General features: G+C 59.1%; 94 protein-coding genes, 1 tRNA gene and 4 pseudogenes. 53 read left to right on the forward strand and 46 right to left on the reverse strand.

The genetic code is table 11. The features are described from left to right. Positions 1–317: 317 nt before the first annotated feature. Together HZB23_08690 and HZB23_08695 are read right to left on the reverse strand one after the other, a co-directional pair. On the reverse strand, positions 318–1,121 hold the full coding sequence (locus HZB23_08690) for a hypothetical protein (GenBank protein ID MBI5844731.1): 804 nt from the start codon (positions 1,119–1,121) through the stop codon (positions 318–320). A gap of 196 nt (positions 1,122–1,317) precedes the next feature. Then, entirely contained in the window at positions 1,318–1,563 is a 246-nt protein-coding gene (locus HZB23_08695; GenBank protein MBI5844732.1) for a NifU family protein, read from the reverse strand. A 204-nt stretch (positions 1,564–1,767) separates the two neighbouring features. Between HZB23_08695 and HZB23_08700 the strand changes: the two genes are divergently transcribed. From HZB23_08700 to HZB23_08715, 4 genes are read left to right on the forward strand one after another with little or no spacing between them, the layout of a single operon-like run. Next, positions 1,768–2,691, forward strand: a complete 924-nt coding sequence (locus HZB23_08700) for an energy transducer TonB (protein ID MBI5844733.1) — start codon at positions 1,768–1,770, stop codon at positions 2,689–2,691. Continuing rightward, complete coding sequence (locus HZB23_08705; protein ID MBI5844734.1) at positions 2,688–3,926, forward strand: MFS transporter; 1,239 nt, start codon at positions 2,688–2,690, stop codon at positions 3,924–3,926. The genes HZB23_08700 and HZB23_08705 overlap by 4 nt, the downstream gene beginning before the upstream one ends. Before the next feature lie 2 nt (positions 3,927–3,928). Beyond that, complete coding sequence (locus tag HZB23_08710) at positions 3,929–4,102, forward strand: hypothetical protein (GenBank protein ID MBI5844735.1); 174 nt, start codon at positions 3,929–3,931, stop codon at positions 4,100–4,102. A gap of 53 nt (positions 4,103–4,155) precedes the next feature. Beyond that, on the forward strand, positions 4,156–4,851 hold the full coding sequence (locus HZB23_08715) for a response regulator transcription factor (GenBank protein ID MBI5844736.1): 696 nt from the start codon (positions 4,156–4,158) through the stop codon (positions 4,849–4,851). Positions 4,852–5,355: 504 nt separating this feature from the next. On the opposite strand, the gene HZB23_08720 is transcribed toward HZB23_08715, so the two are convergent. The 6 genes and pseudogenes from HZB23_08720 to HZB23_08745 form a co-directional block, all read right to left on the reverse strand. Continuing rightward, positions 5,356–6,255, reverse strand: coding sequence for an adenylate/guanylate cyclase domain-containing protein (locus HZB23_08720; GenBank protein MBI5844737.1), 900 nt, complete (start codon positions 6,253–6,255; stop codon positions 5,356–5,358). Between the two features lie 159 nt (positions 6,256–6,414). Next, the gene (locus tag HZB23_08725) at positions 6,415–6,810 is read right to left on the reverse strand and encodes a YkgJ family cysteine cluster protein (protein ID MBI5844738.1); all 396 of its coding nucleotides are present in this window, start codon (positions 6,808–6,810) and stop codon (positions 6,415–6,417) included. Continuing rightward, positions 6,807–7,415 (reverse strand): annotated as a pseudogene (recR, locus tag HZB23_08730) (recombination protein RecR). Before recR ends, HZB23_08725 begins: the two are co-directional and overlap by 4 nt. A 334-nt stretch (positions 7,416–7,749) precedes the next feature. Then, positions 7,750–8,061 carry a YbaB/EbfC family nucleoid-associated protein gene (locus tag HZB23_08735; protein MBI5844739.1) on the reverse strand — a complete coding sequence of 104 codons (312 nt, stop codon included), beginning with the start codon at positions 8,059–8,061 and terminating at the stop codon, positions 7,750–7,752. 124 nt (positions 8,062–8,185) lie between these two features. Beyond that, positions 8,186–9,784, reverse strand: a complete 1,599-nt coding sequence (gene dnaX / locus HZB23_08740) for a DNA polymerase III subunit gamma/tau (GenBank protein ID MBI5844740.1) — start codon at positions 9,782–9,784, stop codon at positions 8,186–8,188. A 58-nt stretch (positions 9,785–9,842) separates the two neighbouring features. Further along, positions 9,843–9,936 (reverse strand) — tRNA-Ser (locus tag HZB23_08745). A gap of 406 nt (positions 9,937–10,342) precedes the next feature. Between HZB23_08745 and HZB23_08750 the strand changes: the two genes are divergently transcribed. The 6 genes and pseudogenes from HZB23_08750 to HZB23_08775 all read left to right on the forward strand — a co-directional run bounded on the left by HZB23_08750 (position 10,343) and on the right by HZB23_08775 (position 16,697). Further along, the gene (locus HZB23_08750) at positions 10,343–11,215 is read left to right on the forward strand and encodes a UDP-3-O-acyl-N-acetylglucosamine deacetylase (protein ID MBI5844741.1); all 873 of its coding nucleotides are present in this window, start codon (positions 10,343–10,345) and stop codon (positions 11,213–11,215) included. Positions 11,216–11,325: 110 nt separating this feature from the next. Further along, positions 11,326–11,892 carry a DUF4390 domain-containing protein gene (locus HZB23_08755; GenBank protein MBI5844742.1) on the forward strand — a complete coding sequence of 189 codons (567 nt, stop codon included), beginning with the start codon at positions 11,326–11,328 and terminating at the stop codon, positions 11,890–11,892. Between the two features lie 425 nt (positions 11,893–12,317). Next, positions 12,318–13,895: pseudogene (locus HZB23_08760) on the forward strand (transporter substrate-binding domain-containing protein). Between the two features lie 63 nt (positions 13,896–13,958). After that, a pseudogene (locus HZB23_08765) lies at positions 13,959–14,270 on the forward strand (PAS domain S-box protein). A 267-nt stretch (positions 14,271–14,537) separates the two neighbouring features. After that, positions 14,538–14,993: pseudogene (locus HZB23_08770) on the forward strand (PAS domain-containing protein). Between the two features lie 231 nt (positions 14,994–15,224). Beyond that, positions 15,225–16,697, forward strand: coding sequence for a response regulator (locus HZB23_08775; GenBank protein ID MBI5844743.1), 1,473 nt, complete (start codon positions 15,225–15,227; stop codon positions 16,695–16,697). Between the two features lie 175 nt (positions 16,698–16,872). On the opposite strand, the gene HZB23_08780 is transcribed toward HZB23_08775, so the two are convergent. From HZB23_08780 to HZB23_08800, 5 genes are all read right to left on the reverse strand, one after another. Beyond that, positions 16,873–17,787, reverse strand: a complete 915-nt coding sequence (locus HZB23_08780; protein ID MBI5844744.1) for an MBL fold metallo-hydrolase — start codon at positions 17,785–17,787, stop codon at positions 16,873–16,875. A gap of 8 nt (positions 17,788–17,795) precedes the next feature. Further along, positions 17,796–18,299 carry a molybdenum cofactor biosynthesis protein MoaB gene (locus HZB23_08785; protein MBI5844745.1) on the reverse strand — a complete coding sequence of 168 codons (504 nt, stop codon included), beginning with the start codon at positions 18,297–18,299 and terminating at the stop codon, positions 17,796–17,798. A gap of 177 nt (positions 18,300–18,476) precedes the next feature. Then, on the reverse strand, positions 18,477–19,202 hold the full coding sequence (locus tag HZB23_08790) for an FHA domain-containing protein (protein ID MBI5844746.1): 726 nt from the start codon (positions 19,200–19,202) through the stop codon (positions 18,477–18,479). A 142-nt stretch (positions 19,203–19,344) separates the two neighbouring features. Then, positions 19,345–20,166: a serine/threonine-protein phosphatase gene (locus HZB23_08795; GenBank protein ID MBI5844747.1), complete on the reverse strand. Its 822-nt coding sequence runs from the start codon at positions 20,164–20,166 to the stop codon at positions 19,345–19,347. An 87-nt stretch (positions 20,167–20,253) separates the two neighbouring features. Next, positions 20,254–22,794, reverse strand: a complete 2,541-nt coding sequence (locus HZB23_08800; protein MBI5844748.1) for a CHASE2 domain-containing protein — start codon at positions 22,792–22,794, stop codon at positions 20,254–20,256. Positions 22,795–23,679: 885 nt separating this feature from the next. Between HZB23_08800 and HZB23_08805 the strand changes: the two genes are divergently transcribed. From HZB23_08805 to HZB23_08915, 23 genes are all read left to right on the forward strand, one after another. After that, complete coding sequence (locus tag HZB23_08805) at positions 23,680–23,946, forward strand: hypothetical protein (protein ID MBI5844749.1); 267 nt, start codon at positions 23,680–23,682, stop codon at positions 23,944–23,946. Further along, entirely contained in the window at positions 23,921–24,235 is a 315-nt protein-coding gene (locus HZB23_08810) for a hypothetical protein (protein MBI5844750.1), read from the forward strand. The genes HZB23_08805 and HZB23_08810 overlap by 26 nt, the downstream gene beginning before the upstream one ends. Continuing rightward, a complete protein-coding gene (locus HZB23_08815) occupies positions 24,222–25,511 on the forward strand; it encodes a hypothetical protein (GenBank protein MBI5844751.1) in 1,290 nt (429 codons plus the stop codon). The genes HZB23_08810 and HZB23_08815 overlap by 14 nt, the downstream gene beginning before the upstream one ends. After that, positions 25,511–27,424: a hypothetical protein gene (locus tag HZB23_08820; GenBank protein ID MBI5844752.1), complete on the forward strand. Its 1,914-nt coding sequence runs from the start codon at positions 25,511–25,513 to the stop codon at positions 27,422–27,424. The genes HZB23_08815 and HZB23_08820 overlap by 1 nt, the downstream gene beginning before the upstream one ends. Next, positions 27,421–27,804 (forward strand): hypothetical protein, encoded by a 384-nt coding sequence (locus tag HZB23_08825; GenBank protein ID MBI5844753.1) that lies wholly within the window; start codon positions 27,421–27,423, stop codon positions 27,802–27,804. The genes HZB23_08820 and HZB23_08825 overlap by 4 nt, the downstream gene beginning before the upstream one ends. A 46-nt stretch (positions 27,805–27,850) precedes the next feature. Further along, positions 27,851–28,558: a hypothetical protein gene (locus HZB23_08830; GenBank protein ID MBI5844754.1), complete on the forward strand. Its 708-nt coding sequence runs from the start codon at positions 27,851–27,853 to the stop codon at positions 28,556–28,558. A 214-nt stretch (positions 28,559–28,772) separates the two neighbouring features. Then, positions 28,773–29,720, forward strand: a complete 948-nt coding sequence (locus HZB23_08835) for a N4-gp56 family major capsid protein (GenBank protein MBI5844755.1) — start codon at positions 28,773–28,775, stop codon at positions 29,718–29,720. A gap of 219 nt (positions 29,721–29,939) precedes the next feature. Beyond that, positions 29,940–30,209, forward strand: a complete 270-nt coding sequence (locus HZB23_08840; protein ID MBI5844756.1) for a hypothetical protein — start codon at positions 29,940–29,942, stop codon at positions 30,207–30,209. Positions 30,210–30,392: 183 nt separating this feature from the next. After that, complete coding sequence (locus tag HZB23_08845) at positions 30,393–31,034, forward strand: hypothetical protein (GenBank protein ID MBI5844757.1); 642 nt, start codon at positions 30,393–30,395, stop codon at positions 31,032–31,034. A 1-nt stretch (position 31,035) separates the two neighbouring features. Further along, complete coding sequence (locus HZB23_08850) at positions 31,036–32,229, forward strand: hypothetical protein (GenBank protein ID MBI5844758.1); 1,194 nt, start codon at positions 31,036–31,038, stop codon at positions 32,227–32,229. Further along, on the forward strand, positions 32,229–33,770 hold the full coding sequence (locus HZB23_08855) for a hypothetical protein (GenBank protein MBI5844759.1): 1,542 nt from the start codon (positions 32,229–32,231) through the stop codon (positions 33,768–33,770). Before HZB23_08850 ends, HZB23_08855 begins: the two co-directional genes overlap by 1 nt. Before the next feature lie 339 nt (positions 33,771–34,109). Next, positions 34,110–34,292, forward strand: a complete 183-nt coding sequence (locus HZB23_08860) for a hypothetical protein (GenBank protein MBI5844760.1) — start codon at positions 34,110–34,112, stop codon at positions 34,290–34,292. Further along, on the forward strand, positions 34,276–34,731 hold the full coding sequence (locus HZB23_08865; GenBank protein ID MBI5844761.1) for a hypothetical protein: 456 nt from the start codon (positions 34,276–34,278) through the stop codon (positions 34,729–34,731). Before HZB23_08860 ends, HZB23_08865 begins: the two co-directional genes overlap by 17 nt. After that, entirely contained in the window at positions 34,715–35,509 is a 795-nt protein-coding gene (locus tag HZB23_08870; protein ID MBI5844762.1) for a hypothetical protein, read from the forward strand. Before HZB23_08865 ends, HZB23_08870 begins: the two co-directional genes overlap by 17 nt. Before the next feature lie 44 nt (positions 35,510–35,553). Beyond that, positions 35,554–35,985 carry a hypothetical protein gene (locus tag HZB23_08875; GenBank protein ID MBI5844763.1) on the forward strand — a complete coding sequence of 144 codons (432 nt, stop codon included), beginning with the start codon at positions 35,554–35,556 and terminating at the stop codon, positions 35,983–35,985. 10 nt (positions 35,986–35,995) lie between these two features. Further along, the gene (locus HZB23_08880; GenBank protein MBI5844764.1) at positions 35,996–36,472 is read left to right on the forward strand and encodes a hypothetical protein; all 477 of its coding nucleotides are present in this window, start codon (positions 35,996–35,998) and stop codon (positions 36,470–36,472) included. Positions 36,473–36,667: 195 nt separating this feature from the next. Then, entirely contained in the window at positions 36,668–37,177 is a 510-nt protein-coding gene (locus tag HZB23_08885; GenBank protein ID MBI5844765.1) for a hypothetical protein, read from the forward strand. Continuing rightward, positions 37,174–38,187 (forward strand): hypothetical protein, encoded by a 1,014-nt coding sequence (locus HZB23_08890; protein MBI5844766.1) that lies wholly within the window; start codon positions 37,174–37,176, stop codon positions 38,185–38,187. Before HZB23_08885 ends, HZB23_08890 begins: the two co-directional genes overlap by 4 nt. A 28-nt stretch (positions 38,188–38,215) precedes the next feature. Next, positions 38,216–38,479, forward strand: coding sequence for a hypothetical protein (locus HZB23_08895; protein MBI5844767.1), 264 nt, complete (start codon positions 38,216–38,218; stop codon positions 38,477–38,479). A gap of 28 nt (positions 38,480–38,507) precedes the next feature. After that, positions 38,508–38,954, forward strand: coding sequence for a glycoside hydrolase family protein (locus HZB23_08900; protein ID MBI5844768.1), 447 nt, complete (start codon positions 38,508–38,510; stop codon positions 38,952–38,954). Positions 38,955–39,178: 224 nt separating this feature from the next. Next, complete coding sequence (locus HZB23_08905) at positions 39,179–39,370, forward strand: hypothetical protein (protein MBI5844769.1); 192 nt, start codon at positions 39,179–39,181, stop codon at positions 39,368–39,370. 158 nt (positions 39,371–39,528) lie between these two features. Then, positions 39,529–40,428, forward strand: a complete 900-nt coding sequence (locus tag HZB23_08910) for a hypothetical protein (protein ID MBI5844770.1) — start codon at positions 39,529–39,531, stop codon at positions 40,426–40,428. Positions 40,429–42,058: 1,630 nt separating this feature from the next. Next, complete coding sequence (locus HZB23_08915) at positions 42,059–42,451, forward strand: hypothetical protein (GenBank protein MBI5844771.1); 393 nt, start codon at positions 42,059–42,061, stop codon at positions 42,449–42,451. Between the two features lie 76 nt (positions 42,452–42,527). Here HZB23_08915 and HZB23_08920 read toward each other — a convergent pair whose 3' ends face one another. Then, entirely contained in the window at positions 42,528–43,712 is a 1,185-nt protein-coding gene (locus HZB23_08920; GenBank protein ID MBI5844772.1) for a pyridoxal phosphate-dependent aminotransferase, read from the reverse strand. Between the two features lie 421 nt (positions 43,713–44,133). Here HZB23_08920 and HZB23_08925 point away from each other — a divergent pair, with 421 nt between their 5' ends. Next, complete coding sequence (locus HZB23_08925; GenBank protein ID MBI5844773.1) at positions 44,134–46,062, forward strand: Ig-like domain-containing protein; 1,929 nt, start codon at positions 44,134–44,136, stop codon at positions 46,060–46,062. A gap of 371 nt (positions 46,063–46,433) precedes the next feature. On the opposite strand, the gene HZB23_08930 is transcribed toward HZB23_08925, so the two are convergent. After that, positions 46,434–46,916 carry a DUF456 domain-containing protein gene (locus tag HZB23_08930; protein ID MBI5844774.1) on the reverse strand — a complete coding sequence of 161 codons (483 nt, stop codon included), beginning with the start codon at positions 46,914–46,916 and terminating at the stop codon, positions 46,434–46,436. A 146-nt stretch (positions 46,917–47,062) separates the two neighbouring features. Here HZB23_08930 and HZB23_08935 point away from each other — a divergent pair, with 146 nt between their 5' ends. The 6 genes from HZB23_08935 to creD all read left to right on the forward strand — a co-directional run bounded on the left by HZB23_08935 (position 47,063) and on the right by creD (position 57,383). Beyond that, positions 47,063–52,891: a large extracellular alpha-helical protein gene (locus HZB23_08935; GenBank protein MBI5844775.1), complete on the forward strand. Its 5,829-nt coding sequence runs from the start codon at positions 47,063–47,065 to the stop codon at positions 52,889–52,891. Positions 52,892–52,912: 21 nt separating this feature from the next. Then, positions 52,913–53,287, forward strand: coding sequence for an HNH nuclease family protein (locus HZB23_08940; GenBank protein MBI5844776.1), 375 nt, complete (start codon positions 52,913–52,915; stop codon positions 53,285–53,287). Between the two features lie 33 nt (positions 53,288–53,320). Beyond that, positions 53,321–53,542 (forward strand): type II toxin-antitoxin system prevent-host-death family antitoxin, encoded by a 222-nt coding sequence (locus HZB23_08945; GenBank protein MBI5844777.1) that lies wholly within the window; start codon positions 53,321–53,323, stop codon positions 53,540–53,542. A 30-nt stretch (positions 53,543–53,572) separates the two neighbouring features. Continuing rightward, positions 53,573–54,289, forward strand: coding sequence for a two-component system response regulator CreB (gene creB, locus HZB23_08950; protein ID MBI5844778.1), 717 nt, complete (start codon positions 53,573–53,575; stop codon positions 54,287–54,289). 6 nt (positions 54,290–54,295) lie between these two features. Next, complete coding sequence (creC, locus tag HZB23_08955; GenBank protein MBI5844779.1) at positions 54,296–55,729, forward strand: two-component system sensor histidine kinase CreC; 1,434 nt, start codon at positions 54,296–54,298, stop codon at positions 55,727–55,729. 163 nt (positions 55,730–55,892) lie between these two features. After that, complete coding sequence (gene creD, locus HZB23_08960) at positions 55,893–57,383, forward strand: cell envelope integrity protein CreD (protein ID MBI5844780.1); 1,491 nt, start codon at positions 55,893–55,895, stop codon at positions 57,381–57,383. A gap of 95 nt (positions 57,384–57,478) precedes the next feature. Here creD and HZB23_08965 read toward each other — a convergent pair whose 3' ends face one another. The 12 genes from HZB23_08965 to HZB23_09020 all read right to left on the reverse strand — a co-directional run bounded on the left by HZB23_08965 (position 57,479) and on the right by HZB23_09020 (position 70,866). Continuing rightward, positions 57,479–58,672: a (Fe-S)-binding protein gene (locus HZB23_08965; protein ID MBI5844781.1), complete on the reverse strand. Its 1,194-nt coding sequence runs from the start codon at positions 58,670–58,672 to the stop codon at positions 57,479–57,481. A 186-nt stretch (positions 58,673–58,858) separates the two neighbouring features. Then, positions 58,859–59,980 carry a DUF362 domain-containing protein gene (locus tag HZB23_08970; GenBank protein MBI5844782.1) on the reverse strand — a complete coding sequence of 374 codons (1,122 nt, stop codon included), beginning with the start codon at positions 59,978–59,980 and terminating at the stop codon, positions 58,859–58,861. 83 nt (positions 59,981–60,063) lie between these two features. Next, a complete protein-coding gene (locus HZB23_08975) occupies positions 60,064–61,548 on the reverse strand; it encodes a GMC family oxidoreductase (GenBank protein MBI5844783.1) in 1,485 nt (494 codons plus the stop codon). Then, positions 61,545–62,006, reverse strand: a complete 462-nt coding sequence (locus tag HZB23_08980) for a hypothetical protein (GenBank protein ID MBI5844784.1) — start codon at positions 62,004–62,006, stop codon at positions 61,545–61,547. The genes HZB23_08975 and HZB23_08980 overlap by 4 nt, the downstream gene beginning before the upstream one ends. A gap of 96 nt (positions 62,007–62,102) precedes the next feature. Continuing rightward, positions 62,103–62,696 (reverse strand): sulfurtransferase-like selenium metabolism protein YedF, encoded by a 594-nt coding sequence (gene yedF / locus HZB23_08985; GenBank protein ID MBI5844785.1) that lies wholly within the window; start codon positions 62,694–62,696, stop codon positions 62,103–62,105. A 205-nt stretch (positions 62,697–62,901) separates the two neighbouring features. Next, positions 62,902–64,632 (reverse strand): tetratricopeptide repeat protein, encoded by a 1,731-nt coding sequence (locus tag HZB23_08990; protein ID MBI5844786.1) that lies wholly within the window; start codon positions 64,630–64,632, stop codon positions 62,902–62,904. A gap of 28 nt (positions 64,633–64,660) precedes the next feature. Next, positions 64,661–64,984, reverse strand: coding sequence for a hypothetical protein (locus HZB23_08995; GenBank protein MBI5844787.1), 324 nt, complete (start codon positions 64,982–64,984; stop codon positions 64,661–64,663). Between the two features lie 148 nt (positions 64,985–65,132). Further along, the gene (locus tag HZB23_09000; protein MBI5844788.1) at positions 65,133–66,251 is read right to left on the reverse strand and encodes a hypothetical protein; all 1,119 of its coding nucleotides are present in this window, start codon (positions 66,249–66,251) and stop codon (positions 65,133–65,135) included. Between the two features lie 67 nt (positions 66,252–66,318). Beyond that, positions 66,319–66,924 (reverse strand): gliding motility protein, encoded by a 606-nt coding sequence (locus HZB23_09005; protein ID MBI5844789.1) that lies wholly within the window; start codon positions 66,922–66,924, stop codon positions 66,319–66,321. A 116-nt stretch (positions 66,925–67,040) separates the two neighbouring features. Next, the gene (locus HZB23_09010) at positions 67,041–67,481 is read right to left on the reverse strand and encodes a roadblock/LC7 domain-containing protein (protein MBI5844790.1); all 441 of its coding nucleotides are present in this window, start codon (positions 67,479–67,481) and stop codon (positions 67,041–67,043) included. A 557-nt stretch (positions 67,482–68,038) separates the two neighbouring features. Continuing rightward, the gene (locus HZB23_09015) at positions 68,039–70,153 is read right to left on the reverse strand and encodes a hypothetical protein (protein MBI5844791.1); all 2,115 of its coding nucleotides are present in this window, start codon (positions 70,151–70,153) and stop codon (positions 68,039–68,041) included. Further along, positions 70,150–70,866, reverse strand: coding sequence for a hypothetical protein (locus tag HZB23_09020; GenBank protein ID MBI5844792.1), 717 nt, complete (start codon positions 70,864–70,866; stop codon positions 70,150–70,152). Before HZB23_09020 ends, HZB23_09015 begins: the two co-directional genes overlap by 4 nt. A 124-nt stretch (positions 70,867–70,990) precedes the next feature. Between HZB23_09020 and HZB23_09025 the strand changes: the two genes are divergently transcribed. The 3 genes from HZB23_09025 (at position 70,991) to HZB23_09035 (ending at position 75,706) form a co-directional block, all read left to right on the forward strand. Continuing rightward, the gene (locus HZB23_09025) at positions 70,991–71,287 is read left to right on the forward strand and encodes a hypothetical protein (GenBank protein MBI5844793.1); all 297 of its coding nucleotides are present in this window, start codon (positions 70,991–70,993) and stop codon (positions 71,285–71,287) included. Continuing rightward, complete coding sequence (locus HZB23_09030) at positions 71,284–73,572, forward strand: carboxypeptidase regulatory-like domain-containing protein (protein ID MBI5844794.1); 2,289 nt, start codon at positions 71,284–71,286, stop codon at positions 73,570–73,572. Before HZB23_09025 ends, HZB23_09030 begins: the two co-directional genes overlap by 4 nt. 97 nt (positions 73,573–73,669) lie before the next feature. Then, positions 73,670–75,706 carry a tetratricopeptide repeat protein gene (locus tag HZB23_09035; protein ID MBI5844795.1) on the forward strand — a complete coding sequence of 679 codons (2,037 nt, stop codon included), beginning with the start codon at positions 73,670–73,672 and terminating at the stop codon, positions 75,704–75,706. Positions 75,707–75,722: 16 nt separating this feature from the next. On the opposite strand, the gene HZB23_09040 is transcribed toward HZB23_09035, so the two are convergent. After that, a complete protein-coding gene (locus tag HZB23_09040) occupies positions 75,723–75,971 on the reverse strand; it encodes a hypothetical protein (GenBank protein MBI5844796.1) in 249 nt (82 codons plus the stop codon). 232 nt (positions 75,972–76,203) lie between these two features. Here HZB23_09040 and HZB23_09045 point away from each other — a divergent pair, with 232 nt between their 5' ends. Further along, a complete protein-coding gene (locus HZB23_09045) occupies positions 76,204–77,106 on the forward strand; it encodes an ADP-ribosylglycohydrolase family protein (GenBank protein ID MBI5844797.1) in 903 nt (300 codons plus the stop codon). A gap of 431 nt (positions 77,107–77,537) precedes the next feature. Here HZB23_09045 and HZB23_09050 read toward each other — a convergent pair whose 3' ends face one another. From HZB23_09050 to HZB23_09065, 4 genes are all read right to left on the reverse strand, one after another. Next, complete coding sequence (locus HZB23_09050; GenBank protein ID MBI5844798.1) at positions 77,538–78,629, reverse strand: SH3 domain-containing protein; 1,092 nt, start codon at positions 78,627–78,629, stop codon at positions 77,538–77,540. A gap of 151 nt (positions 78,630–78,780) precedes the next feature. Beyond that, the gene (locus tag HZB23_09055) at positions 78,781–79,098 is read right to left on the reverse strand and encodes a DUF167 domain-containing protein (protein ID MBI5844799.1); all 318 of its coding nucleotides are present in this window, start codon (positions 79,096–79,098) and stop codon (positions 78,781–78,783) included. Positions 79,099–79,210: 112 nt separating this feature from the next. Beyond that, positions 79,211–80,176, reverse strand: coding sequence for a D-glycero-beta-D-manno-heptose-7-phosphate kinase (gene rfaE1 / locus HZB23_09060; GenBank protein MBI5844800.1), 966 nt, complete (start codon positions 80,174–80,176; stop codon positions 79,211–79,213). Between the two features lie 15 nt (positions 80,177–80,191). Then, the gene (locus HZB23_09065) at positions 80,192–81,121 is read right to left on the reverse strand and encodes a radical SAM protein (protein MBI5844801.1); all 930 of its coding nucleotides are present in this window, start codon (positions 81,119–81,121) and stop codon (positions 80,192–80,194) included. 187 nt (positions 81,122–81,308) lie between these two features. On the opposite strand from HZB23_09065, the gene HZB23_09070 reads away from it, so the two are divergent. The 3 genes from HZB23_09070 to HZB23_09080 are packed head-to-tail and all read left to right on the forward strand — an operon-like array spanning position 81,309 to position 84,108. Then, positions 81,309–82,172, forward strand: coding sequence for a DNA methylase (locus HZB23_09070; protein ID MBI5844802.1), 864 nt, complete (start codon positions 81,309–81,311; stop codon positions 82,170–82,172). Then, positions 82,169–83,149: an ABC transporter ATP-binding protein gene (locus tag HZB23_09075; GenBank protein MBI5844803.1), complete on the forward strand. Its 981-nt coding sequence runs from the start codon at positions 82,169–82,171 to the stop codon at positions 83,147–83,149. The genes HZB23_09070 and HZB23_09075 overlap by 4 nt, the downstream gene beginning before the upstream one ends. Further along, on the forward strand, positions 83,146–84,108 hold the full coding sequence (locus HZB23_09080) for an ATP-binding cassette domain-containing protein (protein ID MBI5844804.1): 963 nt from the start codon (positions 83,146–83,148) through the stop codon (positions 84,106–84,108). The genes HZB23_09075 and HZB23_09080 overlap by 4 nt, the downstream gene beginning before the upstream one ends. Positions 84,109–84,117: 9 nt before the next feature. On the opposite strand, the gene nth is transcribed toward HZB23_09080, so the two are convergent. The 4 genes from nth to HZB23_09100 all read right to left on the reverse strand — a co-directional run bounded on the left by nth (position 84,118) and on the right by HZB23_09100 (position 89,346). Beyond that, positions 84,118–84,726: an endonuclease III gene (gene nth, locus HZB23_09085; protein ID MBI5844805.1), complete on the reverse strand. Its 609-nt coding sequence runs from the start codon at positions 84,724–84,726 to the stop codon at positions 84,118–84,120. Between the two features lie 76 nt (positions 84,727–84,802). Further along, positions 84,803–85,255: a transposase gene (locus HZB23_09090; GenBank protein MBI5844806.1), complete on the reverse strand. Its 453-nt coding sequence runs from the start codon at positions 85,253–85,255 to the stop codon at positions 84,803–84,805. 282 nt (positions 85,256–85,537) lie between these two features. Then, the gene (locus HZB23_09095) at positions 85,538–86,350 is read right to left on the reverse strand and encodes a phosphoribosylformylglycinamidine synthase subunit PurQ (protein ID MBI5844807.1); all 813 of its coding nucleotides are present in this window, start codon (positions 86,348–86,350) and stop codon (positions 85,538–85,540) included. Beyond that, a complete protein-coding gene (locus HZB23_09100) occupies positions 86,347–89,346 on the reverse strand; it encodes a phosphoribosylformylglycinamidine synthase (protein MBI5844808.1) in 3,000 nt (999 codons plus the stop codon). Before HZB23_09100 ends, HZB23_09095 begins: the two co-directional genes overlap by 4 nt. Positions 89,347–89,561: 215 nt before the next feature. Between HZB23_09100 and HZB23_09105 the strand changes: the two genes are divergently transcribed. The 3 genes from HZB23_09105 (at position 89,562) to HZB23_09115 (ending at position 97,124) form a co-directional block, all read left to right on the forward strand. Beyond that, complete coding sequence (locus HZB23_09105; GenBank protein ID MBI5844809.1) at positions 89,562–91,640, forward strand: BamA/TamA family outer membrane protein; 2,079 nt, start codon at positions 89,562–89,564, stop codon at positions 91,638–91,640. Further along, positions 91,640–96,256 carry a translocation/assembly module TamB gene (locus tag HZB23_09110; GenBank protein ID MBI5844810.1) on the forward strand — a complete coding sequence of 1,539 codons (4,617 nt, stop codon included), beginning with the start codon at positions 91,640–91,642 and terminating at the stop codon, positions 96,254–96,256. Before HZB23_09105 ends, HZB23_09110 begins: the two co-directional genes overlap by 1 nt. A 196-nt stretch (positions 96,257–96,452) precedes the next feature. Beyond that, complete coding sequence (locus tag HZB23_09115) at positions 96,453–97,124, forward strand: hypothetical protein (protein MBI5844811.1); 672 nt, start codon at positions 96,453–96,455, stop codon at positions 97,122–97,124. A gap of 195 nt (positions 97,125–97,319) precedes the next feature. On the opposite strand, the gene HZB23_09120 is transcribed toward HZB23_09115, so the two are convergent. Further along, a complete protein-coding gene (locus HZB23_09120; GenBank protein MBI5844812.1) occupies positions 97,320–98,087 on the reverse strand; it encodes an SDR family oxidoreductase in 768 nt (255 codons plus the stop codon). Positions 98,088–98,389: 302 nt separating this feature from the next. Here HZB23_09120 and HZB23_09125 point away from each other — a divergent pair, with 302 nt between their 5' ends. Next, positions 98,390–99,640: an acetyl-CoA C-acyltransferase gene (locus HZB23_09125; GenBank protein MBI5844813.1), complete on the forward strand. Its 1,251-nt coding sequence runs from the start codon at positions 98,390–98,392 to the stop codon at positions 99,638–99,640. A gap of 260 nt (positions 99,641–99,900) precedes the next feature. Here HZB23_09125 and HZB23_09130 read toward each other — a convergent pair whose 3' ends face one another. The 5 genes from HZB23_09130 to surE all read right to left on the reverse strand — a co-directional run bounded on the left by HZB23_09130 (position 99,901) and on the right by surE (position 106,316). After that, entirely contained in the window at positions 99,901–101,304 is a 1,404-nt protein-coding gene (locus tag HZB23_09130; protein ID MBI5844814.1) for a M48 family metalloprotease, read from the reverse strand. Between the two features lie 59 nt (positions 101,305–101,363). Then, complete coding sequence (locus HZB23_09135; protein MBI5844815.1) at positions 101,364–103,652, reverse strand: cysteine synthase; 2,289 nt, start codon at positions 103,650–103,652, stop codon at positions 101,364–101,366. 142 nt (positions 103,653–103,794) lie between these two features. Continuing rightward, positions 103,795–104,463: a dTMP kinase gene (locus HZB23_09140; protein MBI5844816.1), complete on the reverse strand. Its 669-nt coding sequence runs from the start codon at positions 104,461–104,463 to the stop codon at positions 103,795–103,797. Further along, positions 104,460–105,413 carry an HD domain-containing protein gene (locus tag HZB23_09145; protein ID MBI5844817.1) on the reverse strand — a complete coding sequence of 318 codons (954 nt, stop codon included), beginning with the start codon at positions 105,411–105,413 and terminating at the stop codon, positions 104,460–104,462. Before HZB23_09145 ends, HZB23_09140 begins: the two co-directional genes overlap by 4 nt. A gap of 153 nt (positions 105,414–105,566) precedes the next feature. Then, positions 105,567–106,316, reverse strand: a complete 750-nt coding sequence (gene surE / locus HZB23_09150) for a 5'/3'-nucleotidase SurE (protein MBI5844818.1) — start codon at positions 106,314–106,316, stop codon at positions 105,567–105,569. 140 nt (positions 106,317–106,456) lie between these two features. Here surE and HZB23_09155 point away from each other — a divergent pair, with 140 nt between their 5' ends. Then, positions 106,457–108,661 (forward strand): LPS-assembly protein LptD, encoded by a 2,205-nt coding sequence (locus HZB23_09155; GenBank protein ID MBI5844819.1) that lies wholly within the window; start codon positions 106,457–106,459, stop codon positions 108,659–108,661. A 145-nt stretch (positions 108,662–108,806) separates the two neighbouring features. On the opposite strand, the gene HZB23_09160 is transcribed toward HZB23_09155, so the two are convergent. The 4 genes from HZB23_09160 to HZB23_09175 all read right to left on the reverse strand — a co-directional run bounded on the left by HZB23_09160 (position 108,807) and on the right by HZB23_09175 (position 113,420). Further along, on the reverse strand, positions 108,807–110,075 hold the full coding sequence (locus tag HZB23_09160) for a serpin family protein (GenBank protein MBI5844820.1): 1,269 nt from the start codon (positions 110,073–110,075) through the stop codon (positions 108,807–108,809). 178 nt (positions 110,076–110,253) lie between these two features. Beyond that, entirely contained in the window at positions 110,254–110,715 is a 462-nt protein-coding gene (locus HZB23_09165; protein MBI5844821.1) for a tetratricopeptide repeat protein, read from the reverse strand. A 5-nt stretch (positions 110,716–110,720) separates the two neighbouring features. After that, complete coding sequence (locus HZB23_09170) at positions 110,721–111,806, reverse strand: RDD family protein (GenBank protein ID MBI5844822.1); 1,086 nt, start codon at positions 111,804–111,806, stop codon at positions 110,721–110,723. 408 nt (positions 111,807–112,214) lie between these two features. After that, positions 112,215–113,420: an HRDC domain-containing protein gene (locus HZB23_09175; protein ID MBI5844823.1), complete on the reverse strand. Its 1,206-nt coding sequence runs from the start codon at positions 113,418–113,420 to the stop codon at positions 112,215–112,217. Positions 113,421–113,690: 270 nt separating this feature from the next. Between HZB23_09175 and HZB23_09180 the strand changes: the two genes are divergently transcribed. Next, positions 113,691–114,962, forward strand: coding sequence for an adenylosuccinate synthase (locus tag HZB23_09180; GenBank protein MBI5844824.1), 1,272 nt, complete (start codon positions 113,691–113,693; stop codon positions 114,960–114,962). Positions 114,963–115,248 lie beyond the last annotated feature (286 nt).

A 115,248-nucleotide genomic window follows, 5' to 3' on the forward strand; every position in this document is an offset into this window, starting at 1 on the left:
GACTCGACCACCGCCCAAAAAGAATCGGAAACTTCCCACGACTGGATTTTTGCCATAATGTCTCCATGACTATGATTAACAATGAGACATTATAGCTAAAAATTCTGTCTATGTAAATATTATTTACGAATAAGCTCTTAAAAAAGGGCCGGGAAAAACCCGACTAAAAAAGATGAAATGCCAAGGTTGGCGCGCGGCGCGGGAGCAAGCGTACCCGCCCAAGAAATCGCAGAGTTCTTGGGCTAAATCAGGATGTTCGTACGTGGCGGACCGCGCCGTCCCGCCTGACACAGCAGTTCGCGTTTTTAGACAGGCGGTTACAGGTTGTTATCCGCCAAAAGCGCGGCTCCGAAGGCCGTGACAAAGGCCGGGTCAATGCCGGTTTCGGCTCTCGCCAGGGCTGAAATCCCGGAAACCCGGCTGGTGAAGGCGTCAACCAGCGCCAGCCCGCCCACCAGGGCCAGGGGGCCTCTGGCGTCCGCCTTTTCAAGAAGCGACACGGCCCGCGAGGCTATGGAAAATATCACCCCGGCCAGGATGTCGCCCGCGTCCATGCCCGCGTTCACGGCGTTCACCACCTCGCTTTCGGCGAAGACCGCGCAGGTGGCGTTGATGGCGTAAGGCTCCCTGGATGCCGCAGCACGGGCGGAGACCTCGGACAAATCCACATCAAGGGCTTTCGCGACCATTTCCAGGAACTTGCCGCTTCCGGCGGCGCAGCGCTCGTTGGTGACGCAGTCGGCCCGGCCCGTGCGGGGATTTCGGGAAGTCACCCCAAGGTAGAGCCCGCCCGCGTCCAGCACGCTTTCGACTTCCGGGCACAGGGCGCATGCCCCGGCGTGGGCGGCGCGACCGGCGGGAACCGACTGGCGCCTGCCGGAAAGAAGCCCGGCCCCGGCTCCGGTGGCGATTACCGACGATATCCGGCGTCCGGTGGTTCCGCTGTTAATGGCTGCCTCATCAAGCACCTCCCTTATAACGGCCTCCATGTTCCGGGCCACGGGCAGCACGGCCATCCCGGCTGGCCGCCCGTTTTCGGCGATGCAGGCCTTCACGAAACGCGAGCCCACGTCGAGCCCCGCCACCGGGCCGCCCTTTTTTTTCCGGGAAAAGAAGATCATAAACCGCCGCCTCTTTTCGCCCCTTGTGCCTGTAAACCGGTTTCAGATACTGCCCCAAACCCCCTTCAAAAAGGCTGAATAAAAACGATGAAATGCGAAGGTTGAGTGAAGCGGGCGGGAAGGAATAGTACTTGTCGTACATGACGACCCGCAAAGCTTTCCTCTGACACAGCAGTTCGCGTTTTTAGACAGCCTTCTACTCTACGCCTTCAACGCTCTTCACCCCTGAAACGGTCTTTACCAGAAAGCGCTCCACGCCGTTTTTGAGAGTCATCCGGCTCATGGGGCAACCCTTGCAGGCCCCGGTGAGGCGGACCTTCACCTGGCCTGCCTCGTTCACGTCCACAAGTTCGACATCGCCGCCGTCCGCCTGAAGCGTCGGGCGTATCTGGGCAAGGGCCTTTTCCACGGCCTGCCGGTCGATTTTTTGGGTTTCGCTCATGTCCGGGACTCCTTGCCTTCGAGAGGCTCTTTTCAAGGCCCCTTGCCTTGGGTGGATTATGGGTCATTGCCGGGTGAATGGAGTTGTGTTACATCCTTAGCATGAAGGAGTCCCATCCGCAAGAAGGGACAGGCTCATCCGCCCCGGCGTTCCGGGAAGGGAGCGGCGGGCGGGCTTAAGCGATCTCGAACCGGATGGAAAACCGTGGCTCACGGCGAAAATACCATAAATGGCGATGACTGGCGGAACCGGTCCTGGATAACCATGCTGGCCCTTTCCCTGGCCCTTCACGCGGCGGCGGGCCTTCTGGTGCCCGTCCTGGCCAAAAGGGCCGAACGGAAACCCGCCCCGGAAAGGGTGGTCTTCGTGGACCTGGCGGCAGTGGCCCCGGCCCCCGGCCTGTCGCCCGCAGCCGAACCGGGCTCGGCAAGCCCCGAAACGGAGCCCGAAGTGGTGCCCCTGGACGTGCCCCCGCCCCCTTCGGGCTACATAGCCACCATTCGCATCGCGCCTACTCCACCAGCGGCTCCGCCCCCCGCGCCGGTAAAGCCACAGGCCCCCCCGGCCAGGGTAGAGCCTCCCCCGGCCCCGCCCGCTCCGAAACCGGGATCCGTAACCTTTTCCGAGGGCGCTCCTGGTTTTCCCGTGCGATCCACGGTGTCGGCGAGGGAGCCGTCCGGGCAGGGGCTTGAGACGGGCGGGCCGGATTCCGGCGCGGCGGGCGGCGCCGCCAAAGCCGGGGCTGAGACGGGCCAGGGATCTCCTGCGGGCGACCGGACCGGGACGGATGACGGACTTTCGGGCGCGGCTTCGGGGAGCGGCAACCGGATATTCAAGAAAACAGAGGTTGACGTGATTCCGAAACCCACTTTTCGCCCCGACCCGCCCATCTCCCGCCGGGCCAGACGCCTGGGCATCGAGGAAGGGGAGGCCAAGGCGCTGATAAGGGTCTCCCCGGACGGCAGGGTCACCGACGTGAGCCTGGTTTCGGAAAATCCCGAAGGCATTACGGACGAGGCCTTTTTGGCCACCCTTCGCTCCTGGCTCTTTACACCCGGCATAAAGGCGGGACGCCCCGTGACCGTTGAAATGATCCAGTCGGTGCGCTTCGTGAGGGCCGCACCATGAACCCCCGCCCCGGCTCCCGCTTTTTTTACGGCTGGTACATCGTGGTGGTCGCCTTTTTCTGCAACTTCATGGTGACCGGCACGGGCTTTTACACCTTCAACGCCTTTATGGAGCCCCTTTGCGCCACGCGCGGCTGGACCCGCGAGGGCATCAACCTTGCGCTCTTTTTCGGCGGGCTGGTGAGCCTTCTGGGCCAGTACGTCCACGGCACCGCCATCATGCGCCTGGGCCCCCGCCGCTACATGGTGCTCGGCGCGGCCTTTTCCGGCCTCCTGTTCGCCCTCATGGGAAAAACCCAGTCCTTCGGCCTCTTTCTGGGCGTATTCATTCTTCTCATGGTCACCAACGGCATGTTCGGCGGCATAGTGGCCAACACCGTGGTCAACAACTGGTTTATCCACAAAAGGGGAATGGCCTTAGGGGTTGCCCAGGTGGGCATGTCCCTTTCCGGGGCGGTGCTTCCGGCTTTGGCCTTCAAAATCTATCACGCCTATGATCTTCAGACGGCCTTCCTGGTTCTGGGGATCATGCTTTTCTGCATCTCCCCGCTGTGCCTCCTGGTGATCCGGGACCGGCCCGAACCCTACGGACTTGTGCCTGACGGGAAAAAATTCGAGATTGCCCCCGGATCGGACTCCGCCCTTTCGGAAAAGACCCTCTGGTCGGCCTCAAGCGCCCTTTCCACAAGGGTCTTCTGGAGGGTCAGCATCTCCTACGCCCTTGCCATGACCGGCGTTGTGGGGGTGATGATACAGTTGAAGCCCCGTTTTTCCGATCTGGGCTTCGACGCGGGCACGGCCCTGACGCTCATGAGCGCCACGGCCCTTCTTGGAGCCGTGGGCAAATACTCCTGGGGCATGGTTTGCGACCGGCGGGACCCTCCCAAAATGGCGGCCCTGATGATGCTGTCCTGCGCCCTTGGGCTGGGGTTCGGCCTCTATGCGAAAAACTTCGCCCTGGCTGTCGTGTTCGTGGCCGTTTTCGGGTTTTCCATGGGCGGAATACAGGCCACGCTTCCCATCATGATCGCCCATCTTTTCGGGAGGCTCTCATTCACCTCCATCGCCCGTTTCGTGGCCCTGGTGCTGGCAGTCCAGAACACGGGCTATCTTTTCATGGGCCTGAGTTTCCGGTATACGAAATCCTATGATGCGGCCTACTGGCTGTTCATAGTCTTTTATCTTATAGCTGCCTTCCTGATGTACGGAGTTAAACGGCCCCTGTTTAAGGAGTAGCGATGCATTTTTACTGGAGGATTTTCGAGGAGCTGAAAAGCCTGGGCGAGCACCTGGTTTTCTGCGACCCGTCCCTGAGGCGGAATTTCGAGATTTGGCTTTCACGGCACTCCGAGGCCATAGCCATGCAGCACGACAGGGCAGGGGAGGACGGAAGCGGCCCGACCCTTCAATAAGGGCCGTTCAAGCCGCACTTTGCAGGCCCCCCGCTTTCAGGAAAGAATAGGACATGTCCCGCGAACACATACTTGTGGTGGACGACGAGGAGGACATCCGGCTTCTTCTGCGCTTCAACCTTGAGCGGGAGGGCCATTCAGTGTCTGCTGCGGCAACCGGGGAGGAGGCCTTAAAGCTCGCCCGGCAGAGAGTCCCCGACCTTGTGCTCTTGGACCTGATGCTTCCGGGCATGTCCGGCCTGGACGCGGCCAGGGCCATGAAGAAGGATTCCTCCCTGGAGCGGGTGCCAATAATCATGCTGACCGCCAAGGACGCCGAGGCGGACGTGGTGGCGGGGCTGGAGCTGGGAGCCGACGACTACGTCACCAAGCCCTTTTCCGTAAGGGTCCTGCTGGCCCGCATCAGAGCCGTGCTGCGGCGCGTTTCGTCAGATGAGCCGGAGGACCCGGCAGGCGTGGTGACCAGGGCCGGGATATCGGTGCATCCGGGAAAGCGCGAGGTTACGGTGGACGGCTCGCCGGTTTCCCTCACCTCCACCGAGTTTTTGCTATTGCACCTTCTCATCAGGCGTCCCGGCTGGGTTTTCACCCGCAGCAGGATAGTGGACGAGGTTCGGGGGACCGATTACCCTGTCACCGACAGGAGCGTTGATGTTCAGGTGGCCGGGCTTCGCCGGAAACTGGGCGGCAGGGGGGACGCCATCGAGACGGTGCGGGGCGTGGGATACCGCTTTAGGGAGGAAGCCTGACAGGGGGCTTTCCTGGCCGCCTTGCCTGGGAGCCGGATTGGCAAGAAAGGCTATGCCTAAGGCTATCACCGTGGCCCAAAGCACCACGAAAAAGGAGGGGAGATAAATGGCGTAGCCGGAAGCCGACCTTTGAAGCCTGTCGGCGCTTGGCGAGCGAAGGGCGGTTATGTAGCCGGAAAGAAAGGGGTTGGCGTCTATTATGCGTTCCGCGTCGGCCTTCCAGCGCCTCTCGTAAAACCCGTGCATCCGCATCAGAAAAGTCCACACCACGCACAGAAGCACCCCCACCGAGCCGGCCACCACGCCCGCCACGGCCTTGTGCCCAAGCGGAAGCGAGGTCTTCAGCATGATTGAGAGAAGCACCAGCGCGATTATGACGTGGACCAGGATCATCTGGAAAAAGATGCTCCAGGTGCGTCTGGCCTCCTCCTGGGCCCGGCACAGCAGAAGTTTCAGTATTTCAAATTCCGCCTGGGGATGGGAGGGCGACGTTTGCACAGGGCGTCACGTCTTTATCATGTAGTGGATGGCGTCCGGGGCGTCACGGTCCGGCTCGTGCCCGAGGCTGATGACCCCGTAGCCGGTAAGGGGGTACTCCTCTTTTTTGAGGCGTGAAATCTTGCCCCCCACGGGAAGAACCCAGGTGCCGTTGCTGCTCTGGTCTATGAGGACAAAGCGGCCCCTTCGGTACTCTATCTTGGCGTGGGAGCGGGACACCCGGCTGTCGTCCACCACGAAGTCGTTGTGGCTCTGGCGGCCAAAGGTGATCATGGCGCGGTTCACGTCGAGGTCGAGGGTCTTTTTCCCAAGGCGCAGTTCCAGGCGAAGGCGGAAGCTCTGGGAGTCCATGATGCCGTCCACCATCACGGTCTTGTCCATGCGCTCCCAGATTATCTCGTGGATGCGCACCTCGCCGGTCTTGCCCTTTATGGTGGTGGTGTCGATGTAGGTGGCCCCGGAGCGGCCTTCGGGCGGAAGCGCGGCGACGGTGGAATCGGTGGTGAGTATCTGCCTGGGCTTGGCGAGCTCCACCATTCGGGCGGCCATTATGACCGCGTCGCCGTAGACGTCGCCGGCCTCGGAGATCACCGGACCGTAGGCCAGGCCCACGTAGATGTTGGGGGGCGGGATGTCCGCCAGGCCTTCAAAGCTTATGCGGTCCATGGCCTCCTGCATGGCCTTGGCCGCCTCCACCGCGTCGTGGGCGCGGGGAAAGGTGCACATCACCTCGTCGCCTATGGTCTTCACCACCCGGCCCCTGTACTGGGCCACCACGTCCCCCAGGCGGGCGAGGACCCTTCCGATCACCTGCTGGGCCGTTTCGTCGCCCAGGGTCTCGTAAAGGCGCGTACTCTTTGCGATGTCGGCGAACAGAATGGCCAGAATGTCGGTACGCTTTTCCATGCGGCCCCTGTGGCTTTTAACTTCGCTAAAATCCAAATTTGTGCAAAAATATAGCGGAATTGCCAGGATTGTGTCAAGGGCCTCAAAGCCGATTGGCTCACTTACTTTTCAAATGCTGGCGCAAGGCCGTCCGGCGGGCGCATAAACCCTTGCAGGCGCTCAGCCGTTTTCCAGGTCAAGCTCCCGGGTCACTATTTGCACCACGAGGCTTAGGTCCGCATCCTTTTTCATTCCGGGACAGTTGGCGGCCATGATGGGCCAGTTGGACGGCTCCCGCACAACAGCCGGAATGAAGGGCCAGCGGCGGCACATTCTGGGTTTCACGGGATGAATGGTGCAGACTTTTTCAAAGAAGACGCACCGGTTGTCCTCACCCTGGGCCAGGACCGTACCCAGGCCCGAAGACCTGCAATAACGCTCTTCAAACGTCTTCACGTCAAGCCCCACAAAGACGGCAATGGCCTTTATGTCGAAGGGGGTCACAAGGGTTCCGCCGAAGCCTTCGCAGCACTGGCCGCAAAGGGTGCAGGCGAATATTTCCGAAGTGTCCATCAAGCCTGTTCCATTTTGCACCGCCCGGCCATGGCCCTTTTGAGGGTGAGGGCGTCGGTGTACTTGAGGTCTCCCCCTATGGGCACGCCGCATGCTATGCGGCTTACGGAGACGTTTTTTCCTTCAAGCGCCCCAGCCAGGTAGGAGGCCGTGGCCTCGCCCTCCACGGTGGTGGAAGTGGCGAGCACCACCTCTTTGACGCCGTCTTCGGAGACCCTTTTCAGAAGGTGGGCTATGGTGAGGGCTTCGGGGCCGATTCCGTTCATGGGGGAGAGAACCCCCATGAGGACGTGGTAACGCCCGTTGAAGGCCCCGGCCTTTTCGAGCGCCACGAGATCGGTGGGGTTTTCCACCACGCATACCAGCGAGGGGTCGCGCCTCTCGTCCGCACACACCCGTCACAGGCCGCCGTCAGCGAGGCCGTGGCAGACCTCGCAGAAGCCGCCCGCCTCCCTGGCCGCCAATATGCTTTCCGCAAGCTCGCGGGCGTCTTTGGCCGGGCAGTTCAGAACGTGGAGGGCGAGCCTTTCGGCGGTCTTCTCCCCGATTCCCGGCAGCTTGGCCATCTGCCTTATGAGCCTCGTGAGTGATGCGGGATAGACGCCCATGCCGGGAAATTTTCCTTAACAGCCACTTGATGAAAACCCTAATAAAGCCTGGGCAAAAGTCGGTGTGTTTGCCCCTCTTGTGCTTCGCACCCCGGCAACCAGAAAGCCTGCGCCACCCACACGCGAGCCAATCGGCAAGCGTTTTTACAACCGCCATATGTGATGAAGCCCGGATAATAACCCCGCACCGAGCCCTTCAACCAACCCCGCATTGAGCCTGGATAAAAACGATGAAGCGCAAGGACGGCGAGCGGGCGGCGGCGGAGCGTGCTTTTCGCACGTGAGCACGCCGCCCGCGAAGCCTGACACAGCAGTTCGCGTTTTCAGACGGGCGTTAGAACAACCCCGGGATTTTCATGCCCCCCGTGACCTTGCCCATTTCCTCGGACACCATGAGCTGGCTCTTGTTGATGCCGTCGTTCACCGCCGCGACTATCATGTCCTGGAGCATGTCCACGTCTTCGGGATCGACGACCTCCTTTTCGATGGCGATGGACATGAGCTGCTGCTTGCCGTTGACCACCACCTTGACCATGCCGCCGCCTGCGGAGCCTTCCACGGTCTTGTCGCCAAGCTCGTCCTGAAGCGAGGCCATTTTCTGCTGAAGTTTCTGGGCCTGCTTCATTATGGAGCCCATGTCGCCCATTTTCGGCATTTTTTTATCTCCTTTACTTCATGAAAAAAAGTTTATGGCTTAAGCTCAAGAGCCAATAAAAATCATTTTTGGGACCCGCAAAAAAAGGGGGGGGCGGGCTGTGGGAAAAGGCCCGTCATTTTTTTAAGGGCACTACCTCCGGGCGAACCGAGCCGAAGATGTCGAGAACGTCCTCGATAATGGGATGATTGGCAAGGGCGCGGGCCTCGTCTTCGTCCCTTTCCGGCGGATCGGGCCTTTCTGTGCGGACCGCCCTCCTTACGGATTCGGGGATTTCCCGGAAACCCCGGCCGTCTTCGGCCTCTTCCGGCAGGGCGTCCGCCCGGTCATCCGCCTCTTCCATAACAGCCGGATCACCCTCTGGCAAGGCCGCGCCGGAGGGTGCGGAAAAAACCGAGGGAGGCTCAGCCGTTCTGGGCTTAGCCTGCGACAGCGCAATAGCCGGGTCATGAGGCAAGGTTTCGGCTGATGCTGCGGGGCTGGGCGGACCACCGGCGTATGCTCCTGGGGCGGCAAGGGGAAGCGGGTCGGGTTCAGCCGCGTAAACCGTGGCCGCGCCCGGCTGGGCCTCCCACAGGGATTTCAGCCAGTCGAGCTTTTTTATAACGAGGTCGATTCCGGCTGCCGGGGCCGCCTCGCTAAGCCTTATCAGGGCCGCCTCCAGGGCCGTCTTGGGGGAAAGCGACTGGCGCACCAGGGCCTCTTCGCGGAAAAGGCCGTAAAAGAGCCGGTTCAAAAGGGTCTGGTCCGCCCCCCCGGCCTGTTCCGAAAGCCATTTTATCTCGCTTTCGGGCACGGCCACCAGGGCCGCCGGGTTCTTCGCCGCCTTGACCACCAGAAGGTTGCGGAAGTGCTCCACAAGGTCGCCCGCGAGCTTTTTCATGTCGTGGCCGCGAAGGTGAAGGTCCTCCACCACCGCAAGGCACCGGGGGATATCCTTGGCGATTATGGCGGCGGAAAGCTCGAAGAGGCTCCTTACGTCCACCACCCCAAGGATGTCCAGCACGGACTCCTGGGTGACGCCGCCCTCGGAAAAGGCCATGACCTGATCCAGAAGGCTCAGGGCGTCGCGCATACAGCCGCTGCACTCCCTTGCGATGGTCCACAGGGATTCCTCCGGCATGGAAAATGTTTCCAGACCGCACACGCGGGAAAGATGGGCGACTATCTGGGGAAGGGCTATGCGCCGGAAGTCGTGCCGCTGGCAGCGGGAGAGGATGGTGACGGGAATCTTGTGGACCTCGGTGGTGGCCAGGACGAAGATCACGTGGGGGGGCGGCTCCTCCAGGGTCTTTAATAGGGCGTTGAAGGCCCCGGCGGAGAGCATGTGGACTTCGTCTATGATGTAAATCTTGTAGCGCCCGGCTGCGGGCGAGTATTTCACGTTCTCCCTAAGCTCGCGCACCTGGTCCACGGAGTTGTTGGAAGCGCCGTCTATTTCGAAAACGTCCACGGCGTTTCCGGCTGTTATGGAAACGCAGGAGACGCATTTGTTGCAGGGTGTGGGGGTGGGGCCTGTTTCGCAGTTCATGGCCTTGGCGAAAATGCGGGCCACCGTGGTTTTTCCCGTGCCCCTGGGGCCGGAAAAACACAGCGCGTGGGCCACCCGGCCCTGCAGTATGGAATTTTGGAGGGTGCGGGAAACATGTTCCTGACCCACAAGGTCTTCCAGGGTCTGGGGGCGGTACTTGCGGGCGAGGACTACGTAAGCCATGAGGGCTTCTTGAAATCAAGATGTTGAGGGATCGTCCTTATTGGACGGAGGGTGAAGATGGCGGAGAGAGTGGGATTCGAACCCACGGTACCGTTTTTGACAGTACACACGATTTCCAGTCGTGCACCTTCGGCCAACTCGGTCATCTCTCCGCAAGCGTTGCGTAGCCGAATTTCTTAACCGGCCCTGAAAACTTTGTCAAGCCCGGTGTGACCTCTTTTACAATGCGCCACTGAAAAAATGTCGAACAGGGCCACCGCATTTGGAAAAGAACAAAACGCCGCCGACGGCGGCCCAAGCCATTTTTCCCCGGGAGCGCGGGCGTCCCGCCCGCATAAGGGCTGTAAATGCGGGCGGGACGCCCGCGCTCCCGGTAAAGCCGCCATCCCTGAAATCATGGCGAAATTTTTCATATGCGGTGGCCATTATGCCGGAAGGGCGTTCTTGACCTTGCTGGAATTGAGGGGTATAGCTGAAAGTCTTGGGGAATTTCGCCCCACCGGAAACATCAGATTCCGGGGGCTGCCGCCAGCCGGTATTCTTTTAACGGAAACGCCCATGCAAATCTTTCAGTGCACCGTGGGAAGGCCGGTTTCATGCCAGGGCGTGGGCCTGCATTCGGGAAAGCCCGTGACGCTTACGGTGCATCCCGCCCCGCCCAACCACGGCATCCGCTTTTTGAGGGCCGATCTGCCGAACCGCCCGGTCATCCCGGCCCTTTTCCGCAACGTGGTGGACACGAGCCTGGCCACGGTGATAGGCGTCGACGGGGTGATCGTCTCCACCATCGAACATATCATGGGCAGTTTCGCGGGCCTTGGTGTGGACAACGCCCTGGTGGAGCTTTCGGCCTACGAGGTCCCCATCATGGACGGCTCCGCCGGTTTTTTCACCGGCATGATTGCCGAGGCAGGCATATCGCCCCAGAAAAGCCCAAGGTTTTATTTCATCATTGAAAAACCCATAAGCCACAAGGAGGGGGACCGCTGGGTCACGGTTACGCCAGCCGACTCCTTTTCCATTTCCTGCACCATAGATTTCACCCATCCCCTTCTGGGACGCCAGAACCTGGACCTTCTGGTCACCCCGGAAAATTTCGGGCGGGAGATAAGCCAGGCGCGCACCTTCGGTTTTCTGCAGGAGATAGACTACCTGAAGCTCTTCGGCTTCGCCAAGGGCGGCAGCCTTGAAAACGCCATAGTGTTGGACTGCGACTCGGTGATAAACGCCGAGGGGCTCCGGTTTCCGGACGAATTCGTCCGCCACAAGATTCTTGACTGCCTGGGGGATTTTTCCCTGATAGGAATCCCCATCCTGGGCAGGGTGGAGACCCACAAGTCCGGCCACCAGTTCAACCACGCCTTTCTGGAGGCTTTTTTCGCGGCCAAGGACTCATGGCGAACGTCCGCCCTTGATACCGCAGCAGGCTGACGGGCGGCGGCCAGGGCAATTTGTATTGCAGGGAGCGTGCCTTGGGGTTATCATTATCAAAAAGTCCGCGCCCCTTGCCGGGTCTTCAGAAAAACTCTACCGGACAGTCAATGCAACGCCCTATTCCAGTCAAAGCCCTGGTTTTTTTCCTTGCCTTGTGGGCGTTTGCCGTTCCCGCTTTTGCGGACGAAGCCGGGCTTGCGAACATCGTCATAACCAACGATGAAAAAAACCTCCTGATTTACCTCACCATACAAAACGGCTTTCCGGGCAGGCTGGAGCAGGCCGTGGTGGGCGGAGCTCCGGTCAGTTTCAAGATTTACGTTTCCCTGTACAAGGACCGGGGCCTTTGGCCCGACAGCGAGATCGCCGATATTTCCGCCACCCATACACTAAGATACGACACCAGAAAAAAGCTCTACACCGTGATCCGCTCCGAAGACCCGGCGGCCCCGGTGATAACCCATTCCTTCGAGGAGGCCAAAAGGGCCATGTCCGAGGTTTCCCGGATGAGGGCCTGCCCCCTCTCCAGGCTGGAAAAGGGCCGCCAGTACGAGTTGAAGGCCAAGGCCGTGATGGAGAGGGTGGAGCTTCCCCTTCACCTTCGGTATCTCCTTTATTTCGTTGCTTTCTGGGATTTCGAGACGGACTGGTACACCATAAATTTCAATTATTAGGGAGCCAATTTCAAAACTATTGTCTCGCATCATACCGGCTCTGGACCCCGGCTTCCGCCGGGGTGACGATCTTTGAAACGCTTCGACTTTTCTGTAACTGTACCGCGAATAAGCTGAAAATAATATAGAGGCACTTAAGATTACGATCCGCCCTGCCGACCGTGTCGCGTTCCTGGTCATTATTCTTCCGCGCTGCCGTTGATAACGCTTATTATTTCATGATATAAACATGTACAGGCGGATAAAAGCTCCCGCGCCGTTCAATATCTTTGGACGGTTTCTCACCGTTCACGATGTCCGCCAAAAAACGCTTTCATTCCACACAACACCTGTTTTGGCTGAGCATTCAACGGACGCGAAATCGCCCGGCATGGACAAAAGGCCGAAAAATGAACCTCCCCAATAAATCCCGCATCGCCCGATGCATGGCAATAATGGCCGTCCTGTGGTGCCTGGCCCCGGCAACCGGCCTTGGCCACCATGACATTGCCGCCATAAAGGCCAATAAGCCCCTCGCCCCCGTGACTTCTGCTGCGGAGATCGACTACCCGCCTTTTTCCTTGGTGGATTCAAACGGACGCGCCGACGGCTTTTCCGTTGAACTGATGAAGGCTGCCCTCAAGGCGGTAGGGCGCGATGTCACCTTCCGTACGGGCCCCTGGGACAGGGTGAAGGGCTGGCTGGAAAAGGGCGAGGTGGAGACTCTTCCCCTGGTGGGCCGCACCCCGGAAAGAGAAAAACTTTTCGACTTCACCTTTTCCTACATGTCCCTTTACGGCGCAATCGTGGTGCGCGCCGATACATCCGGCATAGAAGAGATGGGCGACCTTTCCGGGAGGAAGGTCGCGGTGATGAAGGGGGACAACGCAGAGGAATTCCTGCGCCGGAAGGACAGGGGAATACGGGAAATAATTACCACGGCAACCTTCGAGGAGGCATTTCAGAACCTTTCAAAGGGCCTCTGCGACGCCGTGGTGGTTCAGAGGCTTGTGGCCATAAGGCTCTTGCAGCAAAGCGGCTTGGCAAACCTCAAAATCATTTCCAAACCCATTCAGGAATTCCACCAGGATTTCTGCTTCGCCGTGAAAAAGGGGGATTCAAAAACCCTGGCCCTTCTGAACGAGGGGCTTTCCATAGTAACGGCGGACGGAACCTACCGGCATCTGCATTCCAAGTGGTTCGCGGCCCTTGAGCTGCCATCCCGGAGAAAGATCATCGTGGGCGGGGACCACAACTACCCGCCGTTCGAATACCTGGATGAAAACGGGCGGCCCGCCGGATACAACGTGGAACTCACCAGGGCCATTGCCCAGGAGATGGGGCTCGAGATCGAAATTCGCTTAGGGCCCTGGTCGGCGGCAAAAGAAGCCCTGGACAAGGGTGAAATACAGGTGCTTCAGGGTATGTTCTACTCGCCCGAACGGGACCGCATCTTCGATTTCAGCCCGCCCCACACGGTGAACCACAACGTGAGCGTGGTGCGATTGGGCGAAGGAAAGCCTCCCTCCACCCTGGCGGAGCTGGCAGGCAAGAGCATAGCCGTGCAAAAGGGCGACATAATGCATGATTTCGCCCTCTCGAACGGCCTTGGGAAGAACGTGACCGCCTTCTCCACCCAGTTGGAGGCTCTCCGCGAGGTTTCAGGGGGCCGGATCGACTGCGCCCTGGTGGCCCGCGTCACGGCTCTGCACCACATAAAAACGGACGGCCTGAAAAACCTCGATGTGGGAACCGGGCCCCTTCTTTCCCAGGACTACTGCTATGCCGTGAAAAACGGTGAAAAGGCCCTTCTGGCCCAGTTCAGCGAGGGCCTCAAGGTGCTGGAGGAAACCGGGGAGTACCGCCGCATCCACCGGAAATGGATGGGGGTTTACGAGGAGTCCCCGGCAAGGCTCGCCTTTTATCTGAAATGGGCCGCAATCGCGGCGATTCCCCTTGTCCTGATCTTCCTGGCCGGCCTTTTCGGGCTCTGGACGCTTCGGAGGCTGGTGGCGCAAAGAACTGCCGAGTTGGCCATCGCCTTGCGGCGCAACCAGGAAATACTCGCCGCAATTCCAGACATCGTAATGGAAGTGGACAACAACAAGATATATACGTGGGCAAACAGCTCCGGAACGGCCTTCTTCGGGGAAGACGTTATAGGCCATGAAGCCAGTGACTACTTTGTCCGTGAACAGGAAACATACGATAAGGTCAGACCTCTTTTCGAGGGTGACGAAAGCGTGATTTATGTCGAGAGCTGGCAACGAAGAAAGGACGGGCAGGAAAGACTGCTTGCCTGGTGGTGCCGTTCCCTTAAGGACAAATCCGGCAATGTGGCGGGTGCGCTGTCAACCGCCCGCGACATCACAGATATCAAGAAAACCGAACTTGAGCTTCTCAAACTCAAGATGGCCGTGGAGCAGACCATAGACGGCATAGCCGTGACGGACATGAAGGGCTATGTAACCTACGGCAACGAGGCCTGGGCGGCCATGCACGGCATGACCATCGGCGAGATGACGGGCAGGCACGTGTCGCAGTTCCACACCGAAGAGCAGATGAAAAACGAGGTCATCCCCTTCAATATCGATGTGTTGAAGCTGGGCCAGATGAGGCGCGAGATTGGTCACGCCCGGAAGGACGGAACGACATTCCCGGCGTGGATGAGCGTTACCGTGCTGAAGGACGGAAATGGAAATCCCCTGGGCCTGGTGGCGGTGGCCCGCGACATAACCGAGCAGAAAAAGGCCGGGGACGCCCTCAAGGAAAGCGAGGACAAGTTCCGCTCCCTGTTCGAGAACATGGCTGCGGGCTGCTGCATTCACGAGATCATCTACGCGGATGGAAGGGCTGCCGACTACCGGATTCTGGACGTCAACCCCGCCTACGAGCATCTTCTGGGCATCCCCAGGCAAAGGGCCTTGGGCGCACTGGCCTCCGATCTCTACGGCGTGGGCCATGCCCCCTACATGGACATCTACGCCAGGGTGGCCGAGACCGGCGTACCCGTATCGTTCGAGATTTATTTTCCGCCCGTCGGAAAGCATTTCTTGGTAACGGCGTCCTGCCCGGCAAAGGGCAGGTTTTCAACCGTGTTTTCGGATGTCACGGAACGCAAGGCGGCGGAAGAGCGGATAGAGCACCTTAACCGGTTGCTCCGGGCCATCAGGGACATAAACCAGCTCATAGTCAGGGCGCGGGATGCGGACACGCTGATCGCGGAGGGCTGCCGCCTTCTGGTGGACAACCGGGGCTACGCCTCGGCCCTGATAGTTCTCATCGACGACAACCACAAGCCGGTTTCACGGGCCGAGGCGGGACTGGCCGCAGAATGCGCTCCCGCAGGCGACATGCTGGAAGCCGGGGTGCTGCCTCCCTGCTGCGACCGTGCGCGGTTTATGGAAGGCATTTTTATCGTGGAAGACCGCGAAAAGGACTGCCCCGGCTGCCCCGTTGCCCCAAAATGCGTGGAGAACCGGTCCATTTGCGTCAGGCTTTTGCACGAAGGCCATATTTACGGATACCTTGCCGTGGCTCTGCCTTGCGGCATGAACGTGGACGAGGAGGAGCAAGGCCTTTTCACCGAAATGGCGGGCGACATAGCCTATGCCCTTCACGTTCTTCGCCTGGAACGGGAAAGGCTTGTCTCCGTGCAGAAGCAGAAAGTACTGGAGGATCAGCTCATCCAGTCCCAGAAGATGGAGTCCGTGGGCCGCCTGGCCGGGGGCGTGGCCCACGACTTCAACAACCAGTTGAGCGTCATCATCGGCCACACCGAACTGGCCATGAGCCAGGTGGAGCCCTCCCAGCCCCTCTTCGACGATCTGACCGAAATCCGCCAGGCCGCCAGGCGCTCCGCCGATCTCACAAGGCAGCTTCTGGCCTTTGCCCGAAGGCAGACCATAACCCCCAAGGTGCTCGATCTGAACGAAACCGTGGAGGGGATGCTGAAGATGCTCAGAAGGCTTATCGGCGAGGACATAGAGCTTGCCTGGAAACCGGGCGCGGATCTGTGGCCGGTTCTCATGGACCCTGTCCAGTTGGACCAGATACTGGCCAACCTTTGCGTCAACGCCCGCGACGCCATAGCCGGAGTGGGCAAAATCAGCATAGAAACCAAAAAGGCTTCAATCGACGAAGAGTATTGCGCCGAAAACGCGGGGGCTATTCCGGGGGACTTTGCCGTCATCATTGTTGCCGACAAGGGCTGCGGCATGGAAGGGGAAACCCTTGCAAGAATTTTCGAGCCTTTTTTCACCACCAAAAGCCTTGGCAAGGGAACCGGCCTGGGGCTTTCCACGGTTTACGGCATAGTGAGGCAGAACAGAGGCTTCGTGGAAGTGGATAGCGAGCCGGGCAGGGGAAGCGAGTTCAGGATTTTCCTTCCCAGGCGGCAGGAGGCCCCGGTCCGGGCCTCGGAGCCTGCCGAAACTTCGGCGGGCAGGGGCAGGGGGGAAACCCTGCTTCTGGTGGAGGACGAGACCGCGATACTCAACATGGCGAAAAGGATTCTCGCCAGCCAGGGTTACAGCGTCCTTGCGACGGGCTCCCCGGATGAGGCGCTGGAACTGGCCAGGGCGCATTCGGGCGAAATCCGGCTTCTCATCACCGACGTGGTGATGCCTGAGATGAACGGCAAGGACCTGGCTGATGAGGTCAAGACGTATTATCCCGAAATAAAAGTGCTTTTCATGTCAGGCTACACTGCGGACGTAATAGCGGTGAGGGGGGTGCTGGACAACGGGGTCAATTTCATCCAGAAGCCCTTTTCCATGCAAAACCTGCTGCAGAAGGTAAGAGCGGCCCTGGACAAAACCGCTTAGCAGGCTGTCGAAAAACGCGATCCGCTGTGTTGTGCTTCAAAGCCAATTCCGTCACGTACATAAAGTACGCTTGACTCATTGGCTTTTCGCACGCCTTGCGGCTCATCGTTTTTCATCAGCCTGTATAATTTGTGTTTTTCAACAGGCTGGCAGGTTCTGCCGAGTCGGCGAAGGGTCAGGCAAGCCTACGGTAAAGCCCTTCGGAGCAAACCGACATGCCCCTTTCAACCAGCCCTTCAAGGTGTTTCTTCGCCGTGGCCCGCTCGGCCCAGAAGTAGAACTCAAAAGGCTCTCGCGGCTTGCGGTACACCAGCCACTGGCGGGCGATGTCCTCTATGGTGCGGGGTTCTCCCAGCAATTCCAGGATTTTTTCCTCCCTTTTCACCGGAACGTCCAGGTAGGAATCCCACAATTCGGGCGGGGCCTCATGAATAATGCCCCCCTCGTGGGCGGTGATCCAGGCGGAAACAGGGATTTTCTGGAGCCTGCGAACGGATTTCGAGGTTTCCCCGATGCTCCCGCCGGGGTCCGCGTACCAGGGGCCGAAGGGGGTTAAATCGTAATCCGCCAGAAACAGGACTTCTGGCTCCAGAAAATGAAAGGCCATGTGGCCGGGGGTGTGGCCGGGAACGTGAAGCGCCTTCACCGTCAGCCCCGAAAGCCTTATTTCCTCGTCAGGGATGAAAAAATCGAACTCCGTGCGGGGTTTGAAATTGAACTGTGTGAGCATCAGCTCCCGCCACATTTCCCGCACCTTTTGGTTTTCCGGGCCGGTCATGCCGTACCAGTCCATGAAGACATCGAGGTCAGCCAATGGCGGAGCGTCAGCCGGATGGATGCGGATTTTGGCTTCGGGGAAAAGGTCCAGGTGGGCGAAGTGGTCCTCGTGCCAGTGGGAGAGCCAGACCTCGTCCACGCCCTCCTCGGTTTTGAGGCGCATGAGGCGCTCGCGGTCCGAGGCCGGGTCGATGAGGATTTTGGCCCCCTCGATGTAAACCGAGTGGCAGTGGGGGTACTTTCCCCGGTTGGGCCCGGGCAGAAGCCTTATCGGCCCGATGGATGATTCCTGAGGTTGCGGCTTATGGGACATGGCGGGTATCAATGTCCTCGCGCATGGCTTACAAAGTGCGTGATTTCGGGCAGAATGAGCCCCTCCATGGCGAGTTTCACGGCTTTTTTGCTTCCGGGCATGCAAAACACGAGGCTTTTTCCGATAAGGCCGGCGGTGGCCCTTGAAAGCACGGCGGCGGCGTCTATCTGATCGAAAGACAGTTGTGCGAAAAGGGCGGAAAAGGCCGGAAGATGCTTGTCGAAAAGGGGGCTCACGGCCTCGATGGTGACGTCGGTGGGGGTGATTCCCGTGCCGCCGTTCATCAGAACCACGCCGGGATCAAGGGCCAGGGCCTCGGCCAGGACCCGGCTTATGGCAGCCTCGTCGTCGGTCACCACCCTGTGCAGGAGGACCTTGTGGCCTTCCTTTTCCAGGGCCTTGACGATCCAGAGGCCCGATTCGTCGTCGATTATGGTCCGGCTGGTGGACACCGTGATAACCGCCGCCGTCACCCGCTTTGAGGCCGTTTTGCGATGCTCGGTTGTTCCCATTTCAAATTTCGCCCAGTTGAGATGACTCAAAAAGCCTTCCTCCAGCCTGCTTGGATCGACGGCCTGCGCTGCAAAAAAGCAAGGGCTGCGGATATCCGGCCCACCCTTCCGGGCAGGCGCGACACCCGCAGCCCATCTGCGGCCCGATACGTCTTCACGGATAAAAAACTGCGCGGCTTACGACTTCGACAGATTGAACTGGAGCGTTACCGAGCCCACCTCGATCTTGTCGTAGTCCTTGAGCTGAACGGATTCCTTCACCGGCACGCCGTTCACCTTGGGTTTCGACATTCCGCCCACGTAGCTGAGATAATAGCCAGCCGGACGCTTGGCGATGGTGGCGGCGGTCGCGCCAACAAGAAAGCCCTTCACCACGATGTCGTTGTTGTCGGCCTTGCCCACCTTGATGAGCTTGCGGGTGACCGTGACCTCGCCGTCGCCGCCCGAAAGATATGTCAGCACCGCCGCGCCCTCGTCTTCGGCAGGGTGGGAACCGGCGGCCCCCGCGACCTCAGGCTTGGCGCTCTTGGCCAGCATCTCCCGGTGCATGGCGGTATCCATCACCATGGTCTTTTCCATGTCGCCCATGGTGGGCTTGGGAGCCGCAGCCGCGCCCTCGTGCACGAAAACCAGGGTGTGCTTCCCGACCGTGACCACGTCGCCGTTTTTCAGCCAGTGGCTGGCCACCCTCTGCTGGTTGACGAAGGTGCCGTTTTTGCTCTGCAAATCAGTAAGAAGGTAGCCCTCGCCCACCGAGTCGATCTTGCAGTGGTGACCGGAAACAGCCAGATTTTCCACCACGATCTGGTTGTCGTTCAAGCGTCCCACCGAAAGGGTGCCCCCCTTGTTGATGGGAAACTCGGCTATCGTGTTTTCCTTGAATTTCAATGTGATGGTAGGCATGGAAAACCCTTCTCCCGCTTCGTTGTTGTCTTGAAACCGTCCGCTGCAAGACATCTTAGCCGTAAAAGCCCCTTGAAAAAACATCTGCAAAAAAACGGAGCGCGTCCCGCCGGCATTTCATCTGCCCGGCATACGCGATAACTTACCTGAAAAAATCAAGAATCCGCTCGAAGATGCCCGAAAGCCCCGACGACTGGCCGGAGACCTTTTTCACCTTCAATATTATGATGGTGATGTTGTCGTCGCCGCCACGGGCGTTTGCGAGATCAACCAGGGTGCGGCAGGCCGCCTGGGGAGGCTCGGCCAGGAGGACCTTTTTGATCTCGTCGGTATTCACCATGTTGGTGAGCCCGTCCGAGGCTATTATAATGATGTCCCCCGGCCAGGCCTGGAGCTCCAGGACGCTGGGGGCCACGGTGTCCTCCACGCCCATGGCGCGGGTCAGCATGTGAGCGAATTTTTCGCCCAGCCTGCCTGCCGCGTCCGGATCCATGGCCGCCTGCTCGGCGATCACGGTGTGGGGAACGTAAACCGGCTCCAGGGACCCCTGGTGAACCAGGTAGATGGGGCTGTCCCCCACGTTGGCTATCACGAAGCCCGAATCCGTGGTGTAAACCGCGCTGACGGTGGAGCCCATGCCGGTGTAGGCCTTTTTCTGCTCGGCCATGGAATGGACGGCCTGGTTGGCCAGATGGATGGACGACAGAAGCCTGTTGGCCTCCTTGGACACCGAGATGTCGTGGTCCTCCATCTCCTCCGGGTTCTTTTCCCTGCCGAACCGGCTCATGTAGTCCCGGATGGTGTCCACAACGATCTTGCTGGCCACTTCACCGGCCAGATGCCCGCCCATGCCGTCCGCGACCACGTACAGGCCCATGCGGTCGTCCAGAAAAAGGCTGTCCTCGTTGCCCTTGCGTTTCTGGCCCACGTCCGAAAGGCCCGCTGATTCGATGACCAGAGCCATGATTGTCCTTTTAGCAGTTTTTCCCGTTATTTCAAGTGGCCATTGCTCCGGCCAGAAACGCGAATCCGAGTCGTGCGAAAAAACCGGCTATGGCGTCTTCTTCTGGGCTGCGGAAGCCTGGTCAATCTTCTTCCCAAGCTCCCTTAAGTGCGCCGCCATCTGGCCCGCCTTCTGGTAGCGCTCGTCCCTGTTCTTTTCCAGGGCCTTGTCAATTATGCCCACCAGGGGCTTGTAAATCTTGTCGTTATACGTGCGCGGGTCCGGGTGCTTTACGTTCATTATCTGGTGCATCAGGGCCGCCACGCTGTCGCCCCTGAAGGGAAGCTCTCCGGTCAGAAGCTGGTAGAGCATGACGCCCAAGGAAAAGATGTCGCTTCTGCCGTCCACCTTCTCGCCCGCGATCTGCTCCGGGCTCATGTAGAAGGGCGTGCCCTTGATGACTCCGGTGGCCGTCTGTGACGAGGCCGATATGCGGGCTATGCCGAAGTCCGTCACCTTCACCACGCCGCTTTTTAAAAGCATCATGTTGGCGGGTTTCACGTCCCGGTGGACGATTCCCTTCTCGTGGGCGTAGCCAAGGGCGTCGGCCACGTCGGCCACGTACTCGATAACCTTGCGCATGGGCAGGAGGCTGCCGGGCTTGATGTGCTTGTCAAGGTCATCGCCCTCCAAAAATTCCATTGCGATGTAGGCGAGGTCCTGCTCCTCGCCCGCGTCGTAAATGGTGACGATGTTGGGATGGGTGAGGGTTCCCGCGCTTTCGGCCTCCCGGAAGAAGTTCTTCTTCATGCTCTCCGCCTCGTCGGGCGGGAAATCGTCGCTGAAACGCACGGTCTTTATGGCCACGGTGCGGTTGATTCTGGGGTCCTGGCCCAGGTAGACCACGCCCATTGCGCCCTTGCCAAGCATCTTCACCACCTCGTAGCGGCCGAGGGTGGGCTTGGTGTCGCTTCCTCCCGTCAGGATCCCCTGGTCGGACTTGGTTCCGCCCAGCATTCCCTGGCCGAAGATCATGGTTTCCGAGGCCTGCATGAGCTTGGTTTTTCTTATGGCCACGTCCTTGTACTTGGGATCGAACTCCTCGATGTACTCGTAGACCGAGGCGGCCTTGTTGAGCTGGCGCTTGCGCTCGTAGTCCAGGGCGAGGTTGTAGAGGAGCTTTTTCATGCCGTCGTCCATGGGAACCCGCTGGAACTTCTCGAAGGCCATGTCCAGCATTCCCTGGTTCTGGAACGACACCCCCAGCATCCGGTTGACCTCTGCGCTCTCGCCCTCGGCCTTTTCCTTGCCGGTCTGGGTGAGAAGGTACTGGATGGAGGTAAGCCCGATGTAGCCGATCACAAGCTGGACTATGGGGTAGGTTACCCTGACCCACACTCCCTGGGACACGAACATCACCACGGAAAAAATGGCCAGCGCGGCCAGAAGCCCGCCGAATATTCCCGCAGCCGCCCCGGCCTTAACCTTGGGAAACACGAAGATGATGAGCAGGCCGATAATTATGGTGAGCAGGAGCTTGAAGATGCCGGTCCAGCCGGGCTGGGCTATGAATTTGCCGTTTTGCATGGCCCAAAGGGCGTTGGCCATGTACTCGCCGTGGGTGAGCTTTCCGACCGGCGTGGACGGGAAGTCGGCGAGCCCCGGCACCGAAAAGGCTATGATGACGATTTTATCCTTGAAGGTGGAAAGCTGAATCTTGTCGTTGACCACGTCGGAAAAGGGCACGGACTCGAAGGCTTCCGCGCCGCCCTTAAAGCTGAAATAAACCTGGGAATCGGGATCGAGCGGAACGCTGAGGCTCCCCAAGGACAGGCTTTCGCCCTGGTTCACCAGGGCCTTTTCCTTGGAAACGTTAAGCGAAATCTGGGCGAGCTTCACGGCGAAGGAGGGCAGGAGCAGGCCGTCGTACTCGAAAAAGGGCGTTTCGGTGCGGGCCACGCCGTCCGGATCTGGGATGAGGGTGATGTGGCCCATGCCCTTGGAGGCCTGGGCGAAACTGGCCAGGGGAAAGATGACCTTTTCGCTTTTTTCCCAGTTGTCCCCGCCCTCGGCCACGCCTTCTGTGAGGGCCTGATTTACAAGCCAGCCGGGATGGGTTTTGCCCGAAGGCTCCCCGCGCACCTGCATCCGGGTGAAATAAAGGGGCAGGACCACGTTTCCGGCGCTTACCAGGGCCTCGGACAGGAGCTTGTCGTTATCGAGGCGAAGGCGGGCGTCGTTCATGGCCTTCAAAAAGGCCGCGCCGTTGCTTCCGGATGCAAGCCCGGCCTGGGTGAAGGCCTTTTCCAGGACGTTAAGCTCCAAAAGCCCGGCATTCTGCTCCGGTTCGGCCAGAATGGCGGTAAGCCCCACTGCCTTGGGCTCTCCGGCCTTTATCTTGTGGAGCCCCCTTGCGATCACGGAGCGGGGCCAGGGCCAGCGGCCCAGGGAGGTGAGGCTGGTTTCATCTATGTTTACGAGAACTATGTCGCTCGCCGACTTGGAATCGGTGCGCATGTTCATCATGAGATCGTAGACCGAGTAATCCAGGCGGTCCAGGATGCCGATGCGCAAGACTCCCAGTATAAGGAAAAGGACGGTCAGCCCCACACCGAGAAACAGGACCGGATGCTTTTTCAAAAGGCCCATTTTCGCCTTTCCGCAACTGTTATTTTTCAGGTGGAAATTACCGGCTTGGTCTTAAACTACAATTTTTCACGAATAAACTGATATAGCCCGGAAATGGGAGCAAAGTCAACAGGCTGGAAACGGTTTGGAAAAAGGCGGCGATATTATCCGCATCTGCTGTGCAGTATTTCACATGTTCTTCCCACCGTTTTTTTGCTGTTTCATGCCGGGTGTTCACAATTTCTCCCATTTCGCCCCAATTCGTTGCCGCTTTGGCAACTTTTCCCGCAAATCCCCTGGTTTTTGGATAAGGGTCCCAATTCGTCCCAGTTGGCTCCTGCCTGAACCGCCCTTTGCCCCGAATTCATCGTTTTCTGAAAATATCCGGCAAGTTGGCTATTGGCCCCATCCGGCCCCCTGATGCCCCTATTTCGCATTATTTTCCTTGTATTTCAGTCTGTTATGGAAAAGCTGCCCGCTTTTTTGGGGATAGGCCCCTATTCACCCCAATTCGCTGCCGGTTCATCACTTTTCCGGAAAACCCCCCGTTTTTCCGGAGCCTGGTCCCAGTCCGCCCCAATTCGTCCCTGCCTTTCCGCCCCGAAAAAAAATTTTTCCGCCCTTTTTCCAAAGATGTCGCCTCCTGCGGTCAAGGTTGTTGAAGGCGGAAACAGGCGGTACCGCCAATGTCCCCAATCGGAAATCAATACTTCGCTAAATAAACAAAAAGTGGCGAATTCTTCAGAAAATCGGAGATTGTGCGCCTCAAATTCCGGCTAACTCGGAATGGCCGTGGAGGTTTATCCACAATCAGAGTTGAAATTTATAAACAAACTGTGAAATAATATTTCCAGTTCAACACAAAACGAGTTTGGCATCAACAACACCGGCAAGGGGAGGCGAAAAATGGACTGGGAGGAGCTTTACGGCGACTTTTACGGCTACGGAGACGACCCGGACAGCCTGGTGGTGAGGCCAAACTGCGTGGCCCTGGGCTTTTCGGGGGATTACGGGGACGGGGAGGGCGGGGGCTTGCCGGACGACGATTTTCCCGCCCGGGCCGACGAAGGGGAGGGCTGGGACTTCGAGGACTGGGAAGAGGACGAACAAGACCCGGATGAAGACGACGAAGACGGAGAGGACGATTATGCCGCGCCCGAAGAAGATTGCTGAATCAGGCTGCCTCGAAGGCTGGCCAATGCTGGAAATCGCCCGGCCCGGCTCCCTCTCGGAGCCGTTTGGGGAGGATATCCCGGAAATCCGGTTCCAGAACACCACCGACGAGGTCTGCCAGGGCCTTTTCACGGTCTATCGGGCGGCACTGGCCAAAAGCCAGTTCGCCCCGGCCGTGCGGGCGCTGGAACTTCTGGGAAAGGAGCTCGGCATGTTCCGGGAAAAGGGCGGGGCGGAGGAGGAGGACTTCGACATTCTGACGGGAATTTCGCGGCATGAAGACAATTGATCTGGGCTACAGGCCGAGGCCCCACCAGGACGCCCTCCATCTGGGCAAAAAGCGCTTCAGCGTGGCGGTCTGGCACCGTCGGGGCGGAAAAACCGTGATGGCGGTGATGGAGCTGATTCACGCGGCCTTGAACGAGAAAAAGAAACAGGGCCGCTACGCCTACGTGGGGCCGACCCTGAAACAGACCAAGGCCGTGGCCTGGGATTATTTGAAGCTCTACGCGGGCCGGGTTCCGGGAGTGAAATTCAGGGAAACCGAGCTTTCCTGCGAGTTCGGAAACGGCAGCCGCATAAGGCTCTGGGGAGCTGAAAACCCGGACGCTCTCCGGGGCCTCTATCTGGACGGGGTGGTGGTGGATGAAACCGCGCTGATGCCAAAGCGCCTCTACTCGGAAATCCTCCTGCCCGCCCTCACCGACCGGAGGGGCTGGGTCATCTTCATCGGCACCCCCCAGGGCCACAACGTCTTTTACGAGCTTTTTCGCAGGGCTCAAAACGACCCGTCCTGGTTCACCAGCGTCTGCCGGGCCTCGGAAACAGGCGTCATTTCCCCCAAAGACCTTGACGAGGCCCGAAGCCAGATGACCCCGGAGGAGTTCGAGCAGGAGTTCGAATGCAGTTTCGAGGCGGCGGTGCCCGGAGCCTATTTCGCCCGCGAAATGGCCGCCGCCGAGCGGGAGGGCAGGATCACCTCCCTTGGCTGCGAGAACCTGCTTCCGGTTCACACGGCCTGGGACCTTGGGGTGGCCGACTCCACCGCTGTGTGGTTCTTCCAGGTTCCGGGCAGGGGCAGGGTCCATCTGGTGGACTACCTGGAGGCCAGCGGCGAGGGCCTTCCCCACTACGCGGCGGCCCTTCGGCAGAAGGGCTACTCATACGGGGTCCACATAGCCCCCCACGACATAATGGTGCGCGACCTCTCAACCGGCAAGAGCCGCCTGGAAACCGCCCGGAGCCTCGGAATCCCCTTCACCGTGGCCCCAAGGCTCCCCCTGGCCGACGGCATAAACGCGGCCCGGCTCCTACTGCCCAGGGCCTGGTTCGACTCCGAAAAATGCGGCCCCGGAATCGAGGCCTTAAAACTCTTTCGCCAGGTGAAGGACGAGCGCACGGGCCAGTTCACCGGCAGGCCGCTCCATGACTGGACCAGCCACGCGGCGGACGCCTTCCGCTACCTTGCCCTGGGGCTCGATCTCGCGGCCCCCGGCTGCGCCCCCATGACTGCGGCCCAGGCAGCCGCCCTTTATGAACAATTCGCTCCACCGAGGATATTCTGATGAACGAAACGGACGTGAAGAAGGATTTCGAAGCGGCCTACGACGAGGCCGCCGCCCACTGGGACGGCTTTGTGGCCGAATCCAAAAAGGACCTTGCCTCCTTTCTGGGCGACCAGTGGGACCCCGTTGACAAGGCCTACCTGGCCTCCCAGCGCAGGACCGCCCTGGTATTCAACAAGATTCACAGGGTTGTGAAGCTGATCGAAGGCTACCAGAGAAAGAACCGCCTAAGCCTTAGGGTGGAGCCGGTGGAAGGCGCGGACGGGGCCACGGCAAGCCAGCTTTCGGCGGTGCTTTTGTGGCAGCTCTCGTACGGGAACGGCTACAACGTGCTCTCCGACGCCTTCGCCGGGGCGCTCGTGACCGGCATGAACCTGGTGCGGCTATCGCTGGATTACGCCGACGACCCCCTAAACGGCGACATCCGCATAAAGCGCCTGCCCTACAACCGCTTCCTTCTGGACCCCGCCTTCACCGAGCGCGACCTGTCGGACTGCAACCACGTGCTCACCCGCCATTACGCGGATAAATTTGCGCTTTCCGCCATGCTCCCGGCCCATTGCAGGAAGGCCGCCCTGTCCATCCGCCCCAGGGGCGCGGACGGCAAATATCCCCAAGGCCCCCGCCCGCGCGGCATGTCCAGCGAGGGCCTTTTCCGGGTGGACGAATTTTTCCGGCGCACCACAAGCGAGGTCACCGTCCTTCTGGACCCCGCCACCGGCCAGGCCGCGCGCTTTGAGGGTGATGACTCGGAACTGTCGGAAATCCTTCTGCTCATGCCGCATCTTTCGGTCTTTTCCTCCCTGGCCAAGGGGGTTTCCCACAGCATTCTGGTGGAGGGCGAGCTTGTCCATTCCGGGCCCGAACCCACGGGCCTGGGCGATTTCCCCTTCGTTCCGGTCATGTGCTTCTGGAACCCTGAGTCCGAGGACCCCCGCCGCCGCCTCCAGGGCATAGTCCGCAACATGCGCGACCCCCAGGCCGAGATCAACCGCCGCAGGAGCAAGATGCTGGACTACATGGACTCCCAGATCGCCTCCGGCTGGATCGTGAAGGACGGCTCGGTGGTGAACCGGGAGGCCCTGTACGGCACGGGCCAGGGAAAGGTGATCTGGATGAACTCCCAGAGCCAGCCCGGCGACGCCCAGAGGATCGACCCCCCGGAAATCCCCGCCGGGCTCTTTCAGCTCGCGGACATCCTGGACCGCGACATCATGGAAATCCCAGGGGCCAACTCGGAGCTCATGGGAATGCCCGAAGCTGGCGGCCAGCAGGTGGCGGGCATCCTCTCCAAGCTCCGGCAGGCGTCCGGCCTCACCATCCTCCAGGACATCTTCGACAACTACCGGCTGGCCAAGAAGATCACGGGCCAGAAGATGATCCGCATGATCCAGGAAAATTACGGCCCGGAAAAAATCCGCCGCATCATGGGAAGCGAGCCCTCCGCCGAGTTCTACACGAAGGATTTCGGCAAGTACGACGCCCTGCCGGTGGAGGGGGTCCTTTCCGACACCCAGCGCCAGGTGCATTTCGCCCAGCTCGTGGAGATGAAAAAGCTCGGCGCGCCCATTCCCTGGGACGCCCTTATCGAGGCCTCGCCCCTGGAGAACCGGGAGAAGCTCCTTGAATCCATGAGAAACCAGGCCCTGGCCCAGGAGGCGCGGTCCCAGGCCGAAGCCCGCAGTAAAGGGGCCGCAGCCCTGGCCCAGGTCTCGGTGCAGCAGGCCCTCCTGGCCTCCCAGGCCCGTTCCCAGAAAATCCAGGAAACCCTTGCCGCCGGAAGGCTCAGGGCCGACCTGGCCCAGGCGGCGGAGCGCCTTGCCGAAGCCAGGAAAACCGAGGCCGAAACCGCCAGGGCCGCGAGGGAGCTTGTCGGCGCGGGCGAGGCCGCACCACAGGAGGACGCACGATGAAAACGGAAAATGCGACACCCCGCCCTTCTGCGGACAATGTTCTTTTCCTGGGCCAGGCCAGGGACGAGCTGGCCCGCGAGCTGGCGAAAACCTTGACCCGCGTGGTTGAGGCCAACATGGGCCGGGATTCCTACTACATCCTGGTTCACGCCAAAAAGCACCCCTTCATACCCAAGATGCTGCGCACGGTGGTGACCCTGCTTTCAGCCGAGCCGCCCCGGATGCTTAACACCATATGTTTCAGGATCGACAACCGCCAAGGCCGGGCCGAGCGCCTCTGGGTCCTGCCCCCGGACATTCCAAGGCCCATGTCCCTGGTGAGCCGGGATTTTGTCCCAGGCGTGGCAAAGGGGGCAGTGGGGATGCCCGTCATTTATTGATGGAAACCGTGGACATCATCTTAAACCTCAAAAGGAGCGACACTCAATGAGCGAAGACTTTTCAACGGGCGTCAACGATCCGGGTTCCGCCGCCGGGAACCCAACGGAGGCGGCAGCCGAAAGCGCCGCGTCAAACATTCTGGAGGGCTCGCCGGAAGAGGCGGGCGTAGCGCGCGGAAGCGTGCCGGTCAGCGTGGTCCAGGCCCTGCGCCGCGAGATGGGCCGCATTCGGGAGGAGAACCGCCTCTACCAGGCGGCGCTCCTGGCAAGCCACGGAGCCGGAAGACCCGGCTCCGGCAGCCCTTCGGGGGCCTCGCCCTCCAAGGCCGCCCCGGAGGGCCACGATTCCGCGCGTTCCCTTTCCGAGCGCCTGGACAGGGTGAGCCGGGAAATGGCCTTCATGCGCTTTTCAGGCGATCACCCGGACTTCATCGAGGCCATCAACACCCACCTTCCCGCAATGATCCGGGAAAAACCGGGGCTTCTGAAAAGCCTTCTGAAAAGCCCCAACCCCCTTGCCGCAGCCTTCGACATGGTGGCGAAAAGCGAGCCCTACAGGGCCTCAAGGGCCAAGGCGGGCGCGAAAGGCCCGGACGACCTTGCAAGCGCCGTCAGCCGCATTCTGAAAAACGCCGAAAAGGCGGGAGCGGCTGGCACCGGAGGGCGCGCGCCCTTCTCCCCGGCGGACAGAATCCGCAGCATGACCAGCGAGGAGTTCCGGGCGTTTACGGAGCAGGTCAAGGCCCAAGGATAGCAGGCTGTCCAAAAACGCAACGAATCAACCAACGACCTTTGAATCATTACTGCCTGCTTAAAAAGGCAAAACTCAAAGCCTGGATAAAAACGATGAAATGCAAGGAAGAGCGAGGCGGGCGGGGAGGAGTAGTACTTTTCGTACATGACGACCCGCCCGTCTCGGTCTGACGCCGCAGTTCGCGTTTTTAGACAGGCTTACAAGGAGGCTACAAATGAGCGATACTCTCACCACCACCGCCCAGGTCGACCCCGCAGTGGCCCTTTTCTACGACCGCAACCTCATCGAGGCGGCCCGGCCCGAACTGGTTCACGAGGGCTGCGGCCAGTTCCGCCCCATCCCCAAAAAGAGCGGCAACACCATCAAGTTCCGCCGCTACTCCAACCTCTCGGTGGCCGACACTCCGCTCACCGAGGGCGTCACCCCTCCGGGCCAGGCCCTTGCAAAGACCGACATCACCGCCACCATCGCCTGGTACGGCGATTTCGTCCACGTCACCGACGTTGTGGACGCCACCGTGGAAGACCCCGAACTCACCGTGGCATCCCAGAAACTGGGGTTCCAGATGGGCCAGACCCGGGACAGGCTCGTGCGGGACGTGCTTGCAGCCTGCGCCTCAAGCTCCAACGCCCTGGGCGGATCCAACGGCAACACCCCCACCGAGGTCACCCGCGCCGACATCGACCGCGTGGTGAAGACCCTTCTTTCCGCCAACGCCAAGATGACCACCCCGGCCATCCCCGCCGGAAACGGCGTGGGCACCGCCCCCATCCGCAAGGCCTACTGGGGCATCGCCGACACCGACCTCGTGGACGACCTGGAGGCCGTAGCCGGGTTCAAGTCCGTTTCCGAGTACGCCTCCCAGTCCGGAACCGCCGAGGCCGAGTGGGGAGCCACGGGCAACGTGCGCTGGCTCATGACCAGCGAGGGCTACGTGACGAGCGCCACCCCGGCGGTCTACCACCTGCCCATCCTGGGCCGGGACGCCTACGGCGTGACCGATCTGGCAGAGGGAAGCGCCTCCAACATCATCAAGCCCTTCGGCAGCGCGGGCACCGCCGACCCCCTGAACCAGAGGGCCAGCTCCGGCTGGAAGATGGGGTTCGTGGCCAGGATACTCAACGACAACTTCATGCATGTGTTGAAAGTGACCCACTCCTAGCCAGGCCGTCCACAGGCGCGATCCGCTGTGTTGCGCTGCGCCTCGCGGCTCATCGCCTGTGATCGGCCTGGTCCAGCCGGATTTGAGGTTTGAAGGAACACGGCAATGAAAAAGCGTCGGATTTCCAGAAACGGCGGTTTTGACGGTCATGGTTTTCAGAAGGGAGGCCCCCCTCCGGGGGCCTTTCCATCAATACCTTTAAAGGAAGGAGCAAGGGACATGGCGCAGACGGAAAAGGACCTGGGACCTCTGATTATGGTGAAGTTCGTGAACATCGAATCCCCCGGAGTGGACATCCGCTTCAACTACCAGGGCAAAGACTACGGCCCGCTTTCGGACGGCGAGGTCTATGAGCTTCCAAGGGAGGTGGTGAAGCATCTGAACGGCCTTTCCACCCCCAGGCTGGAGTACCGCATCGACCCGGCCACCGGCCAGGCCCGCTCCGCCATGACCGGGCGGCTCAACAGGTTCGCCCTCCAGGAGGCCTGAAAACGCGATCTCAAGTGTCAGGCTTCACGGCGCGGGTCGTCATGTACGGCAAGTACTATTCCTTCCCGCGCCGCTCGCCTTCCTTGCAGCTCATCGTTTTCAGTCCTCCTGGCCGAGCCTTTCGGCGAGCAGGTCAAGTCTCTGAAAAATTTCACATTTTGTAGGGCGTAATGGAGGCGACCAATGGACTGGACCCTTTCCGATATCAAAAACAAGATCAGGCGGCTGACGGGCAGGCCCGACACAGGTGAACTCATTGATGCCGACCTCAAAAACGCCGTCAACCAGTACTACAGGAACGTGCTTCCCCTGGAGATTCCGGCGGACGCCCTCCGGGGTTTCGCCTCCCAGGCGGTGGAAGTGGGCGACGGCGGCTCCTGGGTGCTTTCGCCCGACGTGATCTCCGTGGACCATCCCGTTTATCTGGTGGGGGCCGACGGGCTGGTGACCCCGGTGAACCTTTTCACCGCGCCGGTCACCTTTTTCCGGCTTCATCCCGAAGACGACACCATCCCAGGAACCCCCGAAGACCTCCTCATCTACGGGCGCACCCTCTTTCTGCGGCCCCTTGCCGACGCGGCCTTCACCCTGAAATACGCCGTTTACAGGCGTCCGGCGGCGCTGGCACTGGACACGGACAAGCCCCTCGATCCCGCCTGGGGGCCTTTGATCGCCTTCGGGGCTTCAATAGAGCTTTTGAAGGAATCGGGCGAGAGCGAGGAGGCCGCAAGCCTCACGGACCTCTACCGCTACCACCGCGACCTTTGCGGGCGCGGCAAAACCCTTTCCACGCCCGAATCGGTCCGGGCGATTCCGAGGTTCTGACATGGCCAACACAAGAGTCTGGAACGCGGCTTACGAATCCTCCCCGGCTGACGGCGACAACGTGAGCGAGGGGGCCGAGCGCATCAGAAACCTTAAAACAGACATCCGGGAGCGCCTTTCCAAAGACCACTTCATGGACCCTCTGGGAGCCGACGCCGACCATGGCGAACACGCCAGGGTCACCTTCAACGCCCCCCTTGAGGCGGACCCGGCCACGGTTGCGGAAAAGGGCTTCCTCTACACAAAGGACGTGTTGAACGCCGAAGAGGAGCTTAAAGCCGAGCTTTTCTGGAAGGACGAGGACGGCCACGCGCTCCAGGTGACCAGCGGCGGCGAGTTCGACGGCGACAGAATGGACATCGACTACGAGCCCGCAAACTACGTGCCGGACGATTCCCCGGAGGAGGCCCTTGACGCGGATGACCTGGCCGCTCACTTGAAGGGCATAGACACGGCCCTTGCGGTGGCGGTCCTGGAGCACGGGTGCAGGCTTTCGGTGAACGCGGGAGACACCGAGCACGACGTGGACATTTCGGCGGGGCTCCGGGTGGACGGCGGCCACGACACCATCATGCGCCTGGCCTCGCCGGTCACCAAGCGCATAGACGCGCCCTGGGCGGCGGGGACCAATGCCGGGGGCCTGGACGCGGGCAGCGTGGACGTCAACCTGTGGTACCACCTCTACGTCATCAAGAACCCGGAAACCGGGGCCGTTGACGCGCTTTTTTCCACCTCCGCCTCGTCCCCCGCCATGCCCGAAGGCTTCACAAAAAAGTGCCGGGTGGGGGCGGTGATGACCAACTCCTCCGCCAACCTGCGGGGCTTTGCCCAGGTGGGCGACCGCTTTTTATGGAAAGACCCGGTGCTGGATTTCGACGCGGCCTTCGGCGACACCAACGCCCACCTCATCACCGTGGCCTCCCCCACGGGTCTTAACTGCGAGGTGAAAATAAGGGCCTCGCACTCGGTTTCAACCACCCTCGTCTACATTTCAAGCCCCCTGGTGGACGACGAGGCCCCGGATTACACCGCAGCCCCCCTTGCCAACCTCCACGCGGGCGGCAGCGGCATGTACGAGGAGCTGGACGTCATAACCGACGAGGGCGCACGGGTCAGGGCAAGGGCCAACTCCACCACCACCCAGCTTAGGCTTCTCACCGTTGGCTGGCGCGATCCGGGCGGGAGGATGAACTGATGGCCTCATATAAGCCTCACCTAATAAGCGATTTTCGCGCGGGATTAAGGACGGACCTCGACCCCTGGCTCACCCCGGCGGACGCCTTTCCGGTCCTCACCGACGCCATCCTGGAAAACGGCGTGGTGCGCCAGAGAAAGGGATTCACCGCCTTTGCCGACACCGGGGCGGGCAGGCCCATAACAGCGGTTCTGCACCATGTGAAGGACGACGGCTCGCGCCAGATGCTTGTGGCGGATACCACCAGGCTCTTCCGCTATTCCCCGGCAGGCGGCGAGCTGACGGCGGTGGACGCCGCCGACGCCTGGACCGGCGGTGGCCGCAACCTCATCTCCTGGGTCAACTGGAAGGGCCGGGTCTTCATGGCCAACGGCAAGGACCCCTTGCGGTCCTACAACGGGGCCTTGGCCGACTGGGTGACCGTGGACCTTACGGGCGCGGGCTTAAACGAGCTTTCTTCCTGCGCCTTCGTGGAGGTCAACAAGGAGAGGCTCATCCTCTTCCGCACAACGGAAAACGGCGTGCGCCATCCCGCAAGGGCCAGGTGGTGCGCCGTGGGGAACCCGGATGACTTTTCCGGCGACGAATACGTGGACGCCCCCACCGCCGAGTGGATACGCGGGGTCATGCGCCTTGGGGACGACATACTGGTCTTTTTCGACGAGTCGGTCTGGTGGCTCAAATACACCGGGGACCCGGCCCTTCCCTTTCGCTGGGAGCTGATGGATTCCGGTGCGGGCTCCGCCGCCCCCTTTTCCCTCATGAACCTCGGCAACAGTGTGATGGCCCTTTCCCGCGCGGGCCTCGTCATCACCGACGGAAGCTCCGTCAGCCGGATGGACCGGAAAATCCCCCACGCCGTGCTTTCGGTTTCCAGAAACTACACCGAAAAGGCCTTCGGGGCCCTTATTCCCGAAAGCCGCCAGGCCTGGCTCCTCTTTCCGGAAGGGGAGGCCGAAAGCCCCGACCGCGCCCTTGTTTACTCGCAGGACGACGCGGCCTTCGCCATGTTCCGGATTTCCGCCTCCTGCCTCGGGATGCGCTACGCGGGCGACGCGGCAATGGCCTGGAGCGCGGCCACCGGCGCGTGGGACTCCTGGATGGGCTCTTGGGTGGACTCCCTTGGCAGGGTGGGCTTTCCCGTCGCACTGGCGGGCCGGGAGGACGGAACCGTGATGAGGCTGGTTTCGGGAAACGACGACCTGGGCGAACCGGTCAGGATGGAGGTCTCCTCCGGCCAGTGGAACCCCTACAAGGGCCAGGGCGCTTCCACCCGCATGGGGCGGCTGGACCTACTGCTCGAAACCGACGGCGAAACCGCCCTTTTCGTGGATTTTTACATGGGCGGCTCCGAAACCCCCTACCTTGCCCGCACGGTCACGGTGAACACCAACGGGGCCAAGAAGTGGGTGAGGCTCTTTTCGGGAGCAGTTGCGGACTTCCACCGGGTGCGCATCCGCCATGAAACCCCCGGACGCGCCATAGGCATACATGCCGTCATGCCGTGGTTCGCCCCTGCGGGCAGAATGGCGGCGAACTGACGGACGGGCTGAGGGCTTTCCGTAGGTTGGGTGGTTCCGGCCCGAAGGGCCGGGTTCACCCAACAATAGCGTCTTTTTAATGCAGGCAAAACAAAACAAGTAAAGCCCCGCGCTCCGTCATTCCGGCGTAGGCCGGAATCCAGTTCTTTGCTTTAAGCGCGGCATTCTGGACCCCGGCTTTCGCCGGGGTGACGACTCGCGGCAGGATGCCCGAATCACCTCATGCTAAAAATGGTTCATAGCCACCGATAGAGAATGTTGGGTGAACCTGCACTTCGTGCAGAACCACCCAAACTACCAAGGCGCTCCGTTTTTTAGACGGGCGAATAAGGAGGCAACATGGCGAATCATCTCCCCCCCACGGTCCGTCTGGTCATGGACCTGGAAGGCGCGGCAAGCGGCGACCCGGCGCGGGTGAAGGCGAGCCTTTCCAGGCTCCTTCAGAGGCTCACCGGCGTTTACGAGGAAATCGCCCAGGTGGTGAACGAAAACTGGGAGAAGCGCAATGAGCCGTCCCCGTAAAAAAAGGCCCGGCGGCACCGGGCTCAAGTTCACCCGTGTCAGGGACTTCGGCCTTATCCCAAAACGTCTGATCGAAGAGGTGAAGCCCAGGGAATGCGACCCGGAAGCCATTTACGCCTGGGGGCCCTCCATCTGCGCCGACCCGCGCACCATCCTGGGGGTTTTCGCGGACCGCGAGGCCCTGGTCCGGGGCTTTTTGTGGGCCACCTTAAACCCCCTGGACCGCCGCATCCACGTTCAGATGCTTTCGGTGGACGAGGAATTCCGGGGCCGGGGCATCGTTCGTGAGGCCAAGGGGATCCTCGACCGGGTGAAGCGGGAAACCGGGGCCGTGGGCCTGGTTTTCCGAACAATAAGGCCGGAGTTGTTCACGGGGCTGGGATTCATCCGAAGCGAAACTCTCATCATGGAGGAAAAACAAGATGGGCGGAGTAAGTGATTTCCTTTTCGGTTCGAGCGGTTCCCCGCGCCAGACCGGCACGGCGGACCTTCTTACCGGCTCCCAGAAGGACCTTTTCGAAAAACTTCTGGCCTTTGCCGGAAACAGCGTCGGAACCGGGCTTTCACCCTACGGCGGAGAGCTTTCAGCCGGGGCCTCCCCCCTCGAGAGCCAGAGTTTCGACGCTATAGACACCATGCTTTCGGGCGGCGGAATCCTGGGCCAGGGCCGGGACGCCCTTTCCGGGCTTTTATCGGACTTCGACCCTACGGAAGCCTCGTCAACCTGGCGGGCAACCGTGGGAGACCCCATGATGGACGCCTGGCAGGACGAGATTCTGCCCAAAATCAAAGAGGAGTTCATAGCCCTGGGCGCGGGCTCCTCCGGGGCCGCCAACAGGGCCATAGCCGGTTCCGGGGAGGACCTTGCCGAAAGCATGGGATCGAATCTCGCCCGGTTCCTCTTCGACGCGGGCGAGGCCCACAAAAACCGCCAGGCCACGGCGGCGGACGAGGCCCTTTCCTACGCGGCGACTCCGGTGCAGCTTGGCCTTTCCGCCGGGGCCGCACAGCGCGGCATCGGCCAGGACGCCCTTTCCGCCGACTACCAGGAGTGGCTGCGCACCCGCGCCGAAAACAACCCGGCCCTGGCTCTGGCCATGAACCTTCTGGGGGTGAGGTCCTTCCAGCCTATCATCGATGAAGGAAAGGAAACCGAAAGCGCCTCGGCCCTTAAGGAGTTGGCGAGTATTTTCAACGTGTTCAAGCTGGCCAAGTAAGGGTGCTGTCAGAACTTCAACCAACAGACAGGCAGGAGGAGTCCATGAAACGCCTTTTCACCATTTTTTCCGCCCTTTTCGTTCTCGCTCTTTTCACGGCCTTGCCCGCCCTTGCCGGGGACACGAACGCCGTCACCATCGCCGACGGCGAAACGGCGGTGGCCGCAGGCCATTCCTATTCCCCGGTCACCATCAACACCGAGGGTCTCGAAGGCTTCTTCGCCCTTCAAGGCCAAATCGAGGGCGGCGGCGCGGCCAGGATCGAGTACCAAACCAGCGCCGACGGCGCAGCCTTCACCGAGCCCCAGGGAGCGCGGGACATAATCGAGGGCTTCACCGCCACGAGCGGCCCGGCCTCGGACGGAAGGTTCTACGTGCAGTTTACGCCGGATTTCTGCCGCTATCTCAAAATCGTCATAACCGAGACCGGCGGAGTCAGCTCCATCACCCCATCCGTCACCCTTTTGAAAAGGTAGGGAGGCTTTCATGAAAACACTCTACGCAATCATGGCTGCGGCCCTGGCCTGCCTTCTTCTTCTGGCCTTCGCCGGAAACGCCCCTGCGGGCTGGAACGGAAACGGCGGGTGGAAGGGGCCGGAGCGCTCAAAAAGCGTGGCTTTCCAGATCGACCCCGCCTCCACCGCCTCCACCCTTGGATCGGGCAAGGCCGCCTTCACGGTGCCGGACTGGATGGGCGGCTGGACCCTGGCTTCGGCCGACTGCCGGGTCTACACGCCGGGATCGGGAACCGGGAGCCTGGACGTAAGCGTTTCGCGCCGCACTTCCTCCTCCGAGGCCCTCATGTACAGCGCCACCGTGGCCACGGGCTACACCGGCTGGCACGAGACGGCCACGCCCGCCAACTGCGCGGTTCTGCCGGGCGACCTTGTCACCGTGGGGGTCACCCGGATTCACTCCACGCCCTCGAAGGGGCTGTGGGTCACCCTCACTTTCGTTCCTTAACAGGCGGCCTGGAAGCGCGATCTGCTGTGTCAGACTTCGCAGGGCGGTCCGCCACGTACGAAAAGTACGCTTGCTCCCGCCCTGCTCGTCTTCCTTGCATCTCATCGCTTTCAGACCGCCTTTCCGCGTAGCCGGAAAAGAAAAAGGCAAGGCCGCCTTGCCGAATGCAAAACCTTTTTCATCAGGAGGATCATCATGAAAATGAATTTCATCCGATCCGTTCTTGTCGGCCTTTTCATGGGAGCTGCGGCGTTCTTCGCCATTGTTCCCGGCGGATACTGCACAGAGCCCTGCTTCGACTGCCTTATAAGGGCCACGGACGAGGCGGAGGGCGTGAATCCGTCCGCCCGGTCCCTGGCCGGGGACATCATAGCCTGCCGCCCGGAAGGCTGGGCCTGGGGAAGAAAGGAAACAGGCCCGGATTACAGAATTGTCCGAATATGCGGTCTTGATTCACAGGGGGCGGAACTTCTCTGCGTTCCGCTCACCGGCCCGGACGGGCTGATAGCCGCGCCCCGCCGCTTTTCGGTGGATTTCACCGACCCGCTGATAAGCGGCGGCGGCGAAATCGACGCCTCAACCCACGCCGTCATCATCGACAGGTCACGCGCCTTGCGCGTCACGGCCACAGGCGCGAAGGACGCGGCGCTTATAAGCATGGCCGAAGATGCGGCGGATTTCGATCTTACGGGAGGAGGACAATGAAACGCTCACTTTGCATCTTTCTGGCGGCCCTTTTCCTTGCGTGGACCGCAGAGCCCCTCTGTGCCGATTCCTCCCGCAGGCTGCCCGCGATCTACAGCGTGTCCACCTTCGGCGGATCCACGCGGGACTACACCACCCTCGCGGCCTGGGAATCGGACACCGACAACAACCTCACCGAGGGCGGAATCGGCGCGCAGACCTGCGGACAGGTGCTCGACTGCTACCCGGATTCAGCCAGCTACGACCAGCGCGTGACCCTCATGGGAGCCACCGCCAACGCGGGCTATTTCCGGGTGATCCGGGCGGCTCCGGGCCATGAAAGGCAGGTGGTCTTCGATTACACGGGGGCCCTGGGCACCTACGAGGGCGTGATCTGCGTGAACGGCGAAAGCTACGCGGGCATTTACGACCTCGTGATAAGGCACCACGTAAACCAGGACAACATCACCAAGGACCTGTTTTTCCAGTCGAATCCATACGCCTGCCGGGTGGTGGGCTGCGTTGCGGGACCCTCGGAAAACGCCAACCCGACAGGGGTGGGCGGGGCCCAGACCTACAACGGCAGGGCCGTTTTCATCAACACAACCTTTCTGGGCAACAACACCGGCGTGGAATACGGGATCATCGCCGGAACCGCCGACACAGCCGCCTACAACTGCGTTTTCTACGGCTGGAGCACCGGCTGGTACGGGGCCGCAGCAGGCTCTTTCGCCAAGAATTCGATTTTCCAGACGAACGGCGCTGATTTTTATTCCAACACCCCGGCCCTCACCACCTGCATCTACAGCGGCCACGGGACAGCCAGTTTCGTTGACCCGGCCAGCGGGAATTTCCGCCTTGCCGACAGCGACACAAACGCAAGGGACCAGGGGACGAACCTGTCGGCTGACACGGTGTTCGCATTCACGGACGATTTCGACGGCGACGCCCGGCCTTACGGCTCCGCCTGGGACATAGGGGTCGACGAGTGGACAGCCCCCACGGCCCTGGTGAGCATCCCGGTTTTTTGACGATTTCAACCAAAAGGAGATCGAACACATGGAAGATCAGGTTGCGGGAATAGCCGCAGGCGCTCTTGCCTTCGCATCCGCCGTGGGCCTTGCCCTGGTGAAGCTGGGGGTCCTGCCCCTTTCCGCTCCCAGGGGCGGGGCCTCCTGCCCGGACGAGGACTGCAAAAAGGAGATGGTCCGAAGCATGGAAAAGCTGGACGCCCTGGAAAACCAGGTGTTCGGGGTCATCGCCCCCAAGCTCGACCGCATCGCCGAAGACGTGGCCTTCATGCGGGGCCGCCTGGAAAACTGATCGTAACCCACGGAAAAGGAGGTGAAAAATGGATCACGGAGAGGCTTTGATCAAGCGGCACGAGGGCTTCAGCGAGCGGGTCTATATCGACACGGTGGGCGTCCCCACCGTGGGCTGGGGCCACGCCCTCCACGAGGGCTCGCCCTTTCCCGAATCCGCGTCGCGCATTCTCTTCGACCAGGATTACCACAGGGCCAAAATGGCGGTGGCCGGGCTCGCGGCGGACGGCCTCATACCTTCCGACCTGGACGAGGTCAGAAGGGCGGTCCTGGTGAACATGGCCTTCAACCTTGGGGCGGCGGGCCTGCGAAAATTCAAGGGAACCCTTGGGGCCGTGAAGCGCCGGGATTTCAAGGCTGCGGCGGGCGGCATGAGGGCGAGCCTCTGGGCCCGGCAGGTGGGCAAAAGGGCCGGAGAGCTGTGCGCCATGATGGAGTCGGGCGCATGGCCCGCGTATCTGAATCAGCCTGTCTAAAACGCGAATCGCTGTGTCAGGCTTCACAGCGCGGTCCGCCACGTACGAAAAGTACGCTTGCTCCCGCGCCGTTCGCCTTCCTTGCGCTTCATCGTTTTATCCAGGCTTCATATCCAGCCTTTTTCAACAGGCTGATACGGCTTTCCGGGCTTCCAGGCGGGCGCTTCCGCCTGGAAGCCCGCAACCGGGCCGGTTTCGGCCCAAACCACCCAAAGGAGGACAACATGGATCAGAAAACAACGGCAAATGCGGTAAAGGCGCTTTTGAAGACCAAGACCTTCTGGACCGGCGTGGCCGGGCTGGCCACCGCCACCGGCGCGGCCGCCGCGGGCGAGATGTCGATAGCCCAGGCCGTCCAGACGGCCATCACCTGCCTCATCGGCATCTTCCTCAGGAGCGGCATGATCAAAGCATAGCGGCATGAACCGCAGCCGGGCCGATCCTTCGCTATCAAGGGTCGGCCCGGCAACCGGGGCATCGTAATCGGACGGGAACAAGGTTGACAACATGGTGTTTATCGTAGTTTAATAAGTCAACTGATGCATGGGCTCACCATGCTGAAAGGGAGCTTGTCATGCTGAATAATTCAGGGGCGTTAAACAACGTAATGGGGCTTTCCGGCGATCTGTTGCGTGATGAAATCGAAAAAATCATGGAACGCGCGGCCATTGCCAACAAACTGGGCAATCTCGACAGTTCCAAATTTGCCGATTACTCCTCGAAGGTCGTCAGGGGCGAGGATGAACCCCCTTCAGTTCCCGAACCGGGCGGCGAAACGCGAAAAAACGTTCTCACGGCCTATCTCGATGACAATTCCGGCTCCCCTGCCGATTCAGGCCTCCTGCGGAAGCTGGAGGATGAAAGAGTTTATCCCGGGCTTGTCCGGGCGGTTGCGAATCATCCCGAACCGGACTACGTTGCGCAAAAAATCAACCGGCTCGCACAAAATTATAAAGGGGTAAATGAGGAAGAAAGTGATCGCCAACTGCTTGCCGGAATGGAAAGCGACATGGGCGGCTTTCTGACGGCCCCGTCCGAGCCGAAAGGATATGCGGATTATTTGCCCCAAAATAAGAGAGCGGATGAATTACTTGATGCAGCGCGCAAGGCGACAGACAGTTTGGCACGACAGGGCAAAATTTCATCAAACAGATTCATTAATCAGTATTCTAAAGATGTTTATTTGTTTGATGAATGGGAGTGGCCGCATAAACATCTTGGCATTCCCAAAACTGGTCTTGGGAAACCTTATTACAGTTGTGTTGAACAGACTGAGCATGTAATAGGTGAATTGCAACCCAAATTTCCTGAATATGAATTCAAAATTATCTCAAGGCCATTTCATACTTTTGGCATCGGAGTACCCAAAAACAAAGGATACCCTCATGTTATTATAGATCCATTAAAAGATTTATATGAACCATTCAATCCACCCTATTTGCCATATACAAATCTTCTTATCCCGCAATCCTAAAAATCGATGTTCAGCCAAATATTAATTAAGTCAATATTTGGCTGAACATACTCTATGAAAGCGTGTATTATGAATTTACATATTTCGAAAAAATGCCTTATAGGATGGCTAATTATATTTGAAGGCTGTTTCTTTTTTATAAGATATTTAGCTGTTTCAATAATTATATATAGGTATGATAAAATACTTAATAGTAAAATATTATTAACTTCATTTAATGATTACATAATACTTTCTCCAATTTTTATATTTCAATTTTTTATTTTACTTTATTTAGGTTTGAAACTAATTAGAAATAATATTTTGACAAGAAGGTTTTATGATTCGTGTTTATTTACATTATCAATTTTATCAATATCATATTTCATATTATTGTTTAGTTATAATGAAGAATCAAATAATATCATTGAATACAGCTTACCATTATTTTTAATTACATTTATAATATTAAATATTGTAATTTCATTTATTTTATTTGATATGAATGATTATTCTTACAATAATAAAATTTCTACTATTAAAAAACCATTTGACGAAAAATTAGGCTTTTTTTTTACTGTTAACCATATATTGGCTTTATACTCGGTTTTTAATTATATAAATGGATACGGTTATTTTTCACTATATATAGGTTCTTTTTTATGTATAATAATGACAATAATTTACTTTATCGGAAAATTGACTTTCCTTAATGGCTATGATGAGTTGCATCTTTGGATAACTTTTAGGCCTGTTATTTATTATACAATAGCATCGACAGTTCTGGTTTGCCTTTATTTTATGTTATGAACCCGTTTTTATAATAAGGTGAACGTTTAAAACAAACATAAGTTGTGATCAAATCGGAGTGGGCTATGGATATAAAAAGGCATGGTATTAGCTTTGTCGGCATAGTCCTGCTGTTTCAAGGGGCTTTTGTTGCGTTCATATATACTGCGTCACGAATATTGAATTTTGAAAAATGGTTCTACAATAATGGGATATTGATTCCAGGCGCACTTTTGGAACTATATTTTACTATCTTAATAATATCAATTATATGTTATCTTGGAGTGGCACTCTTAAAAAACAAAACCAACAATATTAAAACTTATGGCAGTATTCAGTTTTTTTTATCTGTTTTGGACATAATTTATATAATAATTATATTTTCAAATATATCGTTATCGGTGAAAATATTGTTAGGTTTATTGTTTTTTATTAATATTATATCAATAATGATTATATCAAAATACAATGTTCTGATTAATAATTCTGAAAATGGCTTAGTAGATGGACATATAGGTTATAAACTTATTTCATTATTTATAATTAACCATATTATTTCAATATCATGTATCTATAATTTTTTTAAATTTTCGAGCTATCTGACAGGGAATATAATTGCTTGTATCATTTTATCAATAATATACCTTATTTTAAGAGGAACCGTTTTCAAAAACTATGACTCATATAATTTATGGATATCATTCAGGCCTTCGATATGCGTTTCAATTATTGCAATGTCTTTATATGCAATTTATGGGATCATATCATTGATAATTTAAGCATAAATATTGTAATAACTTCTTGTAGCATAACCGAACATCTTGAAAACTGGAGATTTCCAGCTTAAAGCGAAGGATAACTCATGAAAAATTTTGTTCTTATCGCATTTGCTTTCATGTTTGCCTTTGCCATTTTTCCCGATGTCGGCAAATGCGGGCCTGAAAAGCATCATGTCGTCAAAATGACGGTAAATATTGAAAACGAAAGGCAGTTGCAGAAAGCGGTTAACGATGGCCATCAGCCCTGGCGGCTTGCCCCCGCTGATGTGGCTCACGCTGCGGTTCTATCAGTCAATGACAAGGCAAGTTACGACAACTGCCATTTAATCCGGCAAACAGACAAAGAGGCCTGGGTAAAATGCACAAGCCAAAAGGAAGATTATCTCGTGTATCTCAAAAGGCTTGTGGAACCGAAGGGAATATGGACGGCGGTATCGATGGAAATTTCTCCTGCGGCAAAGCCTGAACCGCAATGATCTCCCAATCCGGCGGCGCGAGGGTGATGCCCCGCGCCGCCTGCGTGATTGCTCCGCCTGGGCCGTCAAAAAAACCTCATCCCACCGATTTCAGAACCCTTGCAAAGCCGGGAATCGCCTTTTTGATGGTTTCGTCGTCCACGCAAAAGGCTATGCGGATGTGGCCGGGGCCGCCGAAGCCCCTGCCCGGAACCGTTAAGATTCGCTCCTTCGACTGGAGCTCCCGCACAAAGGCCACGTCGTCCTCTATGGGCGATTTCATGAAAAGGTAAAAGGCCCCCCTTGGCTTTTCAAAGACGTAGCCCGCCTCCTTAAGGCCCTCGGTCAGAAGCTCCCGCTTTCTTGCGTAATGGGAAACGTCCACGCCCGCGCCAAGGATTTTGGCTATCACCCTTTGCATCAGAGCGGGCGCGTTCACGAAGCCCAGGATGCGGTTGGCAAGGGTCATGGCGGCGATGAGCTTGTCCTTGTCGGCGGCCTTGGGATGCACCGCAAGCCAGCCGATGCGCTCGCCGGGTATGGAAAGCTCCTTGGAGTAGCTGGTTGCCACCATGCTGTCGGGGTAGGATTCAAAGACCGGCGGAACCTCGGCCCCGTCGTACACTATGCGGCGGTAGGGCTCGTCGGAGATCAGATAGATGGTGCGCCCGTGCTTTTTGCCGCCCTCGGTGAGGGCTTGGGCCAGGGCGTCCAGGCTTTCCCTTGAATAGACCTGGCCCGTGGGGTTGTTGGGCGAGTTGATGATGACCGCCGCCGTTTTTTCGGAGATGGCGGCCCGGAAGGCATCGATATTTAGGGAAAAATCCGGGTTGGTGGGCACGGTTTTGAGCACCGCTCCGTGATTTTGCACATAGAAGGTGTACTCGGCGAAAAAGGGCGCGGGAGTCAGAACCTCGTCGCCCGGATTCACGATGGCTTTGAGGGCCACATTGAGCGCCCCGGCTGCGCCGCATGTCATGATGATTTCATTGGCGGTGAGAGGCGCGCCCAGTTCCTTTGACGCGAACTCCGCAACCGCCGCCCGCACGTCCGGGTACCCGCCGTTGGGCATGTAGCCGTGCACCGGGCGTCCCGCCGTGTCGGCGCATTCGGAAAGGGCCTTGTAAAAGGCTTCCGGCGGCTCCACGTTGGGGTTTCCCAGGGTGAAGTCGTACACGTTTTCCCTTCCGTGAATGGCGGCCAGCTTCGCGCCCTCCTCGAACATCTTCCGTATCCACGAGCTTTTTTCGATGCTCTCTTCCATTGCCCTTGAGATGCTCATTGCACTGATTCCTTTTCGATTGCGGTTTCCTTAGGGTTTCAAGACTGTAAGGTTTCTTGAACAGCAGACCGCGCCAAAGTCAAGGGGAAAGATTTCTGCAGGGTAAGGTATTTCACACACAACAATGATAAGTGTCAGACAAAATATCTTGACAAAACCGGGCCAGGGTTCGTAAATTTTAGCATTCGTTCAAATTGTTGAGGGTAAAGGCGCAAACGCATATTTTTCCATCCGTCCCCTGGGCGCTTTTGTGCGCCAGTGCCGACAATTTTACCGGGGGCGCAAATTATCTCCATTTTTCGTTTCCCGAAAATGGCAGTGGGGAGGAAGACCGGGGCATTTCTTCCCCTTGCCGGATTTTTCAAAAACTGGAAAAGAACCATGCTCCGCTTAATAACACCAACAGTTTATGGAGGCTCTCATGCAGCGCGGATTTTCCGGCAAATTTCGGCTTCTCGCAGTTCTCCTCCTCTGTCTCCTTGCCGCATCATGTTCCAGCTCCTCAAGCACCGGGGCCGCAAATGATGACGGGGACACCACGGGCATCACGGGCAACGCGGTAAAAGGGCCGATTTCCGGCGCGCTCGTCCAGGCCTTTTACTTCAACGATCTTGGGCAGTTGGTGGAACTCGTGGCCGAAAACGCGCCCGTGACAACCGGCGCAAACGGCGGGTTCACCTTTCTGGCCAACGCGGCCCAGCTTGCGGCCATCAACGGCCCGGTGATCCTCCAGACCTTCGGCGGAACCATGTACGGAGCCGCAGCGCCGATTCTGGCGGCCATAATAGAAGACCCGTCCTCCCTTAACGGCGGAAACCTCGCATCCTACCTTTCAACGGCAAGCACCGTCGCCGCCGAACTTCTGAAGCAGCTTGCCGAAAGCGGCGCAGCGCCCACCAGGGAGCAGGCTGCGGCCATCATCGCCCAGGTGGAGCAGGAACTTGGAGTTGATCTTTCGGAAAACCCCCTAACCCCCGGAACCGGCGTGGCCTATATCAACGAGATGCTGGACCAGAACCTTGATCTCATCCAGCAGGCCCTTGCCAACAACGACTCGGTGAACGACTACATCGACTACCTTGTGGCCAACCTGTCCTCCGCCAGCGGCAAGCTGGACGACATGATGGACGACCCGGCCCATCCCGGCCAGGACATCGCGGCGGCCTTCGCGGGCTATTACACCGAGCTTGCCAAGATTCTGGCCAACCCGGACGCCTTCCGCAAGCTGAAAGCCTATCCGTCCTCGCCCTTTGTTTCCGATAACGGCGTAACGCCCACAAACATCAACGCCCTTCTTGTCACCGGCAGGGCCGTGCCGGTTGTGGGAGGCACCATCAATTTTCTGGCCATCGGGGCAGGCGGCGCAATAACCGCCACCGCCGTCACCAATGAAAACGGCATTGCAAGCTTCGGCCTGACCGCCGACACCCAGGGGCTCATAACCATTGAGGCGTCCTATGCCCTGGCCAACGGCAACACCATAACCTCCACCACCCAGGTGATGGTGGTCGCGGACGCCGCCTTAAATGCCCAGACCTACGAGGACGTGCTGAATCTTCTCATGATGAGTCTTGCCAACTGCGACGGCAACATGGACGCGGCGGCGGTCATGACCGACGTGTGCGAGGCCATGGGCATAACCGAGGTGAACGGGGCCAACGCGGCCGTAATTGCGGCGAACCTCTGGGCAAAGTTCATCGCGGGCTTCCCCTGCGGAACCATTCAGAGGACCGGCAACACCATAACCTTCACCTTCAACGGGTCCCAGACCTGCGGCGGCATCACCGGGACCGTGAAGGTGACGCCCTCGGTGGGGCCGGGCGGGGTGGAGTGGACCATAGTCTATCAGAATCTCCAGAAGGGCGAGATGGTGATAAACGGCACCGCCGCCACCAGCTTCGCCAAAAACGGCAACCTTCTCACCGTGACCCACGTTTCGGAGAACCTTTCCGCCAACGGCTACCAGCTTGACGGAACATCAACCGTCGTGATCGATCTGACCACCGGCCTGCCCAAAACCGGCACGCTGGACACCATGCTCTCCTTCACCTATCAGAACGCCCCCGCCACCGCCGACGTGGACGTTTTGTGGGACGCCAACCTGGGCTTCACCGGGACCATCGTCGTAACCATGAACAACGTCCAGTACAACTGCCAGGTTACGAACGTGAAGATCGATCCCAACTGCGGGATTCCCACTTCCGGCACCATGACCATTAACGGGTTCGCCCTCGATTTCTCCCAGACCACCTGCGAGAATCAGACTGTCCTTATCCAGCTCCCGGTTGTGGGCTGGGTGCCCATCGACATGGAAACCGCGGTTGACTACTTCACCGACATGGAGAATTAGGGGCCGACCGGCCGCAAATTGAAGTCTGAACGATGCTGAAAGAGTCCGGGGGAAATTAACCACCCCCGGACTCTTTGTTTTTAAACCCTATAAGCCACCTGGATGCGAAGCCTGGATACCAGTTTGGATTATGGCGATGAAGTGCAAGGAAGAGTGAAGCGGGCGGGGAGGAATAGTACTTTTCATATATGACTACCCGCGATTGCTCCGCGTGACACAGCGAGTCGCTTTTCAACCAACCCCGCACCAAGCCTGGATAAAAACGATGAAGAGCAAGGAAGGCTGGCTTGGCCGGGGAGGCCGTGTACTAAATGTACATAACGAGCCGGCCAAGCCAGCCTGACACAGCTATTCGCGTTTTTAGACAGGCGCTAAAACAGCACGGCTTTGATGAAGTATACCAGCGCCACACAGACATAGGCCAGTTTCAGCGCCATGGAGGCCACTGTCCCCATGAACACGCCCCAGCCCGCCTTGACCGCCTGGTTCATGTCGCCCTTGTCGATCCACTCGCCCATCACGGCCCCGGCAAAAGCTCCCATGAATATGGTCCAGGGCGGAAAAATGAAGATTCCCGCCACCATGCCCACCACGCTCCAGAGAACGCTCATGCGGCTTGCGCCGTAGCGCCTCGCGCCCACAAGGGGCAGGATGTTGTCCGAAACCGAGACAAGGACTGCGAAAACCCCCATCAGCACCAGAAAGAGCCCGGAAAAGGGCTCCCAGGATTTCGCCATGGCCGCGAAAAGAAGGGCCGCGTAGGCCAGGAATGGCCCCGGAAGCACCGGCACCACGCAGCCCGCCAGGGCCAGGATGAGGGCGAAGATTCCGAGAATTATCAGTACTGCTGTCATGGAAGTTCCTTTACATGGCGGCGTTAAAAATCTTGCACGGCCCGTGTTTGTTGAAGTATATGAAAATGGTGGAATAATACTGTCTTCAGCACGTTTTCTACCTCACCCGCTCCCTTTTTACAAGCCCGTCAAAACCAGGAGGCCCCATGAGTCTGCGCCTGAAAAAAACCCTCGGCTGGTTGGTTTTCGCGGTCCTGGCCATAGTGGCCGGGCTCTTTCTGGGCACTGCGGGTGCGGGAAAAACCGGGGCGCTCGAAATCGTGCTGGTGACTCCTTCGGATGACGCCGTTGAGGAATCCCGCCAGATCGTCTTCCATTTCAACAGGCCAGTGGTGCCCTTAGGGCGCATGGAGCGCACGGCGGACGAAATTCCGGCCACCATCGAACCCGCCCTGAACTGCACTTGGCGCTGGCTGGACACCGCAACCCTTGCCTGCGACCTTTCCGAGGGCCGGGCCTTCACCCCGGCCACGCGGTTTAAGGTCACCATGAAGCCCGGCATAAGTGACGAAAGCGGCGAGACCCTGGCCGCGCCTTTCACCCACATCTTTTCCACCCCCGGCCCGGAAACGGAGGAAGTGCGCCACTACACCTATGCCGCGCCCCAGAAGCCGGTGCTTTTGGTGAAGTTCACCTTAAAGGTCTCAAGGGAGTCGGTGGAAAGGGCCTTGTCCTTCGTGCCCCAAACGAAACTGGACGGGCTGGTTCCGGTAAGGGCCGAGGCCGCGCCGGAAACCCTTGCCGAGCAATACGGACTGGATAACGGCGGTGGGCCGGGGACTGCTGAAGGCGGCGAGTTTTCCGGCGTCTGGATCATAAGCCCTGCGCGCGACCTTGCCCCCGACACTGCTTACGACATCGTGGAGCAGCCGGGGCTGGTTTCGATTTCGGGGCCGGTCAGGGGCAGGGGAAAGGGAAAGGTCGCGGAAACCCGCACCTACGGCGACTTTTCGTTTCTGGGAATAGACGGGGAGGACATCCACGGCGATCCCCTTGAAGCAAAACCCGGAAAAAGGGAAAAAAATCCCCGCAGGTTCGATATTGAAAGAAGCCTGCAACTGACCTTCAGTTCGCCCGTGGCCTACTCGGAAATCGCCTCGAATGTAAAAATTTCACCGGGTGGCGCGGACTCCGAAGAAGATAAGGGCGAAGAAGATTACGAGGACGAGGACGACACCATAGACCAAAACGACGGCGATTTCACCTGTGATCTTCCCGTAACCCCCCGCCCTTACACCACATACCGCGTCACCGCCCCGGCAGGAACCATAAAGGACAGGTTCGGAAGGGTGCTCAAAAAGGCCATCGACATCACCTTTTCCACCGACCATCTTAAACCCTACGCCGGATTTGAGTACAACACTGCGGTTCTGGAATCCGAGGTGGAGACGGATTTCCCCATTGTCATGACCAACATGAAATCCGCCTCAATACGCTACGACGCCCTGACCCCCAGGGGCCTCGTGCGGGGCCGCATAAGGGCGGTTCCCGGAAACACCGTCCCGGATGAAAGAAGGTTCATGCCCACGGGGCTTAAATCAATGCTTTCGGGCCAGACCGGGCTTGTGGTGGGAAGGATCGTTTCATGGAATCCCAAACACGCAATTTCAAAAGATGAAGAGTATGGATTGAACTTTTTCGCCCAGCGAACGCCCTTTCAGGTGAACGTGAAAATCGGCCACCAGAGCTCCCTGGTGTGGGTCACGGACCTTGAGACAGCGGCCCCGGTGGCCGGGGCAAGGGTTCGTATTTACAGGGGAAAGGTGCTTTCCGATCCCAAGAAATCAAAAATCCTCGGCGAAGGCGTGACGGACGCCGAAGGCTTTCTGATGCTTCCGGGGCGTGTGGCTCTTGGGATTTCCAATCAATGGGGCCACGAGGAAATGATGTCGGACTATTCCGACACTGTAACCCTGGTGCGCGTGGACAAGGCCCAAAAAATGGCCCTGCTGCCCCTTACCGGCGAATTTTACACCTACAGCAGGGGAGTATGGTCGGCGGACGCTCCCCGCTACGGCCACGTTAAGGCCTGGGGCCTCACGGCCCAGGGCATCTACCGGGCTGGCGACACCATAGATTACAAGATTTTCGTGCGGGACCAGGACAACTTAAGCTTAACCTCCGCCCCAAAAAAGGGCTACAAGCTCATTGTGGAAGACCCCACGGGCAAGAACATACTGGAATTGAAGGATATAAGCCTTAACGAATTCGGGGCCTTCGACGGGAAGCTGCCCATACCCAAGTCTGCCGCCGTGGGCCATTACCAATTCTACCTCTCCTCAAATCTGGTGAAGTTGCAATGGTCTCCAATAACGGTTCTGGTCACCGATTTCACCCCCTCGCCCTTTCGGGTTACGGCACAGCTCTCAGGCGTTATTTTTTCACCCGGCGACAGGGCCGAACTTTCGGTGAACGCGCGCCTTCACGGCGGCGGCCCCTATAGCGGGGCGGAAGTGAAAACCTACGGCCAGATAACCGAGCAGATGTTTTCATCCGACCACGTGGAAGCCCGCGATTTCTCCTTCGCTCCGCCCCCCACGGAACCCTTCTCCGACACCGGCGGAGATTATTATCCCGAAACCCGCACCGCCGACTTCATCAGCGAGGAAAAGACCCTCGACCAGAAGGGGGACCTTGTTTCCGTAAACGCGGTGCCTGAAACGGAATTCGCCTGCGGCTCCATAGCCGTTGAAGCCTCTGTTTCAGACGACCGTGGCCGCAGCGTTGCGGCCCTGGCAACGGCCAAATACGTGGGAGCCTTCCGGTTCGTGGGCTTAAAGGCCCGAAGCTGGGTGTTCGGGAAGGGAAAGCCCGCCCTTGTGGGGATGATAGTGACCGACCAGACGGGCGCACCGGCGGAAGGGTCAGAGGTCTCCGTCACCGTCAAGCGCCGGATAATAAAGGACGCGCGGGTGATGGGCCCCGGAAACGCCTATATGCACGAGTATTCCTACGAGTGGGCAGACACGGCCAGCGGAAAAATTGTTTCCGGCAAAACCGCGAAGGACTTTTCCTTTGTTCCGCCCGAACCGGGGGAGTACCGGCTCGTGGCCGCCGTCACCGATGAAAAGGGCCGCTCCCAGAAAAGCTGGCTCGATCTCTGGGTCACGGGCGAAGGCTATTTGCAGTGGGATTACCAGGACAGCTCGGAAATTTCGGTGATCGCCGAAAAAGAATCCCTAAAGGTGGGAGACGTTGCGCGGTTCCGGGTTAAAAACCCCTTTGCAAAAGCCACGGCCCTTGTGACGGTGGAGCGCATCGGCGTCATCTCAAAGCGCCTTATGACTTTTGATACGCCCATGCCCATAATCGAAATCCCCGTGACAAAAGAGATGATGCCGGGCTTCTACCTTTCGGTGGTTGTCCAGTCGGGCAGGGTTTCCACGCCCCAGAAACCGGGCGAGGCCGACCTTGGCAAGCCGGCGTCCCGCATGGGCTACGCACGGGTGGAGGTGACGGACCCGGTGAAGGAAATTAAGGTTACGGCGGTCACCGGCAAACCATCCTACAGGCCCGGCGAGACGGTGAACGTTGAGCTTTCCTCGATCCTTCCTGACCCTTCCCGCAAGGAGCCGGTGGAATTTTCCGTTGCAGTGGTGGACGAGGCGGTTTTCGACCTCATAGAAGGCGGCCGCGACCGCTTCGACCCCTACAAGGGCTTGTACGGCCTTGGCGGGCTTGACATGAACAACTACAGCCTCGCTTCCATGCTGATAGGCATTCAGCGCATGGAGAAAAAGGGCGTGGCGTTCGCAGCGGCAGGCGAGGACGACAAACGGCAGGCGGTTCGCAACCGGTTCAAGTTCCTGGCCTTCTGGAACCCGTCAATCAAGGCCGATGAAAACGGGAAGGCGAAATTTTCCTTCACCGCCCCGGACAACCTGACCGGCTGGCGCATACTGGCCATTGCCGCAACCCCCACCGACCGCATGGGCCTGGGCGAGGGGACCTTCACCGTAACCCGGCCCGTCGAAATACGGCCCGCGCTTCCCAACCAGCTTACCGTCGGCGACACTTTTTCCGCCGGTTTTTCCATCCTTAACCGCACCGATTCCCTAAGGGCCATAACGGTTGAGGCCAAGGTGACGGGTGCGGGAAGCGGCGGGTCTGTGAGGCAGACCGTGAACGTGGAGCCTTTTCAGAGGGTTACGGTGTCTTTCCCGGTAAAGGCCGCCTCACCCGGAGAGATGGCCTTCACCGCAAGGGCTGCGGCTGGCGAGGACAGCGACGGGCTTGCCGTGTCAATCCAGGTCCTTGCCATACGGAGCCTTGACCACGCGGCCCAATACGGCAGCCTCACAGAAGGCGAGGCAAGGGTCTCGGTGAAGATTCCCGAAGACGCCCACCCGGACGCAGGGAGCCTCTCCGTCACCCTCTCGCCCACCATAATATCGAACCTGAAAAACGCCTTCGATTTCATGCGCCGCTACCCCTACGAGTGCTGGGAACAGAAGCTTTCCCGTGCCGTGGCGGCTTCCGGGTATCTCGCGCTTTCCGGCCATTTCCCAAAGGACGCGGGCGCGGAAAGGGACGCAAAGGCCCTTATTGGGTCAGTTTTGTCCCAGGCTGCGGACTTTCAGGCCCAAAACGGGGGGATGTGCTACTATACGCCCAAAAACGAGTACGTCTGCCCCTATCTTTCGGCCTACACGGCCCTGGCCTTTTCCTGGCTGACCCAAAACGGGCGCAGGGTTCCCGACGACGTGGACAAAAGGCTTTCCGCCTACCTGGAAAACCTCCTGCGCAAAGACATGTCGCCAGCCCACTACACCCCGGACATGACGGCGGACGTAAGGGCCACGGCTCTTTACGCCCTTTCCAGGCGTGGAAGGATAAAGCCCGCCGACATCGCGCGATTCGCCCGGTCCGTCCCCAAAATGTCCCTTTTCGGCAAGGCCCAGTTCCTGTCTGCGGCCCTTGCGGCAAAGGCCCCGCAGAAGACCGTGTCGGATATCGCTCTTTCCATCCTTGGCAGGGCCAGCCAAACCAGCGGGCGCATGACCTTCGACGAAAGGCGCGATGAACGCCATTCCTGGATTCTTTCCAGCGGAAACAGGAATGACGCGGCCATTCTTTCGGCCTTCACCGCCCTTTCCCGCACCGCGTACGGCAAGGCCCTTCTGGGCGACGCCCCGGAAAAGCTCGCCCGAAGCCTGGTTCTCGCCGTGGGCGCGGGCGGATTCTGGCCCAGCACCCAGGAAAACGCCTTCGCCATAACGGGGCTTACGGACTACGCCCGCTTGTTTGAAAAGGCCAAGCCGGACATGCTGGCTGCTGCCCATCTTGGAAACGAGACCCTTGGCCGGGCGACCTTCAACTCCTTTTCCCTGCCCGCTGTCGAGCTTTCCCGGCCCCTTGCATCAAGCGACATTGGCCTAGCCCAGAATTTTCTGATAGAGAGAAAGGGCGTGGGACGCCTCTATTACACCGCCCGCGCAAGCTTCGCCCAAAAGGCCGAAAAACCCACGTCCACCAACGCCGGAATCGAGGTGGTCCGGGAATACTCGGTGGAAAGGGACGGAAAGTGGGTTCTGGCCGGGCGGCCCCTAAGCCTTAAGCGGGGTGATCTGGTGCGGGTGGACCTTTACGTCACGATTCCGGCGGGGCGCTATTACGTTGTGGCGGACGACCCGGTCCCCGGAGGGCTTGAGCCGGTGAACCGCGATCTTGCCACGGCGTCTGCGGTGGACGCGGCAAAGGCGGAAACCGAGCCCGCGCCCGGCGCTTATTACTACAAGTGGCCGGAATGGAACGCCTACGGGTGGAGTCGCTACAGCTTCTACCACCAGGAGTTGAGGCATGATTCGGCAAGGTGGTACTCCGATTATCTCTCAAAGGGCCGTTACCACCTCTCCTACGTGGCCCAGGCGGTTGCCGCCGGAACATTCACAGCCATGCCCACCCTTGCAAGCGAGATGTACTCGCCCGATGTTTACGGAAAAGGACTGGCGGAAAAGCTCACCGTCACCGACTGATCACGAAAAATGAGGATCACCATGAGTACGCCGGATGAAAAAGACGCGACCCTGGACGCAATTTTGAGGGAGCAGAGAAGCCGGGAGCAGGGCTATCGGGAAAAGGCCCTCAAGATGTTTCCCTGGATATGCGGAAGGTGCGCAAGGGAGTTCGAGGGAAAAAGGGTCAAGGAACTCACCGTCCATCACAAGGACCACAACCACGACAACAACCCGGCTGACGGCAGCAACTGGGAGCTTCTGTGCCTCTACTGCCACGAAAACGAGCACGAAAGGCACAAGGTGGCGGACGCCTCGGCAGCCGAAGCGCCCGGCAGAAAGCCCCCCAAAAGCCGCCCCATTCCCGGCGACTCGCCCTTTGCCGGGCTTGCGGATTTGATGAAAAAAAAGGGGTAGCGAAAACGGGCCGTTTTGCGCCGAAGGATCGTCATGGAAGCCCATACCTGGGCCGGATTCCTCAATAATCCGGTAAAAATCATGGACAAGGTCTGCAACGGCCACGCGCCCGCAATCGTCACCCGCAAAAACGGCGAGGCCGTGGTCATAATGAGCCTATCCGACTACGAGGCGCTTTCGGAAACCGCCTGTCTTCTGCGGAGCCCCAAAAACGCAAGAAGGCTTCTGAACTCCGTCGCTTGCCTTGAAAGCTGACGCGCGCAAAAAAATTCCCGGAGACGCCCCATGCGGGAGACCATCCTGGTGGTGGAGGACGAGCCCTCCATAGCCGACGTCATAACCTACGCCCTGTCCTCCGAGGGCTTTTCCCCGGTGTGGGTGAAAACCGGGGGCGAGGCGCTCCTTGCCCTTTCGGGCGGGGTTTCCATGATAATTCTGGACCTGGGCCTTCCCGACGTGTCCGGCTTCGACCTCTTGAAGGCCGTGAGAAGGGAGCGCCCGGTGCCGGTGATAATAGTCACCGCCAGAAACCAGGAAACCGACAAGGTGGTGGGCCTGGAACTGGGCGCTGACGACTACGTGGTGAAGCCCTTCAGCCCCCGCGAACTAACCGCCAGGGTTCGGGCGGTTCTGCGCCGGGCCGCCGAAAGCGGCCAAGGGGAGGTCTTCTGCGACGCGCCCCATGCGGCGGCCCACCCGGCCACGCCCTTCCGGGTGGACCAGGCCAGGTTTTCCATCTCCTATTTCGGCCACCCGCTTCCACTGTCGCGCCAGGAGTTCAGGCTTCTGGCCCTTCTTCTCCAGAACCCGGGCAGGGTCTTCACCAGGGACAACCTTCTGGACCTTGTCTGGAACGGCACCCTCATGTCCGGCGACCGCACCGTGGACTCCCACATAAAAAGCATCCGCAAGAAATTGAAAGCCGTGCGCGGGGACATGGAGCCCATCGTCACACACAGGGGCTGGGGCTATTCGGTGAGCGACAGGCTTTTGGAAGACTGATCCCGAATGAAAATCCAGACCCGCATCATTTTGAGCATACTTGCGGTAACGGCCTTCGGGTTCATCAACTTCACCCAGTGGATCGTGAATGATCTGGGCCCCCAGTACCGCAAGGTGACGGAAGAGCCCCTGGTGGACCTCGCCAGGGTTCTGGCCGGAATCGCCGGGGCTTCGGCCCGGGACGATAGGCTTGACAGGGAGCTTTTCCGCCAGAGTTTCGCGCACATCAAAAACCTGCCCTTTTCCGCCCGGATTTACGATTACGACAAGACCGGCGTGGACCTTGAAGTTTACCTCACGGACGCCACGGGGCTCGTTGTCTTCGATTCCCTGGGGGAAAGCGAGGGCCTCGATTTTTCCCGGAAAAACGACGTGTTCCTTACCCTGAAAGGCCTCTACGGCGCGCGCACGTCCCACAGGCAGCATAACGGCGTGGATTACTCGGTGATGTACGTGGCGGCCCCGGTTTTGGGCCGGGGCGGGACGATCGGGGTGCTCTCGGTGGGCAAGCCCACGCGCACCTCCAACCTTTTCGTGGCCCGGTCCAAGAGGAAAATCATGCTGGCCGGGGTGATGATCTTCGGGGCTGTGATACTTCTGGGAGCCTTGGTGTCGCTCATGATAACCGGCCCCATAAAGCGTCTCACCGCCTACGCCCAGGCCGTGCGGGACGGCCTGCGCCCGCCCCTGCCCAAATTCGGGAAAAACGAGACCGGGCAGCTGGCCGAGGCCTTCGAGCAGATGAGAAACGCCCTGGAAGACCGCCAATACGTTGAAAACTACGTCTCAACCCTGACCCATGAGATAAAAAGCCCCCTTGCCGCCATAAGCGGGGCGGCGGAACTTCTGACCGAGGACATGGAGCCTGATCAGAGGCGGCGCTTCATGGCCAACATACGAACCGAGGCCCAAAGAATAGAATCCGTCATCCAGAAGCTATTGGTTCTCTCGCGCCTGGAAAGCGGAAGAATCCCGGAAAAGCCGGTAACGATAGCCTTGGGCGGGCTTGTGGGTGAAATTTTGGAGGCCCTCTGCGTGGCAGTAAAGGAAAAGGGACTTGAAATCGAGACCACCGGCGACCTTGACGCTACGATCATCGCCGACAGGTTTCTGATACATCACGCCGTCATCAACCTTGTCCAGAACGCCGTGGATTTTTCGCCCGAAAAGGGCAAAATCGCCATAAACGTGTCAGCCGAAGGAGGGGCGGTGTCGCTTTCCGTGCGGGACGCCGGCCCCGGAATCGCCGAATACGCCCTTCCCAGGGTCTTCGAGCGATTCTACTCCCTGCCCCGCCCGGACACCTCCCGCAAGGGCACGGGCCTTGGGCTCTGCCTTGCCAGGGAGGCCGCCCTTCTGCACGGAGGCGACGTCACCATAAAAAACGCCCCCGAAAGGGGCGTCATCGCCACCCTGCGGCTTCCCCGCCACGGTGGCTGACCTTATAGCCCACCCTGTCGCAAACTTCTCCTTTTCACATTGTTTTCACACGCTTTTCCCCAAGGGTTCATCCGCCCGTCCCATACGCCTGTTAAACTTTCCCTTGAACATGGCCGGAAACCCCATCGCCCCGGCCCAAACCACAAGGAAAAGGATTACGCCAATGTCAGCCAACGCCAAAGCCATGGGAAGCGTCCGCCGGGTTTTCTCCCCCACGGTGTCCAAATTGATCCTTATCGCGATTCTGACCTTTTTGCTCCAGGTTCCGGCCTGCCACATAATGTCCCTTTCCCAGGAAAGGCAGTACAGGAAGAGCAGGGTGGAGGAGGAGATCATAGGCAAGCTGGGCGGCCAGCAGCAGATTGAAGGCCCCATGATTTCAATACCCTACGTCGTAAGGACCAAAACCGAGACCGTGAGCGTGGACCCTCTCACCAACAAGAGCGAAAAACGCGTCGAGGAAAACATCGAAACCCACCAGATAAGAGTGATGCCCGAGGAACTCGACATAAGGGGCACGCTCAAAACCGAGTTCCGCGCAAGGGGCATCTACAGGGTGCCGGTTTACAGGAGCGACCTTACCCTCACGGGCTGGTTTTCGCCCCCCGACACCACAAGCCTTCTGGGTCCGAGCCAGGCCAAGGCCATAACCGAAATACAATGGGACAAGGCCAGCCTGAGCGTTTCCGTAAGCGGCCTTGAAGGATTGAGAAGCCACATAAAAGGGCTTTTCAATCAGAATGAGGTGTCCTTAAAGCCCGAAATTTCAAAGCGCCCCTCGGCTGACAGTACGCCGGAATGCGCCGCCCGCCGCGTTTCCGGCACCACCGGGGCGTCCGTGGCCTTTGACCCTGCGGCAAAACGACTGCCCTTCAAGCTCACCCTGTCCATTGAAGGGGCCAAGGGCCTGCGGTTCGTGCCCGTGGGGCTGGTGACCACTGCGGCCCTTTCCTCGGATTGGGCGCATCCGAGCTTTGACGGAACCTTCCTGCCCCAGGCACGCTCCATAACGGCCAAGGGTTTTACGGCGGACTGGAAGGTGCTGGACTTAAACACCAATTTTCCCGCGTCCTGGCTGGACGACGCCCTTTTCTCACAGCTTTCGGAAAGCGGTTTCGGGGTCAACCTTGCCGAACCGGTGAACGACTCCCTGCTTTTCGAGCGGGCCGCCAAGTACTGCCTGCTCTTCGTGGTCCTGACCTTCTTTTCGCTCTTCGTGTCGGAACTTTTGTCCAAGGCCAGGCTCCATTTCATCCAGTACCTTCTGCCCGGCCTGGCCGTGGTGATGTTCTACCTGCTCCTTCTGGCCCTTTCCGAGCACGTGGGCTTCAATGCCGCCTACGGGGCCGCAGCCTTGGCGGTGGTTCTTCTCATCACGGTCTACGTTTCGGGAATCATGAGGCGGGCCGCCCTGGGGCTGGTCACGGGCGGTGTGCTGGCGATTTTATACGGATACTGGTTCGTGATACTTCAGATGGAGGATTACTCGCTTCTGTGCGGAAGCCTTGGGACCTTCGCCCTTCTGGCCTCGGTGATGCTGGGCACCAGGAAGCTCGACTGGAAAAGCCTGGACACGCGCCTCAGCAACCTCTCGCAGACGGACCCCGATGAACCCGGTGCGCACGAGCCGGACGGGCCGGTAAACGTCCCGTAAACGGGCAGGGCGGCGCGGGCTGATCCGGTTTAATCAGGGTCCCGCGCCGCCCTATCATGCGCCGACGGAAAGTCGCCGCTACCGATAATTCCACATCACAGGGATTTCGCCACCCGGCCTGCGTCCATCTTTTTTACGGCAAGGGGAAGGCGTTTGGCGAAGGCCTTCATCACGGAGGGAATCATCCCGGAAATGGGGGTGGTGATGTCGTCGCCGAATGCCCTTAAAAGCTCTTCGGGCATGTAGCGGAGTTTGACGCCCCTTATCCAGCTCTGGGGGGCCATGGTGAGGTAGCAGCCGGGGCAGTTCAAGGCGGTCTCCTTTACTCCCGCCGCCTTTATCTCCCTGAATTTGTCGGCCTGCCGCCTTATCACGCCGCCCACCTTGAAGTCCCGCGCTATGCTGGCGGCCCCGCAGGACAGGGCGCAGGAGCGGTTGTGTTGGAGTTCGACGAAATCGCCGCCCGCCGCCTTGTAGATTTTGCGCAGAATCTCGCCGAAGTTCTCTCCAAGCTCGGAAACGTAGCAGGATTCCTGGATGGCGGCCTTGAACATTATGGGATTTTTAAGGGTCAGTTCGCCCGCCTCGAATTTTTCCAGAAGCCACTGATAGATGGAGATTGTTTCAAAGGGCAGGGCCCTGCCCGCCACCTGGGGTATGATTTTGCTGAGATAGGTGCAGCAGGAGCCGCAGTAGCAGACAACCCGGTCTGTTTTGAGAAGATCGAGGGCCGAGACCAGCCGCTCTGTGTTGGCCGTGAAGGCCTCCCACTGGCCGCTTCGATAGTGAAGCTCCCCGCAGCAGAGGTGCGACGGGGAAAACTTGGGAAGGCCCGCCAGCACCTTTGAGTTTTCCAGGTCCTTTGCGAAATTCCGGCCTATGCAGCCGATCCACAGAACTTCCTTGGAGGGCTTGGGAGGCTCGCCCCATTTTTTGAGGATTTCCCGGTCAGGGCCGGGAAGCCCGGCGTAGAGGTCCTGAAAAAAATTCGGGCCGGGCGCTCCCTGGAGCATGTACGGCAAAAACGCGGGGACGGTTTTTTTTCGGTCAGCCTGCTCGGAGACCCTTTGAAGGATCAGCTCGTAAGGCCTAAGGCCGTTGGGGCAGAAGCCGTTGCAGCTCATGCAGAGGGTGCACTCCGAAAGGACCCGTGCCGTGGGCTCTCCGGCTTGCAGGCGATTCACCTCCAGCCTCGCCTCCTTCGCCCCCATCTTCATCACCGGGCATTTCGAGAGGCAGATTCCGCATTGGTTGCATTTTTCCCAGTCGCAGCAGTCGATATAGGACACGTTTCCTCCAATCCTCATGTAAAAAAATCCGTGCGCAGAAACGCAAGATGCGCTTTTGCAGCAAAACAGCGAAAATGGATTTCAGCGGGATTTTCCGGTGCGTGGGCATATTCTTATGACGCAACGCGGCATGAAGTCAAGAACTTAGCGGAATTTTTCAGGGGATTTGGGGCTTATAAATTGGAATCAGTGCGAAGCCCTTCTTATGAAGTTGAGGGTCCGTCCTTTGAGGGAGATTGCGTCTTCCGGGCACATTTCCTGGCAGCAATAGCAATTTATGCATATCTTCTTGTCAACGCCCGGGTATTCCCCTTCTTTCATTTTCATTGCCCCCACAGGGCAATGCCTTGAGCACAGTCCGCACTTTTTGCACAAACCGTGGTCAATTTCCGGCAGGCAGTTGATCCAGCGGGCCAGAAACCGGTTCAGAACAAGGCCCGCCACGCCGGGCGTAAAGGTGGCCGGCATTTTGAAATCGGTTAAGGGTTTGATTTCCTTGTTTAACCGGATATGGTTTATATCAATTTTTCCGAGCCCCCTTTCCCCGGCCACAGCCAGGTGCAAAATGGACCCGGGGTTGTGGCCTGTCATGTAAATTGCGGCCGCATCCAGGCAGACGGCGTTTGGGCTTGCAAGTATCTTTCCCAAGTGCCGCAATTTTCCGTGATGCGGCCCGTTGCCCTCCATTGCGACAACGGCGTCCATAATGTTCAGATCCGGGGGGCGGATCGAAAAAATGTGAACCAGGGCTTGTGCAAACCTTTGCTGCGTGGCGGCCTTTGAATGAACGCGCATTTTATCGCCCCCGACCACGTATCCGAAGGTATTCTTTATTGCTCCCGTATAAAAAGTAAGTCCGTGGGTCTTGAGTTTGGGAAGGTTGATTACAAGGTCGGCGGACAGCACCTCTTCCGCGATCATTACATGGGGGATATCGGCGGAAGGCAGTTCGTGCCTTACCGGACTGCGCCCGAGATGTATGAAACAGTCCCCCGCCGCCTCGGCGATTCCGGCAATTTTCGCGGCTTTTTGTGTTCTGCCGTAACCGAAAACGCCCGAATTGTCGCCAACCATTACCAGGGCGCCTTCTTCCGAAAGCTTTTTCACGACGGCCCTCACAAGCGCGGGATGGGTGGTCACTCCCTTTTCCGGCGGCTCCCCGGCCAGTATGTTCGGTTTTACCAGGACCTTCTTATCTTTCAGTTCAAGGGGAAATTCTTCAAAAATGGCATCAACCGTCACCGAAAGGGATTTGTCCTCATATGAGGCATCGAACACCATGACCCGGTTGTCTTCACTTCTCCCCATTTCCATTCCCTTTCGCATGGTCATGCCGGGTATATATAAAAAGCCCTTCCGATAAACCGGAACCATCGTCCTGCCTTTTGCAACTACACCGACTCCGCCACGTTTTCCGCCACCCGGTCCGCAAGGGCCATTATGGTGAGATAGGGGTTGACGTGGCTGCTTTTCGGGAAAAGGCTTGCGTCGGCCACCCAGAGGTTTTTTGAGCCGTGAACCCGACCGAATCCGTCAGTCACGGAATCCGCCGCGTTCTGCCCCATGCGGCAGCCGCCCTGGGGATGGGCGCTTGAGATGGGCATCTTGTTCAGGATGAAGCGTTTTTCGGAGATGAACTCGTTCAAGTTCGCGTTTTTTCCCTCACGCGCCGTAAACAGCGGCTTTTCCGCGCAGGGCATTATTGCGTGGGTACACCCGGATTCCAGGAAAAGCCGGGTGGCCGCCCTCTGTGAGTGGCACAGCGAGCTTATTGTGGAAGGATGGACGGTGTAGTCCAGCACCGGCTCGCCGGATTTGTCGAGGCTCACCCGGTTTTCGGGCAGGGCAGGGTCGTGGTTCAGAATGATGACGGTCTGAAAATTTCGGTACCGGCTCATGGCGAACTTGAGGTCGTGGCCCCACAGCCCAAGATGCTTGGTGGTGATGAAGGGGTAATAGAAGGCGGTTTCCATGTAAAAGCCGTGGGAATGGGAAAACTTTCCCGTGTAATAGGTCTTGGGAAAGCCCTGGTAGTTTTTGATGGGGGAAGGCTGGATGCCGTAAAGGGTGACGGCCGGGTGCAGGGTGAGATACCGCCCCAGCATGGGGAGGCGCTCCCCCAAGCCGGAGCGAAGCATTATGGCCGGTGTTCCGGGGGTTCCGGCGCAGAGCACCACGGCGTGGGCTTCGATGGTCACCTCGCCGGATTCCCAGGGGCCCGGAAGGGTGTCCGCCGGGGCGGGCGAAACGTAAGCGGAAACCCGGCCATCCGAAACCCTGTCCACCCGGCAGTTGGGGACCAGGGTGGATCCGCGCCCAATGGCCGCCGGAATCTGGACCTGGGCGGTCCCCTGCTTGGCCCCGCAGGCGCAGCCCAGGTTGCAGAAGCCCATCTGCTCGCAGTTTCTGAGGTTCAGGCGAAGGGTCTCCACCGGCCAGCCAAGGGAGTCGCAGGCTTCCTTGAAGAGCCGGTTGTTGTCGTTCACCATGTCCGGGCCGGGGGTGACGACGTTGATCTCGGCCTCAAGGCGGTCGAACCGGGGGGCCAGGTCGGATGGTGTCAGCCCCGGCACGTTCCACTCCCCCAGGACCTCGTCGGGCAGGCGGAAGGTGACCCCGGTGTAGACCAGGGTGGAGCCGCCCACGGCCTTTCCCGCCGCAAGGGTGATGGCCCCGTCCTTTGTGGGCCAGCCGCCGCCGTGCCAGAAAAGCCCCATCATCTCCGCTTCGCGCTGGGTGAAGTGGCTTGGGGGGTAATTGGGGCCGGCCTCCAGAAGGGCTACGGACGCGCCCGGAAGCAGGCGGGAAAGCCTCTCGGCCACGGTTCCGCCGCCCGCGCCCGTACCCACTATCACGATATCGAAGGTCTTCGTCACTGGACCACCTCCGTTTCGCCCGTGCAAAGGTCGCGGATGGCCGGGTCGGAAAAGGCCACGTCCGGGTGGACGGGGCCAACGTAGCCGATGGTGCGCCAGATGTCCTCGCGGGTGTAGTAGCCCATGCAGACGAAGTTCTTCAGCCCGAAAAAGCCCATGCGGAATAAGCCTATGGGCGCGGACTCCATCCAGGCCAGCACCCGGATTTTCTTTTCATCGGAAAGGTTCTGGAAGAATTTCAGGCCGAAAAAAAGGCCCAGAAAACGGAGCACCACGAGAAGAAGCAGGAATTTTTTACGCAGGGCTTCGGGCATCCGGCCAAGGGACCAGTCGGCCACCCCGGCGGTGGCGAGAGTTCCTCCTCCGGCGCCTGTAACGTCTTGCGGAATGATCACGTCCGCTGCGGCCAGAAAGACTTCGAGCCGTTTACCGGTAAGGTATTTCAGGCGGTATGTCATGGGCGTTGGTGTCTCCGGGGGATGGGCGAAAGGGCCGTTTGCGCTCGTTTTCCCCGGATTTTATGACCAAAGCCCGCCCAAGGCAACAAATATCCGCTAAACCGAGATTACCTTGTCCGCAAGCTCCATGGAAGTGACGATGTCCAGCATGTTGGTGGTCTCGCCCACCTGTTTTTGATCCAGGAGGTTGAAATGGTTGAGACAGGTGCCGCAGACCAGGATGGTGAGGCCGGTTCCGGCAAGAGCCTGAAGGTCCTTCAGTACTGGCGATCCGCCGACGGTGAGCTTCACCCCGGCGTTCACGAAAACCAGCCGCCAAAGGGTCGGCCCCATCTCCTTCAAGGTTTTTATGTAGGAAATCATAAGTTTCTGGCCAAGCTCGTCGTCCCCGCGGCCGATCCTGTCGGAACTGGCCAGAATCATGATTTTGGACTCATGCGCAGGTTCCGGCACAAATACGGTGCATACCTCGCAACCGTCCTTTTTCCCCGTCACCTGAAAAATTCCGTCCGTCTCCACGCTTTCAGCCGAGTAGCCCTGGCTTTTCAGGAACCGGGCAACGTTTTCGCGGGCCGCCGCGTTATCAACCAGAATCGTTAGGGTTTCGGGCTTTTCCTCGTCTATCGCCCTCTTTGCGGCCAATACCGGCCCCGGACAGGCGAGACCCTTGCAATCAATCAGTCTGGACATGGTTTTTCCCCATAAAATAAAAATCCGGCGCGCGGGGCGGGCCTCCGGGCGGAAGCCTTTCCTATACGCATGTCTGTTTTAGCGATTTTCCGGGGGGCCTGTCAAAGTGATGCTGTCAATGAATCCGGGTGTATCGATAGGAAAAATCTATGCTGATGAACTCCAGAGAGGGCTTTGAAGGCGGGGAATCGGGATTCGGGCGGTTTTACCGCGCTTTGCGAACTGCCTCCAGGGCGGCGGCAAGATTCCTCGTCGCCTGAGGATCGCCGGGCCTGAGGATGAGGGCGTTTTGGTAGCATTTTACCGCTTCGCCCGGCTGTCCGTTAAGGAGAAGGGCGTTTCCGAAATTGAGCCAGGCCTTGAAATAATGGGGGTTTATGCTTAAGGCCTCCTTGTAGGCCAAGGCCGCCACCGGGTAGTTTCCCCTTTCCGCATTGATGTTTCCGAGGTTGAAATGCACCTCCGGCAGGTCGAAATTTAACAGAAGGGCCTTGCGGTAATGGGCCAGGGCGTCTTCGGTTCTGCCCATAACCTGCAGAACGTGGCCCATGTTGCCCAGGATTTCGGCGTTATCCGGGAAAAGCCCAAGGCCCTCACTAAAGGCGGCTGCGGCCTCGCCGATGCGCCCCTGATTCATAAAGGCCAGGCCCAGGTTCTGGTACGCCCTTGGGTTTCCGGGGTCCTTTTCCATCACGTCCCGCCAGATGGTGATTTCATCGGCAAAGGCCCTGTTCCTTTCATGGGAGAGCCCGGCAAAAAGGAGCGCAAGGGCGGCAAGCAGGCAGGCTGCGGCCTTTCGCGTCCTCCCGCCGTTTTCGAGGCGCTCTCTGAAAATCGAATACCCGCCAAGAACAGCAAGGCATATTACGGCGTAAAGGGGCAGGTACATCCGGTAATCGCAGGCCAGCTTCCGCAGGGGGACTATGCTTGAACTGGGGGCCAGGATCACGAAAAACCACACCCCCAAAAAGGCCGCAGGGTTTCGCCGGAAAAGGGCGCGGACCACTATAAAAAGAACCGCTCCAACGGCCAGAAGGCAAAGAAGCCCCTCAAAGGGGCCGGGCATGGGCCATTCCCAGTCCAGGCAAAGATTTGCGGGCCAGATGACCTGATAAAGATAGTGGATAATCACCCTGCCCTGGCTGAAAGCGTATTCCCACCAGATGAATGTGTCTCCAAGGGAGGCGCGGGTCGCCCCCCTTATGAGGAGCCAGGCCAGAAGGGCCGCGCCGGGAATGAAGCCCATGTAAAAAAGCGGAAAACGGCAGGCTCTTTTTCCGGGCGCTCCCCTGAAAAACAGGGCCTCGCAGGCAAGGATTAGGACAGGGGCCGCTGCCGCTATTTCCTTTGCACCCACACCGGCCACAAAGGCGAGCCATGAAAGAAGGCACCAAAAAAGCGGGCGTGGCGAGGTTCCCGCCCTCAAAAACCCGTAAAGGCAAATGACTATGGCCAAAGACGCCAGTATCTCGCCCCGGTTGGTGAGATAGACCACGCTTTCGGTCTGGATGGGATGGGCGGCCCACAGGAGTACACAGAAAAGGGCCGGATAATCCGCACGCGCCCCGAACCGGGGCTCAAGAAGCGGGACCCTGAGGGTACGGCGCGTGATTCCGAGCAAAAAGAGCGAGGTGATGATGTGAATTGCTACGTTTACCGCCCTGAAACCGGCCGGTTCTGGCCCCAGCAGAAGGCGGTTGACCAGAAAGGAAAAATGCACGGCGGGTCGCCCTGAAATGCCCACCTGAACTTCGGGAAAAAACATGTGGCGGATGCTTGTGACGGCTCTTAAAGAGGGGTTGTTCACGATGTTGTGGGCGTCGTCGAAGAAAAAAGGGGACTTGTAAACATTGGAATAACTGAGAAGGACGACCGCGAGTATGGAAAAAAAGGCGGCGATGGTGAATTTTCGCCCTGTGGCGGTGCGGGAATTCATGCCGGAAACCGCCGGGGCCGTGAATGGCTCACAGCTCGCCAATGACGAAATTGCGGTTGAAGTCGGGGGCTTCGAGGATTTCAGGGGCGGCGGTGGAAAAAACCACGGGCTCCACTATGCCGCCCACGGGCTCTGCGGGGCTTGCCTCGACGAGGGCCTGGTCGTCCTCCTCCTCCCTGAGGGCGGGGATCACCCTGTCCAGGGACTCGTCCTGGCGGACCTTGATCTTCTTGGCCGTGGCCTTGTTAAGGATGTCGTTGCAGTAGGCGCAGCGGGCGGGAGCGACCTCGTCCTCGTAAGCCTTGGGGTCCACGTCGTTTCGGGACCCGCACTCCTCACAGAAGATGATCATTGGCCGCTTGAATTTCCCTTGATCCGGCTTAACGCCCGCTCAAAACCGAGTTTGCGGGCCTTCCGAAAAACGAAGATGGTATATGACGCAAAAAAATGGTGCGGCCAGCCGCTAACCCGGCGTTTCAGTACGGGAAAGGCTCCGGCTGCTATAAATTGGGATCGGGGCCGAGATCGTCATCCATCGAAAGGCCCAGCTCCATTGCAAGGTCGCCTTCAGCCGCAAGGTCGGATGAGCCCGGAAGCTCACGGGCCGCCACGGGCGCTTCGATCGGTTCCGCGTCGATCACGTCGTCATCGAGGGGGAGCGTGTCGGCAATGTCCTCATCCGCCTGGGAAAATTCCGGCAAAACGGCGGCTTCAAGGGGAGCGGCTTCCAGAACGTCCGGTTCCGCCGGACTTGCGTCGATTATGTCCCCGTTCTCATCCTCGCCTGAAAGGCTTTCAGGCCGGGGGGCCGGGGCTGCGCCCGTAAAAACGGCCACCGCCTGGGCGACGGCCTTCAAAACCGCCTCGCGGGACTCCCTTATCTCGGCCCTTATGGCGGCAAGCTCCGCGTCCAGGTGGCTCTTTACGGCCGCAAGCATCTCGTCCTTGATGGCGGCCAGATTGACCGCCGACGGAGCCACGGGCTGGGCGGTGATTATGCCTTCGTCCTCCTCGGAGGCCACCCGGCTATCTATTATCTCGCCCTCGGCCACGGCTTCGGCGGCCTTGGGCCTTGGGCCCTTTACGGCGGCGATCTGCTTCTTTATGCGGTTGAAGCGCTCCACCAGCGCAAGGGCTGATCGCTTTCTGGTGGTTTCATCGAGGCCGGGGCCGGCGAGGCAGCTTTCCAGCCCCTCGTAGACCTCCCTCAAAAGCGTGACGGAATCGGGATGGGCGTCGGCCTTCTTGACCCTTATGTATTTTCCCAGAAGCTCCATGAGGGACAGATGGGTGATGGCGACGGCGTCGGCTGCGTAGCGCTCCCGAAGGCCCTTGGCCGTGATCTCCATCTTCTCCATCATGGTGTCGGTGATTTCCCAGTCCAGGGAAAGAATCAGGACCTTCAGTTCGCCAAGGCCCAGCTTGTCTGCATCGGTGGGAGGGGACGGGGCTGCTTCCAGGGTTACGACATCATCGTCATCGGGCGGGGCCGCAGCTTTCGGCGGCGTCGGCCTTGGGGGAGGCTCCGGGGCGGGACCCCAGTCGTCATCGGAGAAAAAAGCGTCCAGGCGGTCATCAACTTCTTCGGTGACTACTTTCTTGTCTTTTTCCACGCTCAATGGCCCGACCTCCAGAAAGGAGTATGGGAAGGCCTCCCCGTTGCGGCAAAAAGCGGCCAAGCCAAGGTCACTTGAGCTCCTTGTGCAGTGATGCCACGGTCAGGGAGATGATCTTCTTCAGCGTCTCCACCACGTTGTCGCCGGAGGTGGCGCTGGCGCCGTAGCTTGGGGCCTTCAGGCGGCTGTTCAGGTCTTTTTCCATGCGCTCCATGGTGAGGAGGCTCACCCCCTGCTGGGCAAGGTCGCGCTTGTTGTATTGCATTACAAGGGGGATGCGGAAAATGCTCTTGTTGTAAGCTGCGAGGTTTTCCTGCAGGTTTTTGAGCGCCAGGAAGTTGTGCTCGCGCCTTAGGGCCATGGAGTCGGCCACGAAAACAACGCCGTCAACGCCCTGGAGCACAAGGCGGCGCGTGGCGTTGTATTTTACCTGCCCCGGTACGGTGTAGAGGTTCACCTTGACATCGTAGCCTTTGATCTTGCCGATGTCGAAGGGGAAAAAATCGAAGTACAGGGTGCGGTCTCCGTGGGTCTTGATGCTGACCATCTCGGATTTTATGCGCTCCTTGAACTTTCCGTAAATGAACTCCAGGTTGGTGGTCTTGCCGCCGCGCCCGGGTCCGTAATACACGATTTTGACCTGAACCTCTTTTTTCTTGAGATTGATGAAAGCCAAGGCACATCCCCTCACTCAAGCGGAAATTGTCGCACCTTCTGCCCGGAATTGCGAATCCGGCGCCCCGCCGCCGCAGTCGGACCGGGAACGGATGCTTTTGGCCGGTTCCCGGCGTCCTACGCCTCGCTGGCGTCGGAGTCGAAAAGGTTTTGGAGCATCATAGTCTTATACAGCAGGGATTCCTTGATCTTCTTGCTGACCTCCTCCACCCGCAGACGGAGAAAGCCGAGCGAGACCTCGTTGCCGAAAATGGTGATCAGAAGAAAGTCATCCTCCACCTTGGCGAAATGGATGCTTTCGTTCTTGCCCTTGTGAAAGAGCAGGGTGAAGTTGTCTTCGCCCACCATCTGGGCCATGGCGTTAACAGCGCCGAAATTGCCCGCCGCCAGGGCCGCAAGCGAATACAAGTCGAGGTTGCACTTGCCGTTGTCGCACCTTGCTATGACGTTTCCCGCCATATCAATGAGGATAGCGCAGGTCACCCCTATGGCGATTAGGTCGTTTTGCAGGATGCTCTCAACCCTGTCAAGTTCCTTCTGTCCAAACCCGTATTCCATTCAACTGGTTCCTTCGTGGCGACGTTTTCGATTATAATGAGGCCAAGATAGTTTCCGAACGGCGAAAAGCACGCAACGGGAAAACGCCAAAACGGACCCTCCGCCGTCAAGGGGAAAAAATACGGCGGTTTTGCCGTTTTCGCATCCCGAACGGGGACTCCCCTAAAGGGGGGCTCCTGCTGGCCGGGACAGGGAATAAACGGCGGAATCACAAAGGCGAAACGGACTTTTCCACCCGTACGAAAGCCTTGTATAACACCTTTTCCAAAAATTACAACAGGATTTAGACCGGCCTTAAGGGAAAACGCAACCGGATTTCACCGGTCCGCAGAACATTCCATCCCCGATTCCGATTCCTTGCAGTTTATGCAAACAGCGCCTACCGGTTATTCTCCAACCGAAAATTCCCGGCTGCCGTTGCTGCGCGATCTTTGAAAATGCCCGGCTTCAACAATTATGAACGAATTTTCCCGGCTGGAATATTTTGAAACTTTATCAATTTTTGTCACTTTGCCACAAGAAACGGTGCAATGTCAAACGGCCTTTTTGGCCCTTGGTCAAACTCGCGCGACAAAACCCCAGTTTTCGTTATAAAGGAACGAAAACACCCTGTAGAACATGGCGTCCAGAAGGACCCCGGCGGGGACCGGGCCTTCGGGGGCGGCCAAAACAAGGCTCATGGCCTCCTCGCGCTTTTTCAGCGAGTAAAGGCGGCCAAGAAAGGCGGCTGCCGGGTCCTGCCCCGCCGCCTCCATTCTCCGGGCCAGGGCCTCGGAACCTGCGGCCAGAAGCTTCTGCCGGTTTTCAGGAGACGCCGAACCGGCCCTGCTTTCCACAAAGGCCTCGATTTCCTTCGCCAATTGGTCCCTGGCTTGGGTGAGATGCCGGGCAAGCATGTCCGCCGCCGGTTTTCCGGGCCTTATGGCCAGAGCGGCAAGGTCGCCCGCCTTTTTCCGGGTTTTTTCTGTGAAATCCTCAAACGCGCTTTCCCAGAATATGCGCAGGGCCTCTCTGGCGAAATGGACCGCGTCCTTTTCGGAGGCCACCGGGCTTTTCAGCACCTGGATCACGGAGGGCATCCTTCGGGCGGTCTCCGCAAAGAGGGGCTCGCCGGTGGCGGCGGCGTAAATCATGCCCACTGTGGCGTGCCAGTCCTGCATGTTGAGCGTCGCGCCCAGGTCGCCAAAAAGAGCGGTCAGAAGGCCGTTTTCCATCAGGTGGGTAGGGGTGGCGTAAAGGGGGGTTCCGGCCATTGGGGGCTGTTCCGGGGCCCGGCCTGCCGCAGTCTTCCAGCACACTGCCGTTTCAAGGTCTATAAGGCCGATTTCGTAGCTTTCAGGATCGGTGAGAAAGCCCGGATACCTTGCCGGGTCGCCCACCACCAGAAGGTTGTCCGGCTTCAAGTCGCGGGCCGCCACCGAGCTTTTTTCCAGCCAGGCCAGAAGGTCCAGAAGATTCGCTACAAGGCCCTCCAGCTTGGGCCTGGACTGCGCGAATGACAGCTCCCGCACGCGGGAGGCCACCGCCTCGGTGAACAGTCCCACGGCGTACGGATGCTCCGCCATGGAGCTTTTGAGCGCAGCCGCCAAAGCCTTGTATTCGGGCTCGGAAAGGCCCGTGGCCGCCCGGTTCGGGCATCTTCCTGCCACGCATTCCAGAAACCAGCTTCCAAGCCTGTAGGGAACCGACGGGCTTTGCGGCAGCTTCTTGAACGCCTCGGCAACTGCGGCCTGACAGGGGACGAAGGCCGCCTGTATTGCAAAGCAGGCGGAAAGGCTTTCCTCGCCGTACCTGCCGCTTCCGGCCAGGGGGTCCGTCAGCACCTCCGGGCAGGCGGTCATTTCGTCAAAGAGCCTGTCCTCGGAGTCGTAGATGTCGTGAAGAACCTCGGCCAGAAAAAACCTGGTGGAAAGCTCCATGAAATAGAGGAAGGAGCCGCCGACCTTGAGATAGTCCCGAAGTTCGGTCTGGTGGGTGGCCTTTTTTATGTAGAGGTCCTCGATCACCTCCACGCTCCTGTCTTTGCCCGCCGCAAGGGGCTGAACCAGGCGAAGGATCACCGAAAGGAGCGGCACCACGCATTCCCGTGGGGCAAGAGTGCGGGCTATGGCCCATTCCTTCTTTATCTGTTCCAGGTACCTGGAAAAATCCGTCACCGGCTTGGGGGTGACCTTTACCACAAGGTGCGCGTCGAAAATCACGTAATACAGGCGGCTCCGGCTCTTGCTCTCCTCGCCTATGGGGCGGATGCTCATGCGGCGGCTCATCCACTTCCCTTTGCGGTTTACCTTGAACTCGAAAACGTGGGCGCCCCTGGACGGACGCTCCTCAACCGGGACAACCTCCGAAGGGGCGTTCTGGGGCACACCAAGCTGGGCCTTGTATATCGTCAGAAAAAAATCCACCAGGTCCCTGGGCTTTACGTCCCAGCGGGTTGCGGCGGGCGTTCTTGCAGGGGCGTCCGGCTCCCCCGCCGGGGGGGCTTCCGCCGCCGGAAGGGCTTCCTTCGCCTGCGCCTCGATCTTTATCCCGGGGCGTTTTTTCTTCAGAACCAGGGCTCCGACAGCCAGCAGGACGAGGATCAGGCCCCCGGCCAGGACCCAGGCGACCGGGCCGGAAAAGGGGATGGCCCCGGCAGAGCTCATCAGAATGACCCCCCAAAGTCCGGTCATGGCAATATCCCCGCAGATGAGCCTTTTTTCTTGTCGACGGAAAGGCTCAGGCTTTTTTCCTTGATGGACATTATGTTCGTGAAATGGCTTGAAACGTCCTGCAGCCGGGCATTGAGCAGGGCCCTGGCCCTGCCCAGTTCCTGGGCGTGTTCCTGGTAACGGCTGGCCGCGTCGCCAAGACCCAGGACCACGTCTTCGTATCTTTCCTTTAAAAATTCGTGCTCCCGCCTTGCCACGCCGAGGTAAACACGGATTTCGGCGAAATAGGCGGCCTGCCTTTTCTGGAATTCCGCGTCGGCCAGGGAGGTGAAATGGGCAAGGACCCTCAGTTCGGAATTTTCAAGATCATCGGCATCCTCGGTGAGTTCCTCGATCTTTTTCGGGTTTTTTTCAGCCCAGTCCGCAATTTCGCCCAGGGCGGCCTCCGTGTCCCTCAGAAATTCGTCGGCGTATTCCAGGAGAAGCCCCGTGGTTTCGGGATCTGCGGGCACGCCCTTGGCGTTGAAGGCCTGGTCCATCTCCAAAAGACAGGAATACAGCTTGTAATTGGCCGTTATGAACTTGATGGAGGCGTCCTTCATCTCCTTGGCCGGCTCCTTGGGCATTGCTTTTTCCAGGTCCTCGTTGGGCACGTTGAACTTCGCGCACCCCGCCGCAAGCAAAACGGCAAGCACAAGGACTGCAAGAGCTGTATTTTTATGGTGTCTTTTCAAGGCTGCTCCTGGACCGGACTTCCGGGCTCAAGCGGACAACAGGGCGATTCGGCGACATTCTCCCGTTTTCTGTTTTATCGCATGAGCACGCCCCGTGCAACGCTTTTCGGTTGGGTGACCGCATTTGGACAAAGTGGGCAGCCGGACCGATGCCGCCGTTCAGATTGACGTTGCATTAAAAGGTGATATGGTGTATTTATTATCGAATCGAGAATTATGTTTTATCGCGTCCGGCGGAAGGCCGCGTTACAGGTCGAATCCTCTTGCGGCCCCGATGGTTTTCTCGAAACAAATGCAATATTTCCTCTTCGGACAAAACGCCCTTTCAGGGGAGCGGATGGCCACGGACCTGAAAGGCCGAAGCCTGATCGTTGTGGATTCGAGCGCCACTTTACTCAATCAAAAAGAAGGACGGGTATGACAAAGCGTACTCTTTTTCACGGCATTGCCTGGGTGGCGCTGGCCGTTGCGGCTTTCCTGCCGGGTTCGGCCCTTGCCGCCGTTACCGGAATAACCGGCCCATCCGATGTCCGCTATAACTACACAGCCGTTTTCACGGCCACGGGAAGCGCCGCCGTGGATTACCACTGGAAGTTTACACCCGGTGATACCAATGGCATAACGGTCCTGAACTCGGCCAGAATAACCTGGCTGGCCGACTTGTATCCGACGGACGACTACGATCCCGCCGTGGTTTTGATGACCGTCAAGGACTTGCTTGAGCAGACGGAGTACTCGCGGAACATCAACGTCTACAGGCCCGTAAGCATATTTTACAAGGACCTTATTCCCAAATACGTGCTTCCGGGCAAGCACACCCGCAGCGAACACGGCGTGGACAAGATCAACGGAACAGGCGGCAGGTACGGTACCTACCAGTGGATATTCACCGGGCCGGCCTGGGCCACCTTTTTTTACGCGGGCAACAACAAGGTCGCCAATTTCACCGGCCCCACTGCGGGCAGCTACGCCGGGGAATACACCGTAACCCTACAGGACGGCCTTCCGGGCACGGACTCCGTCAATATATGGGTTCCCGTCCGTATTGAGGAGGGGCCCGTGATCGTGGCGGAAGGCGGAGCACCCATATTCTACCACATCACGGGAATGCCGGACGGGATAAATTACACCCCAAGGCTCATGACCGGAACCGACTCCAGCGCCACCGAAGTAACAGGCGACGTCCAATACGGCAACATCACCGCCCAGATAGGGCCCTCCGTGGGCGGGGTTTACACCCTCACCTACACGCCTCCGGCCAACGCTTCCACCTTCAACAAGTTTTACATCATCTGCGAGCCGGACCAGGCACTCAACTTCCCCGCCTACGGCAACATCTACAGGCCCCTGCCCTTCGGCCCCATGATCGTCCGGGACACCAGGAATTTTTCGGGCCAGCTCCTTGATACCAACACCAGGCTGCCCATAGTGGGAGCAAAGGTCTCCCTTTACGCCCCGTCTCCCTACAGGGGCTTCACCACCACCAACGCTTTGGGCGAATTTTTCTTCGGCCCCCTTCCCTCGGCCAACATGTACGCGTTTTCGATTTCCGCGCCAGGTTACACAAACGGCAAGGTAAGCTCCCAGTACCTTGCCGAAAACGTTCCGGGCAATGCCCAGATATCCGTCGATCCGGCTTCTGCGGCCTTTGTTTCGGGCAACGTAAGGCGTCCCGACGGCTCCCTTCTGGGGCCGAACGAGGACGCGGTGGTGGGCCTGGTCCGCAAGTATTGGGACGGAACCGTTCCCATGGTCGAATTGCTGGGCGAACTTTCAATTGTCGGATCGTCCTATTACCTGTCCCTGGCCGCAGTTCCCCCCAACCCGCCCCAGGCCGGGGTTCATGATTACGTCCTCATGGCCTACACCGAAGGCCTCTACACCGAGTACGTGCTGCCGGACGGCACCAATTTCCCCTATGCCGGCGTGGACCTCACCCTTTCCAACACCTACAAGGGCGTGGTCATAGGAACCATCCCGTACATGAATGACGGCATTCCCGTGCCGATCACCGGCGGCCTCCGGGTGGCCGGCGTCAACACGAAAAAGGACCTTGTGACGGGTGACTTGATCGGCCAGTTTCCTGCGGGTTTCGTGGAAATCCGCCCGGCCGGAATTGAAATTGACGAACTTACGGGCGCTCCCCTGGGCGCAAATCTCATAGGCGACATCACCGACAACCAGAACGGCGATGACATTGGCCGCAGCACCTTCGCCTACGCGGTGCCCTCCATCACTTTCGTGGACGTGCGGGACGACAACATGGAAGGCAACAACGAGCTGGTGGGCGACAGGTGGTACAGGGTCAAAATGCCCCTTGACCTCACCGTGATAAACAAGGGAAGCCTGGAGCAGGGCCTCATGTGGGTCCGCTCTTCGGTGGGCAACGTGCTGGACCTCAAAAGCTGCGAATCCAGCCACATAGCGGCAAGCAACATTTACGCCATCGACTACCTTGGCGACGGGCGCACCGGAAGCGTTTATTTCGATTCGGGCTCAAGGGGAAAATGGTTCGCGGTGGGCGGCCAGTGCGACGAGGGCATAGACAACGAGGGCGGATACGACTTCGCTCCCTTTGAGCGCTACGAAATCTTCGGCTGCTTCGTTTCCACAGTAATGGCCGAAAGCGGAGGGCGGACGGGCGGATCGGGCCTTCTGGCTGCGGCCCTCCTGCTGGCCGGGCTTTTGTTCACACGCCGCAACTGATGCATGATTTTCACTACGGGGCCGCAGGTCGCGCCTTACAATGGCGGCGGCCTGCGGCCCTTTTGCGCCTGCAACTTTCCCAACCTGGCCCGGCTCCGTGAAAAGGCTTCCCAAAAACCTAATCCTGGCTGCAGTCCTGGTGCTGGCCGTGTTCCTCGTTTACGGGCCGTCCTTTTCCAACGGTTTCATATGGGATGACGACGATTACGTAACGGAAAACCCGGCCCTCGATTCTCCGGGGGCCCTGTGCGACCTCTGGTTCTCCCCCAACTCCACCCCCCAGTACTACCCCCTTGTTTTCACAACCTTCTGGATCGAGCGCCGGATATTCGGCCTCGACCCGTCCGGTTTCCACGCCGTGAACGCGGCCCTTCACGCAATGTCTGCCCTGCTTCTGTGGCGGCTCCTGGCCATGCTTGGGGTGCCTCTGGCATGGTTCTGCGCGGCCATTTTCGCCCTTCACCCCGTAAACGTGGAGAGCGTGGCCTGGATAACCGAACGCAAGAACCTGCTTTCCGGGGTGTTCTATTTCGCTGCGGCCATCTGTTTCCTTGGCTCATGGGGCGTTTCGGGCGATGGTCCGGCGGAAGGCGGCCCCCCGGAAAAGCCCGTCAGGGCGGGGCGGCTTTACGTGGCCTCGTTCATCCTGTTTTTTTGCGCCCTTCTTTCCAAGACCGTCACTTCAACCCTGCCAGCCGCCCTTGTTTTGGTTTTATTGTGGAAACGCCGCCGGGTCCGCCTCATGGAATTTTTGAGCCTTGCGCCCTTTTTCGCCATGTCCCTGGCCTTCGGCCTTCTCACCATCTGGATGGAGCGGACCCACGTCGGGGCTGGCGGGGCGGATTTCGACCTGGACGCGGCCCAAAGGCTCCTCCTGGCCGGAAGGGCTTTCTGGTTTTACGCCGGAAAAATTCTCTGGCCCGAAGGCTTCGTGTTCATCTATCCCAGGGTGATACCAGATCCGTCAACCCTTGTTTCGTGGCTGGGGCCAGCCGGTTTTGCGGCTCTTGTAGCGGCGCTCTGGGTGTTCAGGAAAAAAATCGGGCCCGGTCCCCTGGCGGCGGTGCTGCTTTTCGCCCTGGCCCTGTTTCCCGCCCTTGGTTTTTTCAACGTCTACCCCTTCCGGTTTTCCTTCGTGGCGGATCATTTTCAGTATCTGGCCGGCCCGTGCATTATGGGCCTTTTCGCAAGTGCCTTCGCAGCCGGGCTCGGTTGGCTTGGAAGCCTTATGGGTCCCCGCGCGGCGCGCTCCCTCGCTATTGTCTCGATGGCCGCCGTGCTGGCCTTCCTGGGCGCTTCCAGCATGGTTCTGGCGCTTTCCTACGACGGGCAGGAAAGGCTGTGGACAGCCACCCTTCAAAAAAACCCTGCGGCATGGATCGCCCACAATAACCTAGGGGTGATAAGGTATGGCCAGGGAAAATTCGATGAGGCGGAAGGCCATTTCAGGCGGGTGATGATCGTAAAGCCCGATTACGCGGAAAGCTTCGCCAACCTGGGAGCCATGCAGTACAAGGCCGGAAAGCAGGAAAAGGCTGAGGCCCTTTTCCTGGAGGCCCTGGCCCTGGACCCCCGTCTTTCCACGGCCCACGTAAACCTTGCCGAGCTTTATGAAAACGCGGGAAAGCCGGGCCTTGCCGGAAAGCACTACGCCCTTGCCCTGGCCTCGGATGACAGGCTTGCGCCCGCCTATGAAAAAATCGCCCGCATGGCCGCTGCAAGGGGCAGGGCGGATGCGGCCTTAAACCTTTACCGGTGGGCCGTTGACGCCAACCCGGCCTGGATTCCGGCCAGGGAGAGGCTGGGAACCCTGCTGGCCAGCCGGGGCTTGCATCAAGAAGCTCTGCCTCACCTTCTGGCCGCCTTTGAAGGCCAGCCCGATATGGAGGGCCTGGCTGGAAACCTGGGGCTGGTTTACTTGAGCCTTGGCCGGGCGGACGAGGCCCTTCCGGTGCTGGAATACGCGATAAGCCGCCGGGCGGATGACCCGCGTCTGCTGGATTTTCTGGGGCTCGCCCTGGCGCTTTCGGGCAGGCCCCTGGAAGGGGCGGCCCGGCTGAGGGAGGCCCTTTCCATCGACCCGTATTACGCCCCCGCAAGGCAGCACCTGGCCCAAATCAACGGCGGCGGGTAACCCGGCCCAAGCAGCCTCACTTCAGAAGCTCCAGGGCCTTTTCCGCAGCGCCGTCTTCTTTCAGCACTTCCAGCGCCTCTATGAAATGCCTGGGCGCCCCCCTCTTTTCCAGGGTCGCCGCCATATTGATCAGGGCTGCGGACCTTTTTTCCGGGGCAAGGCCCAGGACCGACCGCAGAAGATCGCCCACCGTCCTGTCCTCCTGCGCCACCTGGATCATCCGCACAAAGGTGTCGTCCCTGCCCTTTTTTCCGAAAAGATTCATGGTTCGTGGCCTTCCCGGTTTTTTACCTGTATTTGCATTTTCATTGCAGTAATCATGTGGCTGAAAGCGGTTGAATCCCTTTAATTTTCATGTTACCATGCAAAATTGAAGGTCATGCAAAAAGTCCCTCCGGGGCCGGAATGCGCCGCCAAGGCGTTATGGAAGCCTTTCCGGGCTTTTTGCGGACTCATCAAAACCGGGGCCGGGGAAATTTCATTTTCAAGGCGCAATGATGAGCGACAAGACCAAGGCAATGGTTTGGGCCTCCTTTGCGGCGGACAGCCTCGCGCTGCCAGCCCACTGGATTTACGACACCGAGGTGATCTCCGAAAGGTTCGGCAGGCCCGACACCTTGAAGGCCCCCTGGCCGGATTCCTACCACGCCGGAAAGCAGGAGGGCATGTTCACCCATTACGGGGATCAGGCCCTCTGGCTCCTGGAATCCGTGGCCATGAAAAAGGGCTTCGATCTTTACCACTTCGCCCGCACGTGGAAGAAGGGCTTCTCCCGCTACGACGGCTACCTTGACCGGGCCACCAAAATCACCCTCGAAAACTTCGCCAGGGGGCTTGGGCCTGAAAAATCGGGCTCCCCTTCAACGGACCTGGCCGGGGCCGCGCGCATCGCTCCCATAATATACCACCACGCAGGCGAACCCGCCAGATGCATCGCCCATTGCCGGGCCCAGACCTCCATGACCCACTCAAGCCCCGCCATCACCGGCTGCGCGGAATTTTTCGCAAGCGCGGTCCTTAAGGTGCTTTCGAACAAAAAGCCCACCGAGGCCCTTTTGTCGGCAAAAGCCGCCCTGCCTGCCGAACTCGTCCCTCTGCTGGAAAGCGGACTTGCTTCGGCGGACGAGGACACCATATCCGCCATAGGCCGTTTCGGCCTGAGCTGCGACGTGGCCGGAGCATTTCCGGCGGTGATCCATCTTGTGGCGAAGTACCAGTCAGACCCTGTGGAGGGCCTTGTTCAGAACGTGACGGCAGGTGGGGACAGCGCGGCGCGGGGCATGGTTGCGGGCATGTTTTTCGGCGCTTTTAACGGAATGGACGCAGTGAAGCCCAACTGGATGAGCCGCATGAAGGCGGCTCCCTGGATGGCCACGCTGCTTGACCTGGGCTTGGGGTGACAGGCCGTCCAAAAGCGCGAACTGCTGCGTCAGCGAAGGCGGGCCGGGTCGGGATGTACCGCGTGTACTATCCCTCCCCGGCCCACCCTCGCTTCCTTGCATTTCATCGCTTTTGGACGGCCTGTCCGGGGCATTGACAGATTTTGAAGTGTTACGGGGAACTGGGTTAAGTTCTATTTTAAGAGCCCGCCGATAGTTGATCGAGGGGAAGCCCGGTTCCTGTTGGAGCCGGGCTTCCCCTTTTTTGTTCATGCGGACGATCTGCCTTCACAAAGGCCTATCTTCCAGTTGAAAAAGGCTCAATACGAAGCCTGGATAAAAACGATGAAATGCAAGGAAGAGTGAAGCGGGCGTGGAGGAATAGTACTTTTCGTACATGACGACCCGCCCGCTTTGCTCTGACGCCGCAGTTCGCGTTTTTATCCAGGCTTCTATCCGCTTGCTCCGGGCTCGTCCAGAGTCACGTACTGCTCCATGATCCAGCCGGTTTTTCCATCGGGCAGGCGGATGAAGAGCCAGTCCGGGACACCGCTTTCAATCTCCAGGATGCTGTTGTTGTATATCACCACCACCACCGGATACTCCCTTCCCGGACCGGTGCGGACGTTCAGCATGTCCACCGCCACCCTCACCTTGTCGCCCGGAAGTATTCCCCGGTCATCGGAAGGCGCGGCATAAACCGGCGCTTCGGGAGGCGGGGCCACAACCTCGTAGCCGGAGGCCACCGACCTGTACCAGATATCGTTTAAAATGAAGTAGGTGATGCCCGCAGCCACGAAGGTGCGAAATCCCACCGGAATGGAAACCACCACAGCGCCGATGGGGGGCGCAACCACGATGTAGCCCGCAGTGTGCCGCCTGTGAAAATAACCGTTATAGTAGTAATAGTCATTTCCCCTGTGCACCACCCTTGCGTGTCCCCTTGGCATGGAAACCACCACCCCGCCGTGAACAGGACCGCGATAACGGCGGACCGGAGCCGGGCGGACCACATGCCTGGGGGCCGGGCCGTGGGCAGAATGCCGACCTGATGCGTAGTACGGCCCATGCCATCTGGACTGCGGGGCAGGCTCATTCCACCTGGCCGGAGGAGCGGGTTCATGCCACCTTGACGGATGAGAGGGCTCATGCCTCCTGGCAGTGGGGGCGGGTTCATGCCTCCTGGCCGGGGCCGGCCTGCTGACCGCCGTTTCGTGCGAAGGACGTCCCTGGCCCGCGTAGGCAGGCGCATGGCCGTGGGCTTCCGGGCCGGGCGCGGGGTTGCTCCGGGGCGCGGGCTTGACCGCTGCCGAGCGGCTCTTCGGCGCGGGCCTGGACTCAGCCGGAGCGGACGTTCCGGGGCGGGCATGGCTGTTGGCTTCCAGGTGCCTTACGGGATCGAGCTCGGTCATCACCTGCGGCGCGCGGTCACCCTCCCGGCGCTCGGCTGCCGTGGAAAGCCCCTGGGAGAAGAGGGTGAGGCCCGCCACAAGGGCAAAAATGACCGCCGCCTGCCTTGAAACCGAATTCGTATATGTTTTCATGAAGAAGCTCCCTGGCGTGATCGCCTTGAAAAGTCCGTGCGAAGATTTCGCCCCTGCCTCGTTCAACGGCTTACAGCGCCTTGAACTGAATATAAGACGCCCAGGGAGAATGAAAAGTTTACAGCTTTCCGAAAATATTTTTTCCTCCGCCTCAACCCGCCGCAAAACCGGCGATTTTTTCCATCAGCGCTTTTCTTGAGGCCGGGTCGGGCTCCTCTACGAACAGGGTCTTGTCTTTCGATGAGGCCCCGGAGGCCACGCTCACGCGGCTTTTGGCCACATCCAGAAGTTTCGCCGCAAACTCGCAGATTGCCTGGTTGGCGGCCCCCTCCACGGGCGGGGCGGTGATCTTGATCTTGAGGGCCTCGCCCTGAGCCCCGCAGACCTGGTTTTTGGACGAACGTGGCACTGCCCTCACCTTGAAGGAAAAACCGTCCGGCGTTTCGCGTATTTGGATTTTTTCCGCCATGCAAGGTCCAGCCCGTCGATTGATCCGGTTGGTTCAAAAAAATATGGTAATAAATCATTTCGTTGGGCTTCGTTCCTCAGCCCAACCTACCAGACTGCCCACTGCCGACTATTCACTGCCTTTTCACCGCCGTAGCGAGTTCGGCGACGCTCACCGTGGCGGTGCCGACCTTGCCCACAACGATTCCGCCTGCCGTGTTGGCGAGGCGGGATGCCTCGGAAAAGGAGGCTCCGGCGGCGAGCCCCAGGCCGAGGACCGCAAGAACCGTGTCGCCCGCGCCGGAAACGTCGAAAACCTGCCTAGCTTCGGCGGATATGAAAACAGGCGGCTCATGGTTGGAAAAAGCCGCCATGCCGTCTTTTCCGCAGGTGACCAGCACCCACTGAGCGCCCACGGAGCTTAAAAGGTTCGCGCCCGCCACCATGAGGCTTGCCCGGTCTGAAATTTCGACTCCCGTTGCAAGGGCGGCCTCCCTTCGGTTGGGGGTGATGGCGAAGGCCCCCTTGTAGCGCTCGTAGTCCCGGCCCTTGGGGTCCACTATCACCATTTTTCCCGCCTTGGAGCAGGCCCCGATCACGCGGCCCAGAAGGCCGGGCGTCAGAAGGCCCTTGCCGTAGTCGGAAATCAGCACCACGTCGGTGTCTTTCAGGCGGCCCTCCACGAAACCGGCTATTTCCCTTTCCTGGGCATCGGTGATGGGCCGCCTGGTTTCGCGGTCGATGCGCACAACCTGCTGGTTTACGGCGATCACGCGGGTTTTTCTCGTGGTGGGCCGGGTTTCGTCGGAAAAAACCCCCGTGGTGTCAACGCCCATATCCGAAAAAAGGCGTTTCAGCACGCGCCCGGCAGGACCTGTACCGGAAACCGCCGCAACCGATACCCTGGCCCCAAGGGCCGCGAGGTTGGCGGCCACGTTTCCCGCGCCTCCAAGGGTGGCCGTCTCGGAAACCACGGAAACCACCGGCACCGGCGCTTCCGGGCTTATGCGCTCCACCTCGCCCCAGGTGTACTCGTCCACCATCACGTCCCCCACCACCAGAACCCGGCTTTTTTTAAAGGAATCAAGATTGATGCTCATGGCGGCTCCTTGTGGTCAGAAGGTCTTGAAGGGGACGATTTCGTCGGAAAAATCGGGCACGGCGTTTTCCGGGCTTTCCTTTAAATCCTGGGAAAGAATCTCGGCAAAGCCAAGGCTGCGGGCCATGTCGAGGGCTGCGTCATACTCTGCGGCGGTTATCCTGCGGTTTATTTCGGGATACCGCCCGGCCCGGAAAAGCGGATCGTACTGGCTCATCATGGATACGCCTATTTTCCGCGAGACCTCAAAGGCCAGAAAGCAAAGGCTCTCCCAGGTTCCGGCAAGGCCGCCCGGAAGCACAAGATGGCGCACCCAAAGCCCGCCGAGGGCCAGCCCGGTGGCAGGATCAAGCCTGATGTCGCCCGCCTGCCGGTGCATCTCCATAATGGCGTTCCGGGCGGTCTCGACGTAGTTTTCCGCCTTTGAAAGGCGAAGGGCCACCGCGTCGTCCGCGTATTTGAGATCGGGCAGATAGACGGAAATGAGCCCGTCCAGGCTTTTCAAAGATTCAACGGAATCGTAGCCCGACGAATTATAGACGTAGGGGATTTTAAGACCCTGTTCCCGCGCTTCGATGAGCGCCTCCCTTATCTGGGGGACCTGGTGGGAGGGCGACACCAGCCCTATGAAATGCGCCCCTTCGGCCTCCAGTTCCAGGGCGACCCTGGCAAAATCCGCAGGGCTTGTGAGGTGGTCCGGCGCTCGCTCATGGCTTATCTGAAAATTCTGGCAATATAGGCAGGCCAGGTTGCAGGAGGTGAAAAAAAAGTTGCCCACCCCGCCCGTTCCGGTAAGGCAGGGCTCCTCCCCGAAGTGAAGCCCGGCCCAGGAAACGTGGATTTTATCATCCAGCCCGCAGAACCCCGCCTCGCCTTTGGTGCGGTCCACTCCGCAGTTTCTTGGGCAGACCCGGCAGGACGAAAGCGGGTTTGGTTTTTCGATCATGTTTTTAATGTCCCCGGCGCGTCAATGGGGTGTTGTCTTGATCCGTTTTCCCGTGGTAAGAGCCGGTTAAGATTTAAAACCATTCAGGATCGCCGGATACCAAGCCTGGATAAAAACGATGAAGCGCAAGGAAGGCGAGCTGAAAAGGAGGGAGCGTACTCTTTTGTACGTGACCGACTTTTCTGCGATGCCTGACACCGCGATTCGCGTTTTTAGACAGGCGGCTGGAGAAATCATGAAAAAGCCGCCTCTGGTGTTACAGACAACAACTTTATGGGACTACCCCTCCCAGCATTACGGCGAAGGAATGCAGGGCGACAAGGACTACGTCGGCGCGACACCCTCCTACGTCATCTGGAACCTTCTTTGCCGATACACCCGCCCCGATGACCTTGTGGTGGACCCCATGGCGGGCTCCGGCACGACTCTCGACGTATGCGCCGACCTTGACCGAAGGGCCAAGGGCTTCGACGTGGCCCCCATCCGCCGGGACATAGTGGAGGCCGACGCCCGGAACATCCCCATGGAGTCAAACCGGGCGGATTTCGTTTTCGTGGACCCGCCCTACTCCACCCATGTCGATTATTCGGACAGCCCCGACTGCATAGGAAAGCTCGCGGCCACCCAATCGGAGTATTATATAGCCATGCGCCGGGTGGTCAAGGAAATCCACCGGATTTTGAAGCCGGACCGTTTCATGGGCCTTTACGTCTGCGATTCGTTCAAAAAGGGCGAGCCCTTCATGCCCATTGGCCACGGGCTTTTTTCCATAATGTGCGATTATTTCGAGCCCGTGGACGTGGTGGCCGTGGTGCGCCACAACAAGAGCCTTTTCCGCAACCACTGGCACACCGCAGCCATTGAGGGAAACTACTTTCTGCGCGGCTTCAACCACCTTTTTATAATGTACAAGCCTGGCCCCAAAAGCCGCCGGGGGGAAATTCCCGACCGCCGGGACCAGCGGGAGACCGAAGGCCACTTAAGCGCCCGCCAGCCCCGCGACCCACGGCCCGGCAATCCCCCGCCCCGCCACCGGAAGAACCGGCCATGACCGGGCCGGTTCTTTCCATAACGGACCTTTCCGTGGTCTTTCCCACCGAGGAGGGGCTTCTTACAGCCGTCGCCGGGGCGAGCCTGAAAGTGAACCGGAACGAGGTTCTGGGCCTTGTGGGGGAGTCCGGCTGCGGAAAAAGCGTCACGGCGCTTTCCGCCGTGCGGCTCCTGCCCCGCCCGGGGCGTATAAACGGCGGCCAAATCCATTTTTCGGGCCGGGACATGCTGGCTCTTTCGGAAAATGAACTGATGGCGGTTCGCGGAAAAGACATCACCATGATCTTCCAGGACCCCATGACCGCCCTCTCGCCCCTGGTCAGCGTGGGCGCTCAGATGGCCGAGTGTTTTCTTCTGCACGAGAAAATATCCAAAAAAGACGCTATCCAAAAATGCATCCCGTGGCTTTCCCGCATGGGCCTTCCCGAACCCGTCCGAATCCTGGAAAGTTTCCCCTACGCCCTTTCCGGCGGCCAGCAGCAGCGCATAATGATAGCCATGGCGCTAATGATGGAGCCCTCCCTGGTCATCGCCGACGAGCCCACCACTGCCCTGGACGCCACGGTTTCGGCCCAGATATTCGATCTTCTGCGAAGAATGCGCGGGGAAAATTCCTCGGTGCTTCTCATCACCCACGACCTTGGGGTGGTGTGGGAGCTTTGCGACCGGGTGATCGTGATGTACGCCGGGAAAATCGTGGAGGAAGCGCGGGTAAACGAGCTTTTCGCCCGGCCCCTTCACCCTTACACCGAAGGGCTTCTGCGCTCGGTGCCGGTTCTGGGGGAGAATGAGGGTGAGCTTTTTTCCATAGAAGGCCAGGTGCCCTCGCCCCTTTCGATGCCCGTGGGCTGCCGTTTTTCCGATCGCTGTCATCTGGCTTTCGACAGGTGCAGGACCGAGGAACCGGAGCTTTTGCCGGTGGGCGGCGGAGGGTGGAAGGCGGCCTGCTTTCTGGCCGCAGAAAGGCTTTCAAAGTGAACCAACCAGCGCCCCTGTGCGAAACCCTGGAGCTTTTCACGCATTTTCCCATAAAGCGGGGGGTGCTGGCCCGCACCGTGGGGCAGGTAAAGGCCGTGGACGGGGTGAGCATATCCGTGGGCCGGGGTGAAACCCTTGGGCTTGTGGGTGAGTCCGGCTGCGGCAAGACCACGCTGGGGCGCACCATCCTGGGCCTTGAAAGGGCCACGGGCGGAAAAATTCTCTTCGACGGGACGGAACTGCCATCGGGCGGGGCGCGCCCGGCGGCGCTCCGGCTCAAAATGCAGATGATCTTCCAGGACCCTTACTCAAGCCTTAACCCCCGCATGACGGTGATGGAGACGGTGACCGAGGGTTTGGCTGCTCACGGCCTCCTGAAAACCGGCAGGGAAGAGAAGGCAAGGGAGCTTTTGAACGAGGTGGGCCTGGACGAGCGAAGCCTTTGGCGCTACCCCCACGAGTTTTCGGGCGGCCAGCGCCAGCGCATCGCGGTTGCCCGCGCCTTGAGTTTATCCCCGGAACTCTTGGTGTGCGACGAGGCGGTGAGCGCCCTGGACGTTTCCGTGCGGGCCCAGGTGATAAGGCTTCTGACGGACTTGCGGGAAAAATTCGATCTTTCCTACATCTTCATTTCCCACGATCTTTCGGTGGTGGCCCACATCGCCCACCGGGTTGCCGTGATGTACCTCGGAAAGATCGTCGAGACGGGACCCGCCAGGAGCGTCCTTACCAAGCCCCTCCACCCCTACACCCAGGCCCTGTGCTCGGCTGTTCCAAGGCCGGGAAGGGACCGGGTGAACCGCATAATCCTGACAGGCGAGCCGCCCTCGGCGGCGGCCCCCCCGCCCGGATGCAGGTTCCATCCCCGCTGCCCGAAAGCCGTGGACGTCTGCCGCACGAAAGAGCCCGCATCGGTGGCCGTGGACGGCAGAACGGTCAACTGCGTGTTGTACGGGTGAGAAAAACGGTCAGGCGTTTTCCACGCCGTTTTTGGGGCAGGCGAACTTTAGGGTGCAGTCGGGGCATTTGGGCTTGCGGGCGGTGCAGACGGCGCGCCCGTGGTAGATGAGCCAGAGGGAAAAATCGATCCAGGTCTTTTTCGGGAGCGCCTCCATCAGGTCGTATTCTATCTTTTCCGGGTCGGTGTTCTCGGTGAGCCCAAGCCGGAACGAGATGCGCTTTACGTGGGTGTCGACCACGTTGGCGGTCTTCCTGCCCACTCCCGGAAGGGCCAGAAGGGCCTCCATATCGTTCGGCACAACCCCGCCGTGAACCGCAATCAGCTTTTCCGCGCAGTCCTTCAGCTTTTTCGCCTTGGAGTGGAAAAAGCCCGTGGGCCTTATGAACTCCTCGATCTCCAGAATATCCGCGTCCGCAAAATCCTGGGGCCTCTTAAACCTTGCGAAAAGGGCCGGGGTGACGGCGTTCACCTGTTTGTCGGTGCACTGGGCGGATAAAATGGTGGCGCAGAGAAGCTGAAAGGGGTTCTCGTGCCGAAGCTGGGTGTGAACGTCCGGGTAGCTCCGCAGAAGCTCCTTTAAGATGAAGGATGTCTGTTTTTTGGTTTTCGGGGGCATTTTGCCTACAGAGATTCTTCTGGTCGATCAGTTTTTTCCTGGGAGCGCGGGCGTCCCGCCCGCATATACAATTTTGTTAAAGCGGGCGAGACGCCCGCGCTCCCAGGAAACTTCCGAATTTCCAATCAGTTATTAAAGCACAAAGCCCAGCTCTAACTGGGTTGTATTCGATATATTCCACAACTGCACGAAAATGTGTTTCGTTGCGGATAACCCTATCGAAATACTCCTCTTGCCAAAATACACCCTTGCGCCCCAACAACCGGTTAGCTTCCTTGGCTGTAAATGATTTCCAGGAATGCACAATAGCTGACATAATATTTATGCCCATCGGTGTTACAAGAACATGAACATGATTCGGCATTACAACCCAGGAATGAAGAAAATAGCGCTCACCATTAAAGTAAAACAAAGCGCTTTCGACAATCCTTGCAATTTCCTGCCTTTTAAGCAAGCACTCGCCGTAGCTTTCGTCTAATGTTTCTTCAATCAACCTTCTGCGCTCGACTTCACGCTTGGTTTCGTTCATTGGTTGAAGTTTGCTCTCCCATTTTTCAAAAATAATGGGGGCAGACTATCTTTAAGGCGAAAAATAATGTGTTGAGGGATTTCGCCTGCTTCCCAATGAGGAAGATATCCTCGAAAGTGCCAGCGCTTTTCAGAAAGCATGGGTGTCATGCGCACTTTTATTCATTTTCATGGGAGTGTGTGCATTCGTCAAAATATTTCTTCGTGTCAATGCGGGCGAGACGCCCGCGCTCCCAGGAAAAGATATCCACCGCACAGTCTCAAATAAAGACCTTTTGCGCCTTTACGACATCGACTTCATTGCGTTCTCGAAAATCACCGTTCCAAGCGGCGGGTTGATCGCCGGGGCTTCGGTGCGGAAGGCCCTTTCCCGGCGGCGGGTGAAAAGCGGGTGCTGGGCCGGGGTGAAGTAGGCTTCAGGGTGGGGCATGAGCCCGAAGATCCGCCCCGTGGGGTCGCAGATGCCCGCTATGTCGTTAAGTGACCCGTTGGGATTTTGGGGAAAGCGCCCATTCGCAGGATTCCCGCCTTCGTCGCAGTAGAAGACCGCCGCGAGGTTTTCCTTAATGATGCGCTTCATTATCTTTTCTTCGGCGTAAAATTTCCCCTCGCCGTGGCGCACGGGCATTTCGAGCCGCGAAAGCCCCTTTGTGAACACGCAGGGGCTTTTCGGGTTGACCGAAAGGTTCACCCAGTCGTCACGGAAGTTACCGCAGTCGTTGTTTATAAGGGCCACCTTACGGGCCGCGTAGTCGTGGTCAAGGCCCGGAAGAAGGCCTAAGTTCACGAGGCACTGGAAGCCGTTGCAGATTCCAAGCACAAGCCCTCCGCCCGCCACGAACTCCGCAAGCTGGTCGTTCACCCGGCTTTTCATGCGGGCCGCCTGGAGGACTCCCGCTCCGTGGTCGTCCCCCCAGGAAAAGCCGCCCACGAAGACCATCATCTTGCAGTCTGAGAGCTTTTCCGCGCCCGACACCAGGTCGTTTATGTGGACCCTTTTGGCCTCGCCGCCCGCAAGTTCCACGGCGTGTGCGGTTTCGCGGTCGCAGTTCAGGCCAAAGCCCGTAAGCACAAAAACTATCGGTTTCGCCTTCATACAAGAGCTCCGAAGCGGCTTTTGAAGGCCGTTTTAAGTGCTGGAATTTCCAAAGAAACAAGGGGGGCCTCGCTGGTTCCCCGAAGGATGAGCAGGCTCTTTTCGGTAACCACCCCCACCCGCGCCAGGGCGTGGCCGGAAAATGCCGCCTCGAAGGCCGCGCGTTTTTCCGGGTTTACGCTTACGATGAATCGCCCGGCGGATTCCGAGAAAAAGAGCGCCGAGTCCGTGAGCCTGTCCCTGTGGGGGGCCATGCCAAGGTCGATGTCGGCTCCCAGCTCGCCCGCCATTGCGCAGAGGGCCGCGTGGACGGCAAGCCCGCCCGCGTAGACCCCGTGGACCGAGGCCGCAAGCCCCGTGTTTATGGCCTTATGGAGGGCCTTGTAGAGATCGAGGCTTTTTTCGGGATTTTTGAGGGTCGGCGCGTTGGCCCCTATGTGCCCCAGAAGTGCGTAATACTGGCTTCCCCCAAGCTCGTTCCTGGTGTTGCCCAGAACGTAGATCAAATCCCCCGGCTCCTTGAAATCCATGGAGGCACACATGTTCACGTCCGGCACTATACCCGTGGCCGTGAACATGAGGGTGGGCAGGGCGCTAACCTTGTGGCGTTCGCCGTAGGTTCCCGGAAGATGCCCGTCCACATACATGGAATCCTTGCCCGAAAGAAGGGGGATTTCATACGCCCGGCAGGTTTCCGCCAATGCCCGGCAGGAGCGCACCAACTGGGCCGCCTTGAATTTTCCGTCCGGGTTCCTGGCCGGGTCGTAGCTTATGGCGGGCCAACAGAAATTGTCCACGCCGCCCACGGTGTCCGGGTCAGCGCCCACGGCGATCAGGCGGCGAAGGGCCTCGTCTATCACGCAGCGGGTCATGGAATCGGCGTCTATGGCCGAGTAGGAAGGAAGCAGGGCCTGGGAAAGGGCCAGGCCCCGGTCGCTTGTCAGAACGGGCCGCAAGACCGCTGCGTCAGAGGGGACGTCCCTTTCCACTCCGCACAGAGGCTTGATGATGGATGTGCCCTGGACCTCGTGGTCGTACTGGCGGGTTATCCACTCGCGGGAGCAGATGTTGGGGGAGGCCAGCATGTCCAGGATCAGGCGGTCGAAATCCGACGGGTCGCTTAAAACAGGCTCCGCAAGCCCCCTGTCCTCCGGGGGCAGCCACTCGGCCTCGAACTCCCAGCGGGGGAAGGTGCCGGAAAGAAATTCCAGGTCAACAAGGGCGCAGGTCGCGCCGTTGTGGGTGAGCCTCAGTTTCCCGTCGTTCGTGTAAACGCCTATGACCGTTGACTCCACCGCGTGCTTTTGGGAAAGCTCCAGAAATTCTTCGATGTTGGCCGGGTTCACGGCAACCGTCATGCGCTCCTGGCTCTCGGAAACCCAGATTTCCCAAAGGTCCAGGCCCTGGTACTTTACGGGCACCTTTTCGAGCTCGACGTGCGCGCCGTTGGAGTATAGGGCGCTTTCGCCCACCGAGCTTGAAAGCCCGCCTCCGCCGTTATCCGTAATAAAGGCGATGAGGCCCCTGTCGCGGGCCTCCTCCAGAAAATCCATCATCTTTTTCTGGGTGTAGGGGTCCCCTATCTGAACGTGCCCGGCTGGCGTGGATTCGTCGAAAACCGCGCTCGACGCCGTGACCCCGTGGATGCCGTCCTTCCCAACCCGGCCCCCGCACATGACGATGAGGTCTCCGGGCGTTGTCTTCTTGTTCTCCGAAGGCTCGCCCATGACCTTTGCCGGCATGATGCCCAGAGCCGTGACAAAGACCAGGCATTTTCCAAGGTAGGAGGGGTGGAAGTACAGAAGGCCGCCCGGGGTGGGGATGCCGCTCTTGTTGCCGCCGTCCTTCACGCCCTCGATGATGCCGTCCAGAAGCCGCCTGGGCTTGAGCCGGGGTTTCAATGGCCCTTTGTAGTCCCGGTCGGCCACGCAGAATCCGTAGGTTCCGGCCAGGATGCGCCCGCCCTTGCCGGTTCCCATGGGGTCGCGGTAAACGCCCACTATGCCCGTTAGGGAGCCGCCGTAGGCCTCCATGTTGGAGGGGCTGTTGTGGGTCTCGCCGGTTATGGAGTAGTAGTGGTCGTCGTCCAGCCGGGCAACGCCCGCGTTGTCCCATAAAAGGGAGACCACCCAGGGCTTGTTTTGGGCTATCTCGCGGGTGGGCTTTTCTATGTAGGTGGAAAAAAGGCTGACTATTTCGCTTTTTTCACCTTTTTCGGGGTCGCTATAAAAGAACCTGCCGCGAAAGGTGTTGTGGTTGCAATGATCGCTCCGGGCCTGGGCGATGTACTCGATCTCCACGTCCGTGGGCTCGGAGAGCCCTTCCTCCGCCCTCTGGGCCAGCACTTCGGGCCTTAGGAAATACTCCCGGATCACCGGCACGTCGGCGGGGTTCAAGCTTAGGTTCCTCTCGTCCGAAACCCGCATCAAAGCCTCGTCGCTTTCTATGTTTATGGTGGAAAGCGCGGGCTCCTTTGTAATTTTCACCCTGGAAAAAAATATTGCCGAGCCCTGGGCCTTGTCCCACTCGGCTTTTGTCCATACCCGGCAGTGCTGGATTATGTCGTTGGCCAGAAGCTCCGTTGCGAGCCTTTCGGCCTCGCTTCTTGGCAGATCGGGCGCGGAAAGCAGATAAAGCTTTGAAGTGTAGATGGCCTCCCCTGGGGAAAACTTCACCCCGAAAAGGTCCTCCACGGCCTCCCTTGCGGTGGCCCCGGCGTTGTCGCGCACTCCGGGGCGAAGGCCCACCCACACGAACCAGTCCGCCGGAAGATTCAGGGGGGCAAAGGACGACACCTGGGTCACGGGGTTGGTGAAGATCGCAGTCCGCGCCTTTTCAAGGTCAGCGTCCGAAAGGCCCGTATCGAAGGCGAGAACCGTGACCGCCCTTACATTGGCGATTTCGATGCCCAGGTAGTCTCTTGCCTTTTTTCGGACTGAAGCGCCCTCGGAGTCGAAAAGACCGTCCTTTAGGGCAAGGGATAAAACGGCTGGCATAAAAGGTTCCTTGATTATGGGTATTGCCGCTCCCGTGCGACCCGATGGAGTTTTAGTCCGGGCTCGCCCGCCTTCAAGCGGCCCTCTCGAACGCTTTGCAGGAAAATCACTTGTTATCGCCACAGGCCAAATCTGTCAAGGCGCAAGGTTTTTTACGGGCTGGAAATATTTCAGGGCTGTGGGCAATGGATGCGTTTTTGTGATATGTAAGCGCCATGAAAAGGGTTTTGACCATTTTTTTGATTCTTGCGGTAATTATCCCGGCTGGCGGGCTCGCCTTTTCCGCCGACGGGGCGTCCCCCGAAGAGACTGCTGTTTCCGAAGACGCCGTGTGCGCTCCCGTGCCGTCCATTTCCGAAGACGTGGCCTTTGACTGGCAGACCGCCCCCTCCCTGGCCCAGGATGAAAGCCCCGGCGCGGGTTTCAGCCTGGAAGACGCCCTAAGCCTGCCCCTGGACGCCACTCCGGCAAGCGGAATGGCCCCGGAAGCCGCGCCCGCCTTCGATGCCGCAGACACGACAAACGCGGGCGACGCGGCTTCCGTTGGGCCGGAGAAACAACCTCCGGGCGTGGGAAGGGTCAAAATCACCGGGCTCAAAACCCTTTCCGAAAAGATGGCCGGGGCCATTTTGCGCACAAGGAGCGCGTCGCGGCTTCCCTGGCGGGAGAAGCCCGCCTTCATCGAGGAAAACGTGGAGGCCGACCGGGAAAGCCTGAGGCGCTTCCTGGAAGGGGAGGGCTTTTTTTCCGGCAGGGTCGATTCAAAGGTGGTTTTCAGAAACAGGGGACAGACCGCCGACGTCACCTTTATAATGGCCGAGGGCGAGCCGGTGAAAATCACCAGGATCACCCTAAGCGGCATGGACGGGCTGGCCCCGGCGCTGGTGAAGGGCGTGGAGGACCGGATGACCCTTGGGCCGGGCCGCCGCTTCCGGGCCGCCGAATACCGGGACGTGAAAAAGGCCATTGCGCGTTATCTTGGCGACAACGGCTTTCCCCAGGCGGCCATAACCGGGCGTGTTCTGGTTGACAGGCAAAACCGGACGGCGAAGGTTGAGCTTGACGTCGACCACGGGCGGCTTTACCGGTTCGGCGATTTTTCCGTTTCAGGGCTTCCCAAGACAGGCAGGGAGCTGATCGGCTCGCGCCTCTGTTTCAAAAAGGGCGACGCCTACAGCGAAGCCCTGGTTGAGGAAAGCCGCTACCGGCTATTCGATCTCCGCATTTTTTCCACGGTTACCATACTGCCCGATTACCCACGTACTTCCGAAGACGGGCTTTTGCCCGTCACGGTGGGCGGCGAGTACAGAAAGCCTCGGGAAGTGCGGATAGGCGCGGGCTACGGCACGGAGGACAAGCTCCGGGGCCAGGTGTCATGGAAGCACAGGAACTTAGGGCCTCTGGCCAAGCGGGTGGAGCTTGCCGTAAAGGCCTCGAACCTTGAACAGAGCGCGGAAGCGACACTTTTCCTGCCCCTCTTTTTAAGGCCGGACCAGGAGTTCTCGGACTCCCTGGGACTTTCGCGCCAGAACGAGACCAGCTACATAAACCGCACCATCTACAATAACGCCACGGTGACGCGCAAAATCGGGCAATGGTGGCACTTCCGGGCGGGCCACACAATCGAGATAGACAACCCCGAAGACCTGCCGCTTGAGCTGGACACCGAGGATTTCCGGGAGGAGCACAACTACTTCGTATCCACAGTGGGTTTTTCCGCCGACCGGGACAGCCGCCGCCCCATCCTGGACCCTGTGAGGGGAAGCTATTTCGCGGCAGGGGTGTCCTACGCCTCCGCAGCCTGGGGCTCGGAGGCCCAGTACCTGAAGCTGGAGACCCAGGGAAGGCGGATTTTCCCCCTCTCCCACGGGTTTTCCCTGGCCGGGAAGCTCCTTTTAGCCACCATGGAGCCCATGGAGGCATCCGACACCATCCCCACGGTGAAGCGCCTTTTTTCGGGCGGAAGCACCAGTGTAAGGGGCTACCCCTACCAGGAACTCGGCCCCATGAACGAGAAGGGCAAGCCCGTTGGAGGCCGCAGCCTTTACGAGGCCTCAGTGGAGCTGCGCTTTCCCGTATATAAGGCCCTTGGCGGAGTGGCCTTTGTGGACGCTGGCGAAGTACACCCGGAAAGTTTCGCCTTTGACGCCGACGAGCTGCGTTTTACGGCGGGCCTTGGCCTTCGCTACCATACCGTTGTGGGGCCGATACGGGCGGATTTGGGCTTTCCGCTCAATCCCCAGGCCTCGACCCCGGCCATGCAGATACATTTCAGCATAGGGCAGGCCTTCTGATGGGAAAACGGGCCGTCAAAATAGGACTATGGGCCGCTGCCCTGCTGGCTTGCGCGGCGCTTGTCTTTGCCCTTGCGGCCACATTGTACCTGCGCTCGGATTCCGGGGCGCGAGCGATGCTGAGAGCCGCCAACCGGGCGCTTTCCTCTCGCGGGCTTAGGGTTTCATGGACCAGAATCGGCCTTTCCGGCGTAAACAGCGTATGGGCGGAAAACGTGATCATATCCGATCCGTCCGGGATTCTTTTTAAAGCCCGAAAGGCCTCCTTCGGCCCGGTGATTCCCCTTCTTATGGGAAAAAACCCGCCGCTCGATCTTTCACTAGTAGGCCCTTCACTGGCCCTTTCAAGGAACGGGGAGGGCCAGTGGAACATCTCCGCCGCCCTTGCCCGGCTCAAGGCAGTCGGCAAAAAGAAAAAGAAAGAAAAAAACCTTCTGGTCATGGAAAGGATTTCAGTCAAGGACGGGCTTGTTCATCTTTCGATCCCCGGCTTTTCAGATGAAATCGGCGTAAACGCCAAGGCGTCCCTTAAAGGCGGGATTCTTGACGTAAAACGCCTCGTTCTCTCCGACAAATCCTTAAAGGCAAGGATTTCTGGAAACCTGGCGCTTACAAAAGACGCGTCCTCCGATCTTACGGTCAGGGCCGAGGCCGGGGCCCTCACACCCTACAAGGCCCTGTGGCCGGGGCTTCCGGGCCTATCGGGCCTTCAGATCACCGCAAGGGTGAAGGGCGCGGCAAGGGCTTTAACTGCTGATTTTTCCGCCTCCGTTTTTCCCGGACAGGAAGTTTCCGGCACTCTTTCCCTGGCCCGTGGGACGGGTGCGGCAAGGGCAGGGTGGGACCTTCGCTTTGAAAACCTTTCGGCCAGCGCCTTTTATCCGTCATTTCCCGCCCTTCTGAACGGCAAGGCGAGGGGCGATTTCAGAAAAATTTCCGGCAAGGCGGAATTTTCCGCCAGCCTGGACCTTTCCCCGTCCACGGTTCACGGGCTGTCCATAAACGCGGCGAAAATTTCCGCCACCCGGAAAAAAGGGGCGGATGCGCTGTCGGTTTCCGCGTCCACGGCTGCGGGCGGGCTCGGCCTGACAGTCAAAGGGTATTCGGCAGGGCTTTTCAGCAAGAAAGGTCCGGTCAACCTGAATTTCGCGGCCCGTCTTTCAAAAGCCGATCCGAAGGCTCTGCTGGCGGCCCTTGGAATAGGGAAGGGCGGTGTGGAAGCGGGCAACGTCAACGCGGACATTTCCGGCTCCCTGAAAAAAAAGGCAGGGGGGGGCCTCAAAGACGCCGTCTGGGCGGCGCGGGTGAAGGCCGGGCCGTCGGGCTACGGAAAATTCAAGGTTGCCGGGGCCTCGTTCCACGCGAAAGGCTCCCCCGGTCGCCTGGATGTTTCAGCCGGAAGGGTGAAGGCGAAAGATGCCGACCTGGGCTTTTCCTACGCTGGCGATTTTGCCGGAAACGGCAGGGCGAAGGTTTCGGGGCGGGTTGACGACCTTGCGGGAATCCTCTCCCTTTTCGGCGCAAAGGGCCTTTCGGGAAGGGCCCTGGTTGACCTTTCCGCCACCCTTGCCGAAAACGCCCGAAAGCTCGAAATTTCGGGAAAGGCCCACGGAACCGGAGTTTCGTGGAGAAGCGAAACCCTTGCTGCGGGGGCCGGGAACGCGGCTTTTGGAGGCCGGGTAAAAATTTTTTTCAGGCCGGATCGCGCCTTTTCGGGCCTTAGGGCCGACGGCGGGCTTACGGCGAAAAACCTTTCCGGGCGCACCATCGGCAAGGGTGGGCGGGGCGTCCCGTTTTCCTCTTCACTTCTTGAAACGGACGGCAATTTTCAACTGGCCCCGGATTCCGCCGGAAAACTCCGCTCCGCGCTTTCCCTCACTTACTCGGCCAGAAGCCCGAAGGTTTTCAAAACGGTCGCAAAAGCCGCCGCCGGGCGTTTTTCGGCTGATTTCGGAAAGCGCACGGCCAACCTGAAACTTGCGGCAACGGGCCTTTCGGTTTCCGGGCGCAGGGCCGATAAGCTGGAGCTTTCAGCAGACGCCCAAAACGGGGCAGCCGTCTTCGACCTGGCCGTAAAGGATTTCGAGTCAGCCGATCTGGCGGCTTCGGGCCGCGTGGGGCGGGCCGGTGCTGACGGCGCGCGCACGGTGAGCCTATCCCGGCTGGTTTTCAGCGCCCAGGCAACCACCTATGCCGCGACAGGCCCCTCTGTTTTTTACCTTTCATCACGTGGCGTTTCCGTTTCAAGGCTCGATATTGCGTCCAAAGACCAGTTTTTTTCCATTGCCGGGCTTTACGAGTGGAAAGGCAGGCGCGACATCGCGGTAGCCGGGCGGAATCTTGCCCTGGCCCCCATTTTCCGACTTGTCTCACCCAAGGTCTCCGTTACGGGAAAGGCCGATTTTTCGGCAACCTTGACGGGCACGGCCAAAAAGCCGAGGCTTGTTGCGGAAGCCGTGGCGAGAGGCCTGTCGGCGGGCAGGGTTTCCTTCAAACGGGCGCAAGCCAGTGGCATTTGGGACGGGGCCGCAGCCTTTGCAACCGCCCTCCTGGACCCGGCCACGGGCGGATCCATAACCCTTTCGGCCCGCGCCCCCCTTGTGGTCGACTCAAAAATGGATTTGTTGAGTCAGGCAAGGCGGGTGATCCTTGATGTATCAGGAAGAGACCTTGACACAGCTTCCCTTGCAGCACTTTTTTGGGATGATGCGGGCCTTTCCGGAAAACTGGACCTAAACGCAAGCCTTTCGGGTTCGGGGCCGGATAAAAAGGCCGTGGGCAACGCGGTCCTTCGAAACGCCCGGCTCGAAGGGTACCCGGAAATCGCCAGGGCCGAGGCAAAATTCGGCTACTCGCGCCATTCAGCCTCGGTTTCGGGCCTTCTCCGGCCATCGAAAGGCGGGCAGGTCAGCTTTTCCGGCCAGATGCCCCTTGATCCGGAAAGGCTCCCCTCGAAAAACAGCCTGAAAAAAACCCGAATAAGGGCGCGGCTTGCCGCAAGGGACATCCCCCTTTCCCTTGGGGCGTCCCGCGTTAAAGCCCTTGTCGGGGCGCGGGGAAGCCTGGGTGTGGACGCCTTTTTTTCCGGAACCCCGGCAAACCCGGACATCACCGGAAAGCTTCGCCTTTCAAACGCTTCGCCAGCCGATGGCCGGGCGTCCTGCAACGCCGAGGCGGTGTGGGGCTTTTGCGACGGAAGGGCCACGATTTCGGGAGTCGTGAGGCCGGACCGTGGGGGAAGCCTTGCGGCCAGGGCTCTCCTGGTTCTGGACCCGAACGGGGAGCTTTCCGTTGCATCCTTCAAAAAGGGGCGGCTTTCGGCAAGATTCAGCGCCAGGGGCTTCGACCTTACGCTTCCGGCCTCCTTCATAAAAGCCGTGAGCGAGGTTCACGGAAGCCTTGACGCCGACGCCCTGGCAACGGGCCAGCTCATGAAACCCGCCGTGTCGGGCACGGCCCTGGTCAAGGCGAAAAGCCTGACCCTAAACGGCCTTGGAAAGCCTCTTACCGATGTCGGCGCGGAGCTGTCCTTCAAGGACAACGTCCTTTCGGTGAAAAAATTTTCCGCCCGGTCCCCTGGCCTTGGGGGGTGGATATCGGGATACGGCACCGTGGGCTTTTCAGAGCGGCTTTCGCCCCTTGGCTTGGATTTTTTCGTGAAAGGCGATAAGCTTGATCTGGCGCATTCGGGCTACGTCAACGCATCGGCGTCGGGCAAAATCAGAGTGGGCGGCACCGCAAAAGCTCCGGTCATCACCGGGGCGGTGAGCGTGGGAGAAGGCCTTTTGCGCCTTGACAAGTACCTGGCCATAAGAAGGCCGGAGACGGTCAAGGAAACCGATGTTTCCTTTGTCGGCGAAAACGAGCCCGCGCGTCCGCCCCTGCCCGGAGCCTGGAAAGCCGCCGCCGTGGACCTTTCCATTAAGGTTGACGGGCCTTTCTGGGTGCGGGGGGCCGGGGCCCAGCTCCAGGTGGAGGGGCTTTTGGGCTGGAAAAAGCCGAAGGGAAGAGACCACGCGGCGGTTTCGGGCCATCTCGACACCGTGCGCGGGGTGTACGAGCTTTCGGGCAAGACCTTTACGCTTAAGCGGGGCAGGGCGGACTTTCCGGGCATTTACCCGGCTGACCCCATCCTCGACGTTCTGGCCGAATACACGGTAAAGGAGGTGGTGGTGCGCTTGAACGTCACCGGACGCCTCTCGGCCATGAACCTGGCCCTTTCCAGCGAGCCTTCCATGGACGAGGCCGAGGTCGCCTCCTACCTCCTTTTCGGGAAAAAGATCGGAAGCCTCACTCCGGGGCAGGCGGGGAGCCTCGCCGAAAAAGGGGCCGCCATGCTGGGAAACCAGGTCCTTGCCCAGCTTCGCAGGGAGTTCGGCCCCATGATCCCGGTGGACATGATAAGCGTGGACGGAGGCGAAAACGGCGACTCAAGCACCCTGGTGGTGGGAAAGCACATAACGCCCGATATCTTCGTCACGTGGCGCAGGGCCACCGCAGGCCAGAGTTCCGATCAGGTGACGGTGGAATACAGGGTCAGCCCCAATGTGGTCATCGAAAGCCAGGTGGGCGAGGAGGATTCGGGCGTAGACATATTCTACACCTTCGAATACTGAGCCTGGGCGATCCCAAGCGCGAATTGCTGTGTCAAACTTCATCGCTTGTGATCGCCCAGGACGCGGCGAGATTGGAAGAAAGGCGGCAGAAGCACATGTTTGTCATTGCGGTTTGCCGATTCCTTGCATATTCGATTGAAGCACCGACTAAAATTTGATGACAGAACCGGAAAAAATAAGGTCAAAAGGACACCACATGAAAAAAATAATTGCGTTTGCATCGGTATTGCTGCTTGGGGCCTTCCTGGCTTCGGCCTCTTGGGCGGGCAGCATCGTGACCCCCAAAATGGCCCTGGAAAGATTTGAAGTAACCGATTACGACGGGTTCTGGTTTTTCGACAAGGCGACGAGGCCCACCAGGGGCGAAGCGGGCGAGCACGGCGCGCCGCTTTCGGTCAGCTTCATCTTTCTTGTGGAAAACCCCAACACCCACGCCATCAGCCTTAAAGGCGCGAGCTTTTCGGCGGTCTTTGACGGGTTCGACCTCATGAAGGTGAAAAGCCGGGACGTGTTCTGGCTTCCGCCCGGAAAAACCGTCAGGGTGCGGATGAACGGCCATATCACGGCCAGCACGGCCTTCGGGAAAATCTCCGCAAGCATGGAAGGAACCGGGGCCGGGCGCGGCCTTTCACCCTGGGAGGCCGTGGAAGCCGTTTACAAGGGTGCTGCGGCCCGCGACATTGAAATGGAAATACGTGAAGGCAGGTTTGAATTCACCGACGGGGCGCGATCCATCGTCGCTCCCTTTTCCCAGGTGCTCACCCCTCCCAAGCCCGGCGAACAGGCCCCCCCGGACAAGGCAACGCCAAAACCGGCGGAAAAGGGAAAGTCAAAGCCCGCCCCCAAGCCGGTCAAGCCCGGAAAATAGCCATCCGGCCCCTTTTCTGCATAAACCCTTCAATGGGCCGGATGGACAGCCTGTTGAAAAACTCAAATGTGACAGGCTGATGAAAAACGATGAGCCGCAAGGCGTGCGAAAAGCCAATGAGTCAAGCGTACTTCATGTACGTGACGGAATTGGCTTTGAAGCACAACACAGCGGATCGCGTTTTTCGACAGCCTGTCAGAAATTGATGTAGGCCCCGTCGATTATCATCACATCTCCGGTATGGTAGGCCGAAGCGTCCGATGTAAGATACACCGCGATTCCGCCGAAATCCGAAGGCTCCCCCCACCTGCCCACGGGAATGCGGGGAAGCACCTTGTCCCGGAACCGGTCCCAGGCGAAAAGCGGCTCGGTCATCTGGGTCTCTATCCAGCCCGGAACCACCACATTGGCCCGAATGCCGTTTTTGGCGTACTCCACGGAAAGGGCCTTCACCATGCTGAGAAGCCCGCCCTTGGTGGCGGCGTAATGCTCGCCGCGAGGCATTCCCGAAAGGGCGGAGATGCTGCCGGTGGCCACGAGCGACCCGCCGCCCTTTTGAAGCATGTGGCGAACTGCGGCCCGGAAGGTGAAGAAGGCCCCTTCCATGTTGACCGAAAAAACCTTGCGCCACTCCGACGTGGTCATTTCGTGAAAACGGGTGCCCATGGCCGGGATTCCCGCGTTGGCGAAGCAGGAGTCAACCCGTCCGAAGGTTTTCACGGTCTCGGCGAAGGCGGCCTCCACCTGGTTTTCGTCGGCCACGTCGCAGGCTATGGCCAGGACCCCGCCGCCGATGGCTTCCAGCTCCTTTTTCGCCGCCTCGTTTTTCGCCTCGTTCCGGCCCCATATGCAGACGTTCGCGCCCGCCTGGGCAAGGGACTTGGCCATTCCGAGCCCTATGCCGCCGTTTCCGCCCGTGATGAGCGCAGTCTTCCCGGAAAGATCGAAGGGGTTCTTCGCCATGCCCGTTTCTCCTTAAATTTGTATGAGTGATTGAGGTGTGATGTTGCCTATCCTGTATTAATACATGTAAAAATATGATTTTTCAACACAAGGTTATCACCCCTGCATAAGGCGCACCGGCGCTTTCCGCGTTCCCCTGCCTGACAGCCTGTTCAAAAGCGTCTTGAAAAGCCCGGATTTTATGGTATGACACCGGAACCTTCTGGTTTGGCCTTCGGCGCTTTTAAGGCGCGGGCAGGCTTTGGGACAATTTTCGCAGGGTCATGGGACCTGATAAACAAGCGCCGTGAAAGGGTAATGAAATGAAAGACGTAGTCATAGTATCAGCTTGCCGCACCGCCATCGGAGCATTCGGCGGAACCCTGAAGGACGTTCACGCCTCCTCCATCGGCAAAGTGGTGATGGAAGAAGCCGTGAAACGCGCCGGGATCGACCCCGCCATAATCGACGACATCCGCTTCGGCTGCTGCATGGAGCCTGCGGACACGCTGAACGTAACCCGCATAGCCGCCCTTCTGGCCGGAATCCCGGACACCGTCACCGCAGTCACCATCAACAGGGTGTGCATCTCCGGCATGGAAGCCACCATAAGCGGCATGGCCATGATCCAGGCCGGAATGGCCGACGTCTGCCTGGTGGGCGGCATGGAGCACATGTCCGGCGTGGCCTATACCGTTCCGGGCGCGCGCTGGGGCTGCCGCCTCCAGGACGCCGAGTTCGTGGATTCCATCATTCGCGGCCTGCACTGCGGAAGCCACGTGATCCCCCACCCGGAAACCAGCCCGGTGGACGCCACCCAGGCCCCGCTTTCCATGTTCGTGGGAAAACCCTACATAATGGGGCACACCGCCGAATTCATCGCCCAGCACCATAACATCTCCCGCGAGGCCATGGACGAGGTGGCGCTTCGGAGCCACAACAACGCGGAACGCGCCAACAACGACGGCTCCTTCGCCAACGAAATAGTGCCCATAAGCATTCCCCAGCGCAAGAAGGACCCCATAATTTTCGCCCGGGACGAGCATTTCCGCCCCGGAATGACCATGGACATGCTGACGAAGCTGCCCCCGGCCTTCATACCCAAGATCGGCAAGGTGACTGCGGGCAACTCCTCCGGCCTCAACGACGGTGCCTCCGCCATGATTATAATGAGCGCGGACAAGGCCAAAGAGCTTGGACTCACGCCCCTGGCGGTCATCAAGGCCGTGAGTCGCGGAGGCTGCCATCCGGCGATAATGGGCCTTTCCCCGGTGCCTGCGGTGAAAAACCTGGAAGCCCAGGGCAGGTACAAGGTGGCGGACTTCGACCTCATCGAGGTGAACGAGGCATTCGCCGCCCAGTACCTTGGGTGCGAAATCGAGCTTGGGCTTGACCGCGAGAAGGTGAACGTGAACGGAAGCGGAATCGGCCTTGGGCACCCGGTGGGCTCCACAGGCTGCCGGATCATAGTGACCCTTCTCAACGCCCTCAAGAATCGCGGAAAATCTCTGGGCATGGCCACCCTGTGTGGCGGCGGAGGAGTATCAATGACCATAGTCATCGAAACCATGTGACAGGCGTCCTGAAAGCGCGAACTGCTGTGTCAGAGCAAAGCGGGCGGGTCGTCATGTACGGCAAGTACTATTCCTTCCCGCCCGCTTCGCTCTTCCTTGCATTTCATCGCTTTCAGAACGCCTGTTCTCGCCTTAAATGTCATCGCTTGTGATCGCTCTGGCAGCGGTTGCTATACTTGCAAGCAAAAAGGAAAACGATATTATAAAACCGCTCACGGCAAGGCGGGGCGGACCCTACCCTTATCTTCAGTCCGGTTCGCTTAACGGCGGGGAATTTGAGGCGCCTTTACGGGAATTTTCAGCATGGCCGCCTCCACCATCTCGGTGAGTTCCGGGTCGTTTCCCCCAAGGTTCAAGGCGCGGTTAAGGTGGAAGCGGGCGGTTGGCCAGTCCCTTATGCTAATGGAATAAAGGCCGTGATAGTAGTGGGCGCGGGGAGTGTCACCCTTGCGCCCCAGGGCCTGGGCCAGAAAATACATGGCGGGCGAATATTCCGGGCACAGGCGGAGGGATTCGGCAAGCTCCCGCCGCGCTCCTTCCGCGTCTTCGGAGTCAAGCAGGGTCCGGCCCAGCCAGTAGAGGGCCAGGGCGTTTTCCGGGGCGGCCTTCACCGCGTTATGCAAGACCCTTTTCGCTTCTTCGGCCATTCCCGCCTCAAGATAGGCCTGACCCATTCCGGCAAGAAAATCCGCGTCAAAGGGTTTTAATTCCACCGCCTTTTTCATGGTTTCCAGGGCCTGGCTCCGGCGGGAAAGCCTGGAATAATAAAGGGCCAGGCCGTAATGGGCCGCCGCGTCCCCCGGATTTTTCTGTATCATTTCGGAAAGTTTCGCCAGACTCTCGCCCTGGTCGCCGTAAAGCCCCAGAAGCCTTGCCCGCGCCGTGAGAAAGCCCGACTCGTCGGCGGGACGGGTGTCTTTGGCCTTTTTCGGGTTGACCGAAAGCCAAAGGTCCATGGCCGCCATGCGCTCATCCACACCCGGATGGGTGGTGAGATAGGTGGGAACCTCCTGAGGGCCAAGCACCGCCGCAGCCCTCATCCTTTCCAGGGCCTTTAAGTAGCCCGCCCCGCCATAGCCCGCCAGGGACATGTACTCCCGGCCAATTTCATCGGCCTGCCGTTCGTCCTCCCTGCTGTAGGAAAGCGACACGCTGGCCCCGCCCGCCATGCCGCCCACCATTGCTGGGGCCGGAGCGCCCAGGAAGACCCCGGCGAGAACCCCGGCCAGGGTGGCGATCTGGATTTTCTGCTCGCGGGCGATTTTTTTGGATATGTGGCGGCAGGTTACGTGAGCGGTCTCGTGGGCCATGATGCCGACCAGCTCGCCCTCGCTTTCCAGGGCCGTGAAGGCTCCCCGGAAGATCACTATGAAGCCGCCGGGCCCTGCGAAGGCGTTAAGGACGTCCTGGTCGGCAACGAAAAAGCGCGGTTCCATCGGCTTGTCGGGAATGCGCTCCACCACACGCCTGCCAAGCCTTTGGATGTAGGATGACACCACCGGGTCTTCGACAAAGGCCATCTGGCCGCGTATGGCTTCCAGGAACTTGTCGCCAAGCTCCTTTTCCTCGGCAACCGTTATGGCCATGCACGGGCTGGCCGCAGTGCACAGAAAAAGGATCACGACAGCCAAAACCGGCAGAATGGCCCTGAAACGCGTTTTCATGGGGATTTCCCCTTGGGATGCTTTCTTTTTGCTTCGCAACAGCCCGCCTGTCCCTGCAATCATTCCCCTTTCAACCGGCTGTCCCTCACACTGTGGCCCATCTCAATAAGACGGAGCCGGATGGCGTCTGCCCTGGCGAAATCCCCGGAAGCCCTCGCCTCCCGCCTTTCCCTCAGAAGGAAGTCCACCTTCTGGTCATGGGTTTTTTCGCTGAAATCGAAGACGTTGACCACCTCGTTTATGCGCTTTAAGGCCTCGGCCACCTTTTCGCAGCCCTTTTCGTCGATGGCCCCTTCGGCCATGAGGGCGTTCACGCGCTTCACCAGCCCGAAAACCGCCGAAAGGGCGGCGGAGATTGAAAGGTCGTCGTCCAGGGCTGCCTGGAAGGAGGTCTTGAGATCGTAAAGAATCTGGTCCAGCTCGCCGCAGGGGCGGCCTCCAGCGTGGTTTGAAAGGGCTTCGGCGAAGCGGTCCAGGCGGGCTATGCTCTTACGCGCCTGGACGAGCTTTTCCGCTGAAAAGCTGAGCGGCCTTCCATAATGGGTGGCCAGAAGCCAGAAGCGGATTTCCCGGCCCGTGAAACCCTGGTCAAGAAGCTCGTCCACGTTCATGCGCAGCCCGTGCGAACCACCCACCTTCTGCCCGTCCTCGTAGACTGCCTCGCAGTGTATCCAGTTGCGGGCAAGGGGTTTTCCCGAAAGGGCCAGGCAGATGGCGTTTTCGTTTTCATTCAGGGGAAAGACCAGGTCCAGGCTTCCCACGTGGAAATCGTAGTTTTCCCCAAGGTATTTCATGCTCATGGCCGCGCACTGGAGTGGCCAGGAGGGCCGCACGTTGCCCCACTCGGTTTTCACGAAGATGCCGCGCTTCAACTCCGCCAGACGGCAGCGCTTGAAAAGGGTGAAGTCGCGGGGGTTGTCCTTTTCGTAGCCCGAAAGGTCCACCGTGGCCCCTAAGCGAATTTTCTCCAGGTCAACCCCGGAAAGCCTGCCGTATTCGGGAAGGTGAGACACCGAAAAATAGAGGCTGCGCAGTTTTTCGTAGGCGAAGCCCCTGTCCGCCAGCTTCCGCGAAAGGGCGGTCATGTCGTCGGTGTGCTCGCTGGTTTTCGGGTAATGGTTGGCCGGGCCCACTCCCAGTGTCGCCATGTCCTCGAAAAAACGGTCCGCGTGGACCTTTGTGAAGGCGGCAAGGTCCTTGCCCGCCTTTTCCGAGCCCTCTATGGTGCGGTCGTCGATGTCCGTTATGTTCATCACCTGGTTCACAGAAAGGCCCCGGAAGGCCAGGTAGCGGCACAACAGGTCCGAGAGGATGAACCTCCTGCACTCGGAAAGCCCCGGAGGGCCTGCGGCCACGGGGCCTAAGCAGAACACCCCGGCCTTGCCCGGACGCGCCGGGGTGAAGGCGTCCTTTCCACGGGTGAGCGTGTTTCCGGTCTTGATCTCCACCTTTTCCTGAAAGGTGAAAAGGTTGGTGGAAAGGTAGCGCTCCCCGCCGTCGGGCAGGATCACCACCATGACGCCGCCGTCGAGTTCCATCACCTTGCGCCGGGCCACCGCGAGCGCCGCGCCGCTACTCATGCCCACGAAAAGGCCCTCCTCCGAGGCCATCCTGCGGGCGGTCTCGTAGGCCTCGTCGTCGTCCACGTTGACTTTTTCGTCCACCCACTTTTTCTCAAAAATTTCCGGGACGTAGGCTTCCTTGAGATTTTTCAGGCCCTGAATCTTGTGGCCCAGGTAGGGCTCCACGCCGATAATGGAGACTGCCGGGTTAAGTTCCTTGAGACGCCTGGAAACCCCCATCAGGGTGCCGGTGGTGCCCATGGTGGCCACCACGTGGGTGACGGACCCGTTGGTCTGGGTCCATATCTCGTTTGCCGTGGTGTGGTAGTGGGCCTGCCAGTTTGCCGGGTTGTTGAACTGGTCGGTCATGAAGTAGAGGTCCGGGCTCTCCCTGGCCACCCGATAGACCTCCTCTATGGCCCCGTCCGTGCCAAGGTGGCCGGGGGTGAGCATGATGCGCGCCCCACGGGCCTTTAAAATCTTCTGGCGCTCCTGGCTCACGGCCTCGCTCATGGTGAGAAGAAGCCTGTAGCCCTTGATGGCGCAGACCAAAGCCAGGCCGATGCCGGTGTTGCCGCTGGTGGCCTCGATGACGATCTTGTCCGGGGTGAGTTGGCCGCTTCTCTCGCCGTCCTCGATCATGAAAAGGGCCGGGCGGTCCTTGATGGAGCCGCCGGGATTCACGTACTCCACCTTGGCCAGCATGGTCACCCTGGGGTTGGGGTTCATGCGCCGGATAGGGACCAGCGGCGTGTTTCCGATATGGGAAAGAATGGAGTCGTTCATGTCGGCCTTTCAGGGAATCTCTTGTTCTTGCAGCCCGTCTAAAAACGCGAACTGCTGTGTCACGCTTCAAAGCCAATTTCGGTCACGTACAAAAGAGTACGCTCCCTCATTGGCTTTTCGCGTTCCTTGCATTTCATCGTTTTTATCCCGGCTTCACATTAAACTTTTTATAAGGAGCGGCTTTAAAAAAATCATCCACGGCCCTTATCATGGCAAGCCTTACGTCTTCCTGGTCGGCGCTCGCGTCGATTATCCTGAACCTTTCGGGTTCTTCGGCGCAAAGGGCCAGATAGCCGCGCCTCACCCGCTCGTGAAACTCGATCTCATAGGCCTCGAACCTGGCCTCGGAATGATGGGTGGCGCTTTGGGCGCGCTTAAGCCCCGTTTCCACCGGGCAGTCGAAAAAAAGCGTGAGATGGGGCCGGGCCTTTTCCAGGATGTTTTGATGGATGCGCTCGATGAACGCCCGGTCAAGCCCGCGCCCGAAGCCCTGGTAGGCCAGGGTTGCGTCGTAATAGCGGTCGCAGATCACGATTTTGCCCGCAGAAAGAGCCGGGAGAATCAACTCCGCCACGTGCTGGGCCCGGTCCGCCGCGTAGAGCAGGAGCTCGGCCTCCGGGGCCAGGGCCGTTGAGGCCGGGTCCAGCAGAATCGCCCTTACGGCGGCCCCTATGGCTGTTCCGCCCGGCTCGCGGGTGGCGACCACCGCGTGCCCCGCCTGCTTCAGATGATCCGCCAGAAGGGGGGCCTGGGTGGTCTTGCCCGCCCCCTCGCCGCCTTCCAGGGTGATGAAAACGCCGGGCGCGCTCATCGGGCCGCCCCTTTGTAGAAGCTGCGGCCCAACAGCTTGTGATGGGCGCTCCAGGCGGAATCGCCGGTGTCGCTGTCCATGAAACTCCTTATCCCCACCACCTTGGCGTCAAGATCGTCAATCAGGTTCAGCACCACTGCCTCCAGGGTCTTGGGAGGCTCCGGGGAGCCGAACTCCCGCTGGCCGTGGTGGCTCACCACCATGTGCCTCAAAAGCATGGCCTTTTGCGCCGGAAAGCCCTCGATCCGGGCGATGAACCGGTCAAGGACGCCCACCCCAAGCACCACGTGGCTGATGAGCCTTCCCACGTCCGAGTAGTCTATGGCCCCCCTGAGCGAAAATTCCTCGATCTTTCCCAGGTCGTGAAAAATGGCCCCGGCCATGAGCATGTCCCGGTCAAGTCCCGTGTAATGGGCCGCCACCTTGGCCGCCATTGCCGTCACCGACAGGGTGTGCTCCAAAAGCCCCCCCACCCAGGCGTGGTGCATCATTTTCGCCGCAGGGGCCCGGCAGAGGGCCGGGGCCATGACCTCGTCCGCCAGAAGGCTTCCGCACAGGGCCTTTATGTCCTCATCTGCAATGGTATCGGCCAGCTCCTTCAACTGGGAAAGCATCTGGCCGGTGTCCCTTCGCGTCGCGGGCAGAAAATCCGCAGGGTCCACGCCGTCCGGGTCCAGCCGGGCGAGTTCGGAAAGAACCATCTGAAGCTCGCCCCGGTAATCGGAGACCCTGCCCTTAACCCAGACGTAGTCGCCGCTCTCGAAGGCAGACCTGATCTCCTCCACCCTGTCCCAGGCCACGGCCTTCACCCTGCCGGATGAATCGCAGAGGCTCACCGTAAGGTATCCCGCCCCGTCCTTCTTTACAAGCACCTGCTTGTCGGCTGCCGCGAAAACCTCGTCAACGGAAAAACCGGGTTTTAGATCGGCCACGAAAACGCTTTTTGCCATGTGTCAGGTTCCGGGTTGGTTGGGCGTTTGAGGTGCAGAGGAGCTTCCTTCCTGGGAGCGCGGGCGTCCCGCCCGCATGGGCTAAGCGGGCGGGACGCCCGCGCTCCCAGGATAACTTTGCCCTGTCAAAGACGGCACAGGGCCTGTTGTCTGCTAAAACTTCATATTCTCCAGCCGCCGAAGAAAATCATGATCCGTGATGTCGCATTTAACCGGCGTCACAGAGATCATGTCCTCGGAAAGGGCCACGCCGTCTTCATCCGGGCTGTCCCCCAAAAGCATGGTCTCCGCGCCCTGCCAGTAATAGACCTGGTTCCTGGGGTCCGTGCGCTTCTGAAACGCCGCCTCGATGCTGGCCCGGCCCTGGCGGCAGCAGCGCACCCCCTTTACCTCGGCTTCGGGCAGGTCGGGCACGTTGACGTTTAAAAACACCCCTTTGGGAAGGCCCTCTTCGGCCATCCATTCGGCGATCTTTACGGCATAATTGGCCGCAGTGGCGTAGTGGCGCACCTCGTGCCGCGAAAGAGACACCGCCACCGCCGGAAATCCCAGTATGGCGGCCTCCCGCGCAGCCGACACCGTGCCCGAATAATGCAGGTTCACCCCCACGTTGGGCCCCGGGTTGATGCCGGAAAAAACCAGGTCCGGGGCAAAGTCCAGAAGCTCCAGAAGGGCCAGCTTCACGCAGTCCGCCGGGGTGCCGTTCACAGCCAGGGCGCGGGCCATGCCGTTTTTTACGCGGGTGACCCGCAAGGGCACGTGGAGTGTTATGGCGTGGCTGACGGCGCTTCGCTCCCTGTCCGGGGCCACCACGGTCACGTCGTGGAATTTTCCAAGGGTTTCCGCAAGGGCCGCTAGCCCCGGCGCGTGGATGCCGTCGTCGTTGGTGACAAGAATTTTCATGGCCCTTATTGATCCCTTCAAAAACTCCCCGGCCCGCCCCGGGGCTTTTCATGCGCCTTTGGTCAGGCTTTTACATACACCAATCGGACAAAAGAGAAAAGTTGACTTTTTCAAGCCCGTGGACCAAGAAACGTGACACCATGAAAAGGACATTTCTCACATTCCTGGCCGCACTGGCGGCGCTCCTGATTGTAAGCCGCTCCCCGGCCCTGGCCGAGGGCCCGGACGCAACCGCCTTTCCGGGCGACCCGACAGAGCCCTGGGTCATCACCTGCGATCTCATCGAGCATTCCGAAAGCGAAGACGTTTACACCGCCACGGGAAACGTCAAGGCCGAGCGCGGAAAACAGAGCATGACCGCCGACCGGGTGGTTTGGAAACGGGCCGCAGGGCTCATGAGGGCCGACGGCAACGTGAAGGTGAACTCGGGCTCCGATTCGGTTTCCGGCGATTTCCTCGACATGGACATCGAGGCCAAGACCGGCGAAACAAGGAACGCCCTGCTTTTCGTGGGGGACAAGCGCCTCTACATAAGGGCCGGGGCTCTTAAGAAAACCGGCGAGGCCACCTTTTCGTTCAGCAAGGGCTCGGTCACGGCCTGCAAGGGCGACAAGCCCGACTGGCAGATCACCGCAAGCGGCGTCACCTTAACCCTCGAAGGCTACGGACACGCCCGGAATACAACTCTTTGGATGGGCGGGATTCCGGTTCTCTACAGCCCCTACCTTTTTTTCCCGGTCAAGACCAAAAGGGCCACCGGCCTTCTGGCCCCCCAGCTTGGCCGCTCCAGCCGCCGGGGCATATTCTGGGAGCAGCCTCTTTTCATCGTTCCCGCCGACAACTGGGACGTCACCCTCTACGAAAACTACATGGAGCGCCGGGGAAACCAGGTGGGCGCGGAACTGCGCGTGGTCCCGGACGCCACCTCCAAAATCTGGCTCTACGGCGCTTATCTTTCCGACAGGCAGGTGGACTACGGCGAGGGCGATTACGGCTACGTGGGGGACGACTACCCGCGCACCAACACCGAACGCTACTGGTTTGCGGGAATGTTCAACAAGTCCTGGGCGGGCGGGGTGAAACTGAAGGCCGACCTGGATTACCTGAGCGACCAGGACTACCTGCGGGAGTTCAAGGGCGGGGCCATGGGCTTTGACGCCGTGAACAAGGCGCTTTTGCGGAATTTCGCCCGCTCCCTTGACGACTACGACTCAAGCGTCCGGGACAACCGCATCTTTCTGCACAAGTCCTTCAGGTTGACGGAACTTTCAGGCGGCGTGCTCTGGCGGGACGACGTGGTGGCGCGAATCTTCGACGAAACCGACCCCACGGCCCAGAAGGTCCCCTACATAAATTTCGCCCTTGGCCGCACCCCCGTCTTTAAAAATTCGGCCCTTCCCCTTGTGGCCGACTTTTCCGCCCTGGCCGACAACATTCACAGAAAGGACATGGATAAGGGCGTGCGCCTCAATCTCCATCCCCGCCTTTCCCTTCCCTTCAACCTTGGCCGCGTGTTTTCCGTGGAGCCCTCGGCCGGGCTCACCCACACGTCCTATTTCATAAACTCGCCCCAAGGTGGGGACGACGCCGATTCCCATGCGTCCAGGCAGGTGGGCGACTTCGCCCTGGATGTTTCCAACAGGCTCCACAAAGACTACGCCGATAGCTTCCGACACGTGATCTTCACCACCCTGTCATACAGGCTGGTTGACGACGTGGACCAGAACGACCTTCCGCATTTCGACGCAACGGACAGGCTGGCCCCCGAAAACAGCGTAACCCTAAGCGTGGTGAACCACCTTCTCTCCAGGGAGGACCAGGGCGTAATCCGGCCCGTGTGCTACTTTTTGCTCTCCGAGACCTACGACATAAGGGAGGCCGACGAAGAAGACCCCGCGCTCTGGGCCGAGCCGGGCGAACACCGCCCCTTTTCGCCCGTAACCGCGCGGCTGGAGCTTGCTCCCTTAAACAACCTTTCCGCCTACGCCGAGGCCAGGTTTTCCCCCTACGAAAAGGCCTTCACCTACGCCGCCACCGGCATGGGTTTCACCACGCCCACCGGCCACAGGCTCTTCGCCGACTACTACAAGACCCGCGACGCCTCGGAATACGTGTCCCTTTCCGCCGACATCAAGGCATCTTCGGCCTTCACCTTCTACGGGCGCTACCAGCGCGACCTTTTCGCCGACGCCCGGGTGGAGACCTCCTTCGGACTCATCTACACATCCGACTGCTGGAGCCTCGATTTGGGATACCTGGACGAGCCGGGCGAGCAGCAGTACACCATAAGAATCAACCTTCGGGGCCTCGGAGGTATAGGCGGCTCATTCAACCCCTTCGACTAGTCCAGGGCGACCACAAGCGCGAACTGCTGCGTCAAACTTCGCCGGGCGCGGTGCGCACGTATCGCGATACGCTTACGCCCGCGCCCAGCTCGCTTTCCTTGCATTTCATCGCTTGTGATCGCCCTGGACGGGAAGTAAAGAGGGACTACGAATCACTGCCGGTTAGGGATGGATTAACGACCCGGCCAATGAACAGAATGTTTCCGTTGGTTCGATCCTGAATCAAAAAGATGAACGGATGATCCGCTATGAACTTCACAGGTTCGGGGGGCGGGGCTTCAGCCTTCTCGCCGAAAGTTACAGCTGCGGCCTCAGTGCCCTCCTCGTTGACATCAACATATGCTTTGTGAAAGATTTCATCAAGTAACAGCTCGTGCCCCTTTTCTATTCCCGAAAAATCAGCTCCGCTTGAAAATGCTTTTTTCACGCCCATTGGTACCAAATATTTTTTTAAGCGTTCTCCAAAATCAAAACGAAATTTTGGTATTTCAACATTAACTTCAAGTTCCGATAGTTTTTTTCTTAAATCAATAATTGTTTCTATAGTAAAATTGTTTTCAAACCAAGGCAAATCATTTTTCTTTGGAAGCAGAATAATCATTGACAACATATCGCCTTTATAAGGCATCTCCAGCGACTGAAACAAATCATTTTCACTGTATCTGAAAAAACCTTCTTGATTCATCATAGGGACTTCTACTGAATTATTTTGACCAATATTGAATTTTTTATTTACAGTATCACTTTTTTCAAATGGTTGTTCCCATTTTCCCTTGAAATAAATAGCATTGATAAAAATAAATTTTGTCTGATTGTTTAAATTGTCTTCTGATAAAATTCCAGCAATCTTATTATTTGTTGATTTTGCGACCCATTTGTTTATTAAAGATATGGCCTTTCCTGGTGAGTTTTGAAAATCCACCGACCCTAATTTAGCACAATAATATTGCTGTATGTCATCTTTATATTGAGCTATAGAATCATATCCTGTTTGCATCCACAATGCGTTTGCAACACGAAGGGTGAAATCGCCATCATCAGGATTGAGTCGGTTGTAAATGGCCGCAATGGCCGGTTTGCGGATATTTCCATCACCCGGCAGACTGACAGCCGTTTGAATTTCCGTAGCCGTAGTTCCGCGTGCGCCTTCATAAAGCATGGCAAGCGCTGTTGAAATGCTATACGGAGAAAAGAAGAGATTACCGGGTTTGTTTTTTAACTGTGAATAAAATTCAATGGCAAACCTGTTGTTAGCGCCAACCATGGCAGTGATGCCTTCCTTGGTGGCTCTCTTGTCGTTCGCCATTGGTGGAGCTTTAAGAATCCATGTTCTGTAGGTGCCGGGAAAAAGATGGGGGAAGGAAAACAGCAACAAAACCAACAGCAACAGCATCAGAGCTATCTTTTTTTTCATCTGGTTTTCCCCGTTTCCTGAGGCGGCAAGAAAAACACAGAAACTTGCAGTATGATGTAATATTTAATACAAAAATAATTTAAGTTTCAACCTTTATTTCAAAAAAGGACGATCAAGGCAAAGAAGGGCGTCGTGAATGGCCCGGGTTTTCCGCCTCCGGGCCATTTCTTGCTTAAACTCACGCGGCTGAAAGGAGTCGCATCATCCGGGCCGCGCCCTGGTGGGTGGGGGCAAGCTCCAGGGTCCTGGTGAGGTCCGACAGGGCGGCGGACTTGTCCTTGGGGGCCGTGGCGATGCGGCAGAGGGCCCGGCGATAGTAGGCTTCGGGGTTTTGGGGGTCCAGGTTAACGGCCCGGTCGAAATCCTCAAGGGCGGCCTGGAAATCGCGGTTTCTGGCCCTGGCCATGCCCCGCCCGTAAGCGGCCCTTGGGTTTTTAGGGTCCTTTTTAAGGGCGCGGCCATAGCAGTCCTCCGCCTTTTTCGCAAGCGCCGGGTCTGTCCCGCCCTGGCTTTCCATGCTGGCCATAAGGCTGTCGGCCTCGGCAAGGCTTTCCTCCGCGCTTTTCCCGCAGCCGAAGAAAAACGCCGTAAGAAAAAAAACAGCAAGAACCGAAACAGCCGCGCGCATAGTTTGTTTCATGGCTTTTACCGGACCTTCATTACGATGGGGAGAAAAAGCAGCACGATTCCGGCTGCCAGGAAAAAGGCCACAAGAATGGGCGTGACGGCCTTCTGGACGTGCTTTTCAGGAGGCTCCACGCTCTCGTGCTGGCGGGTGCCGGACAGAAGGTCCGCAAGGCCGCTTTTGTCGCCGGACACGAGGTTCACCACAAGAAGCAGCCCCGCGCTCGCCACCACCAGGAGGATTCCCAGAAAGCGCAGGAAGAACGCGCCTCCCGACGGGGTCTCGCCCTTTTTGGTGCGGATTTCGATTCCCATGGCCTTCTGGCCCCAGGAACACTTGCCCTTGGCCGGAACCATCCACAGGGTGACCACGTAAATCAGGATGGCCGCCCCGCACAGGAAAAAGAAGGCGGCCCGCACGGCCTCCAGGTCGGTGGCCGGGCTTGACGGCAGGCCCAGCAACTGGGCGTAGTAGCTCTTGATAAGAAGGGCCGGAACCGTGAACAGGAGCAACACGCACAGGGTGGAAAAAAAGGTGTGGAGACCGGCCAGAATGCGGCGTCCGAAAGATGCCACGGGAAGTGACGGCTTCTTTTCCACCGCTTTTACAGGCGGCTTCTTTTCGGCTGCCCCGGCTGCGGGCTTGGGCTTTTCGGCAGCCGCCTGGGCCGGAGCTGCTGGTTTGGACGCAGGCTGGGCGGGTGGCCTGGCCTCTTTTTTTTCAACCGGCCTTACCGGGGCCTCCGGCTTTTCCGGCGTTCTTATGTTGTTGCAGTTGGGGCAGGTTCCAAGCCCGCCCGCCCCTGTTATGAGCGGGTCGTCCTCTCCCATGGCCTGATAGCCGCAGGTGGGGCAGGTGACGCTTTCGGCCCGTGACATGGCCACGGCCTGGCACAGGGCCCCCAGGGCAACAAGGCCCTCTTGCATCTTTTCCGCCGTGGCCCTGTCGAGGTTCCGCTTTATCTCGACAGGCGCGTTCGCCAGAAGGCGCTCCACGTCATTCAAATCCAGCTCGAAAAGCCGGCCAAGGTCTTCCTTCACCGTTTCCGGGTCATGGCCTTCGGCCATCTGGCCGTCCAGAATGAGCTTGTAAAGCTGTTGCTCCACCTTGTACCCTCCCCTTTTGTCCGTTCCTTTCCATCCTCAAGCGCCTTTCGGGCGATTTCAAGCGGGGACGGATTTTTGGGCCGGAAGTCTTATGGGTGTTTTGATTGAAAATGATTTCGCTTTTTGAATTTTTTGCAAGAAGGGTTCTAACCCAAACCTTGGAAAATGGCGAGAACTATCTGACCTGGCCAACGCCCCGATGGCCTGTCAGTCTGTTGAAAAAAGCGCGATGCGAAGCCTGGATATCAATTTGAACTTGGGCGATGAAGCGCTAAGGTTGGCGAACTGAAAAGGAGGGAGCGTACCCGCCCAAGAAATCGAAGAGCTCTTGGGCTAAATCAGGATGTTCGTACGTGACCGACTTAACAGCTTCGCCTGACACCGCGATTCGCGTTTTTCGAAAGCCTGCTATTGCGCGGGCCTTTCCTGCTCCCTGGTGCGCCTGTCCGCAGGCAGCATGACCCCTATGAGGTCGTCCCCGAAGGTCTCCTTCTGCCAGCGCCTGAGGGACGGAACGCTTTCAAGGTCTGAAGGCGTCCGCCTTGGCCTTGCGGCTATGTCGCGTATCTGGGCGTTGGTGAGCACGATGCTTGGGTCGAGCCCAAGGCTTCCTGCGGTCTTGTCCCGGAACTCCTTTAAAAGCACGGTGCGGGCCGCTGTTTTGGCGTCCGAGCGGGTTCGCGGGGTTTTCGGGTAAGAGGGAAGCCCGCTTTCCGGAAGCTCCAGGGCCTCGACTACGCATCGCACCAGAGCCGGGGCAAGATGGACCTGCTTGCCGGAAAGGCTTGCCACCCGCACCAGCCGGTCGGCGTCTTCGGGCTTGTGAAGGGCCACGGCCTCCACCGACCGGTCCGGGATCACCTTGAAGGGCGGGACGTCGCGGCGTCTGGCCTCCTCCTTGCGGAACCGAAGCACGTTTTCCAGGACCGCGAGGCTTCTTCCGTCCATGCGGCCCGCCCCCTTGAAGCGCAGAAAAAGGGGGCCTTCGTGGCCGGAGGGGCGCGCGCCGCTTAAGATGTCGCACTCCTCCTCCACCCAGGAGAGCCTTCCCAGGCCGAGAAGCTCGGAGGACAGGTCTGCATAGAGGTCGGACAGGTGGGCGGTATCGGAAACCGCGTAAAAGAGCATTTCGGGCGTCAAGGGCCTTTTTGTCCAGTTGCTCTTCTGGTGTTTCTTGGAAAGGTGGACCTTGAACCTTGCTGCCAGAATGCTGGCAAGGCCGGTTTCCTTGAGGCCCAGGAAACGGGCCGCCACCTGGGTGTCGAAAAGGTGCTTCACCCTTATTCCGTAATCCCGGAAAAGGCTCCGTATGTCGTAATCCGCGCCGTGAAAAACCTTTTTGATGGAGGGGTCGGCGAAAATGGGGCTTAACAGCGACAAATCGGCCCTTGAAAGGGGGTCAACTATGTAGTTGCGCCCGCTGGCCGTGATCTGGAGCAGGCAGACCCTTTCCCTGAAATGGTAAAGGCTGTCCGCCTCCACGTCCACCGCCACCAGGGGGGCGCTTTCCAGCACCCTCACCAGGGCCTCCACCTGGCCGGTGGTGTCCAGAAACTCGTAGTCGCAACCCGCCTGGGTTTCTTCCGCTTCTTTTGTTCTTGTTGCGTCGTACATTTTTCTTCCTTTTTTTCCAGCCTCTACAGACCATTTTTTAGGTCAAACTGTCAAGTCGCAAAGCTCAAATTTGAAGCGATAATCAGTAAAAGCCTCATTTTATTCGCGCAGCCTTCGTTTACCGCCCGCTTCACGTTATTCTCCTCCCTGCGTTCAAATGGCCCCAAGGAACGGCTTGACCGGAAAGGCTCGCTCTGATAAGAGCTAAAGGCTTTGGCCCAAAAAAGGAAAAGGGCCGCTTTGAGGGTTACAACAAAAAGGAGATTCACCGTGAACACGGTTGTGGTGGGCACCCAGTGGGGAGACGAAGGCAAAGGCAAGATTGTTGACATGCTGGCCGAAAAGGCCGACTGCGTGGTGCGCTTTCAGGGCGGCAACAACGCGGGCCACACCCTGGTGGTGAAGGGCAAGAAATTCATCTGCCACCTGATTCCGTCGGGCATTCTCCACGACAAGGCCTGCCTCATAGGAAACGGCGTGGTGGTGGACCCGGCTGTCCTTATAAAGGAGATGGACACCCTGATGGAAAACGGGGTGGCCGTGAATCCCCAAAATCTCATGATCTCCCTTGCGGCCCAGCTCATAATGCCCTACCACACGGCCATGGACCACGCCCGCGAGGCCCAGAAGGGCGGAACCGTCATCGGCACAACGGGCCGGGGCATCGGACCCTGCTACGAGGACAAGGCAGCCAGGAAGGGCGTACGGCTCATGGACCTTCTTGACCCGGACCTCTTCGCCCAGAGGGTCAAGGCCGCCTGCGCCGAGAAAAATTTCCTTCTCACCGGTTTTTTCGGCCAGAAGGCCGTGGACCCGGAGGAGATCATAGAAAGCTACCTGAAAATGGCCAAGCGCCTCGCGCCCCACGCGGCGGACGTTTCGGTGATGCTGGATAAGGCCGTGTCGGAGGGCAAAACCATTCTTTTCGAGGGAGCCCAGGGGACGCACCTGGACATCGACCATGGCACCTATCCCTATGTAACGTCCAGCAACACCGTGGCGGGAAACGCCGCAGCAGGAAGCGGCATAGGCCCCCGTCATCTTTCCGAAGTCCTGGGAATAGTGAAGGCCTACACCACCCGCGTGGGCGCGGGCCCCTTTCCCACCGAGCTCAACGACGAAACCGGAAACCGGCTCCAGGAAAAGGGCGCGGAGTTCGGGGCCACCACGGGCCGCCGCCGCCGCTGCGGCTGGCTGGACATGGTCCAGCTTCGCACCTCGGCCCGCTTGAACGGCCTCACAAGCCTCGGAATCACCAAGCTCGACGTCTTGTCCGGCGAAAAGGAAGTGAAAATCGCCGTGGCCTACAAGGACGGGGACAACACCGTTTCCAATTTTCCCCAGGACCTTTGCCTCATGGGCCGCTGCACCCCGGTTTACGAGACCCTTCCCGGCTGGGACGAGGACATTAGCCACGCCAAGAGCCTTTCGGAGCTTCCCGAAAACGCCCGGCGCTACGTGGCCCGCATGGCGGAGCTTTCGGGCGTGCCAGTAAAATTGGTTTCCGTAGGGCCGGGCCGGGAGCAGACGATAGCGGTATAGGTCCGCATTTCGGTTGGGTGGTTCCGAGCCGAAAGGTGAGGATTCACCCAACATTTTTTTCATATAAGCAGGAGCGTTATATAATTCCATTTTTTATGGGGGTAGTTGACCAATTCCGTCATTCCGGCGAAAGCCGGAATCCAGTTTTTTTGCCTTTTTCGGCCTTTTCCTGGACCCCGGCTTCCGCCGGGGTGACGAACGTTCCCCCTCCATAAAACGGAACTAAACCTTGCTCCCCATAATAAGCGGAAGATGTTTTAACCCCAACACCTGAAGTTTTTTGGAA

Source organism: Deltaproteobacteria bacterium, assembly GCA_016235345.1.
Classification (GTDB): Bacteria; Desulfobacterota; Desulfobacteria; order Desulfobacterales; family Desulfatibacillaceae; genus JACRLG01.

Coding starts and splice junctions, on each gene's coding strand:
- HZB23_08690 (MBI5844731.1), bottom strand. CDS start 1,121: ATGATCTTCTTTTCCCGGAAAAAAAAGGGCGGCCCGGTGGCGGGGCTC.
- HZB23_08695 (MBI5844732.1), bottom strand. CDS start 1,563: ATGAGCGAAACCCAAAAAATCGACCGGCAGGCCGTGGAAAAGGCCCTT.
- HZB23_08705 (MBI5844734.1), top strand. CDS start 2,688: ATGAACCCCCGCCCCGGCTCCCGCTTTTTTTACGGCTGGTACATCGTG.
- HZB23_08710 (MBI5844735.1), top strand. CDS start 3,929: ATGCATTTTTACTGGAGGATTTTCGAGGAGCTGAAAAGCCTGGGCGAG.
- HZB23_08715 (MBI5844736.1), top strand. CDS start 4,156: ATGTCCCGCGAACACATACTTGTGGTGGACGACGAGGAGGACATCCGG.
- HZB23_08720 (MBI5844737.1), bottom strand. CDS start 6,255: ATGGAAAAGCGTACCGACATTCTGGCCATTCTGTTCGCCGACATCGCA.
- HZB23_08735 (MBI5844739.1), bottom strand. CDS start 8,061: ATGGGCGACATGGGCTCCATAATGAAGCAGGCCCAGAAACTTCAGCAG.
- dnaX (MBI5844740.1), bottom strand. CDS start 9,784: ATGGCTTACGTAGTCCTCGCCCGCAAGTACCGCCCCCAGACCCTGGAA.
- HZB23_08750 (MBI5844741.1), top strand. CDS start 10,343: ATGCAAATCTTTCAGTGCACCGTGGGAAGGCCGGTTTCATGCCAGGGC.
- HZB23_08755 (MBI5844742.1), top strand. CDS start 11,326: ATGCAACGCCCTATTCCAGTCAAAGCCCTGGTTTTTTTCCTTGCCTTG.
- HZB23_08775 (MBI5844743.1), top strand. CDS start 15,225: ATGCTGGAAGCCGGGGTGCTGCCTCCCTGCTGCGACCGTGCGCGGTTT.
- HZB23_08780 (MBI5844744.1), bottom strand. CDS start 17,787: ATGTCCCATAAGCCGCAACCTCAGGAATCATCCATCGGGCCGATAAGG.
- HZB23_08785 (MBI5844745.1), bottom strand. CDS start 18,299: ATGGGAACAACCGAGCATCGCAAAACGGCCTCAAAGCGGGTGACGGCG.
- HZB23_08790 (MBI5844746.1), bottom strand. CDS start 19,202: ATGCCTACCATCACATTGAAATTCAAGGAAAACACGATAGCCGAGTTT.
- HZB23_08795 (MBI5844747.1), bottom strand. CDS start 20,166: ATGGCTCTGGTCATCGAATCAGCGGGCCTTTCGGACGTGGGCCAGAAA.
- HZB23_08800 (MBI5844748.1), bottom strand. CDS start 22,794: ATGGGCCTTTTGAAAAAGCATCCGGTCCTGTTTCTCGGTGTGGGGCTG.
- HZB23_08805 (MBI5844749.1), top strand. CDS start 23,680: ATGGACTGGGAGGAGCTTTACGGCGACTTTTACGGCTACGGAGACGAC.
- HZB23_08810 (MBI5844750.1), top strand. CDS start 23,921: ATGCCGCGCCCGAAGAAGATTGCTGAATCAGGCTGCCTCGAAGGCTGG.
- HZB23_08815 (MBI5844751.1), top strand. CDS start 24,222: ATGAAGACAATTGATCTGGGCTACAGGCCGAGGCCCCACCAGGACGCC.
- HZB23_08820 (MBI5844752.1), top strand. CDS start 25,511: ATGAACGAAACGGACGTGAAGAAGGATTTCGAAGCGGCCTACGACGAG.
- HZB23_08825 (MBI5844753.1), top strand. CDS start 27,421: ATGAAAACGGAAAATGCGACACCCCGCCCTTCTGCGGACAATGTTCTT.
- HZB23_08830 (MBI5844754.1), top strand. CDS start 27,851: ATGAGCGAAGACTTTTCAACGGGCGTCAACGATCCGGGTTCCGCCGCC.
- HZB23_08835 (MBI5844755.1), top strand. CDS start 28,773: ATGAGCGATACTCTCACCACCACCGCCCAGGTCGACCCCGCAGTGGCC.
- HZB23_08840 (MBI5844756.1), top strand. CDS start 29,940: ATGGCGCAGACGGAAAAGGACCTGGGACCTCTGATTATGGTGAAGTTC.
- HZB23_08845 (MBI5844757.1), top strand. CDS start 30,393: ATGGACTGGACCCTTTCCGATATCAAAAACAAGATCAGGCGGCTGACG.
- HZB23_08850 (MBI5844758.1), top strand. CDS start 31,036: ATGGCCAACACAAGAGTCTGGAACGCGGCTTACGAATCCTCCCCGGCT.
- HZB23_08855 (MBI5844759.1), top strand. CDS start 32,229: ATGGCCTCATATAAGCCTCACCTAATAAGCGATTTTCGCGCGGGATTA.
- HZB23_08860 (MBI5844760.1), top strand. CDS start 34,110: ATGGCGAATCATCTCCCCCCCACGGTCCGTCTGGTCATGGACCTGGAA.
- HZB23_08865 (MBI5844761.1), top strand. CDS start 34,276: ATGAGCCGTCCCCGTAAAAAAAGGCCCGGCGGCACCGGGCTCAAGTTC.
- HZB23_08870 (MBI5844762.1), top strand. CDS start 34,715: ATGGGCGGAGTAAGTGATTTCCTTTTCGGTTCGAGCGGTTCCCCGCGC.
- HZB23_08875 (MBI5844763.1), top strand. CDS start 35,554: ATGAAACGCCTTTTCACCATTTTTTCCGCCCTTTTCGTTCTCGCTCTT.
- HZB23_08880 (MBI5844764.1), top strand. CDS start 35,996: ATGAAAACACTCTACGCAATCATGGCTGCGGCCCTGGCCTGCCTTCTT.
- HZB23_08885 (MBI5844765.1), top strand. CDS start 36,668: ATGAAAATGAATTTCATCCGATCCGTTCTTGTCGGCCTTTTCATGGGA.
- HZB23_08890 (MBI5844766.1), top strand. CDS start 37,174: ATGAAACGCTCACTTTGCATCTTTCTGGCGGCCCTTTTCCTTGCGTGG.
- HZB23_08895 (MBI5844767.1), top strand. CDS start 38,216: ATGGAAGATCAGGTTGCGGGAATAGCCGCAGGCGCTCTTGCCTTCGCA.
- HZB23_08900 (MBI5844768.1), top strand. CDS start 38,508: ATGGATCACGGAGAGGCTTTGATCAAGCGGCACGAGGGCTTCAGCGAG.
- HZB23_08905 (MBI5844769.1), top strand. CDS start 39,179: ATGGATCAGAAAACAACGGCAAATGCGGTAAAGGCGCTTTTGAAGACC.
- HZB23_08910 (MBI5844770.1), top strand. CDS start 39,529: ATGCTGAATAATTCAGGGGCGTTAAACAACGTAATGGGGCTTTCCGGC.
- HZB23_08915 (MBI5844771.1), top strand. CDS start 42,059: ATGAAAAATTTTGTTCTTATCGCATTTGCTTTCATGTTTGCCTTTGCC.
- HZB23_08920 (MBI5844772.1), bottom strand. CDS start 43,712: ATGAGCATCTCAAGGGCAATGGAAGAGAGCATCGAAAAAAGCTCGTGG.
- HZB23_08925 (MBI5844773.1), top strand. CDS start 44,134: ATGCAGCGCGGATTTTCCGGCAAATTTCGGCTTCTCGCAGTTCTCCTC.
- HZB23_08930 (MBI5844774.1), bottom strand. CDS start 46,916: ATGACAGCAGTACTGATAATTCTCGGAATCTTCGCCCTCATCCTGGCC.
- HZB23_08935 (MBI5844775.1), top strand. CDS start 47,063: ATGAGTCTGCGCCTGAAAAAAACCCTCGGCTGGTTGGTTTTCGCGGTC.
- HZB23_08940 (MBI5844776.1), top strand. CDS start 52,913: ATGAGTACGCCGGATGAAAAAGACGCGACCCTGGACGCAATTTTGAGG.
- HZB23_08945 (MBI5844777.1), top strand. CDS start 53,321: ATGGAAGCCCATACCTGGGCCGGATTCCTCAATAATCCGGTAAAAATC.
- creB (MBI5844778.1), top strand. CDS start 53,573: ATGCGGGAGACCATCCTGGTGGTGGAGGACGAGCCCTCCATAGCCGAC.
- creC (MBI5844779.1), top strand. CDS start 54,296: ATGAAAATCCAGACCCGCATCATTTTGAGCATACTTGCGGTAACGGCC.
- creD (MBI5844780.1), top strand. CDS start 55,893: ATGTCAGCCAACGCCAAAGCCATGGGAAGCGTCCGCCGGGTTTTCTCC.
- HZB23_08970 (MBI5844782.1), bottom strand. CDS start 59,980: ATGGGGAGAAGTGAAGACAACCGGGTCATGGTGTTCGATGCCTCATAT.
- HZB23_08980 (MBI5844784.1), bottom strand. CDS start 62,006: ATGACATACCGCCTGAAATACCTTACCGGTAAACGGCTCGAAGTCTTT.
- yedF (MBI5844785.1), bottom strand. CDS start 62,696: ATGTCCAGACTGATTGATTGCAAGGGTCTCGCCTGTCCGGGGCCGGTA.
- HZB23_08990 (MBI5844786.1), bottom strand. CDS start 64,632: ATGAATTCCCGCACCGCCACAGGGCGAAAATTCACCATCGCCGCCTTT.
- HZB23_08995 (MBI5844787.1), bottom strand. CDS start 64,984: ATGATCATCTTCTGTGAGGAGTGCGGGTCCCGAAACGACGTGGACCCC.
- HZB23_09010 (MBI5844790.1), bottom strand. CDS start 67,481: ATGGAATACGGGTTTGGACAGAAGGAACTTGACAGGGTTGAGAGCATC.
- HZB23_09015 (MBI5844791.1), bottom strand. CDS start 70,153: ATGACCGGACTTTGGGGGGTCATTCTGATGAGCTCTGCCGGGGCCATC.
- HZB23_09030 (MBI5844794.1), top strand. CDS start 71,284: ATGACAAAGCGTACTCTTTTTCACGGCATTGCCTGGGTGGCGCTGGCC.
- HZB23_09040 (MBI5844796.1), bottom strand. CDS start 75,971: ATGAATCTTTTCGGAAAAAAGGGCAGGGACGACACCTTTGTGCGGATG.
- HZB23_09045 (MBI5844797.1), top strand. CDS start 76,204: ATGAGCGACAAGACCAAGGCAATGGTTTGGGCCTCCTTTGCGGCGGAC.
- HZB23_09050 (MBI5844798.1), bottom strand. CDS start 78,629: ATGAAAACATATACGAATTCGGTTTCAAGGCAGGCGGCGGTCATTTTT.
- HZB23_09055 (MBI5844799.1), bottom strand. CDS start 79,098: ATGGCGGAAAAAATCCAAATACGCGAAACGCCGGACGGTTTTTCCTTC.
- rfaE1 (MBI5844800.1), bottom strand. CDS start 80,176: ATGAGCATCAATCTTGATTCCTTTAAAAAAAGCCGGGTTCTGGTGGTG.
- HZB23_09065 (MBI5844801.1), bottom strand. CDS start 81,121: ATGATCGAAAAACCAAACCCGCTTTCGTCCTGCCGGGTCTGCCCAAGA.
- HZB23_09070 (MBI5844802.1), top strand. CDS start 81,309: ATGCCTGACACCGCGATTCGCGTTTTTAGACAGGCGGCTGGAGAAATC.
- HZB23_09075 (MBI5844803.1), top strand. CDS start 82,169: ATGACCGGGCCGGTTCTTTCCATAACGGACCTTTCCGTGGTCTTTCCC.
- nth (MBI5844805.1), bottom strand. CDS start 84,726: ATGCCCCCGAAAACCAAAAAACAGACATCCTTCATCTTAAAGGAGCTT.
- HZB23_09090 (MBI5844806.1), bottom strand. CDS start 85,255: ATGAACGAAACCAAGCGTGAAGTCGAGCGCAGAAGGTTGATTGAAGAA.
- HZB23_09095 (MBI5844807.1), bottom strand. CDS start 86,350: ATGAAGGCGAAACCGATAGTTTTTGTGCTTACGGGCTTTGGCCTGAAC.
- HZB23_09100 (MBI5844808.1), bottom strand. CDS start 89,346: ATGCCAGCCGTTTTATCCCTTGCCCTAAAGGACGGTCTTTTCGACTCC.
- HZB23_09105 (MBI5844809.1), top strand. CDS start 89,562: ATGAAAAGGGTTTTGACCATTTTTTTGATTCTTGCGGTAATTATCCCG.
- HZB23_09110 (MBI5844810.1), top strand. CDS start 91,640: ATGGGAAAACGGGCCGTCAAAATAGGACTATGGGCCGCTGCCCTGCTG.
- HZB23_09115 (MBI5844811.1), top strand. CDS start 96,453: ATGAAAAAAATAATTGCGTTTGCATCGGTATTGCTGCTTGGGGCCTTC.
- HZB23_09120 (MBI5844812.1), bottom strand. CDS start 98,087: ATGGCGAAGAACCCCTTCGATCTTTCCGGGAAGACTGCGCTCATCACG.
- HZB23_09125 (MBI5844813.1), top strand. CDS start 98,390: ATGAAAGACGTAGTCATAGTATCAGCTTGCCGCACCGCCATCGGAGCA.
- HZB23_09130 (MBI5844814.1), bottom strand. CDS start 101,304: ATGAAAACGCGTTTCAGGGCCATTCTGCCGGTTTTGGCTGTCGTGATC.
- HZB23_09135 (MBI5844815.1), bottom strand. CDS start 103,652: ATGAACGACTCCATTCTTTCCCATATCGGAAACACGCCGCTGGTCCCT.
- HZB23_09140 (MBI5844816.1), bottom strand. CDS start 104,463: ATGAGCGCGCCCGGCGTTTTCATCACCCTGGAAGGCGGCGAGGGGGCG.
- HZB23_09145 (MBI5844817.1), bottom strand. CDS start 105,413: ATGGCAAAAAGCGTTTTCGTGGCCGATCTAAAACCCGGTTTTTCCGTT.
- surE (MBI5844818.1), bottom strand. CDS start 106,316: ATGAAAATTCTTGTCACCAACGACGACGGCATCCACGCGCCGGGGCTA.
- HZB23_09155 (MBI5844819.1), top strand. CDS start 106,457: ATGAAAAGGACATTTCTCACATTCCTGGCCGCACTGGCGGCGCTCCTG.
- HZB23_09160 (MBI5844820.1), bottom strand. CDS start 110,075: ATGAAAAAAAAGATAGCTCTGATGCTGTTGCTGTTGGTTTTGTTGCTG.
- HZB23_09165 (MBI5844821.1), bottom strand. CDS start 110,715: ATGAAACAAACTATGCGCGCGGCTGTTTCGGTTCTTGCTGTTTTTTTT.
- HZB23_09175 (MBI5844823.1), bottom strand. CDS start 113,420: ATGTACGACGCAACAAGAACAAAAGAAGCGGAAGAAACCCAGGCGGGT.